76 protein-coding genes, 1 tRNA gene and 2 pseudogenes are annotated in these 86,690 nt (G+C 63.9%); 42 read left to right on the forward strand and 37 right to left on the reverse strand.

The genetic code is table 11. The annotated features are described in order from the left end of the window. The 6 genes from pilQ to hemE all read left to right on the forward strand — a co-directional run. A partial coding sequence (gene pilQ / locus RJQ10_RS01420) for a type IV pilus secretin PilQ (RefSeq protein WP_350142887.1) occupies nucleotides 1-865 on the forward strand: 865 nt, incomplete at its 5' end. A gap of 18 nt (nucleotides 866-883) precedes the next feature. After that, nucleotides 884-1,405, forward strand: coding sequence for a shikimate kinase AroK (aroK, locus tag RJQ10_RS01425; RefSeq protein ID WP_350142889.1), 522 nt, complete (start codon nucleotides 884-886; stop codon nucleotides 1,403-1,405). A 69-nt stretch (nucleotides 1,406-1,474) separates the two neighbouring features. After that, nucleotides 1,475-2,575, forward strand: a complete 1,101-nt coding sequence (gene aroB / locus RJQ10_RS01430) for a 3-dehydroquinate synthase (protein ID WP_350143038.1) — start codon at nucleotides 1,475-1,477, stop codon at nucleotides 2,573-2,575. A gap of 119 nt (nucleotides 2,576-2,694) precedes the next feature. Beyond that, on the forward strand, nucleotides 2,695-7,137 hold the full coding sequence (gene gltB, locus RJQ10_RS01435) for a glutamate synthase large subunit (protein ID WP_350142891.1): 4,443 nt from the start codon (nucleotides 2,695-2,697) through the stop codon (nucleotides 7,135-7,137). Nucleotides 7,138-7,159: 22 nt separating this feature from the next. Next, nucleotides 7,160-8,581, forward strand: a complete 1,422-nt coding sequence (locus RJQ10_RS01440; RefSeq protein ID WP_350142893.1) for a glutamate synthase small subunit GltD family protein — start codon at nucleotides 7,160-7,162, stop codon at nucleotides 8,579-8,581. 41 nt (nucleotides 8,582-8,622) lie between these two features. Further along, a complete protein-coding gene (hemE, locus tag RJQ10_RS01445) occupies nucleotides 8,623-9,690 on the forward strand; it encodes a uroporphyrinogen decarboxylase (protein WP_350142895.1) in 1,068 nt (355 codons plus the stop codon). Nucleotides 9,691-9,769: 79 nt separating this feature from the next. Here hemE and cysE read toward each other — a convergent pair whose 3' ends face one another. Beyond that, a complete protein-coding gene (cysE, locus tag RJQ10_RS01450) occupies nucleotides 9,770-10,609 on the reverse strand; it encodes a serine O-acetyltransferase (RefSeq protein WP_350142897.1) in 840 nt (279 codons plus the stop codon). Between the two features lies 1 nt (nucleotide 10,610). Further along, nucleotides 10,611-11,291, reverse strand: coding sequence for a tRNA (guanine(46)-N(7))-methyltransferase TrmB (gene trmB / locus RJQ10_RS01455; protein ID WP_350142899.1), 681 nt, complete (start codon nucleotides 11,289-11,291; stop codon nucleotides 10,611-10,613). 103 nt (nucleotides 11,292-11,394) lie between these two features. Between trmB and RJQ10_RS01460 the strand changes: the two genes are divergently transcribed. After that, nucleotides 11,395-12,132, forward strand: a complete 738-nt coding sequence (locus RJQ10_RS01460) for an acyltransferase (RefSeq protein WP_350142901.1) — start codon at nucleotides 11,395-11,397, stop codon at nucleotides 12,130-12,132. On the opposite strand, the gene RJQ10_RS01465 is transcribed toward RJQ10_RS01460, so the two are convergent. Next, nucleotides 12,124-13,110 carry a serine/threonine protein kinase gene (locus RJQ10_RS01465; RefSeq protein WP_350142903.1) on the reverse strand — a complete coding sequence of 329 codons (987 nt, stop codon included), beginning with the start codon at nucleotides 13,108-13,110 and terminating at the stop codon, nucleotides 12,124-12,126. The two genes, RJQ10_RS01460 and RJQ10_RS01465, sit on opposite strands and share 9 nt — an antisense overlap. A 60-nt stretch (nucleotides 13,111-13,170) precedes the next feature. Then, nucleotides 13,171-13,893, reverse strand: coding sequence for a ComF family protein (locus RJQ10_RS01470; RefSeq protein WP_350142905.1), 723 nt, complete (start codon nucleotides 13,891-13,893; stop codon nucleotides 13,171-13,173). A gap of 72 nt (nucleotides 13,894-13,965) precedes the next feature. Between RJQ10_RS01470 and bioB the strand changes: the two genes are divergently transcribed. The 9 genes from bioB to RJQ10_RS01515 all read left to right on the forward strand — a co-directional run bounded on the left by bioB (nucleotide 13,966) and on the right by RJQ10_RS01515 (nucleotide 22,570). Continuing rightward, the gene (gene bioB, locus RJQ10_RS01475; protein ID WP_350142907.1) at nucleotides 13,966-15,033 is read left to right on the forward strand and encodes a biotin synthase BioB; all 1,068 of its coding nucleotides are present in this window, start codon (nucleotides 13,966-13,968) and stop codon (nucleotides 15,031-15,033) included. 16 nt (nucleotides 15,034-15,049) lie between these two features. Continuing rightward, nucleotides 15,050-16,216 carry an 8-amino-7-oxononanoate synthase gene (gene bioF / locus RJQ10_RS01480; RefSeq protein WP_350142909.1) on the forward strand — a complete coding sequence of 389 codons (1,167 nt, stop codon included), beginning with the start codon at nucleotides 15,050-15,052 and terminating at the stop codon, nucleotides 16,214-16,216. Next, nucleotides 16,209-17,783, forward strand: a complete 1,575-nt coding sequence (bioC, locus tag RJQ10_RS01485) for a malonyl-ACP O-methyltransferase BioC (protein ID WP_350142911.1) — start codon at nucleotides 16,209-16,211, stop codon at nucleotides 17,781-17,783. The genes bioF and bioC overlap by 8 nt, the downstream gene beginning before the upstream one ends. After that, nucleotides 17,780-18,457: a dethiobiotin synthase gene (gene bioD, locus RJQ10_RS01490; protein ID WP_350142913.1), complete on the forward strand. Its 678-nt coding sequence runs from the start codon at nucleotides 17,780-17,782 to the stop codon at nucleotides 18,455-18,457. Before bioC ends, bioD begins: the two co-directional genes overlap by 4 nt. A gap of 153 nt (nucleotides 18,458-18,610) precedes the next feature. Next, nucleotides 18,611-20,410: an acyl-CoA dehydrogenase C-terminal domain-containing protein gene (locus RJQ10_RS01495; protein WP_350142915.1), complete on the forward strand. Its 1,800-nt coding sequence runs from the start codon at nucleotides 18,611-18,613 to the stop codon at nucleotides 20,408-20,410. A gap of 70 nt (nucleotides 20,411-20,480) precedes the next feature. After that, nucleotides 20,481-20,696 (forward strand): DUF3094 family protein, encoded by a 216-nt coding sequence (locus RJQ10_RS01500; RefSeq protein WP_350142917.1) that lies wholly within the window; start codon nucleotides 20,481-20,483, stop codon nucleotides 20,694-20,696. Between the two features lie 106 nt (nucleotides 20,697-20,802). Next, nucleotides 20,803-20,879: transfer RNA gene (locus RJQ10_RS01505), tRNA-Pro, on the forward strand. Nucleotides 20,880-21,062: 183 nt separating this feature from the next. Then, complete coding sequence (locus tag RJQ10_RS01510) at nucleotides 21,063-22,274, forward strand: tyrosine-type recombinase/integrase (protein ID WP_350142919.1); 1,212 nt, start codon at nucleotides 21,063-21,065, stop codon at nucleotides 22,272-22,274. A 20-nt stretch (nucleotides 22,275-22,294) separates the two neighbouring features. Next, entirely contained in the window at nucleotides 22,295-22,570 is a 276-nt protein-coding gene (locus RJQ10_RS01515; RefSeq protein WP_502880205.1) for a hypothetical protein, read from the forward strand. Here RJQ10_RS01515 and istB read toward each other — a convergent pair. The 6 genes and pseudogenes from istB to RJQ10_RS01545 form a co-directional block, all read right to left on the reverse strand. Continuing rightward, nucleotides 22,553-23,368: an IS21-like element helper ATPase IstB gene (gene istB, locus RJQ10_RS01520; RefSeq protein WP_350142923.1), complete on the reverse strand. Its 816-nt coding sequence runs from the start codon at nucleotides 23,366-23,368 to the stop codon at nucleotides 22,553-22,555. The genes RJQ10_RS01515 and istB overlap by 18 nt on opposite strands. Beyond that, nucleotides 23,358-24,872 (reverse strand): annotated as a pseudogene (gene istA / locus RJQ10_RS01525) (IS21 family transposase). Before istA ends, istB begins: the two are co-directional and overlap by 11 nt. 363 nt (nucleotides 24,873-25,235) lie before the next feature. Next, nucleotides 25,236-26,162 (reverse strand): TauD/TfdA dioxygenase family protein, encoded by a 927-nt coding sequence (locus tag RJQ10_RS01530; protein ID WP_350142925.1) that lies wholly within the window; start codon nucleotides 26,160-26,162, stop codon nucleotides 25,236-25,238. 46 nt (nucleotides 26,163-26,208) lie between these two features. Further along, nucleotides 26,209-26,988, reverse strand: coding sequence for a class II aldolase/adducin family protein (locus RJQ10_RS01535; protein ID WP_350142927.1), 780 nt, complete (start codon nucleotides 26,986-26,988; stop codon nucleotides 26,209-26,211). After that, nucleotides 26,972-27,694 carry a TetR/AcrR family transcriptional regulator gene (locus RJQ10_RS01540; protein ID WP_350142929.1) on the reverse strand — a complete coding sequence of 241 codons (723 nt, stop codon included), beginning with the start codon at nucleotides 27,692-27,694 and terminating at the stop codon, nucleotides 26,972-26,974. The genes RJQ10_RS01535 and RJQ10_RS01540 overlap by 17 nt, the downstream gene beginning before the upstream one ends. A 120-nt stretch (nucleotides 27,695-27,814) precedes the next feature. After that, complete coding sequence (locus RJQ10_RS01545) at nucleotides 27,815-29,269, reverse strand: autotransporter outer membrane beta-barrel domain-containing protein (protein ID WP_350142931.1); 1,455 nt, start codon at nucleotides 29,267-29,269, stop codon at nucleotides 27,815-27,817. Nucleotides 29,270-29,536: 267 nt separating this feature from the next. On the opposite strand from RJQ10_RS01545, the gene RJQ10_RS01550 reads away from it, so the two are divergent. Together RJQ10_RS01550 and RJQ10_RS01555 are read left to right on the forward strand one after the other, a co-directional pair. Then, complete coding sequence (locus RJQ10_RS01550; protein ID WP_350142933.1) at nucleotides 29,537-31,015, forward strand: serine/threonine-protein kinase; 1,479 nt, start codon at nucleotides 29,537-29,539, stop codon at nucleotides 31,013-31,015. A 55-nt stretch (nucleotides 31,016-31,070) separates the two neighbouring features. Further along, nucleotides 31,071-33,500 (forward strand): caspase family protein, encoded by a 2,430-nt coding sequence (locus RJQ10_RS01555; RefSeq protein WP_350142935.1) that lies wholly within the window; start codon nucleotides 31,071-31,073, stop codon nucleotides 33,498-33,500. Nucleotides 33,501-33,554: 54 nt separating this feature from the next. On the opposite strand, the gene RJQ10_RS01560 is transcribed toward RJQ10_RS01555, so the two are convergent. The 3 genes from RJQ10_RS01560 to RJQ10_RS01570 all read right to left on the reverse strand — a co-directional run bounded on the left by RJQ10_RS01560 (nucleotide 33,555) and on the right by RJQ10_RS01570 (nucleotide 36,570). Continuing rightward, a complete protein-coding gene (locus RJQ10_RS01560) occupies nucleotides 33,555-34,055 on the reverse strand; it encodes a nuclear transport factor 2 family protein (protein ID WP_350142937.1) in 501 nt (166 codons plus the stop codon). Nucleotides 34,056-34,104: 49 nt separating this feature from the next. Continuing rightward, nucleotides 34,105-35,151: an EF-P beta-lysylation protein EpmB gene (gene epmB, locus RJQ10_RS01565; RefSeq protein ID WP_350142939.1), complete on the reverse strand. Its 1,047-nt coding sequence runs from the start codon at nucleotides 35,149-35,151 to the stop codon at nucleotides 34,105-34,107. A 135-nt stretch (nucleotides 35,152-35,286) separates the two neighbouring features. Then, a complete protein-coding gene (locus RJQ10_RS01570) occupies nucleotides 35,287-36,570 on the reverse strand; it encodes an NAD(P)/FAD-dependent oxidoreductase (RefSeq protein ID WP_350142941.1) in 1,284 nt (427 codons plus the stop codon). Nucleotides 36,571-36,685: 115 nt separating this feature from the next. On the opposite strand from RJQ10_RS01570, the gene RJQ10_RS01575 reads away from it, so the two are divergent. Both RJQ10_RS01575 and RJQ10_RS01580 read left to right on the forward strand, forming a co-directional pair. Then, nucleotides 36,686-38,035: a glutamine synthetase family protein gene (locus RJQ10_RS01575; RefSeq protein ID WP_350142943.1), complete on the forward strand. Its 1,350-nt coding sequence runs from the start codon at nucleotides 36,686-36,688 to the stop codon at nucleotides 38,033-38,035. A 13-nt stretch (nucleotides 38,036-38,048) separates the two neighbouring features. Continuing rightward, entirely contained in the window at nucleotides 38,049-38,891 is an 843-nt protein-coding gene (locus RJQ10_RS01580) for a hypothetical protein (RefSeq protein ID WP_350142945.1), read from the forward strand. A 42-nt stretch (nucleotides 38,892-38,933) separates the two neighbouring features. On the opposite strand, the gene RJQ10_RS01585 is transcribed toward RJQ10_RS01580, so the two are convergent. Then, entirely contained in the window at nucleotides 38,934-39,140 is a 207-nt protein-coding gene (locus RJQ10_RS01585; RefSeq protein ID WP_350142948.1) for a type II citrate synthase, read from the reverse strand. Between the two features lie 27 nt (nucleotides 39,141-39,167). After that, nucleotides 39,168-41,051, reverse strand: coding sequence for a B12-binding domain-containing radical SAM protein (locus RJQ10_RS01590; protein ID WP_350142950.1), 1,884 nt, complete (start codon nucleotides 41,049-41,051; stop codon nucleotides 39,168-39,170). Nucleotides 41,052-41,160: 109 nt separating this feature from the next. On the opposite strand from RJQ10_RS01590, the gene RJQ10_RS01595 reads away from it, so the two are divergent. Continuing rightward, nucleotides 41,161-42,006: a LysR family transcriptional regulator gene (locus RJQ10_RS01595; protein WP_350142952.1), complete on the forward strand. Its 846-nt coding sequence runs from the start codon at nucleotides 41,161-41,163 to the stop codon at nucleotides 42,004-42,006. Nucleotides 42,007-42,095: 89 nt separating this feature from the next. Here RJQ10_RS01595 and RJQ10_RS01600 read toward each other — a convergent pair whose 3' ends face one another. Both RJQ10_RS01600 and RJQ10_RS01605 read right to left on the reverse strand, forming a co-directional pair. Further along, nucleotides 42,096-42,317 carry a PA3496 family putative envelope integrity protein gene (locus tag RJQ10_RS01600; protein ID WP_350142954.1) on the reverse strand — a complete coding sequence of 74 codons (222 nt, stop codon included), beginning with the start codon at nucleotides 42,315-42,317 and terminating at the stop codon, nucleotides 42,096-42,098. 357 nt (nucleotides 42,318-42,674) lie between these two features. Then, nucleotides 42,675-43,199, reverse strand: coding sequence for a shikimate kinase (locus tag RJQ10_RS01605; protein WP_350142956.1), 525 nt, complete (start codon nucleotides 43,197-43,199; stop codon nucleotides 42,675-42,677). A 137-nt stretch (nucleotides 43,200-43,336) separates the two neighbouring features. Here RJQ10_RS01605 and gcvT point away from each other — a divergent pair, with 137 nt between their 5' ends. Then, nucleotides 43,337-44,446 (forward strand): glycine cleavage system aminomethyltransferase GcvT, encoded by a 1,110-nt coding sequence (gene gcvT / locus RJQ10_RS01610; protein WP_350142958.1) that lies wholly within the window; start codon nucleotides 43,337-43,339, stop codon nucleotides 44,444-44,446. A gap of 12 nt (nucleotides 44,447-44,458) precedes the next feature. Here gcvT and RJQ10_RS01615 read toward each other — a convergent pair whose 3' ends face one another. After that, nucleotides 44,459-45,010: an HNH endonuclease gene (locus RJQ10_RS01615; RefSeq protein WP_350142960.1), complete on the reverse strand. Its 552-nt coding sequence runs from the start codon at nucleotides 45,008-45,010 to the stop codon at nucleotides 44,459-44,461. A 123-nt stretch (nucleotides 45,011-45,133) separates the two neighbouring features. Between RJQ10_RS01615 and RJQ10_RS01620 the strand changes: the two genes are divergently transcribed. Next, the gene (locus RJQ10_RS01620; protein WP_350142962.1) at nucleotides 45,134-46,225 is read left to right on the forward strand and encodes an endonuclease/exonuclease/phosphatase family protein; all 1,092 of its coding nucleotides are present in this window, start codon (nucleotides 45,134-45,136) and stop codon (nucleotides 46,223-46,225) included. A 45-nt stretch (nucleotides 46,226-46,270) separates the two neighbouring features. Here the strand turns inward: RJQ10_RS01620 and RJQ10_RS01625 are convergent, their stop codons facing one another. After that, entirely contained in the window at nucleotides 46,271-46,882 is a 612-nt protein-coding gene (locus tag RJQ10_RS01625; protein ID WP_350142964.1) for a fumarylacetoacetate hydrolase family protein, read from the reverse strand. A gap of 106 nt (nucleotides 46,883-46,988) precedes the next feature. On the opposite strand from RJQ10_RS01625, the gene RJQ10_RS01630 reads away from it, so the two are divergent. Continuing rightward, on the forward strand, nucleotides 46,989-47,810 hold the full coding sequence (locus tag RJQ10_RS01630) for a sulfite exporter TauE/SafE family protein (RefSeq protein WP_350142966.1): 822 nt from the start codon (nucleotides 46,989-46,991) through the stop codon (nucleotides 47,808-47,810). A gap of 21 nt (nucleotides 47,811-47,831) precedes the next feature. Here the strand turns inward: RJQ10_RS01630 and RJQ10_RS01635 are convergent, their stop codons facing one another. The 3 genes from RJQ10_RS01635 to RJQ10_RS01645 form a co-directional block, all read right to left on the reverse strand. Continuing rightward, nucleotides 47,832-48,683 (reverse strand): universal stress protein, encoded by an 852-nt coding sequence (locus RJQ10_RS01635; RefSeq protein ID WP_350142968.1) that lies wholly within the window; start codon nucleotides 48,681-48,683, stop codon nucleotides 47,832-47,834. Nucleotides 48,684-48,700: 17 nt separating this feature from the next. Continuing rightward, on the reverse strand, nucleotides 48,701-50,188 hold the full coding sequence (locus tag RJQ10_RS01640; RefSeq protein ID WP_350142970.1) for a SulP family inorganic anion transporter: 1,488 nt from the start codon (nucleotides 50,186-50,188) through the stop codon (nucleotides 48,701-48,703). A gap of 183 nt (nucleotides 50,189-50,371) precedes the next feature. Further along, entirely contained in the window at nucleotides 50,372-51,211 is an 840-nt protein-coding gene (locus RJQ10_RS01645) for an ion transporter (protein ID WP_350142972.1), read from the reverse strand. Nucleotides 51,212-51,423: 212 nt separating this feature from the next. On the opposite strand from RJQ10_RS01645, the gene RJQ10_RS01650 reads away from it, so the two are divergent. The 4 genes from RJQ10_RS01650 to RJQ10_RS01665 all read left to right on the forward strand — a co-directional run bounded on the left by RJQ10_RS01650 (nucleotide 51,424) and on the right by RJQ10_RS01665 (nucleotide 55,448). Further along, nucleotides 51,424-52,818 (forward strand): MFS transporter, encoded by a 1,395-nt coding sequence (locus tag RJQ10_RS01650; protein WP_350142974.1) that lies wholly within the window; start codon nucleotides 51,424-51,426, stop codon nucleotides 52,816-52,818. A gap of 63 nt (nucleotides 52,819-52,881) precedes the next feature. Then, on the forward strand, nucleotides 52,882-54,627 hold the full coding sequence (locus RJQ10_RS01655; RefSeq protein ID WP_350142976.1) for a WS/DGAT/MGAT family O-acyltransferase: 1,746 nt from the start codon (nucleotides 52,882-52,884) through the stop codon (nucleotides 54,625-54,627). 38 nt (nucleotides 54,628-54,665) lie between these two features. After that, entirely contained in the window at nucleotides 54,666-54,971 is a 306-nt protein-coding gene (locus tag RJQ10_RS01660; RefSeq protein ID WP_350142978.1) for a hypothetical protein, read from the forward strand. Between the two features lie 177 nt (nucleotides 54,972-55,148). Continuing rightward, nucleotides 55,149-55,448: an HNH endonuclease signature motif containing protein gene (locus RJQ10_RS01665; RefSeq protein WP_350142980.1), complete on the forward strand. Its 300-nt coding sequence runs from the start codon at nucleotides 55,149-55,151 to the stop codon at nucleotides 55,446-55,448. Here RJQ10_RS01665 and RJQ10_RS01670 read toward each other — a convergent pair. After that, nucleotides 55,445-55,600 (reverse strand): hypothetical protein, encoded by a 156-nt coding sequence (locus RJQ10_RS01670; protein WP_350142982.1) that lies wholly within the window; start codon nucleotides 55,598-55,600, stop codon nucleotides 55,445-55,447. The two genes, RJQ10_RS01665 and RJQ10_RS01670, sit on opposite strands and share 4 nt — an antisense overlap. Before the next feature lie 155 nt (nucleotides 55,601-55,755). Here RJQ10_RS01670 and RJQ10_RS01675 point away from each other — a divergent pair, with 155 nt between their 5' ends. After that, nucleotides 55,756-56,565 carry an enoyl-CoA hydratase gene (locus tag RJQ10_RS01675; protein WP_350142984.1) on the forward strand — a complete coding sequence of 270 codons (810 nt, stop codon included), beginning with the start codon at nucleotides 55,756-55,758 and terminating at the stop codon, nucleotides 56,563-56,565. Between the two features lie 30 nt (nucleotides 56,566-56,595). Here the strand turns inward: RJQ10_RS01675 and RJQ10_RS01680 are convergent, their stop codons facing one another. The 5 genes from RJQ10_RS01680 to RJQ10_RS01700 are packed head-to-tail and all read right to left on the reverse strand — an operon-like array spanning nucleotide 56,596 to nucleotide 62,644. After that, the gene (locus RJQ10_RS01680; RefSeq protein ID WP_350142986.1) at nucleotides 56,596-57,573 is read right to left on the reverse strand and encodes an ABC transporter ATP-binding protein; all 978 of its coding nucleotides are present in this window, start codon (nucleotides 57,571-57,573) and stop codon (nucleotides 56,596-56,598) included. After that, the gene (locus tag RJQ10_RS01685) at nucleotides 57,570-58,541 is read right to left on the reverse strand and encodes an ABC transporter ATP-binding protein (protein WP_350142988.1); all 972 of its coding nucleotides are present in this window, start codon (nucleotides 58,539-58,541) and stop codon (nucleotides 57,570-57,572) included. Before RJQ10_RS01685 ends, RJQ10_RS01680 begins: the two co-directional genes overlap by 4 nt. A gap of 7 nt (nucleotides 58,542-58,548) precedes the next feature. Next, nucleotides 58,549-60,525 (reverse strand): extracellular solute-binding protein, encoded by a 1,977-nt coding sequence (locus RJQ10_RS01690; protein WP_350142990.1) that lies wholly within the window; start codon nucleotides 60,523-60,525, stop codon nucleotides 58,549-58,551. A gap of 25 nt (nucleotides 60,526-60,550) precedes the next feature. After that, nucleotides 60,551-61,618 (reverse strand): ABC transporter permease, encoded by a 1,068-nt coding sequence (locus RJQ10_RS01695; RefSeq protein ID WP_350142992.1) that lies wholly within the window; start codon nucleotides 61,616-61,618, stop codon nucleotides 60,551-60,553. Nucleotides 61,619-61,621: 3 nt separating this feature from the next. Further along, nucleotides 61,622-62,644: an ABC transporter permease gene (locus RJQ10_RS01700; RefSeq protein ID WP_350142994.1), complete on the reverse strand. Its 1,023-nt coding sequence runs from the start codon at nucleotides 62,642-62,644 to the stop codon at nucleotides 61,622-61,624. Between the two features lie 195 nt (nucleotides 62,645-62,839). Here RJQ10_RS01700 and nei point away from each other — a divergent pair, with 195 nt between their 5' ends. After that, complete coding sequence (gene nei / locus RJQ10_RS01705) at nucleotides 62,840-63,661, forward strand: endonuclease VIII (RefSeq protein ID WP_350142996.1); 822 nt, start codon at nucleotides 62,840-62,842, stop codon at nucleotides 63,659-63,661. 23 nt (nucleotides 63,662-63,684) lie between these two features. On the opposite strand, the gene RJQ10_RS01710 is transcribed toward nei, so the two are convergent. Further along, nucleotides 63,685-64,326 carry a thermonuclease family protein gene (locus RJQ10_RS01710; RefSeq protein ID WP_350142998.1) on the reverse strand — a complete coding sequence of 214 codons (642 nt, stop codon included), beginning with the start codon at nucleotides 64,324-64,326 and terminating at the stop codon, nucleotides 63,685-63,687. Between the two features lie 18 nt (nucleotides 64,327-64,344). Beyond that, nucleotides 64,345-64,863, reverse strand: coding sequence for a GNAT family N-acetyltransferase (locus RJQ10_RS01715; RefSeq protein ID WP_350143000.1), 519 nt, complete (start codon nucleotides 64,861-64,863; stop codon nucleotides 64,345-64,347). A 48-nt stretch (nucleotides 64,864-64,911) separates the two neighbouring features. Here RJQ10_RS01715 and RJQ10_RS01720 point away from each other — a divergent pair, with 48 nt between their 5' ends. Beyond that, nucleotides 64,912-66,597, forward strand: coding sequence for an alkaline phosphatase D family protein (locus RJQ10_RS01720; protein WP_350143002.1), 1,686 nt, complete (start codon nucleotides 64,912-64,914; stop codon nucleotides 66,595-66,597). Here RJQ10_RS01720 and RJQ10_RS01725 read toward each other — a convergent pair. The 3 genes from RJQ10_RS01725 to RJQ10_RS01735 all read right to left on the reverse strand — a co-directional run bounded on the left by RJQ10_RS01725 (nucleotide 66,573) and on the right by RJQ10_RS01735 (nucleotide 68,972). Continuing rightward, nucleotides 66,573-67,139 carry a YaeQ family protein gene (locus RJQ10_RS01725; protein ID WP_350143004.1) on the reverse strand — a complete coding sequence of 189 codons (567 nt, stop codon included), beginning with the start codon at nucleotides 67,137-67,139 and terminating at the stop codon, nucleotides 66,573-66,575. The genes RJQ10_RS01720 and RJQ10_RS01725 overlap by 25 nt on opposite strands. Before the next feature lie 82 nt (nucleotides 67,140-67,221). Next, nucleotides 67,222-68,112 carry a DUF1295 domain-containing protein gene (locus RJQ10_RS01730; protein WP_350143006.1) on the reverse strand — a complete coding sequence of 297 codons (891 nt, stop codon included), beginning with the start codon at nucleotides 68,110-68,112 and terminating at the stop codon, nucleotides 67,222-67,224. 8 nt (nucleotides 68,113-68,120) lie between these two features. Then, complete coding sequence (locus RJQ10_RS01735) at nucleotides 68,121-68,972, reverse strand: class I SAM-dependent methyltransferase (RefSeq protein ID WP_350143008.1); 852 nt, start codon at nucleotides 68,970-68,972, stop codon at nucleotides 68,121-68,123. A gap of 174 nt (nucleotides 68,973-69,146) precedes the next feature. Between RJQ10_RS01735 and RJQ10_RS01740 the strand changes: the two genes are divergently transcribed. Together RJQ10_RS01740 and RJQ10_RS01745 are read left to right on the forward strand one after the other, a co-directional pair. Next, on the forward strand, nucleotides 69,147-69,350 hold the full coding sequence (locus RJQ10_RS01740; RefSeq protein WP_350143010.1) for a YgaP family membrane protein: 204 nt from the start codon (nucleotides 69,147-69,149) through the stop codon (nucleotides 69,348-69,350). A gap of 10 nt (nucleotides 69,351-69,360) precedes the next feature. Continuing rightward, entirely contained in the window at nucleotides 69,361-70,650 is a 1,290-nt protein-coding gene (locus RJQ10_RS01745) for an NAD(P)/FAD-dependent oxidoreductase (protein WP_350143012.1), read from the forward strand. On the opposite strand, the gene RJQ10_RS01750 is transcribed toward RJQ10_RS01745, so the two are convergent. Continuing rightward, entirely contained in the window at nucleotides 70,610-73,423 is a 2,814-nt protein-coding gene (locus tag RJQ10_RS01750; RefSeq protein ID WP_350143014.1) for a LuxR C-terminal-related transcriptional regulator, read from the reverse strand. The two genes, RJQ10_RS01745 and RJQ10_RS01750, sit on opposite strands and share 41 nt — an antisense overlap. Nucleotides 73,424-73,621: 198 nt before the next feature. On the opposite strand from RJQ10_RS01750, the gene RJQ10_RS01755 reads away from it, so the two are divergent. The 5 genes from RJQ10_RS01755 (at nucleotide 73,622) to RJQ10_RS01775 (ending at nucleotide 80,244) form a co-directional block, all read left to right on the forward strand. After that, nucleotides 73,622-75,175, forward strand: a complete 1,554-nt coding sequence (locus RJQ10_RS01755) for a hydantoinase/oxoprolinase N-terminal domain-containing protein (protein WP_350143016.1) — start codon at nucleotides 73,622-73,624, stop codon at nucleotides 75,173-75,175. Between the two features lie 35 nt (nucleotides 75,176-75,210). Then, entirely contained in the window at nucleotides 75,211-76,296 is a 1,086-nt protein-coding gene (locus RJQ10_RS01760; RefSeq protein WP_350143018.1) for an S-methyl thiohydantoin desulfurase family protein, read from the forward strand. Between the two features lie 36 nt (nucleotides 76,297-76,332). Next, the gene (locus RJQ10_RS01765; protein WP_350143020.1) at nucleotides 76,333-78,483 is read left to right on the forward strand and encodes a TonB-dependent receptor; all 2,151 of its coding nucleotides are present in this window, start codon (nucleotides 76,333-76,335) and stop codon (nucleotides 78,481-78,483) included. A gap of 32 nt (nucleotides 78,484-78,515) precedes the next feature. Continuing rightward, nucleotides 78,516-79,268, forward strand: coding sequence for an aspartate/glutamate racemase family protein (locus RJQ10_RS01770; protein ID WP_350143022.1), 753 nt, complete (start codon nucleotides 78,516-78,518; stop codon nucleotides 79,266-79,268). A 121-nt stretch (nucleotides 79,269-79,389) separates the two neighbouring features. After that, the gene (locus RJQ10_RS01775) at nucleotides 79,390-80,244 is read left to right on the forward strand and encodes an SDR family oxidoreductase (protein WP_350143024.1); all 855 of its coding nucleotides are present in this window, start codon (nucleotides 79,390-79,392) and stop codon (nucleotides 80,242-80,244) included. A 50-nt stretch (nucleotides 80,245-80,294) separates the two neighbouring features. On the opposite strand, the gene RJQ10_RS01780 is transcribed toward RJQ10_RS01775, so the two are convergent. Beyond that, nucleotides 80,295-80,546 (reverse strand): TIGR02647 family protein, encoded by a 252-nt coding sequence (locus tag RJQ10_RS01780; protein WP_350143026.1) that lies wholly within the window; start codon nucleotides 80,544-80,546, stop codon nucleotides 80,295-80,297. Nucleotides 80,547-80,619: 73 nt separating this feature from the next. Beyond that, the gene (locus RJQ10_RS01785; protein WP_350143028.1) at nucleotides 80,620-81,801 is read right to left on the reverse strand and encodes a PQQ-dependent sugar dehydrogenase; all 1,182 of its coding nucleotides are present in this window, start codon (nucleotides 81,799-81,801) and stop codon (nucleotides 80,620-80,622) included. 138 nt (nucleotides 81,802-81,939) lie between these two features. Here RJQ10_RS01785 and RJQ10_RS01790 point away from each other — a divergent pair, with 138 nt between their 5' ends. The 4 genes from RJQ10_RS01790 to RJQ10_RS01805 all read left to right on the forward strand — a co-directional run bounded on the left by RJQ10_RS01790 (nucleotide 81,940) and on the right by RJQ10_RS01805 (nucleotide 86,134). Next, nucleotides 81,940-82,404: a hypothetical protein gene (locus RJQ10_RS01790; RefSeq protein ID WP_350143030.1), complete on the forward strand. Its 465-nt coding sequence runs from the start codon at nucleotides 81,940-81,942 to the stop codon at nucleotides 82,402-82,404. Next, nucleotides 82,365-84,176 carry a TonB-dependent receptor gene (locus tag RJQ10_RS01795; RefSeq protein ID WP_350143032.1) on the forward strand — a complete coding sequence of 604 codons (1,812 nt, stop codon included), beginning with the start codon at nucleotides 82,365-82,367 and terminating at the stop codon, nucleotides 84,174-84,176. The genes RJQ10_RS01790 and RJQ10_RS01795 overlap by 40 nt, the downstream gene beginning before the upstream one ends. Before the next feature lie 8 nt (nucleotides 84,177-84,184). Next, entirely contained in the window at nucleotides 84,185-84,817 is a 633-nt protein-coding gene (locus tag RJQ10_RS01800; protein ID WP_350143034.1) for an inorganic diphosphatase, read from the forward strand. A gap of 99 nt (nucleotides 84,818-84,916) precedes the next feature. Next, nucleotides 84,917-86,134 carry a lytic murein transglycosylase gene (locus RJQ10_RS01805; protein ID WP_350143036.1) on the forward strand — a complete coding sequence of 406 codons (1,218 nt, stop codon included), beginning with the start codon at nucleotides 84,917-84,919 and terminating at the stop codon, nucleotides 86,132-86,134. A gap of 48 nt (nucleotides 86,135-86,182) precedes the next feature. On the opposite strand, the pseudogene RJQ10_RS01810 reads toward RJQ10_RS01805, so the two are convergent. After that, a pseudogene (locus RJQ10_RS01810) lies at nucleotides 86,183-86,690 on the reverse strand (choline transporter); the annotation flags it as partial.

Raw genomic sequence — 86,690 nt, forward strand, 5'->3', positions numbered from 1 at the left:
CCTGATTGTGACCGATACGGCCTCCAAGCTGGCGGAGTTCCGCGATTTGATCGATCTGGTGGATATCCCGATCCGCCAGGTGATGATTGAGGCGCGCATCGTTATCGCGCAGTCCGATCTGGAAAAAGAGCTGGGCATCGAATGGGGTGGTGGCTTCGTCGAGAACGACTTCAATGGCAACGCCCTGACCGTCTCTGGCGACACCAACAACGTGATCGGCCTGAACCAGTCGGTCATTGACGGCACCCCGGGTAGCGTCAACTATCCTGGTGCGCTGATGGTGGATCTTGGTGTGGCCTCCAAGGCCGGTGGGTTTGCAGTGGGCTTTACCAGCGAGGACCTGTTCCTGACCGCCGAGCTGTCGGCGCTGGAAGCAGCGGGTACCGGTGAGGTGGTGTCCCAGCCCAAGGTGATTACCGGCGACAAGCAGAAGGCGGTGATCAAGTCCGGTGCCGAGATTCCGTATCAGGAAGGCTCTCTGAGCGGCCAGAACACCACCTCGTTCAAGGAAGCTGTCCTGCAGCTGGACGTGACCCCGAACATCACGCCTGACGACCGCATTTTGCTGGACCTGGTGATCACCCAGGATTCCGTGGGCGACCTCGTGCCCAGCGGCCAGGGCGGCTTCATTCCCTCAATTGATACAACCGAGCTGACCACCCAGGTCCTGGTGGGCAATGGCGAAACCGTGGTTCTCGGCGGCGTGTTCCGGACCGAGAATATCCAGTCTGTGACCAAGGTGCCCTTCTTTGGCGACATCCCCTATGTCGGCGCGCTGTTCCGCAACGAGTCGAACTCCAAGACCAAGACCGAGACCTTGATCTTCATTACCCCGCGGATCCTCGCGGACAGCCTGATTGACTAGGGGGCCGCTCGCGCCCCAATGCCGGACCTGCAACGCGTCTTTCTTGTCGGCCCCATGGGGGCCGGCAAGAGTACCATTGGCAAGTATCTGGCACGCCACCTCGGGCTGGCGTTCGCCGACACCGACACCGAGATTGAAATCCGTACCGGCGCCGATATTCCCTGGATATTCGATGTCGAGGGCGAGGCGGGTTTTCGCGATCGCGAGCAACAGGTGCTGGAGGAAATGACCCGCATGGACAGTATTGTCCTTGCCACCGGCGGCGGTGTGGTCATGCGAGTCGAGAACCGGCAGGTGCTCGCTGCACGGGGTTTCGTGATCTATCTGCACGCCACTGTTGAGGAGCAGGTCCGCCGCACCCGCAATGATCGCAAACGACCACTGCTGCAGACCGGCAATCCGGAGCAGGTCCTCAGGGACCTGATGGCGGTGCGCGATCCCCTGTACCGGGAAATCGCCGACCATGTCATTGATACCGACGGCTGTAGTCCCCGCACTGTGGCGCAGCGGCTGCTGCAGGCGCTTGTCTCCGTCAGTTAAAGACAAGGCTGGGACCGGGGCGCTAGAATAAGCCCCTTTTCCAGCGCGGAGTCACCAGTGTCTGTGATCATGCACACCCTTCATGTCGACCTCGGCGAGCGCAGCTACCCGGTGTATATCGGCCGCGAACTGTTCGCGGACGGCGACCTCCTCGCGCGCCATCTCGGCGGCAGCGAGGTGGCGATTGTCAGCAACGAAACGGTCGCGCCTCTGTATGTGGCAAAGGTCCGCCGAGCCCTGGGGGAGGGCCGGCGGGTCACCGAGATAGTGCTGCCTGATGGCGAGCAGTACAAAACCCTGCATTCCCTGGAGCATATCCTGGAGCGGCTGCTACAGGAGCGGCACAGCCGCAGCACCACGATCATCGCGGTCGGGGGCGGGGTGATTGGCGATGTGGCCGGGTTTGCCGCGGCCTGCTACCAGCGCGGGGTGGGCTTCATCCAGGTGCCCACAACCTTGCTCGCCCAGGTGGATTCTTCGGTGGGAGGCAAGACAGCAGTCAATCACCTGCTGGGCAAGAACATGATTGGCGCTTTTTACCAGCCGCGTGCGGTGCTGATCGATATCGATAGCCTGCAGACCCTGCCCGCGCGGGAGCTGTCCGCCGGTCTGGCCGAAGTGATCAAGTATGGCTTGATCTGCGATCCCGCCTTTTATGCCTGGCTGCAGGACTCCATGCCGCGGCTGCTGGCGCGGGAGGAAAGTGCCCTGGCCGAGGCGATCGAGCGTTCCTGCAGTCTCAAGGCCGAAGTGGTGGCGGCCGATGAGCGTGAGGGCGGGCTTCGGGCCATCCTCAACCTGGGCCACACGTTTGGCCACGCGATCGAAACCGCCCAGGGCTACGGCGCCTGGCTGCACGGGGAGGCGGTCGCGGTGGGTATGCTGCTGGCGCTGCGGTTGTCGGTAATGCGGGGCTGGGTGGATGCTGCGGAGATCCCGGTTCTCGAGGCGCTGCTGCGGCAGGCACAGTTGCCGCTGCAGATTCCGCCAGGCATGACACCGGCGGTTTTCCTCGACCTGATGGGGCGGGACAAGAAAGTCGTCGATGGACGTCTGCGCCTGGTACTGCTGCGTGCCATCGGCGAGGCCTGCGTGGAGGATGACGTCACCGCCGGGGAGCTTGAGGCCTTGCTGCAAGAGGCGGTGGAGCGGGCAAAAAGCAGCTGTTGAGGCTGTTTGTTCCCGGCAGGTCAACTGTGTAAAATGTCTCCCCCTTTCGCCCGAGCGCTGTCGAGGCGCGGGGCTTTTCGGTGTAACCATTTGTTTTCATTAATTATTCTGGACCCGGTATGAGTGCAGGCCTGTACAGCCCTGAAGAATTTCGTGACAACTGCGGCTTTGGCCTGATTGTCCACAGTGCGGGTGACGCCAGTCACCGCCTGCTGCAGACTGCCATCGAGTCCCTGACCTGCATGACCCACCGCGGCGGCATTGCAGCCGATGGCAAGACCGGCGACGGCTGTGGCCTGCTGATGCAGATGCCGGTTTCCTTTATGCGCACCCTGGCGCAGGAGTGCTTCGGCGCCGAGCTCGGCGATCAGTTTGCGGTGGGCCAGATCTTTCTCAGCCCCAGCGAAGAGCGCGCGGCAGCAGCCCGCTCGGCCATGGAGCAGGCGCTCACCGAGCAGGGCCTGGACGTCGTCGGCTGGCGCGTCGTGCCCACGGACAGCAGCGTCTGTGGCGAGATCGCCCTCGCCGCGCTGCCGCGTATCGAACAGGTGTTTGTGCGCGCGCCGGGCGTCAGCCAGGAAGAGTTGTCGACCAGGCTGTTTGTCAGCCGGCGCAAGGCCGAGAACGCCAACCAGGCCGACCCGGAGTTCTATATCTGCAGTCTCTCCGGCCGGGTGATCGCCTACAAGGGACTGGTCATGCCGGTGGACCTGCCCCGCTTCTATGCCGATCTCGACGACGAGCGCATGGAAACCGCAATCTGTGTGTTCCACCAGCGCTTTTCCACCAACACCATGCCCAAGTGGCCGCTGGCCCAGCCTTTCCGACTGCTGGCCCACAACGGTGAAATCAATACCATCGACGGCAACCGCAACTGGGCCGAGGCCCGCACGGCGCTGTTCGAGACCGAAAAGTTGCCCAACATCCGCGATATCGCACCGCTGGTAAACCGCACCGGCTCGGATTCCTCCAGCCTCGACAATATGCTGGACGTGTTGTTGACCGGCGGAGTCGATATGGCCCGCGCCCTGCGCATGCTGATCCCGCCAGCCTGGCAGAACATGGAGGACATGGACCCGGACCTGCGCGCTTTCTATGAATACCACTCAATGCACATGGAGCCCTGGGACGGCCCGGCGGGCATCGTCCTGACCGATGGCCGCTATGCCGTGTGCCTGCTGGATCGCAACGGCCTGCGCCCCGCGCGCTGGGTCAAGACCAAGGACGGCTTTATCACCCTGGCATCGGAGGTCGGTACCCACGGCTACCGCAGCGAGGACGTGATCGCCAAGGGGCGCGTCGGGCCCGGCCAGATCCTGATGGTCGATACCCAGACCGGCGAGGTGTTGCATACCAAGGATATCGACAATCGCCTCAAGAGCCGTCACCCCTACAAGCGCTGGCTGAAGGAAAATGCGAAGCGTATTGAAGGAACGTTTGGCGGGGAGCAGGCGCCCGGTATCGAGCACGACATGCTCATGCCGTTCCAGAAGATGTTCCAGGTGACCTTCGAGGAGCGCGACCAGGTGCTGCGGCCACTGGCCGAGTCCGGCAATGAGGCGGTGGGCTCCATGGGGGATGACACCCCGATGGCGGTGCTCTCGCGCCAGCAGCGCCCGCTGTATGACTACTTCCGGCAGAAGTTTGCCCAGGTGACAAACCCAGCGATTGACCCCCTGCGGGAAGCCATTGTCATGTCGCTGGAAACCGATCTCGGGTGCGAGAAGAACATATTCTATGAGGGACCTGAACACGCGGACCGCGTGATCCTGAGCTCTCCGGTACTGTCCCAGGGCAAGTTCAATACCCTGCTGGCACTGGAGCGTCCCGGGTTCGCGGTGTGTGATATCGACGGCAGCTACGACCCGGCCGCCATCAGCCTGGAGCAGGCGGTAGCGGAGCTGGTGGCGACGGCGGAGCAGGCAGTGCGGGATGGCTCCACCATCCTGATCCTGTCCGACCGCAGCATCGCTCCGGGGCGCCTGCCCATCCACAGCCTGATCGCCACCGGCGCGGTCCACCACCACCTGATCAAGCAGGGGCTGCGCTGCGATGCCAACCTGGTGATCGAGACCGCCAGTGCCCGCGATTCTCACCAGATCGCCTGTCTGCTGGGGTTTGGCGCTACCGCAATCTATCCCTATCTGGCCTACAGCGTGCTGGAAGACCTGATTCGCGATGGCGAACTGCTGGGCGAGCCCAGCAGCTGCTACAAGAATTACCGCAAGGGCATCAACAAGGGCCTGCTGAAGATCATGTCCAAGATGGGTATCTCGGCGGTCAGTTCCTACCGCGGCGCCCAGCTGTTCGAGGCCGTGGGGCTGGCCCGTGGCGTGATCGACATGGCGTTCCGCGGCGTCGCCTCGCGTATCGAGGGCGCGGGTTTCGCCGAGCTGGAGGACGACCAGAAGCACCTGGCCAAGCTGGCCTGGAATACGCGCAAGCCGCTGCAACTGGGCGGTCTGCTGAAGTACGTCCACGGCCAGGAGTATCACGCCTTCAATCCGGATGTGGTCACCACCCTGCAGCAGGCGGTTGCGACCGGCGACTACGCGACCTACCAGCGCTACGCCGACCTGGTCAACAAGCGCCCGGTCGCCACCATTCGTGACCTGCTGACGCCGGTACTCGCCGAGCAGCCACTGGCGCTGGAGGAAGTGGAGCCGATCGCGGACATCCTGCCCCGCTTCGACTCCGCCGGCATGTCCCTGGGCGCGCTCAGCCCGGAAGCCCACGAGGCCCTTGCCGCGGCGATGAATCGCCTCGGCGCCCGCTCCAACTCCGGCGAGGGCGGTGAAGACCCCGCCCGTTACGGCACCGAACGCAGCTCCAAGATCAAGCAGATCGCCTCCGGCCGGTTCGGGGTGACTCCCCACTACCTGGTAAATGCCGAGGTGCTGCAGATCAAGGTGGCCCAGGGCGCGAAGCCGGGCGAAGGCGGTCAGCTACCCGGCGGCAAGGTCAACGAGCTGATTGCCCGCCTGCGCTACTCGGTACCCGGGGTGACTCTGATTTCCCCGCCGCCGCATCACGATATCTATTCTATCGAGGATCTGGCGCAGCTGATTTTCGACCTCAAGCAGGTCAATCCGCAGGCGCTGGTGTCGGTCAAGCTGGTGTCGGAGCCCGGGGTGGGGACCATTGCCGCGGGTGTGGCCAAAGCCTACGCCGACCTGATTACCATCAGCGGCTATGATGGCGGCACGGCGGCCAGCCCGCTGACCTCCATACGCTACGCGGGCTCACCCTGGGAGCTGGGTCTGGCGGAAGTGCAGCAGACCCTGCGCGGTAACGGCCTGCGCGGTGTCATCCGCCTGCAGACCGACGGTGGCCTCAAGACCGGCCTCGATGTTATCAAGGCGGCCATTCTCGGTGCCGAGAGCTTTGGCTTCGGTACCGGCCCCATGGTGGCGCTGGGTTGCAAGTATCTGCGTATTTGCCACCTGAACAACTGCGCGACGGGCGTGGCGACCCAGAACGAGAAGCTGCGGGAAGACCATTTCAACGGCACTATCGAGATGGTAACCAATTTTTTCACCTTTATCGCCACGGAAACCCGGGAGTGGCTGGCCAGGCTGGGCGTGCCGTCGCTGGAGGCCCTGATCGGCCGCACCGACCTGCTGGCCAGGCTGCCCGGGGATACACCCAAGCAGGCGGGTCTGGATCTGGCTCCCCTTCTGTTCAAGCACGCCGACGCCGACGGCCAGCCCGAGTTCTGCCAGGTGATCGCCAACCAGCCCTTCGACCTCGCCGAGAAGGCCGAGGCGATGGTGGCGGCGACACTGCCGGCGATCGAGGCTCGCAGTGGCGGTGAATTCAGTTTCGTCCTGACCAACTGTGATCGCTCCATCGGTGCCCGCATCTCGGGTGAGATTGCCCGCCGCTACGGCAATACCGACATGGACAGCGACCCGGTCGTACTGCGCCTGAGCGGCACCGCGGGGCAGAGCTTCGGGGTGTGGAACGCGGGTGGCCTGCACATGTACCTGGAGGGCGACTCCAACGACTATGTCGGCAAGGGCATGGCTGGCGGCAAGCTGGTCATCTATCCGGCCAGGGATGCCCAGTTCAAGTCCCAGGACACGGTCATCATTGGCAACACCTGTCTCTACGGCGCCACCGGCGGTCGCCTGTTTGCGGCCGGTATTGCCGGTGAACGCTTTGCGGTGCGCAACAGCGGCGCCCACGCCGTGATCGAGGGCGCGGGCGATCACTGCTGTGAATACATGACCGGCGGTACCGTGACCGTGCTGGGCCCCACCGGAGTCAACTTCGGCGCTGGCATGACCGGCGGTTTCGCCTACGTGCTGGACCAGGACCGGGCGTTCATCGACAAGTACAACAGTGAGCTGGTCGATATCCACCGGGTCAACTCCGAGTACATGGAACCCTACCGGTATTATCTGCGCGCCATGATCAGTGAGCACGCCGAGGAAACGGGTTCTGCCTGGGGCGCGGAACTGCTGGAGAATTTCGAGGACTACGTCGGCAAGTTCTGGTTGGTCAAACCCAAGGCAGCCGACTTCAACCAGCTTTTGTCGCGACTGCGCAACACCGACTAGACGCCGGGAGGCGTAAGCGTTTATGAGTAATCGTTTGTCGAACAATTTCCAGTTCATCGACGTCGGCCGCAACGACCCTGACAAGAAGACGATCACGGCGCGCAAGACCGAATACGTCGAGATCTACGAGTCCTTCAGCGCCGACCAGGCAGCGGAACAGTCACATCGCTGTCTGGAGTGCGGGAACCCCTACTGTGAGTGGAAGTGCCCGGTGCACAACTTTATCCCCAACTGGCTCAAGCTGGTCAGCGAGGGCAACCTGTTCGAGGCCGCCGAGCTCAGCCACCAGACCAACACCCTGCCGGAGGTTTGCGGCCGGGTGTGCCCCCAGGACCGGCTCTGTGAGGGCGCCTGCACCCTGAACGACGGGTTTGGTGCGGTCACCATTGGTGCCTCGGAAAAGTACATCACCGACACCGCACTGGCGATGGGCTGGCGCCCGGACCTGTCCGGGGTAGTTGCCACCGGCAAGAAGGTTGCCATTATCGGTGCCGGCCCTGCCGGGCTTGGCTGTGCCGATGTGCTGGCGCGGGCCGGGGTCAAGCCGGTGGTCTTCGACCGCTACCCCGAAATCGGTGGCCTGCTCACCTTCGGTATTCCCGAGTTCAAGCTGGAAAAAGAAGTGATGGTGCGGCGCCGGGAGGTGTTCGAAGGCATGGGCATCGAGTTTCGCCTCAATACCGACGTCGGCCGTGATATCAGCGTTGCCGAGCTGATGGAAGAGTACGATGCCCTGTTCCTGGGCATGGGCACCTACAAGGCCATGCGCGGCAACTTCCCGGGCGAGAACCTGCCGGGAGTGCACAAGGCGCTGTCCTACCTGATTGGCAATGTGAATCACAATCTCGGCTTTGAGCAGGACCCCAAGGACTACGTCAACCTGAAGGGCAAGCGGGTTGTGGTGCTCGGTGGCGGCGACACAGCCATGGATTGCGTGCGCACGGCGGTGCGCCAGCAGGCCAGGCACGTGATCTGTGCTTACCGGCGTGACGAGGAAAACATGCCTGGCTCGCGCAAGGAAGTGGCCAACGCCCGCGAGGAGGGGGTCGAGTTTCTGTTCAATCGCCAGCCGCTGGAGATCGTGGAGTATTTCGGCCGCGCCTGTGGGGTGAAAATGATTGAAACCGAGCTCGGGGCGCCCGACGCCGGTGGCCGCCGCCGGCCCGAGCCCATTCCCGGCAGCGAGAAGATCATGGAAGCGGACACGGTCATTATCGCCTTCGGCTTCCAGCCCGATCCACCGGAGTGGCTGCAGGAGCTGGCCGTGGCCACCAACGAGTGGGACGGGGTGGTCGCTCCGGAGGAGCAGGCGTACCGCTTCCAGACGTCCAATCCCAAAGTGTTTGCCGGCGGTGATATGGTGCGGGGTTCCGACCTGGTGGTGACCGCCATCTGGGAGGGTCGTCAGGCCGCCGAGGGCATACTGGATTTTCTCGAGGTCTGAACGCCGCAAGCCGGATTGACCACTACAGGATTGGAGTCGCCGTGACTGAACTGAAGAATGACCGCTTCCTGCGGGCCCTGCAGCGCCAGAGCGTAGATCGCACCCCGATCTGGATGATGCGCCAGGCGGGTCGCTATCTGCCGGAATACCGGGCCACCCGGGAGCAGGCGGGTTCCTTCCTGGACCTGTGCAAGAACGCCGAGCTGGCCTGTGAAGTCACGCTGCAGCCCCTGCGCCGTTACCCCATGGACGCAGCAATCCTGTTCAGCGATATCCTTACCGTGCCGGACGCGCTGGGGCTGGGCCTGTATTTTGAAGAAGGTGAGGGCCCGCGCTTCCGCAAGACCGTGCGCAGTGAGGCGGATCTCGCCGGCCTGAAGGCCATCAGGGCGGCGGATGACCTGTCCTATGTGATGAACGCGGTGCGCACCATTCGCCGGGAACTGAACGGCCAGGTACCCCTGATCGGTTTTTCCGGCAGCCCCTGGACCCTGGCGACCTATATGGTGGAAGGCGGGTCTTCCAAGGACTTCAGCCAGGTCAAGGCGATGGCCTATGACCGCCCGGAATTGATGCACCAGTTGCTGGCGCTGCTGGCGGACGCGGTGGCCGATTACCTGACCGAACAGGTCAACGCGGGAGCCCAGGCCCTGCAGATTTTTGACACCTGGGGCGGCTCCCTGAGTACCGCGGGCTACAAGGAATTCTCCCTCAAGTACATGCAGCGGGTTATCAGTCGCCTGCCCACCGAAGCAGACGGCCGCAAGGTACCGGTCATCGTCTTCACCAAGGGCGGCGGGCAGTGGTTGCCGGCGATCGCCGACTGCGGTGCCCAGGCAGTGGGTATCGACTGGACGACGGACATCGCGGTCGCCCGCGAGCTGGTGGGCGACCGCGTGGCCCTGCAGGGCAATATGGATCCGACCATGCTGTATGCCTCACCGGCCCGTATCCGCGAAGAAGTGGCAAGTATTCTCGCGGGCTATGGCCACGGCAGTGGGCATGTGTTCAACCTGGGTCACGGTATAACCCCTGGAGTGAACCCCGATCACGTCACCGCGTTTGTCGATGCCGTGCAGGAGCTTTCGCCGCAATACCACAACAGCTGAGTTGCGGGCCGCGCAGGTCGGGCCGCGCAGGTGAAGCGTTCAGCACCGGAACTCCCGTAGCCCCGGCGGACGTGCCTGATTACCCGGTCTTTTGCTGCAGCGCGGCTTTCCGTGCTTCCTCTTCTTCTTCCTCGCAGCAGAAATGGTGATCCATTTCCAGGGCCGGTGACGCGGACGAGGGCCGCCCCACCACCCGGGCGGGGACCCCGGCCACGGTGGTGTGCGGTGGTACCTCTTCCAGCACCACGCTGCCGGCGCCGACCTTGGCGCCATCACCCACCCGGATGTTGCCCAGGATCTTGGCCCCGGCACTGATCAGGACCCCATTGCCGATCTTCGGATGGCGGTCCCCGTCTTCCTTGCCGGTGCCACCCAGGGTGACGGACTGGAGGATGGAGACGTTGTTGCCAACCACCGCGGTCTCGCCGATCACCAGCCCCGTGGCGTGGTCCAGCATGATGCCGTGGCCCAGCGTCGCCGCGGGATGGATGTCGACCGCGAACTCGGCCGAGACCCGGTTCTGGAAAAACAGCGCCAGCGAGTGGCGCCCGCGCTGCCACAGCCAGTGGGCCACGCGGTGGGTCTGCAGGGCATGGAAGCCCTTGAAGTAGAGGAAGGGAATGTAGAGCTCGTGGCAGGCGGAGTCGCGGTCCTCGACTGCCAGCAGATCGGCGCGGATGGCCTTGCGCAGGCAGGCGTCGTCCTTGAATGCTTCCAGAATCACTTCCCGCAGCAGCAGGGAGGAGGCCGTCGGGCTGTCCAGCTGGCTGGCGAGGTGGAAGCTGAGCGCGCATTCCAGGTTGTTGTGATTGAGGATGGTGGCGTGCAGGAAACTGGCGAGGATGGGCTCCTCCGCCGCGTGCTGGGTGGTTTCCCGCACAATCCGGTCCCACACCGGATCAGATTTTTTGGGTGACATGTCAGTTCCTCGTGTTCAGGTGGTCACTGTAGCCTATCCGGCCCCGATACTGCCACAGCCCCTGTCCGCTGCGACGATACTTGTCCTCAAAGCGGGTCAGCGCCGGCGCCGCCGGCAACTGCCGGATTGCGCCGCGCACCCCCGCCAGGTGCATGGCGACCCCGAACTCCTCGACGTACAGCGGCCAGTTCGACCGCAGCTCGACCAGTCCGCCGAGGGCCAGCAGGTCACGAAAGCCGGGGTGACCGTGAATCCGGCGCCGCAGATGGCGTGATTTGGGCCAGGGGTTGGGATACAGCAGGTAGTGGTAGTCCACGCGCATCTGCGCGCTGGCCAGTTGCCGCCACAGCGGTTCGCATTCCGCCTGCAGCAGCAGGTAGTTGGCATCGGCGGCGCGCACGTGCCGCTGCAGGCGATGTGCGGACCTGTCGATGCCAACCACCAGGTGCTGTGGATGACGCAGCGCCAGTTGCGCGGTGCTCATGCCCGTGCCGCAGAAGGAATCCAGTACCAGTGGCCGCCCGTCCGCCTGCAGCAGTGGCAACAGCGCGTCCCACGCGGACTGGTTGTGCGCCGCCAGCGGGCTGAGGTTGGGGTGGCTGAGGTGTCGGAGTACGGTGCGCGCAAGTCTCGGATGCAGTCCCGACTGGTTGCTGGTAACTTGCGCTGATGAAGCTTGCACCTGGCGCCGGCTCCTGTGACAGTGGTGTGCGGCACTTGAGCGCCGCCGCAGGGGTTGCCATGATAAAGCCCCGAGCCACCGCAACCAAATCCGGGTATTCGCCATGCACAAGGACCTGCGCCCCTACTGGCTGAAGAAGGCCTACCTGCGTTATCGGCGCTGGCACACCGATTACTTCCTGCGTCCCCGATGCAGCTACCTGGGTCCCTGGCATACGGTGATGAAACCCTGGTATGTCCATATTTCGGGCGCCAATATCCACATCGGTCGCTGCTTTACAGCCATCGGTGAGCCCATGCACCGGGTGGAGATCGGGGTCTGGGGCCGGGAGGAAGGGCAGGGTCGCATTCACATTGGTGACTGTGTCCTGATGAGCCCCGGCTCGCGCATCAGCGCCAGTGATGAAATTGTCCTCGGTGACGGCGTAATGTTGGCCAATGGCGCCTACGTCACGGATTCCGACTGGCACACGCTCCATGACCGCACTGCCCGGGCCGCGCAGGCGACGCCGGTGCACATAGGAGACAACGTCTGGCTGGGCGACCACGCCACCGTGCTCAAGGGAGTGACCATCGGCGCCAACAGCGTGGTGGCGGCGCAGGCAGTGGTCACCAGGGATGTACCGGCCAACGTTGTGGTGGCCGGCAACCCGGCGCGGGTGGTCAAGGAGCTGGATCCGGAGCAGGGCTTCACCACCCGCATGGACCTGTTTACCGACCCCGCCGGCGCCGCGGCATTTTTCGATGCCATCGACCGGGAAGTGCTGCAGGACAACAGCCTGCTGCGCTGGCTATGGTCCCTGCTGTACCCGGCTTCTGCCGCCAGCGGGCGCCTACAATAGGCGCAGCGGTTCTTCCTGCAGCGCGGAGAGCTGCTCCCGCAATTCGAGGATGTGATTGGCCCAGTAGCGCTCGCTGTTGAACCAGGTGAAGCTGCGGGGAAAGGCGGGGTCGTTCCAGCGCCGCGCCAGCCAGCCGGCGTAGTTGATCACCCGCAGGGTGCGCAGGGACTCAATCCAGCGCAGCTGGCGTGGCTCAAAGTCAAAGAACTCGTTGTAGCCCTCCACCAGCTCGGCGAGCTGCAGCTCGCGCTCATGGCGCTCCCCGCTGAGGCACATCCACAGGTCCTGGATGGCGGGCGCCATGCAGCAGTCGTCCAGATCGACAAAGTGGGCGCAGTCATCCCGCCAGAGGATATTGCCCACGTGGCAGTCGCCGTGGACCCGGATCAGGTCGGGGCCGCGCACCCCGCCGTAAATGGCGTTGACCTCGGCCAGCAGGTCGCGGGTCAAGGTGCTGTAGGCGGGCTGCAGGTCCCGGGGAATGAAGTGTTCCAGCAGGTATTCCCGGTTGCGGGTCAGCATGTCATCAATGTTGAGGGTGGGCCGGTGGCTGAACCGGGCGCTGGCGCCAACCGCGTGAATCCTGCCCAGGGTGCGGCCCAGGACGAGCAGGCTGTCCATGTTGTCCAGCTCCGGCGGATAGCCGCCGCGGCGCGGGAACAGGGCGAAACGGAACCCCTCAAAGCTGTGCAGGCTGTTGCCATCGCGGTCGACCAGCGGGGCCACCACAGAGATCTCTGCCGCCTGCAACTCCAGGCTGAAGGCGTGCTCCTCTGCGATCTGTTCATCATGCCAGCGACCCGGGCGGTAGAACTTGGCGATCAGGGGCTCCCCATCCTCGATGCCCACCTGGTAGACCCGGTTCTCGTAGCTGTTGAGCGCCAGCAAGCGTGCATCGCAGGGGTACCCGGCTGATTCGACCGCATCGATGACCCGGTCCGGGGTCAGGCGGTCGTAGGGGTGTTCCGCGTGGTTCATCGCCTTGCTCCGGGTCCGGGGCCGCATCGCACCGTGCCGTGGCTCCCGGCGGGCAGTGTATCAGCTCCCCGGCGCCGGTGTGCGGGCCAGGCACCAGAGCTGGACATCGGCGGCACCGGCTCCCTTGAGGACAGTGGCGATGGCCTCGGCAGTGGCGCCCGTGGTCATGACGTCGTCGATCAAAGCGATGCGCAGCCCGCCGAGATCGCCGCGAACCTGAAAGGCCGCCGCCAGGTTGGAAGCCCGTTGCCGGGCGCTCAAACTCGCCTGGGGCGGTGTTGCCCGCCGGCGCCGCAGAATGTCCGTGCGCAGGGGCAGGGAAGCCAGTTGTGGCTGCCGGGCGCGGATCTCCAGGCCCAGCAGCGCAGCCTGGTTGAAGCCGCGCCACAGCAGGCGCCGCCAATGCAGGGGTACCGGTAGCAGCAGGTCACGGTCCGTCGGCGGGGTCACCCAGGCCTGCCACAGCGCCGCCAGCAGCCGGGTCAGGCGGGGTTCGCGCTGGAATTTCCAGCGGGAGATCAGCAACGCGAGATGAGGTTCATAGACCAGTGGCGCGATTACCCGGTCAATGGCGGGTAGCTGCTCCGAGCACTGGCTGCAGAGTCCACCGGCAGTGGCGGCCAGCGGCAGGGCACAGCGTTCGCAGGCACGGTCGTTGCCTTGCAACCGGGTGAAGCAGTCAGCGCACAGGGGTAGCGGACTCTGGCTGCGCAGCTGGCACAGCAGGCAGTACTGCGGGAATACCGCATCCAGCAGGGCAGTCGCGACGCTGTTAACCTTCATGGCGCTCCCGAGTTGACAGTGGTCGCTGCGGGTTTATCATGTGATTCCTGTTGATCGCGCCGAGACCACGCCATGACCGCCCCCTCCACTGCCCCCGCTTCCATCCGCAACGACTGGTCCCGCGGGGAAATCGAAGCGCTCTTCGCCCTGCCCTTCAACGATTTGCTGTTTCGGGCCCACAGTGTTCACCGGGCCTATTTTGACCCGAACGAGGTCCAGGTCAGCACATTACTTTCCATCAAAACCGGCGCCTGCCCCGAGGACTGCGCCTATTGCCCCCAGAGCAACCGCTACGACACCGGGCTGGAGGCGGAAAAGCTGATGGAGGTGGAGAAGGTGCTGGAGCAGGCCCGCGCCGCCCGGGACAGCGGCGCCACCCGCTTCTGCATGGGCGCCGCCTGGCGCTCTCCCAAACAGCGGGACATGCCCTATGTGGTGGCCATGGTGAAGGGCGTGCGCGATATGGGGCTGGAAAGCTGCATGACCCTGGGCATGCTTACCGGGGAGCAGGCCAAAGAACTGGCTGACGCCGGGCTGGACTACTACAACCACAACCTGGATACCTCGCCGGAATACTACGGCGAGATTATCACCACGCGGACCTACAAGGACCGCCTGGATACCCTCTCCCACGTCCGTGACGCCGGCATGAAGATCTGCAGCGGCGGGATCGTCGGCATGGGCGAGACCCAGCGCGACCGGGCCGGCCTGCTGCAGCAACTGGCCAACCTGCCGGAGCACCCCGAGAGCGTACCGATCAACATGCTGGTGCGGGTCGAGGGCACACCGCTGGCGGCGGAGGAAGACATGGATCCCTTCGACTTTATCCGCACCATCGCCGTGGCCCGTATCCTGATGCCCGCATCCCATGTACGGCTGTCCGCCGGGCGCGAGGAAATGAACGAGCAGATGCACGCCCTGGCCTATTTCGCCGGCGCCAACTCCATTTTCTATGGCGAAAAGTTGCTCACCACCCCGAATCCCCAGGCCAACAAGGACATGACCCTGTTCGGCCGCCTGGGCATTCGCCCCGAACAGCGCCAGGTCAGCGAGCCTCCCGCCGTTCCCAGCCCGCAGTTCTACGACGCTGCCGCGGTGCAGCAAAGCGGGGCACAGCCATCCCGCCAGGCGGCGTACTAGCCGCCCGGGAGCGTTCATGGAGGCCTTTCCGCAGCGCCTCCGGGCGGTGTTGGAAGAGCGCCGCGCGGCCGGCTTGTACCGCCAGTGCCAGACCCTGGAAAGCGGCCAGGGGCCTGTGGTCCGGGTGGACGGGCGGGAATACCTGAATTTCTGCAGCAACGATTATCTCGGCCTCGCCTCCCACCCCAAAGTCATAGCCAGCCTGCGGGCGGCGGCTGCCGTCTGGGGCGTCGGCAGTGGTGCCTCGCATCTGGTGTGCGGCCACAGCGCGCCGCATCGGGCGCTGGAAGAGGCGCTGGCGGAGTTTACCGGGCGGCCGCGTGCGCTGCTGTTCTCCAGCGGCTACGCGGCCAACACCGGCATCCTGCAGGCGCTGCTGCAAGCCGGTGATACCGTACTGCAGGACCGCCTCAACCACGCCTCCCTGCTGGATGGCGGCCTGCACAGCGGCGCCCGCCTGCGCCGCTTCGCCCACAATGACTGCGACGACCTCGCCCGCAAGCTGCAGCAGTCTCCCGGCCCGGCCCTGGTGGCGGTGGACGGCGTGTTCAGCATGGACGGCGACAGCGCACCGCTGGCGTCTATCGCCCGCATCTGCCAACAGCGCCAGGCCTGGTTGATGGTCGACGATGCCCACGGCCTGGGGGTGACCGGCGCGACCGGTGCCGGCAGCGTCGAGGCCGCGGGCCTGGGTAGCGGCGACGTGCCGGTGCTGATGGCCACCCTGGGCAAGGCGCTGGGTACCTCGGGCGCCTTTGTCGCCGGCGATGAACTGCTGATAGAGGCCCTGATCCAGAGTACCCGCAACTATATCTATACGACTGCGATGCCGCCGGCGCTGGCCGCTGCCAGCCTGACCGCCCTGGGTCTGCTGCGGGAAGAAGCCTGGCGCCGGGACCAGTTGGCCGCACTGGTCGCTCAGTTCCGCCGCGGTGCCGCGGACCTGAGCCTGCCGCTGATGGGCTCGGACAGTGCGATCCAGCCCCTGGTGGTGGGCGATGCAGAACGCGCCGTGCAGCTGAGCCAGCAACTGCGGGAGCGCGGCATCCTGATCAGCGCCATCCGCCCGCCGACGGTACCCGCGGGGACCTCGCGCCTGCGCGTCACCCTGAGCGCGGCCCACACCGCGGAGCAGGTAGAACGCTTGCTGAACGCGTTGAGTGAAGTCTGGCCCCGTGCCTGAACGCCTGGTTCGCCCGGAATATTTGCCCGCGACGGGCATCTCGCGCTGCGAGCTGGTGCTGCTGCACGGCTGGGCCGGCGGGCGCGACTGCTGGCGGTCGCTGCTGCCGGCGCTGCGGCCCTGGGCCAATGTCACCCTGATCGACTGGCGGCCGCCAGCGGTAGAGGACGGGCTGCAGGCCCTGGCCGCGGAAATTCTCGCCGCCACCCCGGCGCGGGCTGCCTATGTGGGTTGGTCGCTGGGCGGGCAGCTTGCGACCGCGCTGGCGACCATCGCGCCGGACCGTGTTGCCGGGCTGGTCACCATCGCCAGTAATCCGTGTTTCACCGCCCGGCCCGGGTGGCCAGGCCTGCCGCCGGCAACTCTGGGGTCCTTTGCCGACGAGCTGGCGGGGAACCCGTTGAGAACCCTGCGCCGTTTTGCCGGCCTCCAGGCCCGGGGTGCGAGCCGAGAGCGGGCGCTGCTGCGCGAACTCCTGCGCGGCGGCGGAGACTGGTCCGCGGGTGCGCTGGCGACCGGCCTGCAATGGCTTGCGGATGTGGACACGCGCCCGGGACTGCAGCGCCTCGCCTGCCCCCAACTGCACCTGCTGGCGGGCACCGATGCCCTGGTACCGGCACAGGTGGCGACGTCGCTGGCTGCGCTGCTGGCTGAAATTCCGGACGCCGCGGTCCGTATCCTGGATGCGGATTCCCACGCCCTGCCCCTGGCGGCACCGCTGCTGCTGGCCGACGCGCTACAGTCTTTTCTCGCACCGGCGGCGGCAGTGCCGCCCTCCTCCACTGCGACGCCCGTCGCCAAGGGCGACATCGCTGCATCCTTCAGTCGCGCGGCGGAACGCTACGACAGTGTTGCCGCCCTGCAGCGGGACGTCGGCCAGCGGCTGCTGGCACGTATTGCCGAGCTGAAGCAGTCTGCGATTCTCCTCGACCTGGGCTGTGGCACCGGGTATATCCAGGCGCAGCTGCAAGCCCGCTTTCCCCACAGCCGCTATCTGGGTATGGATATCGCCGAGGGTATGCTGGCCTACGCCCGCGCCCGCCATCCCGGCACTGGTAGCTGGCTGGCTGGCGATGCGGAAGCCCTGCCGCTGGCCTGTGAGTCTGTCGGCCTGGTCTACAGCAGCCTCGCGTTTCAGTGGTGCTACCGGCCGGACCTGTTGTTTGCCGAGCTGGCGCGGGTGTTGGAGCCGGGCGGCAGCTGCTTCTTCAGTACCCTCGGGCCAGCGACCTTGCAGGAGCTGCGCCAGTCCTGGGCGGCCGCGGACAGCAGCCAGCACGTGAACGGTTTTCTGCCCGCGGAGGACCTGGGGGCTGCGGCAGCTGCCGTGCGCGGTGTACGCCTGCAGCTGCACAGCGAGCGTATCGTCCTGCGCTATGGGCGGGTCGGCGAGCTGCTGGGAGAACTCAAGACACTGGGCGCCCACAACATGAATCGCGGTCGGTCCGGGGGCCTGACGGGCCGGCGGCGACTCGCGGCCATGATGCAGGCCTATGAGGACTGGCGCGAGCCGGCCGGGTTGCCGGCCACCTACGAAGTGCTCTACGGCCATCTGGAGAAAACATGAGTACAACGTTCTTTGTCACCGGCACCGATACCGAAGTGGGCAAGACCGCGGTCAGCTGTGCGCTGCTGCACGCCGCCCGGGCGCGGGGGCTGACTACCGCCGCAGTCAAGCCGGTAGCCGCGGGCTGCGATGCTGACGGTCATAACGAGGACGCCCTGGCACTGCAGGCCGCGATGACTCTTGAGCTGCCCTACGCCCAGGTGAACCCGGTGGCCCTGCAACCCGCGATAGCGCCGCATATCGCCGCCGCCCAGGCCGGACGCAGCCTCAGTGCGGACCGCCTGGCGGGCCTCTGCCGGGGAGTCATGCACAGCGGAGCGGACCTGGTGCTGGTGGAAGGGGCCGGCGGCTGGCGGGTGCCGCTGGGGCCCCGCGAGACCCTCGCCGATGTGGCCGTTGGCCTCGGCGTTGACGTCATCCTGGTGGTGGCCATGCGCCTGGGTTGTATCAACCACGCCCTGCTGACCGCAGAGGCGATCCGCGCCGACGGCCTGCGCCTGGCCGGTTGGGTTGCCAACCAGCCGGGAGCAGCGATGGCCTGTCACGCTGAAAATCTGGACACATTGCAGCGCCTGCTGCCGGCTCCCCTGCTGGGTGAGTTGCCTTTCATTGCGCCATTCGATGCGCAGACTGCTTCTCAATATATTGATTTACCGAAGCTTTTCAGTATGTAAGTACTTACATATATTTCGCTTGGGGCGATGGATGCAGCCGGCTCAATGGCCCCGGCCTGCGCCGTCTGCCGCAAAAGATATTTGACTTCGGTCGCGAAATAAGCACAATGTAAACACCGAAAACATTAGTTCTTCGCATCGCGAGGTATCAGTATGCTGCAGTACAAAGCCCCACTCCGGGATATCCGGTTTGTCATGAACGAGTTGCTTGAGTCGGAGGCCCTCTACCAGCGCCTGCCCGGCCACGAAGAGGCGACCCAGGAGCTGATGGATGCCATCGTGGAAGAGGGCGCGCGCTTTGCGGAGAACGTGCTGTCTCCGCTCAATCAGTCCGGGGACGATGAAGGCTGTACCTGGAAAGATGGCGTGGTTACGACCCCCGCGGGCTTTCCGGATGCCTATCACCAGTTCGTGGCCAATGGCTGGCCGGCGCTGGCGGCGGATACCGAATACGGCGGTCCGGGTCTGCCCAGCCTGCTGGGCATTATCATCAACGAACTGGCCGGCACCGCGAACTGGTCCTGGTTGATGTACCCCGGCTTGAGCCACGGTGCCATCAAGACCATCGAGGAGCACGGCGATGAGGGGCAAAAGCAGAAGTACCTCACCCGCCTGATCGAAGGCAGCTGGACCGGCACCATGTGCCTGACCGAATCCCACTGTGGCAGCGACCTGGGTCTGCTGCGCACCAAGGCCGAACCGCAGGCGGATGGCAGCTACGCCATCACCGGCACCAAGATCTTCATCAGCGCCGGCGAACACGATATGGCGGAGAACATCGTCCACATTGTTCTGGCCCGCCTTCCCGACGCACCTGCCGGAACCAAGGGTATCTCGCTGTTCATTGTGCCCAAGTTCAAGGTCAAGGATGACGGCACCGTGGGCGAGCGCAACGGTGTGCACTGCGCCTCCATCGAGAAGAAGATGGGCATCAAGGCCTCCGCGACCTGCGTACTCAACTTCGACGGTGCCACAGGTTACCTGATCGGCCCGCCGAATCGCGGCCTTAATGCCATGTTCACCTTCATGAACACCGCGCGTATCGGCACCGCCATCCAGGGTCTCGCACACGGTGAGCTGTCCTACCAGGGCGCGCTGGCCTATGCTCGCGACCGCCTCGCCATGCGCAGCCTTACCGGCCCCAAGAACCCCGACGGCCCCGCCGACCCGATTATCGTCCACGCGGATGTACGCCGCATGCTGTTGACCCAAAAGGCGCTGGTGGAAGGCAGCCGTGCTTTCCTCTACTACCTGTCCCAGCAGGGCGACATTGTCGATGCCGGTACCGAAGAGGAAGCCAAGGTCGCCGATGACCTGCTGGCTTTCCTCACCCCTATCGCCAAGGCTTTCGTAACCGAGACAGGCTACGAGGCTGCCAACCTCGGCCTGCAGGTCTACGGTGGGCACGGCTTTATCAAAGAGTGGGGCATGGAGCAGATTGTGCGCGATGCGCGCATCGCCATGCTGTACGAGGGTACCACCGGTATCCAGGCGCTGGATCTGATCGGCCGCAAAGTACTGGGCTCCGGCGGCAAGCTGCTGACGGGCTTCACTGACCTGGTCGGCGCCTTCTGTGACGAACACACGGGCGAAGCTGACGCCGAATTCACCAGCGTGCTCAAGTGCTACAAGGACGACTGGCTGGAGCTGTCGCTGAAGATCGGCGAAAAAGCGATGCAGAACCCGGACGAAGCCGGCGCCGCTGCGGTCGACTACCTGATGTACAGCGGCTATGTCACTCTGGCGTACTTCTGGGCGCGAATGGCTGTGCTGGCACGGCAGAAGATCGCCGCCGCAGAGGGCGACACCTCGTTCTATGAGGCCAAGCTGCTGACAGCGCGGTTCTATTTCGAACGCCTGCTTCCGCGCACCCTGTCCCACAAGCAGGCGCTGCTTTCCGGCTCCGACAACCTGATGAGCATGCCGGAAGCCCTGTTCGATGTCGCCGGCTGAGCCCGGCCACGGCCAGTGACTTTTACTCCGGGAGCGAGGACAATATCGACCTCGCTTCCGGGAGGATGTTATGTCGGAACCAAACATGCAGCAGGCTGAGGCGGATGACCAGGGCCGCCTCTACCCCGAGGACCAGGCAAAGGTGGATGCCTTTGTGTCCCGTGGCGTCAACGCCGTGGAGCGCAAACCTTTCAAGCCCCTGCGCCTGGTGTTCCTGTTGATAGCCGTGGTCACCGGGTTCAGCCTGCTCAGCCAGCTGATCGCACGCTGGGCGGGTATCTACTGAACCCAAACGCGAAGTGCCCATAGCGGGCCAATGCGACGCATTCAAGTAGCGAGCTGCCCCTTGGTTCGCGGGCGCCGCTCTGGTATATTTGCCAGCCTCAAATTTTCGGTGTGTAGCGCAGCCTGGTAGCGCACTTCGTTCGGGACGAAGGGGTCGGAGGTTCGAATCCTCTCACACCGACCATATTCTCAATCTGATTACGTCCTATACTGTCTCTAACCTTCTGTTTTTAATCGATTTTTCTCTCGACTTCCATCCGATTCCGTCCGCTCCGTCCTACTGAGTACCGACGCCGGTGACGGTATTGTTGTCGGTATCAGTGGGCTCACGAAAATCGATACCGTCAAACGGTAGCAGGAGAGCCACATGAGCAAGCTAACAGCTGCAACAGTCAAGAACGCCAAGCCAGGTCCCAAATCCAGGAAGCTCACCGACGGGGGTGGCCTGTACCTGCTGGTCGACACCAAGGGTAGCAAGTTCTGGCGCTACGACTACCGCTTCGCGGGGAAGCGCAAGACCCTCGCCGTCGGGGTCTTTCCGGACATCTCCCTGAAGGAGGCCCGGGAAGCACACTACGAAGCCAAGAAACAGATCCAGAAAGGTATCGACCCTGGTCAGGTCAGGAAGGTGGAGCGCCAGACGCGCAACCTGGCCGCCAGCGACAGTTTCGAAGCCATCGGCCGTGAGTGGTTCAACCAGATCATGGACGACAAGTCGGAGAGCTACCGAGTGCGTACCGGGCGCATCCTGGAAAAGGACCTGTACCCTTACGTGGGTAACCGCCCCATTGCCGAGATCAGTGCGCCGGAACTCCTGGCGACCCTGCGGCGCATCGAGTCACGCGGTGCCGTTGATATCGCCCACCGGGCCCGGCAGACCGCCGGGCAGGTCTTCCGCTACGCCATCATCACCGGCAGGGCTGAGCGTGACCCCACAGCCGACCTTAAGGGAGCCCTGAAGTCCAAGAAGAAAAAGCACCACGCCGCCATTACCGAGCCGGCAGATGTGGGCCGCCTGCTGGTTGCCATCGACAACTTCCAGGGCACTGCCGTGGTCAAGGCTGCACTGCAGTTGTCGGCGCTACTGTTTCAGCGGCCCGGGGAGATCCGGGCTATGGAATGGGGGGAGATCAACTGGGACGCCAAGCGCTGGGAGCTGCCCGCCGAGAAAATGAAAATGGGTTTGCCCCACATGGTTCCTCTCAGCCGTCAGGCCGTGGATATCCTGCTGGACCTGCAGCGCCTCACTGGGCGTGGACGCTTCGTGTTCCCCAGTGCCCGGGGTGCCAGTCGTCATATCTGTGAGAATGCCGTAAGGGTTGCCCTGCGGGCAATGGGCTACACCAACGAGCAGATGACGGCGCACGGGTTCCGGGCTATGGCCCGGACGCTGCTTGATGAGGTTCTGGGATTTCGTCCCGACTGGATCGAGCACCAACTGGCGCACGCCGTGAAGGACCCCAACGGTCGCGCCTACAACCGCACGTCTCACCTGGAAGGTAGGAAGGAGATGTTGCAAGGGTGGGCCGACTACCTGGACGACCTTTCGAATCAGCAGCGGAGACAAGCACTAACATAAACAAGAAAGCTTGGTATAACGTGCCGAAGGTGACGGGCTTCACCGGCGTGCGTTTCCATGATCCGCGACATACTGTGGCTTCAAACGTGGTTTCTGCCGGCCGCACACTGTTTGAGACAGGCACATTGTTGGGACACAAACAAAACAGCACCACCATGAGATATGCACACCTTGTGCACCACCACATGTCGAAAATGGCAGCAGAGTGTTGGTTGCCGTTTAAAACTGACCCAGGGTTTCCGTCGAATTCTGACCCGGGTTATAGGTGCCCAGTATACCTAGGCGTCTGTGGATAAGTCTGTCTTTTCGGGTTCGCTGTCTCCTTCATCGGGTTGGGTTGTCGTCGGTTTTCTTCGCTTGCCACTGGCCAGACTGTGACGGAACCGCCAGGACTCATTGCCGGTCTCCACGATGTGGCAGTGGTGGGTGAGCCGGTCGAGCAATGCTGTTGTCATCTTGGCATCACCGAACACGCTGCCCCATTCGGCAAAGCCAAGATTGGTAGTGATCATCACGCTGGTGCGCTCGTACAGTTTCGATAGCAAATGGAACAGCAGGGCTCCACCGGCCTGGCTAAACGGCAGGTAGCCCAACTCATCGAGGATCACCAGATCAACATGGGTCAGACGGTATGCCAGCTGACCCTGCTTGCCAGCAGCCTTTTCCTGCTCCAGGGTGTTGACCAGTTCTACCGTAGAGAGGAACCGCACACGGCGCTGATGGCGCTGGATCGCCTCCACGCCGATGGCGGTGGCCAGATGAGTCTTGCCGGTTCCTGGGCCGCCAATCAGCACCGCGTTCTGTGCGCTGCTCATGAACTCGCCACCGTGCAGCCGTCGGATCAGCACCTCATCGACCCGTGCCTGGGTAAAATCGAAGCCCGCCAGGTCGCGATGTACCGGGAACCGCGCCGCCTTCATCTGATAGGCCAGGGATTTTACCTCTCGCTCCGCCGATTCCGCGGCCAGCAGTACCTGCAACACCTGCTCCGCATCCATTGCGTGGCTGCGCGCCTTCGCCATCAGTTCCGGCAAGGTCTGCGCCATGCCATGGAGTTTTAGCGACTTCAGCTGTGAGATCAGGTCATTCGACATGGTTCACCTCCGCCGGCACCGGGCTGCGCAGATGGTCGTAACGTTGCACATTGGCCAGGGGTTCCTCACTGAGCGTCAGCGAGGTTTCCACGGGCGTTTTCGGGGGCAGCGGTGATTGCAGCCGGGCCAGCACGTTCAGCACATGGTCGCCGCTGATGTTGCCCGACTCCAGTGCCAGCTCCACCGCGACCAGTACCGGCTCCAGCCCTTCGGAGACGACCGCAGCGAGGACCTGAGCCATGACCCGGTCGCCGCCCTCCTGGCGCAACAGGTACCGCTGCAGGGTCCTGAGGCGCTCAGGCATCTCGGTGAACGGTGCGCCGTTGCGTAGCGCGCCGGGCTTGCGTTGCAGCACGCCGACATAGTGTTGCCAGTCATAGACCGTCTGGTAGCGTTCAAAGCAGCGCCGATGCCGCGCCACCTCCTCACCGTCGGCCACCAGGACCAGTTCCCAGGGATACACCCGCAGGCTGATGACCTGGTGTGCCAGCTCTGCTGGCACACTGTAGCGACTGCGCTGGTAATGGATCAGGGCCGTGGCGGAGACTCGCACCGGCTGTTCAATATAGCCGTCAAACGGCTGCGGGTTGGGCATCAGATGCGGCTGCTCATCCTCCAGCACCGAGAGAAGGGTCAAGTCGGGGCAGTCCGGGTGACGCATGTCCACCCACGCCGCACGGCACTCACTGGCCAGCCAGTCATTCAGCACTTCCAGTGACGGCCAATGGCGAGCGTTGGCATTGGCCCACAGTTGCCGCCGACGGTCCTGCACGTTCTTCTCCACGACGCCCTTCTCCCAGCCAGCGGCCCGGTTACAGAACTCCGGCTCAAACAGGTAGTGGCCGGTCATCGCCTGGAAACGCGCGTTGACGGTGCGCTCCTTGCCGCGCCCGACTTTGTCCACCGCTGTCTTCATGTTGTCGTAGATGCCGCGCCGGGGTATGCCGCCAAAGGCAGCGAAGGCTCGGGCATGGGCATCAAACAACATCTCATGCGTCTGCAGCGGGTAGGCCACCACCAGGAAGGCGCGACTGTGGGCCAGCTTGATATGGGCCGCCTCCAGTCGACGTCGAATGCCGCCGATCATGGCGTACTCGCAGCTCCAGTCGAACTGGAAGGCCTCACCAGGGGCAAACCTCAGGGGGATGAAGGCTTTGCGGGCCGGCGCGGCACCGCCGGCTTCGCGCCATTGCCTGACAAAGATGGCCACCCGGGCGTAGCCACCGGGATAACCCTGCGCCTGCAGCAACTGGAACAATACCTAAGCGGTGCTCCGGTCACGCTTGGGGCTGTGACTCTCGCTTCGCAGCCAGGTCGCCAGCTGTTCTTTGTAAGGATCCAGGATGCTGGGAGCGGTGCGGCGAGGATACGCGGGTTCGCGCATCTCGCTCTGACGCAGCCAGTGCCTGAGGGTGTTGCGGGATAAACCGGTCTGCCGCGCAATCTCGCGCAGGGGGACCTTGTCGCGGAAATACATCCGCCGGATCTTGGCTAACATGCCCACTGTGATCACTCCTTCGTACCCCGCTCAAAAAATGAGCAGAGTAGTCGATTCAGTGGGTCAGTTTTGGATGGAAATTACCCCCTTAGGTGGGTCAATTTTGGGCGGCATTCAACAGTCAAGCCGCTATTGGCATGGCACTTTCGGGAATAGCGGAGGAATATGGATTGCGGAGGTTGCGGCAGAGATTCGTCACCGGGTCGACTCAGGGGCGACCGCGATCAGGTGCTGAGCAGAGTCCCTCCTGTTTGGTCGGGGAGCGCTCTGTTCCGGCGCACCGGCGACCCAGGGGATGGATGCCGATGTTGCAGCGGAGGGTATGGCCCCTTCCGCTGCCACATCACTGCGCTTGCAGCGTCGGAGTATTTACTCCCCGTCCAGCACCCGTCCGAGGGTCACATCCCCCATGATGGTGGTGCGATTGATCACCCGCCGGACCCCGGGCGGAGTGCCGGTCGCGCAGTGCATGATGCGCCAGTTGTCCCAGAGGACCATGTCGCCCTCCTGCCACTGGTGGAAATAGTGAAACTCGGGCTTGCGAGTGTGGGCCACCAGGCGCTCCAGCAGCTCGATGGACTCGTCGTTGGAGAGCCCGAATTTCTGCGGGGTGATCACCCGGTCCAGGAATTGCTCGACGATCTCCAGGACCTTGCGCCCGCTGACCGGGTGGGTGACTACGGCCGGATACACGGCATCGGCGAAGTCGGGGAAGCCGATATCCGACGGCTTCTTGGGCAGGTGCTCGCCGGGCTGGTAGCCCTCGAGATTCACATAGCGCATGTGCTTGCGCTGCATGCTGAAGCTGTAGGCCACTTCCAGTTTTTCCAGCAGGGTCTGGGTTTCCTCGTCCAGGGTGTCCCAGGCCATGGCGAGGTCGCCGAACCCGGTGAGACCTTCAGCGGAGGGTACTTGCACTGCCGTGAGCAGGGCGCCGTGGTTGGGGCGGGCGGTATAGTGCAGGTCCATGTGCCAGTCCAGGCGGCCAACAATGGCTTCGCCCTTGTAGTGGGCGAGCATGTGCTGGTCTTTCTCGGTGCCGTTTTCCAGTACGAACAGCTCCGGGTATTTATCGGAGGTCTTTACCTTCAGCGGGTGCAGTTCCAGCGGCCCGAAGATGCGGCTGAATTCAATCTGGTTTTCGGGGGTGATGGCCTGGCCGCGAAACAGCAGGAGTCCGTGCTCGTACCAGGCGTCGCGCAATTCCTGTCGGAGCGTATCGCTGAAGGGCTGGGTGATATCGAAGCCGCTCACTTCGGCGCCAATGTTTTGCAGGGGCTTGACGGTCAGCGTCATGGAGGTTCCTCAATACGTAAAAGGGTTGGGAAGCAGTGGCCAGTGGCTATTCGAGTACGCGCGGGTCGCGGCGGATTTCCCGTCTGGCCATCGCTTCCCACAGGAAGGGAAAGCCGTTGCCGTCGGTCATTTTGCCGGTGGCCGCGGCCGTTTGCGCATCCAGCGGCTTGCCGTTGCCGAGTGCTTCCACGCGCCAGGCCAGGCGGCAGCGCCATTCCAGGGTGATGGCACGCAGGTGGGCCTGGCGCACGTCCTTGCCGACCAGGAATACGCCGTGATTGGCAAGCAGGGCCCATTTGTGTTCGCCCAGTGCCTCGACGGCGGCGCGGCCCTCCTTCTCGTCGTTTACGGTGCCGTGGTACTCGTCGAACACGACCGGGTCGCTGTCCACCAGCGCCGAGGTCTGGTCGTAGATGGGCGGTACCCGCTTGCAGGCGGCCCAGACCGAACCCCACTCCGGGTGATTGTGGATCACCACCCGCACATCCTCCCGCAGGCTGTGCATGTCGCGGTGCACGTTGATGGCCGGGGTGACGTTCCAGCGGCCGTCGAGAATCCTGCCCTCTTCGTTGATGGTGAGGATGTCCGAGGCGCAGACTTCGTCCCAGGCCAGCTCCCAGGGGTTGACCAGCATGGTGCCGTCGTCCTGGCGCAGGGTGATGTGGCCGGCAATGTGATCGTTGTAGCCTTCCCGGAACAGCACCCGGCACAGCAGGGCCAGCTCCTGGTGTGGGTTCAGGGTCGGCAGTGTGGGATAGCGGCCGGGATTGGGCACCAGCGGGGCCAGTACTTTCCAGTTGAGGCTGGGATCATTCTGGTAATTCATTATCTGGATCCTTTTGCGGTAGGTGACGGGTTGCAGAATCGGCCGGCGCGGCGGCTTGCAGTGCGTGGGCCAGCAGCATCTGTTGCAGTTCGGCGCGGAAGGTGGCGCTGCCCAGCCATTCCGGCTGTTCGTCCACTGCCCGGGCGCTGGCCTCGGTCAGGGTGGTGGCGATCAGGAAGGCGCGGAAGGTGGCGCTTGCCGTTGGCAATTCGGGCCGGTGGTGCAGCAGAGTTTCCCGCAGCCATTCCTGCAGTGAACTGGTCGGGGCGTAGCGGCGGACGCTGGCCTGGATCAGGGTGTCAAAGCCGATTTCCCGATGATAGCGCCGGTAGATTTCGCCGTGACGCTGCAGCAGGCGCCGGTGCCGTTCGCAGGTGACCACCACCAGCTCCCGCAGGGTGTCCTCCAGCGACTGCCAGCGCAAGGCGCCGAGGTAGCGGGTTTCGCTGGCGAGCTGGTCGGCCTCCTCTGGCGCATCCTCCAAAAGGACATCGAGGAGTACCGCCTCCTTGTTGGGGTAGTATTGATAGAAGGAGCCAATGGTGACGCCCGCCACATCGGCAATCCGCTGCGCGGTGAGGGAGTCGGCGCTGTTGTCCTGGATGATGCGCCGACAGGCCTCCCGAATGGACGCCACAAGCAGTCGCGAGCGAGCCTGTTTGGGCTCGCGGCGGGTTGCCTGCAACCTGTTGTCGGCGTATGTCATGGCCTATACCCTACCGCAGCAGGGCTCCTGCACAACTCGCGTTCAGGAATCGTCTGGCCGTTGATAATGCCCTGTTTTCAAAAGAAAAACCCGAAAAAGCTGATGGTACTCGGATTTTTCCTAGAAGACCCCGCGCAAGCCGAAGGTCACCAGGTTGGCGCTGGTGCCGGAAAGCCCTGCGGTACTGTTGTACTGCACGAAGGCAAACAGGTTGTTGGCAAACTGTGCGGACAGCCCCAGCGTCAGCTCGAAGAAGTTCTCGTCCGGGTCATCGGTGGGCGAGCGGAATTGTATGCTGCTCCCCGGCACGGCGAAGGCGTAGCTGTAGTCAAGCGTTTGCGCTTCATTGTCAAACTCGTGCCGCCATTCGGCCCCGGCATAGGGCAGCAGGACTCCAAAATCGGTGCTGCTGGCGTGGCGGAGCATCACGCCGAAAATGGATTGCACCGACTGGGTGTCCTGGCTGCCGTAGCGCAGGGCAAGGCCGCCGCTGCCGCCAGTTTCCCTCTCCTGGTAGCCATCGATGTCGATATCCAGGTAGTCGAAGCCGGCATACACATCTACCGTAGTTGCGCCACTGCCGAATACGTAGCCGGCGGTGGCCTGGGCGCCCAGCTGGGAGCTGTCGGTGCTGGCATCGAAACTGCGGTCGACCACCAGGCCCGTCGCCGTGCCCGTCGCGCCCGGTGCGGCGGTAATCTGGGCCTTGCGCAGCATGTCAAAATCGTTCTGGCCGTAACTCAGGATGCCGTTGACGTAGCTGTTTTCGGTTCCGTAGACGAAAAATCCGGACAGGCTGTAGCCATCGCTCTCAATCTTGCCCCCCGCTGAGCTGGTTGCGAAGCTGCTGCCGGTGGTGCGGTCCAGGTCGACATCATAGCTGTTGTAACCCAGCGCCAGTCCCGCGGCGAGGCCGTTGTCGAAGGCGTAGTCGGCACCCAGGGTGATGCCCCAAGAATCGAAGTCGTAGCCGCCCTCGTTGTCGGTTTCATCGCGGTCGCCCCAGCCGACGGCGCCGTTGCTGAACCAGGCCCAACCGGTGTCTGCGTCCCGTTCGTCTCCGGCGCCAGTGCCTCCGGCGAGGGCTGCCGGGCTGCCGGCCAGTGCTTCGCTGAGATCCTGCCCCTGAAAATTGACCGCCACGGGAGAAATACTGGAGCGGGCGCCACGGCGAATGGCATCCATACGCGCACCCAGATTCGCGAACTGTCGGTTGCTGCTTTCCGTTGCCAGGCGGGATTGGCTGGATGCCTCTTCGCCGGAAAACTGGCGGATGGCGTTGTAGGTTTCACCCGGGCTGGAGAAGTTGTAGTTGTTGGCGGTGGCGCCCAGTACGGTGCCTGACATCTCCCGGCAGCGATTGAACAGATCGGCTCGCTCCCCAGCCTGCGGGCCACTGGCGCCCAGCTCCAGGCAAGTGGCCCTGATCGCGTCGCCGGCGTTGACGATGAACTGTGGCGCTCCCTGGTCGGCCAGTGCCTGGCCCACATCGGTCGCAGGGCCCTGTTGGGCGTGGCTGGTGGCGGCGCAGAAGGCACTGCCAAACACGAATCCATAGCTGGTTATTCTGTTCATTGTTCGCCCTTCCCCGTGAATGCAACAGTTGCCCGGACGAATGGTTTGGTTGGCAATGCCAGAATGCGGTAAAGCCAGCCATTGACGAGCACTGTTCGTTATTAATTGAGTTGTTCCAAAGAGTCTACTCCTGTTTGCGAGCAGCGCAAGTCGAGGACAGGTATTCCCTGCCCTGCGCAGCGAGCTTTCGCTGCTGGTGAAGCTGGGCTAGTATAAAAGTCTGCCTGTGTTGTCGGGCGCTACAGGCGGGCCCATGGTGCGAGACAGATGCCCGTGAATAAAACGTACGAGGTGACAGTCCAGGGCGATCTGCCCGGTGACGCCACCGAGCTTGATCCATTACAGTCGCAGGCACCTGCTCCCGGGATGGTGCTGCGGGATCGATTTGTGCTCCAGCGCATGCTCGGCGCCGGCGGCATGAGCAAGGTTTTCCTGGCGATTGACCGCGAACTTGAGGACTCCAATCCCTTCGTTGCGATCAAGGTGCTCGGCGACAGCTTCAAGGATCATCCCCAGGCGCTCACCTCACTGCGCCGCGAAGTCAATAACTCCCGTCAGCTCAACCATCCCAATATTGTCGGCGTCTATCACTTCGACCGTCATGACGACATTGTCTTCATGGTCATGGAATACATGCGTGGAGAACCGCTGGATGAATTCCTGCGCAAGCATCGGGAGGGTCTGCCCTGGGACCAGGCCTGGCACATCATCCGCGGTTGCGGTGAAGCGCTGGCGTATATGCACGACCACGGGGTGGTGCACTCGGACTTCAAACCGGGGAACGTTTTTCTCACCGAGGACAACGAGGTCAAGGTGCTGGATCTGGGCATCGCACGCACCCTGGACGAAGCGCTGGCGACCCGCAACACCACCCGTTTCGATGGCGATGCGCTGCTGGCACTCACACCACAATACGCCAGTTGTGAGATGTTCGAGGGACAGGCGCCCGATAGACGGGACGACATCTATGCCCTGGGCTGCGTGGCCTACCTGCTGCTCACGGGGCGCCACCCCTTCGACGGCGCACGCGCAATTGATGCCCGCAGCAACGAGCTGGTTGCAGAGCGGCCCCCTGGCCTGCGCCAGGCGCAATGGCAGGCACTGCTGAAGAGCCTCGCCCATCGGCGGCGTGAACGCACAGCCCATGCCCAGGAATTTCTCGCCAGCTTCGGCCCCGTTATCCGCTCCCGCAGCGCGGCCCCGTGGATTGCAGTGACCGCCCTGCTGCTGGTTTCCGGAGTCGCAGTCGGAAGCTGGCAGGTGTATCGTGCTTCTCCGGAACAACGTTTTATCGATGAGATGCTGGTGCAATACCGGGACACTGGCGATTCATCCGTCGGTGCGGAACAGGTGGCGCTGTGGCTTGAACAGGGGGCCCAGAATGTCGCGATGGCCAGCGCGGCGTTTGCCAACGACGAGTTTGATCGCGGTGGCTACTTCCTCCACGGCAGCACCAGTTCGGCGAAATGGGTGTATGACCTGGTATTGCGTCAGGCTCCCGACGAAGCCAGCAAGCGCGCCGCTGCCAGCGGCATGTTGCAGTTGGCGGCCGCTTATGAAGAGCCGGTACAGAGGCTCGCCGAAATGGAGCGCCCGCGCGAGGCGCTGGAGTTTGCCTGTCGCGGTGTTGCCATCAATGCCCACAATCCGGTACTGGGGGGGCTGTTGCCCGCCCTGGCCGAGAGGGTGCCCAACCCGGGCGTCATCGCCGGCTGTAAAGACTTGCCCGAGGGTATTTTGCGCTGATTCGCCAGCCCCCGGCCCGACCATTGCGCTTCAGTACCAGGAGGGAACGAGCTTTATGAAAACCATCCAGAGTTGTTTATTGGCGGGCCTGATTACGGTAGCTGTCAGTGGTAATGCCCAGGCACCCGAAGGCGATCTCGCCAGCCGCGCGGCGGAGCTGAAGGAATTCGACATCGTCCCTTGCCTGCTGCCGCCCCGGGTGCGACGCCTGGGTGGCATCGTCTACCCCGAGCGGCGCCAGCTGACCCATGTCACCGCGAAGGTGTGTGAACTCCGGGGCGGTGAGTATACGGCCTATGACCGGGCAACACCGGAAGCCTCGGTCGCGTTTTTCCTGCCGCTCGCTGAGGAGGGGGACCCCGCCGCACAAACGCGTCTGGGCGAGGTCTACCAGTACCTGTTCGCAGAGCCCCGCTATAACGACGCCATGGTCTGGTACCAGCGAGCGGCTGAACAGGACGATGTTACCGCCCTGCGCCGGCTCGCCCACCTGCACGAAAACGGTCTCGGGGTGGAGCGCGACCCGCTGCTGGCAACCAACCTGTGGCGGCAGGCTACCGGGATGGGGGACGCGCTGGTGCTGGCCTCGGACGCGGAGGCTGCCAGAACGGCGGCGGAGCAGCGCGTGGAGCAGTTGACCGGCCAGTTGCGCACCCGCAATGCCGAGGCCGATGCCCTGCGCCTGGAGCTGGCGGACGCCCAGGCCGGGCTCGCGGAGCGGCGCAATGCCCTGCTCGGTGCCTCCGGGGAGGTGGCTGTGCTGCGCCAGCAACTCGCCCGGGCCCGCGAGCAGCAAGCACCGGATGACAGTGGCCGGGTGGCGGCGCTGGAGCGTGACCTGCGAGAAAAACAGCAGCTGCTTGAGGATCAGCAGTTCCAGCTGGAAAGTCTGGAAGCGACTCTCGATGCCAGGCAGGCAACCCTGGTGGCCAGTGTGCGCCAGGTAGAGCTGGAAAACCGGCGCCTGCAGGGTGAGCTTGAGCGAGTATCCGCCATGTCGGAGCTGGAGCTGGCAGAAGCCCGCAACGCGCTGTCCTCGCGTGACCAGGAGGTGGCGGAGCTGCAGCGCCAGCGCGCCGGGCTGGCTGCGGAAGCGGAAGCCGGGCAGCAGGCGCTCGCCGCCATGGATGCCCAGCTTGCGGCGCTGCGGAATGCGGCCGACAGCAGCGAGCGGGCCCGGGAGGAGGCCCGCCAGCTGACCGCCGAGCGGCAGCGCCAGGCGGAAGCGCTCGCCGCCAGTCGCGAGCAGATAGCGACATTGCAGGGCGCCCTGGCCGGCAAGCAGTCGGAGGCAGAGTCCCTGCGGGACGAGCTGGCGACAGCGCTCGATGAACGGCAGAGGGCGGAGGCGAAACTGGCGCAGACCGAGTCGGCCCTGGTGCAGTTGCGCCAGCAGGAGTCTGCCGCCAGCGTGGAGAGAGCAAAGCTGCAGAACGCCGTGGCGCTGGCCCGCAGTGAGCGCGACCAGCTCGCGGCGGCTGTGGCCGCTGCCGGTAGCGGGGAATCCAGCCGCAGCACGGAGCTGGCGCAGCTGCGCCGGCAACTGGACGAGCGCGACACCCTGCTCGCCCGGCAGGAATCCAGACTGGCCGAGGTGGACGCGGAGGCCAAGCGTTACCAGCGCGAAGTCGCCCAGCTGCGGGAGCAATGGAGCCTGCAGGTCGCGACCCGCAGCGTGCTGGAACCCCTGCCGGATACCTCCCGCATCCGTATCCCGGGAGATATCAAGCTGGGCAAGTTTTATGCCCTGGTCATCGGCAACAACAACTATCAGCATCTGCGCCAGCTCACGTTCGCCCACAATGATGCCAGTGCCGTACACGAGGTGTTGACCCAGCGTTACCGGTTCCAGTCAGAGCTGCTGCTGGACGCCACCCGTGGCGACATCTTCCGCCGGGTGGACGCGCTGAAGGAGACTCTCAAGCCAGAGGATTCCCTGCTGATCTACTACGCCGGGCACGGCTCGGAGGATGGCACTGACAGTTACTGGATGGGTGTCGACGCGACCTCGGCCTCACCCGGCGCCCAGGAAATGTACGGCGTCTCCAGCAGTGCCCTGGCGCGCTGGCTGGCGCTGTTGCCCGCCAACCATGTGCTGGTGATCGCTGACTCCTGTTATTCGGGGCGCGGCATAGTCACTTCCGGAGGCATCAAGCTGCGGCAGGACGAAATCGAACAGAACCTGAAGTTTTACCTGCAGAACCGCGCCCGCACGGTACTGACCTCCGGTGGCGTCGTGCCGGTGCCGGACGGCGGTGCGGGTAACCATTCGGTGTTTACCAAGGCCCTGGTGGGTTTGCTCAACCAGAACACGGGTGTCCTGTTCGACAATGACCTCTATGCCCACATGAAGGAACGCGTGCGGCATGGCACGGAGTCCAACATGGCCGTTCCGGAGCCGATTTTCGGCCGGATCGAGATCAATAACGGTCACGGCTCCGGGCAGTTTGCCTTCCTGCACCCGAACCTCGTGGGGCGGCGTTAGGCCGGGTTCAGGCCTCGCCCTGGTGCGGCAGAAGCTGTACCCGGGCGGTTGAGCTCAACCGGGCATACTGTTGCCGGCCCACACCACCTTTTCATACTCTCCGGAGAAATCCTTGATCAGGGCCGAGCGTACGAGGAACTGACTGGCGGTGATCAGCCAGTGGCCGTCGATCCGCTGGAATTCATCGAAATAGTGGCCGCCGAGTTGTACGCTGGTCTTGTCCCGGGTGTTGATGCTGTGAAAACGCAGCCCCACTCGCGCAGTTGCCGAGTCCGGTCCGGTCAGGTCGACAATCATGTTCTCTGCGTGATGCATGTCCACGATGTGGTCGTGGCAGCCGAGCTCGACAAAAACGGCGACAAAGTCCTCCCGGGTCCCGAACTGGCCGATATGGCCAAAGTTGATTGCAATGGAGCCGGGAGCGAAGCAGTCCCGCACCACCTCCGGCTGTTTGTCGTCGCAGGCGTTGAGGTAGCGGAACTTCAGGGTACGAATGGCTTCCTTGTCCTGCAGTGCGCGGATCTGCGCCGCGAGTTCCTGATCCTTTTCTTGCATGGGTGGTTTCCTTGGCAGAAGTTTCGGGTTTGCAGTTTAACGCCCCGGATCAAACCGGCAGCATGACCTTCGCCGGCGCGCCGGCGACTTCCCGCACCAGTCGCGGGACCAGATAACCCGGCAGTGTCGCGCTGATCTCCCGGTGCAGTGCCCGGGCCCGCTCGGCGCTGACCTCGAAGTGCGCGGCACCCGTTACCCGGTCCAGGAGGTGCAGGTAGTAGGGCAGCGCACCGGCCTCGAACAGGCGCTCGCTGAGCCGGGACAGTGCAGTTGCGCTGTCGTTGATCCCGGACAGCAGCACCGCCTGGTTCAGCAGGGTCATGCCGTGTTGGCGGATCATGGCAAAGGCGCCCGCCACCTCGCTGTCAATCTCATTGCCATGGTTGCAGTGCACCACGATCACGGTTTTGAGCTGCGGGCTGGACAGGGCGTCCAGCAGTTCCGGCGTGACCCGCTGCGGGATGACCACTGGCAGCCTGGTGTGCACGCGCAGTCGCCTGACATGGGGAATCGTGGCCAGCTGCGCTACCAGCTCTGCCAGCTGGGTATCGCCGGCAACGAGCGGGTCACCGCCGCTGAGGATCACTTCACTGATACTGGGGTCGCGCCTGATGTAGTCCAGCGCCGATGACCATTCGCTGCGGCTGTTCTGGTTGTCCGCGTAGGGAAAGTGGCGTCGGAAACAGTAGCGACAGTGAATGGCGCAGCTGCCGGTAACCAGCAGCAGCAGCCGTCCGCGATACTTGTGGATAATGCCGGGGTGCGGATTGGCCGCGCCGATTTCCCCGGTGGGGTCCGGGCCAAAGCCAGGCGCCGGCTGCAGCTCCCTGACCCCGGCCAGCACCTGCAGCAGCAGGGGGTCCCGGGGGTCGCCGGGAACCATGCGGGTGACAAAAGCCCTCGGTACCCGCAGGGGGAACTGCCGGGCGGCATCGTCGCTCCAGCCAAGTTGTTCCGGCTGCAGCTGCAGGGCCTGGCACAGCGCGGCCGGGGAGGTTACCAGGTCGCGCATGGCTGCGCGCCAACCCTGTTCCGGGTCCGCCGGGGCAGAGGCAATGGTGATTTGCGGCTTGTTAAGGCTGCGGATGGCGGTCATGGCTGGCGGTACAGGCCCGGGAGTTGTTGCCGCCGGTCGCGGCGTGCAGTCGGATAGTGCTCGAACATCAGTGGCGGGTTCCAGTCTTGGGGGCCCCGGCTGGCCTGCAGCTGTAATGCCGGTGCGCCGGGCGTGTCAGCCCAGGCGATCGCGAAGACTGTAGAATAGCATGCCCGCCACGAGTCCGGGCCAGCGCAACAGGGTGCCGCCGGGGAACTGGTGGGAGGGTACCCCCGCCATGATATCGAAGCGCTCGGCGCTGCCGCTGATGACCTCTGCCAGCAGCTTGCCGGCGAGGGTGGCGATGGGCACACCGTGGCCGGAATAGCCGTGGGCGTAGAATACCCGCGACGACAGGCGCCCAAAGTCCGGCATCCGGTTCATGGTGATGGCCAGCGTGCCGCCCCAGCCATAGTCGATGCGGGTGTTGGCCAGCTCGGGATAGATGCGCAGCATGTACTTGCGGACGAAACCCTTGATGTCGGCTGGAAAGCGACGGGTGTAGGACTCGCCGCCGCCAAACAGCAGGCGGTTGTCGGCGGACAGCTTCCAGTAGTTGACCACGAACAGGGTGTCGGTCATCGAGGTGTCGTCGCGGATCAGCTGCCGCGCCAGCGCCTCGGGCAGTGGTTCCGTAGCCAGCATGTAGTTGTTGATCGGCATGATTCTGCCGGCGGTGCGCGGTTCCAGCTTTTCCAGGTAGCCGTTGCAGGCTACCACCAGGTAATCGCAGGTCACGGCGCCGTTACCGGTCTTGACGGTGACCTTGTCGCCCTCGCGGTAGCCGGTCACCCGGCTGCCCTCGTGCAGTTGTGCGCCCAGGTCCCGCGCCGCGCGCGCCAGCCCGAGGGCATAGTTGAGCGGGTGCAGGTGGCGCGCGCCAGCGTCGAGCGAGGCGCCGTGGAATCCCTGGCCGGAGGTCATGGTCGCCAGTTCCGCGCGGTCGACATAGCGGATCTGGTCGTAGCCATAAACGCTGTTCAGCTGCTCGACCTCCTCCCTCAGCTCCCGGGCATCGCCGGCTTTTGACGCCACGTGCAGATTGCCCTGCTTCAGCTCACAATCGATCCGGTGGCTGGCAATCAGTTCGCAAACAGTGTCCACGGCCTCCAGGCCGAGTTGCCAGAGCGCCTGCGCATGCTCCAGTCCCACCCACTTTTCCAGTTGCTGCTGGCCCGCACGCTGGCCGGTGCCAACGTGGCCGCCGTTGCGCCCGGACGCGCCCCAGCCGACCCTGTTTGCTTCCAGCAGGACGACGCTGTAGCCGCGCTGGCGCAGGTGGATGGCCGTGGAGAGCCCGGTGTAGCCGCCCCCCACAATGCAGACGTCAGCCTTGCTGGTGCCGGCCAGCGCCGGGAACTCCAGCTGCTGGTTGGCGGTGGCTGCGTACCAGGATTCGACGTGGGCTTGGTTTTCCATGCGGGCATTATACGGACGCGCTTGCCATCTGCTGCATAACACGTTAGGGGTAGCCCCCTTGCGGCCTGAATTGCACTGCTGCGATACTGACTGCTTCCCGCGTTGTGGATCCCGTATGAAAACCGATACCCAAGCCATTCAAGAGTGGCTCAAGCAGCACAAGATTTCCGAAGTGGAGTGCCTGGTTCCCGATATGACGGGCAACGCCCGCGGCAAGTTCATCCCGGCGCACCAGTTTCTCAGCATGGGGGATCCGAAGCTGCCGGAAAGCATCATGATCCAGACGGTTACCGGGGAATACTCCGACGAGCACTGGGATTTCGTCGAGCCAACCGACGCCGACATGATCCTGAAGCCTGACCTGGATACCTTGCGCGTGGTGCCCTGGGCCCGCGAACCCACCGCCCAGATCATCCACGACTGTTACAAGATGAACGGGGAGCGGCACCCCCTGTCCACCCGCAACGTCCTGCGGCACATCCTTGATCTTTACGCGGCCGAGGGTTTGCAGCCGGTGGTGGCGCCGGAAGTGGAGTTTTACCTGGTGGCCAAGAACACCGACCCGGACTACGAGCTGATGCCGCCCAAGGGCCGCTCGGGTCGCCGGGAGTCGGCGCGGCTGTCCTACAGTATCGATGCGGTCGCCGAGTTCGAGGACTTCGTGGAGGACATGTACGACTACGCGGATGAGCAGAAGCTGCAGGTCGACACCCTGATTCACGAGAACGGCGCCGCCCAGATGGAGATCAATTTCCTCCACGGCGATGCCATGAGCCTGGCCGACCAGGTCTTCGTGTTCAAGCGCACGGTGCGGGAGACCGCCCACAAGCACGGCATGTACGCCACCTTCATGGCCAAGCCCATGCAGCGCGAGCCCGGCAGCGCCATGCACATCCACCAGAGTGTGGTCCGGGTGGATACCGGCGAGAACATTTTCGCCGAAAAGGATGGCACCCACACGCCGGCCTTCCTGTCCTATATTGCCGGCCTGCAGCGCTACACGCCGGAGCTGATCAGCCTGTATGCGCCCAACGTGAATTCCTATCGTCGCCTGGCCCCGGAAATCTCCGCGCCCATCAATCTCAATTGGGGCATGGACAACCGCACGACCGCGTTCCGGGTGCCCTGGGGGCCGCCGGAGGCTACCCGGGTGGAGAACCGCTTCCCCGGCGCTGACGCCAACCCCTACCTGGCCATTGCGGCCACCCTGGCCAGCGGCTATCTGGGCATGAAGCAGGGCTTGACGCCAACCCAGCCGCACCAGGGCACGGCCAATGAAGATGATGTCGAGGTGGCGCGAACGCTGGAGGAAGGGCTGCGCAACCTGCACAATACGCCCGAGCTGCAGGACATGATCGGCGACCTGTTCCTGCGCGCCTATGCGGCGGTGAAGCTGGACGAGTTCGAGGAGTTCAACCGCGTCATCAGTTCCTGGGAGCGCGAGCACCTGCTGCTGCAGGTCTAGGGGGGGCCAGGACATGGTGGCGAACGGCAATATCTTTGGCAGTGACCGACGCTACCAGCTGTTCACTGCGGTCAAGTACCTTACCTTTGTCCTGCTCGGCATCAACGCCTACCTGTTCCTGCAGGAGGAGTTGCTGACGCTTTCCCACATGGGTGGCGGGGCCATTCCCTGGAGTCATCTGGTGCAGGTGTTCTCCGCCACCATCGATCCCGCCGCCTGGGTTGTGCTGTTGCTGCTGTTCGAGCTGGAGACCTCGGTCCTCGACGATCGCCGGATTCACGGGCCCGTGCGCTGGGCTCTGCACGGGATCCGGGGCCTGTGCGTCATCGCCATCGTCTACGCCTTCACCGGCTATTACGCGGAGGTGGGCCCCCTCTACGATGTCATCCCCTTCGCCGTGAACGCGTGTGCGCTGGTGGACCAGTCATGGTCGCTGCTGGTCAGCCTGGATGATTTTGCACCCCTGGATGCGGCCAGTTGCGCATCTCTGGGGAGTGAGGTCTACCAGCTGCAGGGGTTCAACGTTCTCGCCGCTGCCGACAATCTCGAAGCTGCCCGGCGCCTGGCCTGGGTCGACGTGGTCAACGCCGGCGTCTGGATCCTGGTGGTCGTCGTGCTGGAGATTGAGGTGCGGCTGCAGTTGCGGGGCAGGCTCTCGGCATCCATTCTCGAGCTCAATAAATATCTCAAGGTGGCGCTCTACGGCCTGCTGTTTATCGCCGCGGCCTACTGGGGTGTGGCCGGTGACTTTCTCGATTTCTGGGACGCGTCCCTGTGGTTGTTTGCCTTTATTTTCATTGAGTTGAACGTTTTCGAGTGGCAGTACGAGTCACGCCGGGACGCCGCGGCGGCCTGAGGCCGCCCATCGCCGGCGGGGCAGCCCCGGCGCCATGGCGGTCTAGAAATTCTCGTCCAGCCCGATGTGTTCCACACGGGGATAGGGTTGCCAGCTGAACACCTGCTGGTGGTCGCAGATCATGCAGCGGTGGTCGATCGCGCCGGTTTTGGGGTCCATGTCGCCGCAGGCAGCCATCATGCCCTTGCCACAGGCATCGCAGACATAGTTGACTTCGATGGGCCTGACTTCTCGCTTCAGCTCCGGCATATCCGGTACTCCTGGTTTCTGGGCCGCCTATGCTAGCGCGACTGCCTGGATAGAAGAAGAGGGCGCAGGCACAAGTTCGTCAATTACACCCCGCAACCAACTGCCACCGTCGGCATCCTTGAGTATGTCGCCCACGCCCCCGGGGTGCCGGATCCGGAGGCTGCAGTCGGTGCTGGCAAAATCCCCGGGCGCCGGCAGGTTCATGGACGACAGGGCGGCACATACCCGGTCGGCCCGAAAATCGAAGCTTGCCACCAGTTCCTGCTCACCGCCGCTGCGGGGGCACAGCGCACTGTCGAGTGCCAGCACCTGCAGCGCCGCCGTCGGGTCGCTGTGGTTTTGCCGGCAGTGCTCCTCCAGCAGTGCGGCCAGAATTTTGTACAGACGCTCCCGGTCCGCCAGCGCCGCCAGGTAAATGGCATTGCGGTTTTCGTAGAGGGACATGCGGTCGCTCGCGTCCAGGGTCACCAGCGTCGTCCGCAGTGACCCCACCACTGCCCGCAGGCACTCCCGCAACAGGGGTGACACCGGTACCTCGCCCTGCAGCGCCAGCAGCCGCGTGGTCAGCGGCATGATATGGCCATGGACCAGCAGGATGTGGGCGCTGATCAGGAAGTAGCCCTCCTCGCCCTCGTCCCGGGAAAAACTGTGGCAGCCAACTACATATTCACCCTTGGCCTTGCCGTAGCCCGCCACCGGTATCGCCTCGATGCGGTACTCATCCCGGCGGGCGTAGAACTCGGTGCCGGGCAACAGGGTGTAGCCGAAGATATTGATATTCGGGAAGGTAGCCAGCAGGGTGTCCAGATTGCGTTCGAAGTCCGCCAGGTTGTCTCCGGGCAGGCCCCAGATCAGTTCTGCGGCGATAGGCACGCCCTGCTCTGACATCTGCCTGGCGATGGGCTGGTACTCGTTGGCGCTCATGTTCTGGCGGTTGCTCAGGCGCAGTGCCTCCGGGGTCAGGGTCTGCAGCGCCAGCTGGTAGTGCGGCAGCAGCTGGTTGCGGTGCAGCAGGAGGGCGATTTCCTGTACCTGGCGGCTGTGTTTCTTGGACCAGGAGGTGGCGAAGCTGCGCGGCAGGCCGCTGCGCTGCTTTAATTCCACAATCATCTGCGCCTTGGCCAGGTCCTGTTTCAGGGCGCCAAAATTGGAGTCTGCGAGCCAGATGTTGGCGATGCCGGCGGCGGTGATCTTCTCCCAATCGTCGCGGATCCGCGGCAGGGACCACTGGTACATCTTGCTGCCAATGGCGCCGGTGCCCCATTCGCAAAAAGCGCATTTGAAGGGGCAGCCGCGGCTGGTTTCATAGGCGATGGCGTCATAGCGGGGGGATCCGTCCGGGTGAGTCAGTTCCAGCACATCAAGCGGCGAGGGAAACCGGTCCAGCTCCTGGCAGCGCGCCCGGGCCCGGGTGCGCACCACGCGCCCGCCGTCGAGAAAGGCCAGGCCGTCGATCTCGTGCCAGGCACTTTTACCGTTGCTGTCGAGGAATTCCTGGAAGGTCACTTCGGCCTCGCCCATGAAGATGACATCCAGCGCCTCGGCCCCAAGATAGTCCTCCGCCTGCTGCACATGGGGGCCGCCGGCGACCAGGGTCAGCTCCGGCGCCAGCGCCCGCAGCTGGCGAGCAAGGGCCAGGAATTCGGCCGCATTCCAGGTGTATACGCTGAAGCCCAGCACTGGCTCGAGGCCGCTGGCGATGGCCTCCGCCACCAGCGCCGGACCGGAAACCTGCCACGCCGCCAGCCAGCAAGCGATGTCGTCCGAGTGCTGGAAATGCACCAGGTCAATGCGGGTCGACGTTGCCCGGGCGCCGTAGCGGCGGTAGAAAGAGGCCAGCCCGGCGGTCGTGGTGGGTGGTGCGTTGAACTGCTCTGAGTCCATGCTCAGTAGCCAGACGGGTCGCTGCAAGTGCGTTGCTCCAGGGACTTGGGGTCAGGGCAATGTAGCGAATCGAGGCATGTTTGCCTACCGGTCATTAGCAGATAAGCTGTGCGGAACTGCCCGGAGAGAACTGATCTTGGATACGGAACTGCTGCGCACTTTCCTCGAGGTGTGCAATACCCGCCATTTTGGCCGCGCCGCCGAAAGCCTGTTCATCACCCAGGCGGCGGTCAGTGCGCGGATCAAGCAGCTGGAGGAGGCGCTGGGCGTGACCCTGTTCATCCGTCACCGCAACAACATCCAGCTCAGCAGCGAAGGTGAGCGCCTGGTGCCCCATGCGGAAACCGTGTTGCTGGCGCTGGCCCGCGCCCGCGAGGAGGTGCGGCTGGAAGACGCCCGCAGCAGCCAGTTCTATCTCGGGGTGCGGATTGGTATCTGGAGCCATCCTCTGCAGCAGCGCCTGCACGCCCTGCATCGGGAGGCCGCGGACCTGGCTCTGCGGATTGAAAGCCGCGAGTCCGGTGAATTGATTCGCAAGCTGCTCGAACGCACCCTGGACCTGGCCATCGCCTATGAGCCGCCCGGTGTGCCGGAGCTGGAGAGTGTGCCGATCGGCCGTCTGACCCTGCGCCTGTACAGCTCCCGGCCAGATGACACGCTGGAAGAAGCGCTGGCCGGTAATTACGTGTTCCTGGACTGGGGCGGCGGCTTTGCCCGCTTTCACGCCAAGCGCTTCGGCGAACAGCGGCCGCCGCGCCTGTACACCAACCTCAACGGGCTGGCCAGCGACTTCCTGACCGAATTTGGCGGCGCCTGTTTCCTGCCGGCGAGCCTGCTGGATTCCCTGGGGGGTATGGGCCTGACGCCTGTCGCCACGGCGCCCAGCTTCAGTCGACCGCTGAATCTTGTCTACCACAGCAGCTCACCCAAGCGCGCCCAGATTGACCGGGTGGCAAGGTATTTCCAGGGGGTGGAGGTCTAACAGGGGGTAAAAAAGAGGGTCGCTGTCGCGAGCGACCTGCTCCGGTGCCGGCAGAAAGACGGGTGCACAGGGGCACCCGCCAGCGGGGACTAGAAGTCCCCGAGTTCCAGGTCGTAGTAGCCCAGCTCTTCGCGCAAACGCCGCTGTTCTATGCGCTGTTCTGCACGGCGACGTTTTTCGGCGAGGCGCTGTTTCTCGGTGGAAACCGTGACGACCTCGTCAAAATCGTCGTCTGCCATATCGAGCAGTGCGGGCTCGAATATATCGTCGAGACCATCACTGCTGGCGGGCTCTTGTGTGCGTTCAGTCATAAATCACCTCCGGACGATTTACAGCCTTGAATTTCGGCGCAATATCACTCAGTGATTTCAGCGAGTAAATCAAAATTTTATTGGATTTGTGACAAAAATATTTTGTCGATTGGGCTGCTGGGCAATAGTTGTTTATGGAAAGGCGGCCCGTGCCCTACCCTGGGCTCCCTGCACTCGCGGCTACGTCCCTGTAGTCTGTCGTCCCTGACGGTGTTGCCAGCGGGCCGCCTGCACTAAAGAGAGCAAGAGCCGTGCCAGCTACCAGTGAGGGCAAGAGCCCGCGCTAGCGGCGATTCGGGGGTCAGTGTGCTGTCCGACACCGCGTCTGCGTACGTGTCCGGCCATGTCCGGGGAGCATCAGCTGGCGCCCCGCACCCGCGCCAGGATCTCGAGGGCGATTTCCTGCGGGTCGCGCTGCCCGGCTGCAATGGTGATGTCTGCGTGCCGTTCGTATAGAGGTGTGCGCTCGCGATAGACATCGGCAAAGGTGTGGCCGGCGTCGCTGGCAATGCCGCGTGGCGGCGCAGCCGCGACACGCGCCTCCAGCACCGCCAGCGGCACATTGAGGTAGATCACCGGCCCTGCCCGGCGCAGGCGCTGCATGATGCGGTCACTGTAGACCACGCTGCCACCGGTGGCGATGATGCTGTTTTCCAGGGGCACCGACAGCAGAACCTCTTCTTCCAGCCCGCGCAGGGCGATATGGCCGCGGCTGTCGATGATCTCCTGCAGGGTGGCGCCCGCCCGGAGCTGGATTTCCAGGTCGGTGTCGTTGAAGGCGAGTCCTGCGAGCTTTGCCAGCAATACGCCCACGGTACTTTTGCCTGCACCGGGCATGCCGATCAGGCTGATGGTGCGCGCCTGCGCCGGGTCGTTCGCCATGATGGTGTTCCTGCTGTCGGGGAGGCGGCATTATCGACGTTCCCGCCCCTGCCGCAAAGCCCCGTGCCTTGCGCGGGGAGTGTCCTCTGGGTAGAGTGCCCGCTTGCTCTTCCACCAGCCCAAGCCGAGACTCTGCCATGACCCTGCTGCACACCCCCCTGGACGCCCTGCACCGCGAACTGGGTGCCCGCATGGTGCCTTTTGCCGGTTACGACATGCCGGTGCAGTACCCTGCTGGTATTATCAAGGAGCATCTGCATACCCGGCAGGCGGCGGGGCTGTTCGACGTGTCTCATATGGGGCAGGTCGTGCTGTCCGGCCCGGGATCCGCGGAACTGCTGGAGACCCTGGTGCCGGCGGATGTCGTTGGCCTGGGGGACAACCGGCAGACCTATGCCCTGTTCACCAACAGCAGCGGAGGGGTGCTGGACGACCTGATCATCACCCGCTGGGGGCCGGACACCTTCTTTCTGGTAGTGAATGCCGGGTGCAAGGAGCAGGATATCGCCCACTTGCGTGCGCATCTGGAGGGCCAGACGCTTGAGGTGATGGCGGACCACGCCCTGCTGGCGTTACAGGGGCCCGCCGCCCGCGAGGTCATGGGTCGACTCTGTCCCGAGGCTTCGGCACTCACCTTCATGCGCGGCACGCGGGCGCGCATTGACGGGGTGGACCTGTATATCACCTGTTCCGGCTACACCGGCGAGGACGGCTTCGAGCTGTCCCTGCCCGCGGCCAGCGCGGAGAGAATCGCACGCCTGTTGCTGGCGCAGCCGGAGGTCGAGCCCATTGGCCTGGGTGCCCGCGACTCCCTGCGCCTCGAGGCGGGCCTGTGTCTGTATGGGCACGAGCTCAGCCCCGCCATTGACCCTGTGCAGGCCGGCCTGGTCTGGTCCATCGGCAAGGCGCGCCGCCCTGGCGGTGACCGCCCCGCCGGGTTTCCCGGCGCTGACAGGATTTTCCAGCTTATCGAGCACAAGCCACCGCTGCGCCGGGTCGGCCTGGTAGTCGACGGCAAGCGCCCGGTGCGGGAGGGGCAGACGGTGCTCGACCGCAACGGTGAGCAGGTCGGTGAAATCTGTTCGGCGTGCTTTGGCGCCAGTGTCGGCGTGCCGATTGCCATCGCCTATGTGGCCAGGGATGACGCCGAACCGGGTACGCAGCTGGTGGTGGATGTGCGCGGCAAGCCGGTGGCGGTCACTGTGGCGAAGATGCCCTTCGTGCCCCAGCGCTACTTCCGCGGCTGAATCCGTTTGCGGTCAGTGGGCCCAGGCTCGCAGGGTCCGGAACTGCTGTGACAGGTAATCCATCTGGTCTGCCAGCACCCGCTCCTTGGCCAGGAAATGCCACTCCCAGGTGTTGGGCCGGAACGGCACCGCCAGCAGGGGCATGCCGGCTTCCTCGGGTGTGCGGTTGTCCTTGGCCCAGTTGCAGCGACGGCAGGCGGCGACCACGTTTTCCCAGCGGTCGCGACCGCCGCGGGAAGTGGGCAGTACGTGGTCCCGGGTCAATTCCGCGCGGGCAAACTGCTGCCCGCAGTAGAGGCAGCGGTGGCCATCCCGGCGGAACAGGGTACGGTTGCACAGCGGCAGGCTGAAATCGCTGCGGATGCGGCCCTGCAGGGCGATGATCGGTTGCATGTCGATACGGGAGCGCAGGCCGGTGCGACGCTGTACTCCGCCCATCATCGGCGGCAAAGGGTCCCCGACGCCGTAGATGACGTCGCCGCGAGCGTAGGCGGTCAGGGCTTCGTGGGCCGTGATCCAACCGCGTGGTTGACCCGCTACGTCCAGTTTCAGGATGTGCTGCATGGGTGGCCACTCCATGGTTTGCCTTACGCTACTGCAAAAGTGTGACTTTCACAATCCTGCAAAGTGTGTACTCTGCAGGGCAAGCCGAAATGGGTCAGGATCAGCCGACACAGCGGAGAGCGTGTGGTGACGTTGCAGTGGATGTGGTTGTGCGCGATTGGCGGGTTGCTGTTGACGACCCTGCTGCCGCTGTCGCGTATTACCGCCTGGTGGGTTCGCGGTCTCGATTTCCCTCGCCTGCAATTGGCGGGGCTGGCCTGCACACTGCTGGTCGCCGGCGTCATACTGGGCCTGGCTCAGGGTTTCACACCGCCGCTGGTGATCGGCCTGTTGGCGTGTCTCGGCACCGTCGCCTTTCACGCCTGGTGGATTCTTCCCTACACCCGCCTGTGGCCGCAGGAAGTGCTCGCCGCCGATGGCGCGAAGCCCTGCCTGCGGCTGTTGACCGCGAATGTACTGACGCCGAACCGGCAGGCGCAGCGCTTTCTCGACCTGGTTGGTGAAAATGCCCCGGACCTGGTGATCACGCTGGAATCCGATGCCTGGTGGCAGGCCCATCTGGACGCGCTTGAGCGCGACTACCCATTCAGCGTCAAAGTGCCCCAGGACAACCTCTACGGCATGCACCTGTATTCCCGCCTGCCGCTTGCGGACACGGAGATCGCCTTTCTCGTGGAAGACGAGGTGCCGTCAATTCACACCAGCGTGGTGATGTCGGATTCGGCGCGCCTGCGCCTGCATATCCTGCACCCGGCACCACCGAGCCCGACCGAGAACGACGAATCCACTGAACGCGATGCGGAGCTGGTGGTCGTGGCCCAGTCGGTCGCGAAGGAGACGGGCCCGGTCGTCGTCACCGGCGATCTCAACGATGTTGCCTGGTCCACCACCACGCGCCTGTTTCGCAAGATCAGCGGCCTGCTCGACCCCCGGGTGGGGCGCGGGATGTTCAACACCTTTCACGCGGACTACCCGCTGCTGCGCTGGCCGCTGGATCATCTGTTTCACAGCGACCACTTTACAGTCAGTGAGTTGCGGCGGCTGCCGGCCTTCGGCTCGGACCATTTCGCCCTGTTGGTGGAGCTTTGCTACCAGCCCGGGCGCAAGGCTGCGCAGGAGGGATTGGAGGGCGATGCACAGGACCGCGCGCTGGCGCGGGAGAAAGCCGCGGCGGAGTCTGTCACCGCCGGGGATGTGCCGGTCCCGGGTCGATAGTAGCCAACGTCCCCGGCCGCGCCAGGTACCGCGAACGGCGCACGCCTACTGCGCTGTCCAGCTCGCCTCCACCAGGGGAACGCCGCCGCCGAGGATCCGGCCCTGGAACTGTTGGCCGGCAAGCACCTCGCCCACCCCCGCCGGGGTCCCGGTCATCACGATGTCGCCGTCTTCCAGGCTCATGAAGCCAGCCAGGCTGTCGAGAATGGTCTGCGGTGGATACAGCATCAGGCGCACGCCGCCCTGCTGGCGCAACGCGCCGTCTATGCGCAGTTCCAGGGACAGCTGCTCGACCGGCACCGCCAGCGGCACGAATTCGCCGAGCAGGGCCGCGCCGTCGAAGGCCTTGGCGCGCTCCCAGGGCAGGCCTCTCTCTTTCAGTCGGGACTGCAGTCCGCGCTTGGTCAGGTCGAGACCGAAACCAACCGCCGCCAGCTTGCCGCCCTCGACCAGGAAGGCGATCTCACCCTCATAGTGCAGGGGTTCACCGCGGGCGGCGTACAGCGTGTCCCCCAGTGCCGAATTCGGTTTCAGGAAGACCACCATGTCCTCGGGCACTTCATTGCCCAGTTCTTCAATATGAGCCGCATAGTTGCGGCCGATGCAGACGATCTTGGAGGGCGCGATGGCGCGGCCCTGGCAGTGAATTGTGCGCACTAAAAAGGTCCCCGATGCGGTTTGGCGTGAAGGCTGTGGCATCATAGCGCGGTCGCCGGTGCCGGAAACAGTGGCTGCCGGCATGTTGTTTGCGCAAGGAGTGAGGATGGAGCTTGTCGGTGAGTGGGGTCCCCTGGTGCTGGCAATGCTGGCCACCGGCATTGTTGCCGGTGTCATGGCCGGATTGCTGGGAGTGGGTGGCGGGATTGTTATTGTGCCAGTGCTGGATGTCGCCCTTGGCACCCAGGGCGTGGACCCGGCCATTCGCATGCATATTGCGGTGGCGACCTCGCTGGCGACGATCATTCTCACCTCGGTGTCATCGACCCGCGCGCATCACCAGCGCGGATCCGTTGACTTTGGCCTGGCGCGCAACTGGGGCGGCTATATCCTGGCGGGCTCAGTGCTTGGCGCGTGGCTGGCTTCGCACCTGCACAGCAATGTGCTGGCGTTGATCTTCGGCGCGGTGGCAGTGCTGCTGGGGCTGCGCATGCTGCTGCTGGGCGGTCGCAACCCGGAGCCGGTGGAGGAAACGCCCAGGGGCGCGGGGATCCGGCTGATCCCTCTGGGGATAGGTGGCCTGTCCAGCATGATGGGCATTGGCGGTGGCACTTTCAGCGTGCCTGTGCTGAGCCTGCTCGGACACAGGATTCACCGGGCGGTGGGCACCTCGGCACTGTTCGGCCTGCTGATCAGCGTGCCCGGCGCCATCGCCTTCGTGGCCACGGGCTGGGGTGACCCACGCCTGCCGCCCGGCAGCCTCGGCTTCGTCAACCTGCTGGGCCTGGCCTGTATTGCGCCCGCGACCATGCTGGCGGCACCCTACGGTGCACGCCTGGCCCATCGATTGAACGCTCGCCAGCTGAACCTCGCCTTTGGCATCTTCCTGCTCGTGGTGTCTGGCCGGATGCTGCTGCGGGCACTCTGAGCCGGATTGGGCCGGCCCCGCTCAGCGCAGCAGCAACAGGGTGATGTCGCTGTGGCTGAGCATCCGTGTGGTGTTGCTGCCGACAAAAAACTGGCGGATCCGGGAATGCCCCCAGGCGCCCATGACCATCAGGTCAATACCCTGGTCGCGATGGTACTGGCCCAGCGCGCTCTGCACTTCGCCTTCCAGGGTGGCGGTAGTGACGTCGAAGCCGGCCTCGGCGAGGGTGTCGCGGGCCTGTCCGATCTGCCTTGTCTGCTCGGCTGTCACCGGGCCCACGGTCACCAGATGGCAGGGCAGTCCGGCCAGGAGCGGGCTGTCAGCCACCAGTTCCAGCGCCTTGGACGCTGTGGCACTGCCGTCGTAGGCGATCATGAACTGCCGGGGCGCGACGAATTCCCGCATAACCACCATGATCGGCCGGTGCACGCTGCGCACCACGCTTTCCAGGTGGGAGCCAATGGTGTGCGCGGCGATGTCGTGATCCTCGCCCAGGCGGCCCATGACCAGCAGGCGGGTATCCTCCTCCAGGTCGCGCAGGGCGCCGACCAGGTCTCCGTGGCGCTGCTTGCGTGCCACGTCCCTGGCGCCCGCATTCACGGCGATGGCTTCCGCGTCCTCCAGCAAGTGCCTGCCGTGTTCCAGGGCGAGCTTTTCCCGCCGCTCATCCAGCGCCGTCAGCTCTTCCAGCAACTGCTCCCGGCTGCCCAGGCCGATTGCCCCGGACAGGTCCTGCGCCGGCGGCGCCGAGGGCCGCTCCAGCACGTGCAGCAACAGCAGGCGGGTGTCCAGGCGGCCACTGGCCCAGGCGGCGGCGATGGTCACGCAGCGGGCACTGGCGGAACCGTCGATACAGGCGACAATATTATTCATGGTGGTACTCCTGATCCCTAGTGCCCGGACATCAACGATGCGATGGCTTCCGGTTTGTCGTGGACGCCGAAGCGATCGACGATGGTGGCGCTGGCCTCATTCATGCCGACCAGGTTGACCTCGGCGCCCTCGCGGCGGAACTTGATCACCACCTTGTCCAGGGCCGACACCGAGGTGATGTCCCAGAAGTGCGCGGCGGAGACATCGATAGTGACACGCTCCAGGGCCTCTTTGAAGTCGAAGGCCGCGATGAAGCCGTCGGCGGTAGCGAAGAATACCTGGCCAATGACGGTGTAGACCCGGTGGCCGTCGCCCTCATCCGCCGCTTTCACCAGCATGAAGCGGCTGATCTTGTTGGCAAAGAACAGGGCCGCCAGCAGCACCCCGACCAGCACCCCCAGCGCCAGGTTGTGCGTGCCAACGACCACAACAACGGTCGCCAGCATGACGATGCTGGAGGACAGGGGGTGTTGCCTCAGATTGCGGATGGAATCCCAGGAAAAAGTGCCTATGGACACCATGATCATCACCGCCACCAGCGCCGCCATGGGGATCCGGGTCAGCCAGTCCCCGAGGAATACCACCATCAACAGCAGGAAGGTGCCGGCAGCAAAGCAGGACAGGCGGCCGCGGCCGCCGGATTTCACGTTGATCACCGATTGACCGATCATGGCGCAGCCCGCCATGCCCCCGAGCAGGCCGGCGCCGATATTGGCGATCCCCTGGCCCTTGCACTCACGGTTCTTGTCGCTCTCGGTGTCGGTGAGGTCGTCGACGATGGTGGCGGTCATCATCGACTCCAGCAGGCCGACGACGGCCAGCGCGGCGGCATAGGGGAAAATGATGGTCAGGGTCGCGAAGTTCAGCGGGACGTCCGGCCACAGGAACACGGGCAGGGTATCGGGCAGCTCGCCCATGTCGCCAACGGTGCGGATATCCAGCTGCAACAGGATTGCCACGGCGGTCAGGGACAGGATGCAAACCAGCGGCGAAGGTATCAGCTTGCCCACCCGCGGCAGCAGGGGGAACAGGTAGATGATGCCCAGGCCGGTGGCGGTCATGGCGTATACGTGCCAGGTGACGCCGGTCAGCTCGGGTATCTGGGCCAGGAAAATCAGTATCGCCAGGGCATTCACGAAGCCGGTCACCACGGAACGGGATACGAAGCGCATCAGCGAGCCCAGCCTGAGGAAGCCCGCCAGGATCTGCAGCATGCCGGTGAGGACCGTTGCAGCGAGCAGGTACTCGAGGCCGTGCTCCCTGACCAGGGTGATCATCAGCAGCGCCATGGCCCCGGTGGCGGCGGATATCATGCCGGGCCGTCCACCGGTGAAGGCGATGACCACCGCGATACAGAAGGAAGCGTAGAGGCCGACCTTGGGATCAACGCCGGCGATAATGGAAAAGGCGATGGCTTCGGGGATCAGGGCGAGGGCGACAACAAGACCGGCGAGCAGGTCGCCGCGGATGTTGCCGAACCATTCCTGTTTGAGGGTAGCGAGCATGGCAAAGTCTTCGGGTAGGTGAGCGGGATGCCGGCGCAACAGGAACGCGCAGGGCAGGTGTTGCCCCGGCGGTGGGTGCTGGCGGTATCGGGAAGGCGGCGATTATCCGGGAAGCCGGGGATCAAGGCCAGCGCGGTGTGAACTTGTACCGGGATCCCCTGGTTTCAGGCCTGTTTCCCGCCGTTACTCCCGTGGCCGGGTGCCCGACTGCTCTGTTATCGCCGCGGTCAGTGCCTGCAGCTGCTGCTGCACTTCGTCCAGTTGCTGGACGATACGGTCGCGTTCGTCATGGGCCTGTTGCGCCTCGCGGGCGTTCTGCTCCGAGGTCATCACTCCCAGGATCGCGCCCACCATCATATTGAGGAATATGAAAGCGGTGAGGAAGATAAAGGTCAGGTAGTAGACCCAGCTCAGCGGATAGGATTCCATGGTGGCGTACATGACATCGGTCCAGTCCTCGAAGGTCGCAACCCGGAACAGGGTCAGCATGGCGATCGCCACATCTCCCCACAGCTCCTCGTCGGTATCGGCGAAGAACATGGAGCCGATCGCAGCGTAGATGTAAAAGATGATGAACATCAGCAGGGCGATGTAGCCCATGCGCGGTATCGCCTTCAGCAGCGAGTTGATCAGAAAGCGCAGCTCCGGTACCACCGACACCAGGCGCAGGACCCGGAATACCCGCAGCAGGCGTCCCAGCAGCACCGCCTCCGAGTTGTCCAGCGGAATCAGGCTGCCGATCACCACGATGGTGTCGAAGATATTCCAGCCATCGAGGAAGAAGCGCCGCTTGTGCGGGCAGGCGGCAAAGCGGAACAGGATTTCCAGCAGGAAGAAGACAGTGATCGCAGTATCCATGACCCCGAGGCTGCGCTCTACCCAGGGACTCAGCTCGTAGGTCTTGGCACCGATGGTCAGCGCCGAGAGAATGATGATGGCGATGACCGCCCCCTGAAACAGGCGGCTGGATTCTATCCGGCGCAGCGCGCTGGAGCCGGAATACGATAGGGTTGCGGGAGGCATGGGGATATCTGCTTGAACCGGGGCCGGGGAGCGGGGAAGTTTAGTGCCCCGCAAATTTTTTTGCGAGCTATTGCCACTCACGCCCTCCGCTGCGTCGCGCCGGCACCTAATTGGCGTAAACTTGCGGGGAGGCCAGAGGCCAGCGCGCGGTGGCAGTTCGCCGGGCGCCGGTCGGCCGGGCGCAGTAGGTCGTGGAATTCCCGAGGCGAGCAGTGAGCACAGTCCCCCCCAGCAGACGCCGTACACTCTGGCTGCGCGAAACGCTGGCGCGCTCGCGCAAGGACGCGGTGTCCAGCTCGGTGATGACCGGCATCTGCGACAACTACCTCGGCGCGTTTGCTATCTCCCTGCGCGCCAGCCTGTCACAGATGGGCTGGCTGCTGGCCGCCCCCCAGCTCGCCGGTGCCGTCTGCCAGCTGCTGTCGGTGTGGTTGTGCCCGCGTTTTTCCCGTCGGCGCGCCATTGTCACCGGCGTGATACTGCAGGCACTGGCGGTTCTGGGCATGGCCGTCATCGCCCTGTGGCGCCCGCCGGATGCGGTCACCTGGCTGATCCTGCTGGCCATTGTCTACCAGGCCAGCGCCAACTTTGTGCAGCCACAGTGGCGTGGCTGGATGGGCAGCGTGGTGCCGCCGCGGCGGCGAGGCGCGTTCTTTGCCGGTCGCACCCGCCTTACCATGATTACCAGTTTCACCGTGTTTGCCGGCGGCGGCGCGCTGCTGGGCATTTTCCAGCGCTATGAGCTGGCCTGGGCCTGCTTCGGGGTATTGTTCCTGCTGGCGGCGGTGGGGCGGGGCCTGTCGGCCAGGCAGCTGCGCCAGATGCACGACCCGGATCACAGCGACAGTGCCGGCGCGATCTCCTTCACCGCCACTCTGGGGCGCATCCGGGAGGCGTTCCGCGACAAGACTTTCTACCAGTACAGTCTCTTCATTGCCGGTATGCAGTCGGCGGTGGCCATCTCGGCGCCCTTCTTCAGCGTCTATATGCTGCGGGACCTGCACTACAGCTACTGGCAGTTCGCGGCCAATACCGGCGTCGCCATCCTCACCCAGTTCTTCACCCTGTCTACCTGGGGCCGGATCTGTGACCGCTGGGGCAACCGCTGGGTGATGGTGACCAGCAGCTTGCTGATCCCGGTCGTGCCCGCCATGTGGCTGCTCTCCAGCGATTTCTATTATCTGCTGTTCGTGCAAGTACTTTCCGGTCTCGCCTGGGGCGGTTTTACCCTGAGTACCGCCAACTATCTTTATGACCTGCGCCCGCCGCGGGCGGATTTCGCCAGTTACGCCGCAGTGCAGGCGGCGCTGGGAGCGGTGGGCATTTTTGCTGGTGCTCTCCTGGGCGGATACCTCGCTACTGCACTCGCGAGCGTGGTGCACTGGCTGCCCGAGAGCTGGCAGCCGCTGCACTCGGTGGTTCTGATCTTCCTGGTCTCCGCCCTGCTGCGATTGGCGATCGTCGCCTGGTTTATCCCGCGCTCGGTCGAGCTGCGGGTACGCCAGCGCCCGGATCTGTTGCAGGTGGTCTATCGAATATCCCGCTTTACACCCGGAGCGGGGATTGTCCTGGACTGGCTGACGGTCACCCGCAAACGCCGGGACTGATCTCGGCTATACTGCCAAGGACGTGCCAGCCGGCACGAGGGGAACAGTGGGAGGCGTGATCATATGCATCAACTGAGTGGGCTGGACGCCACGTTTCTGTACGCAGAAATGAATAATTCGCCGATGCACATAGCGCCGCTGCTGATCTACGATCCCTCGACCACCGGCACCGAGCTGGTGCGGTTCAAGGACATCCTCAACACCTTTGCCAGTCGCCTGCACCGCTCGCCGGTGTTCAAGCGCAAACTGGCCATGGTTCCACTCAACCTGGATCAACCTTACTGGGTTGAGGACGAGAATTTCGACCTGGAGTTTCATGTCCGCCATATCGCCCTGCCCAAGCCCGGTGACTGGCGGCAGCTGTCCATTCTGGTGGCGCGACTGCACGCCCGCCCGCTGGACCGTTCCCGCCCGCTATGGGAGGCCTACATCATCGAAGGCCTGGACAATGTGGAGGGACTACCCAGGGGCTGCTACGCCATGTTTCTCAAGATCCACCACGCGGCGATCGATGGCGCGTCGGGGGTGGAGATAATCTCGGCCCTGCACGACCTCACTCCCACCCCGCCGCCCCCCAGGCAGGAGGCGCCACCGGTCCTCGACCCGGGCCCCGGCAGGGCGGAAATGTTGTGGCGCGCCTACAAAGTGAATATGTGGGCACCGTTCCGGCTAGCTCGGCTGGTGACCGAGGGTATCCCGGCCTGGCGCCGGGTCCATCAGGGGGTCAAGGCGAAGAAGTTTCGGACCCTCGGCGACAAGGAGCGCACCCGTTTCAATGCCGCGGTCTCGCCACACCGCGTCTTCGGGGTCGCCGACTTCGATCTCGGCTTGATCCGGAAAATGAAAGACGCCGTCCCCGGCGCCACCGTGAACGATGTGATCCTGAGTATCGTCGGTGGTTCCCTGCGCAGGTATCTGCTGGACAAGGGTGAGCTGCCCGAGGGTAGCCTGGTGGCCGGCGCGCCGGTCAACGTGCGCAAGTCCGGGGATCAGGCGGCCGCCGGCAACCAGGTGTCGATGATGGTCATCGCCCTGCGCACGGACCTCGCCGACCCGCGTGAGCGCCTGCAGGCGGTGCACGAGGGGGCGGTGGGCTCCAAGGCCTACCACGAGGCGGTGGGCGCGCGCCTGATGACCGATATGACCCAGAGCCTGCCGGCAGAGCTCGCGGCGCTGGGGGTGCGCGCCGCCCTGGGCTCTGGCCTGATGGCGGGCATGAAGCCGATTTTCAACACCATCGTCACCAACGTGCCCGGGCCGCAGGTACCGCTGTATATGGGCGGTGCCCGGGTGGTGCGCAGCTACGGCCTGGGGCCCTGCATCGACAACATGGGCCTGTTCCACGCGGTGACCAGCTATAACGGGCAGATTGCCGTATCGTTCCAGTCCTGTCGGGAAATGATGCCGGATCCCGGCTTCTACGAGCAGTGCCTGTACGCCGCCTATGCCGACCTGCAAAAGGCGGTACTGGGCAAGCCGAAGAAAGCGGCGCGGCGCAAGGCACCAAAGAAAACCGCAGCGAAGGCCGGGGCAACAGTGGCGGGTAAAGCGGCGGTGGCGGCGAAGAGAACCGCCAGGACCAAGGCGCCGGCCCAGACCAAGGCAAAAGCGAAGGCCAAGGCGACGGTGTCCAAGGCCAAAACCAAGGCCAAGGCCAAAGCGACTTTACCCGCAGCCAAGGCCAAGGCGGCAGTGCCCAAGACCAAGGCGACAGTACCCAGGGCCAAGGCCAAGGCGGCAGCACCCGCGGCCAAGAGGGGCGTCCGTAGCAAAGCGGCCGTCAGGCCGAAGCTGGCCTCGCTAAAGTAAGCCGGTATGAGCCCGTCGCGGAACCGGGACTGGAGGGATTGCTGGACTGCGGGCCTGGGCAGCTGGCCGCTGGCGGGAGTTCGGATGCGGCGGCAGTCGGCGGTTCGGAAGAAACCGTTGCAGGTGGTCTTGCGGATGAGACAGCTGCGGGTAATTCAGCTGCGGGTGACACCCCGCCAGCGCTGGATGCGGAAGCCATACGCGAACTGGCCCGCGAGCTCTACTGGTTCCAGGGGGCGGCGCGGGCGTGGCGCAACAGGCTGATCCCGATGAGGGCGCAGCAGGTTGGAAGCAGCTGGCTGCCCCCGGTGCAGTTGCAGGAGTGGGTACTGACGCGAGTGTAGACCAAGGTCTCCACACAGAGACCCCCGCCGGCGGTTCACTCCCCGGAGAGGGCCCGGAAAACTGCGTCCGCGAAGCCCTGCCGGACCAACTCGCCTATTCGCGGGCGGGCGCACTTTGAGGACAAACCGTGGCTGTTACCGGCCACCGCGCGACGGATCAGTTGCGATGCCTCGCTGGTGACGGTGCTGGAGGATGACGCCGGCAAGGTGCTGAACGTGGGCAGGAAGCCACGGATTGTGCCGGAACGCATCCGCCGGGCCCTGCGCGAGCGGGACGGGGTCTGCCAGTATCCCGGCTGCCAGGAATCGGAGTACGTCGACACCCACCACATCCGGCACTGGGACGAGGGTGGGGAAACGCGGCTGGACAACCTGGTGACCCTGTGCCGGTTCCATCACCGGCAGTTGCACCGCGGATGCTTCGACATGCGTCTCAATGGCGACTCCGCGGAGATTTTGGCGCCCGCGGATTATTAGCCAGGGATAGCCTCGGGCTTCAGCTGCTTCTGGTCTATCCGCCAGGGGGTGCCCCCGCAGATGTCGTAGTGCGCGCAGTCTCCGGTGCAGCCGCGGCAGGGCAGGCGGGGATGGTTGGGTGCTGCCGGTGGCGGGGAAGTATTCTCTGGCATGGTTTGTGCTCCTGCTCTGCCGTCCTGTTCTCTACGCGAGTATACGGCATTGGTCGGTGTTCCGATCAACCCTCATCCGATCAGCCCTGTGCTGGACAGGTCGGTCCGGGCAGGCCAGTATCAACTACCGTCATTACCTGCCACCAGGAGTCCCCATGTCCTCAACAGAAGCACCACCCTGGGTCATCGCCGAGCTGTCAGAGTCGGTACTGTGGCTCGTACTGAACCGGCCAGGGCAGCGCAACCCGCTCTCCAGTCAGATGATCAATAAGCTGCAGGAGTCTCTGGCCGCTGCAGGGGAGAATGCCGAAGTGCGGTGTATTGTCATCGCCAGTTCCGGCCCGGCTTTCTCTGCTGGTCACGACCTGCGCGAAATGGCAGTTCAGGCCGGCGAAACGGAAGCTGATTGCAGGGCCCGGATGCGCGGGATTCTGGAGGACTGCTCCCGCCTTATGCTGGACATCACCCGATCCCCCAAGGCCGTGATTGCCTGCGTCCAGGGTGTTGCCACCGCGGCAGGCTGTCAGTTGGTGGCGGCCTGTGATCTCGCCATCGCCAGCGAAGAGGCCCGTTTCTGCCTGCCCGGGGTCAACATCGGCGCCTTCTGTACCACGCCGCTGGTAGCGGTGGGTCGCAACATTCATCGCAAACATGCCATGGAACTGGCTCTCACTGGTGATCTGTTCGATGCCGAGGACGCCGTGCGCATGGGGCTGGTGAATCGTGCAGTACCGGCTGCCTCCCTGCGGGATGTCACCGAACGGCTGGCCCAGAAAATCGCGGGGAAGTCCGCCGAGGGCATTGCCCTGGGCAAGTCGGCATTTTACGAGCAGCTTAACAAGCCCCTGTCGGAGGCCTATGCCATCACCTGCGAGCCCATGATCGACACCATGACCACTGCGGATGCCCGCGAGGGTACCCAGGCTTTCTTCGACAAGCGCCAGCCGGTATGGCCGCAGGGCTAGCGCCGTTGCGGTGAATCTCCCGGAACCGGGTCAGGGCTGGCGCTGGACCAGGTGGCAGGCCGCCAGATGACCGCTGCCGGTATCAATCAGCGCCGGTTCCTGTTCCGCGCAGCGGGGCTCCGCCACCGGGCATCTGGGGTGAAAGCTGCAGCCGGAGGGCGGATTGATCGGAGACGGCACATCCCCGTACAGCACCTGGCGCTCGGTGTTGCGGTGCGGGTCAGGGACGGGAATGGCGGCGATCAGGCTCTGGGTGTAGGGGTGACGTGCCTGGTGGTAGATGGTCTCGCTGGCCGCGGTCTCGACGATCTTGCCCAGGTACATGATCGCAACCCTGTCGGAAACATGCTTTACCACCGCCAGATCGTGAGCGATGAACAGGTAGGAGAGCTTGAATTCCCGCTGCAGGTCCACCAGCAGGTTGAGAATCTGGCTCTGTATGGACACATCCAGCGCGGATACGGGCTCATCGCAGATCACCAGTTTCGGGTTGAGGGCAATAGCCCGGGCAATACCGATCCGCTGGCGCTGGCCGCCGGAAAACTCAAAAGGATAACGGGTAGCCGAGCGCGCCGGCAGGCCGACGGTATTCAGCAGTTCCGCCACCCGTTTCTGGCGCCAGAGCCGGTCGCCGATCTTCTGCACGATGAACGGTTCCTCCAGAATATCGCCCACCGTATGGCGCGAATTCAGGGATTCCATCGGGTCCTGGAAGATCATCTGGATGTCCTGGCGCAGGGGTCGCAGGGCGCCGGCCTTCATTCGCGTGATGTCCTGGCCGTCGAAGACGATACTGCCGCCAGTGGGCTGGTAGAGGCGAGCCACGCAGCGCCCGAGCGTGGACTTGCCGCAGCCCGACTCCCCGACCAGTCCCAGAGTTTCCCCGGGGCCGATACTGAAGGAGACGCCGTCCACCGCCCGGTTGAAGGCTTTGGCACGCAGCAGCAGGCCCTCCCGCACCGGAAAGTGCATGGCCAGGTTGCTGACCTCCAGCAGGGGCGCGCTCACAGGTCCCGCCAGCGAATGCAGCTGACGCTGTGGCCGTCCGCGACTGGCTCCAGTGCCGGTACCATCTCCCGGCACTGGTCCCCGGCGTGGCTGCAGCGATTCTCGAACCGGCAACCCATGGGCAGGTCGCGCAGGCCCGGCACCATGCCCTCGATAACGCCCAGGCGTGACTTGGGTACGGTATCCAGCCGCGGGATCGAATTCAGCAGGCCGCGGCTGTAGGGGTGGGCCGGACGGTCGAAGATATCGAACACCGAACCGCGCTCGGCGACCTTGCCCGCGTACATCACCACCACCTGGTCGCAGGTTTCCGCGATTACACCGAGGTCGTGGGTAATCATGATCACCGCCATACCCATCTCCGCCTGCAAGTCCTTGATCAATTCCAGGATCTGGGCCTGGATGGTTACGTCGAGGGCCGTGGTTGGCTCATCGGCGATCAGCAGCCCCGGCTTGCAGGCCAGGGCCATGGCGATCACCACCCGCTGGCGCATGCCCCCTGACAGCTGGTGCGGGTACTCGCCGAGGCGCACGTCGGGAGAGGGGATACCGACCCGGTCCAGCATGTCCGCCGCCGCCCGCAGGGCATCGGCTGGTGCGCAGATACGGTGCAGCAGCATGCCTTCGGTCAGCTGGCGGCCTATGGTATGCACCGGGTTGAGCGCGGTCATGGGCTCCTGGAAGACCATGCCAATATGACAGCCCCGGATTTTCTCCATTTCGGGGATGGACAGCTGTGCCAGGTCGCGATCACGGAAGCGAAGGGTGCCGCCGGCGATGCGGCCCATCGGCTGCGGTAGCAGGCGCATGATGGACAACGCGGTAACGCTCTTGCCACAGCCGGATTCACCCACGATGCCTACCGTGGCGCCAGGTTCGACGCTGAAGCTGACCCCGTCCACGGCCCGGACCAGGCCCTCATCAGTGGCGAATTCGGTGACCAGGTTGTCGACTTCCAGCAGGGCCATCAGCGCGCTACTCGGCCCACTGGTCGTAAACGGTTATCGAGGGCTCGAAGGTCTTGCCGGAGCGCCGGGCGGCCAGGGTTTCCTCTTTCATCTCGCTATCGATCCAGTGCACGAACAGTTCCCCGGGGCCGTCCGAGTGCTTATAGGAGAAGCCCTCTGGATAGCGTACCCAACGCCAGTGGCCGACCCGGAAGAAGCCCTGGTAGAAGCCGGGTATGAAAGAGGCGTGGTCATGGTGTAGTGCAATCATCTGGTGCGACAGTGCGATCATCTCCTCCCGCTCTGAGGATGCCCGGTAGCGCTCGATGAGCTGGTCCATTTCCAGCAGCGCGAACGCCTCCAGGTTGTTGGTCTGAGTCTTGGGCTGGCGCTCCGGGTTGACGCTGCCATCCTCAAGGAAGGCGCGGTCCCAGGCGTTGTCGGAGTGGTAGTGCTCCCAGAACCGGGGGTACTTCTCCAGAAAGCGCCCGAATGCGAGGAAGGAAATCTCGTGCTGTTTTTCCTGCACCTGTTTCCAGCCGACGGTGCCATCGAGAACTTCCAGGCGCAGATCCAGCCCCGCCTTGGCGGCCTCCTGGCGCAGTATGGTCAGCACGTCGCGCATGGTCTCGTAGCCGGTGGACAGATTGAAGGACAGCTTCTGCCCGGCCTCGTTGACCAGGATGCCGTCCGCGCCGCGCCGGTTGAACCCCGCCCTGGCAAAATGCTCCTGTGCCCTGGCGATATCGAACTCACGAGCTTTCAGCGTGGGGTGGGAAAACTCCCCGAAACCGTCGTTGGCGGTGTCCAGGCGCTCGTTGTCGCCGCGGAAAAAATTCTCTATCACCATGTCCCAGTTGGTGGCGTGGGCGATCCCCACGCGGATATCGCGGTTGTCCAGCAGCGGTTGTGCGGTGTTGATCCAGAGTCCGAAGGGTGGGCGCGGCCTCTGGTTGTGGAAGACGGTCTTGTGAATGTAGCCCGCCTGTACATCGGGGTCGGAATCGGGGAGTTTCTCATACCAGTACTCTGCCAGCCCCAGGCCGAACTGGTCGATGTCGCCTCGCTTGAAGGCCTCGAACATTTTCGCGGCATCGCGGATGATGCTGAGCTGGATGCGGTCGGGGTTGAAGCGGTAGCGCCAGTGCTTCTTGTCGCGGGCCCACCAGTTCTCAAGCCGGGTCAGGGCGATGGAGCGGCCCTTGCGGATATCCTGGTCGCGTACGATGTACGGCCCCGGGGTCGGTTCAAACTCCCATTGGTAGCGCTCGCTGAAGTCGTCGTCCATCTGCCGGTAGAAGTGGCGGGGGACGGGACGCAGCAACACGCCCAGCTCGTCCATATCGGGCTTACGCTCTGCCATGCTGATGGAGATGGTGTGGTCGTCATAGCGGGTGATGTTGGTGTATTTGGTGCTGTAGAAGTTGTTGTACCAGGGCGCCATGATGTAGGGCGAACGGTAGAACCAGAACATGAACAGGTAGTCATCGGCAGTGATCGGTTCGCCATCGGACCAGGTCGCCGCCGGATCCAGCCTGGTATAAACGGTCTGGTTTTCCCAGTCCACCGCCCAGGACTCGGCCAGACCCGGGTACAGCTCCAGCGTTTCCGGGTGCACATGGGCAAGTGTCATGCCCACGTCATCGAGCAGGAAGGGGCGGAAGCCGCCGTTGGAATCCGGGCCGACCGTGCGCAGGGTGCGCGGGAAATCCTGCAGGGCGCCGTATTGGGTGCCACCTTTCCTGGCCTCCGGCGAGCCGATCTCCGGCAGGTGTTCGTTACTGGTCCACTCCAGGTCGGGGGGCAGGTCAGCGGGGGTCTTGAAGCCAAAGAAGTCCGGATTGGCGGCGTAGTACGCTTCCACCTCGGCGTCGACCCCGGCCGCCGTGGCGGTTTCCGCCGCGGCACTGGTGGCCTCCCCGGCCCCGTCGTTCTCTGCCTGCCCGCATCCACCCAGCAGGAGGATGAGGCTGGCCAGGAACAGCGTAGACAACGGTTTCTTCATCACAGTGACCTCAGGTAATGCATGGTTAACGGTAAACGGAGAACGTTCTGGGATCGAACGACTCGCGTATGGCCTCGCCAATAAAAGTGACCAGGGTGAGCAGGGCGACCAGGGTGCCGAAAGCGGAAATCACGATCCAGGGCGCGGTGCGCAGGTTGGCGGTGCCCTGTTTCAGGAGCTCCCCCAGGCTGGGCGTTGGCGCCGGCAGGCCGAAGCCGAGGAAATCCAGTGCGGTGATGGCGGAGATCGCCGCGACAATGGTGAACGGCATGAAGGTGACCAGGGTCGACAATACATTGGGCATGATGTGGCGAAAGATGATCCGCGCGTTGGAAGCGCCGATCACGCGCGCCGAGGCGATGTAGTCGCGGGATTTCTCCTTGTAGGTCTCCGTGCGCATGTAGTAGGTCATGCCGGTCCAGGAAAACAGCACCATGACCAGCAACAGGATGCCGATCCGGGTGGTCACCGCGACACTGGAGGGAATCACCGAGAAGATGATGATCACCATGTACAGAAAGGGTACGTTGGACCAGATCTCGATTATACGCTGCAATATGAGGTCGAAAACGCCGCCAAAGTAGCCCATGGCGCAGCCGATGGTGATGCCGATCACGTACACGCAGGCGGTAAACAGCAGGGCGAAGACCAGGGCGATGCGGGTGCCGTAGAACAGGCGCGCCAGGATGTCGCGGCTGGTGGTGTCGGTGCCCAGATAGTGCTGCTCTGCCGCGTTCGGCGGCAGGGGCCGGAAGATGCCCCCCGGGGCGTGGTTTTCGTAGGGGTTGTAGGGCACCAGCGGCAGCAGTACCCAGTTGCCCTCGTCCTGTTGCCGGAAGTGAACTTGCAGCTCCCGGTAGTTGGTTTCGTAGGCGTAGTCCAGGCCGAAATCGGTGCCGGGGTGGAAGTCGCTGTAGGTCGGGAAGTACAGCTGGCCCTGGTAGCTCACTATCAGGGCACGGCTGTTGATCAGCAGTTCGCCGAAGGCCAGCAGCACACCCAGCCCGGCAAGTAGCAAGAAGCTGTAGTAGCCGCGCTTGATCTTGCGAAAGCGCTGCAGCTTTTTGCGGGTCTGGGGGTTGAGGCTGAACACCGGCTACTGGAACCTGATCCGCGGGTCGACCAGGGCGACCAGGATGTCCGACAGGATGTTGCCAATCAGCAGCAGCAGGCTGGCGAGCAGCACCACGCCCATGACCACCGGGTAATCGCGGTCGAGAATGGCGGTCAGGCCCAGCAGGCCGAAACCGTCGATGTCGAAAATGGTTTCGATCAGGAAGGAGCCGGAGACCAGCAGGGTAATGTTCTGGCCGAAGGTGGTGGCGATGGGGATCAGGGAGTTCCTGACTGCGTGGCGGGTGACCGACTGGCGGAAGGACACGCCCTTGGCCACCGCGGTGCGGATGTAGTCGGCGGCCAGGTTATCCATCAGGTGGTTCTTCAGCAGCAGGGTCACCAGGGCAAAGCTGCCGACCAGATAGCAGACCAGCGGCAGCGCCGAGTGGTGCAGCAGGTCCAGCAGCTGTTGCCCCGGACCCAGGTCGTGGAAGTTGTAGCTGACAAAGCCGCCCATGGGAAACCACTCCAGGCGGACGGCAAAGAACAGGATCAACAGGGAACCCAGGGCGTAGCCCGGAATGGCATAGCCGATGAAAATAAGAATTGAACTGACGTTGTCGACGAAGGTGCGATGGCGTATGGCCTTGAGGATGCCCAGCGGAATGCACACCGCGTAGGTCAGCACCAGGGTCACCAGCCCGTAGTACAGTGATACCGGGAAGCGCTGCTGGATAACGTCCCAGACCGGCTCGTTGTAGCGATAGGAGGAGCCCAGGTCACCCTGCACCACCTTGCCAAGCCAGTGGGCGTAGCTTTGCAGGACCGGCTTGTCGAAGCCGTAGTAGGCGCGCAGCCGGTCCAGCTGCGCCTCGGAAATGGCCATGCCCTGCCCGGCCATTTGCGAGCCACCACCACCGGTCATGCTCATCTGCTGAGTTTCCATGATCGCCCGTTCCAGCGGCCCGCCGGGTACCAGGCGGGTGATGGCGAATACGATGATGGTGACACCGATCAGCGTGGGGGGGACGAGCAAAAGGCGTCGGAGGAAATAGTCGCGCATGCTGTTGCCGGTGGGGCCCCTGTGGAGGTTCTGCCTGCATGTGGGTGGATCAGCTCAGCGGTCGATGGTGCCACAAAGCGACCGCGGGGCAAAGCGGGAAGGGTGCGCCTGCATCCGCTGTTGTCCAAGATGCGTACTGTTAAGCGGAGCGCTACTGGAGAGGGCCTGGCGCAGAGGGCAACGAGGACAATTGACATGCCGGAAGGACCAGAAATTCGCCGTGCCGCCGACCGCATAGCGGCCGTGCTGGAGGGGAATGTTGTCGAAACCGTGCGCTTTGCGGCACCGCGGCTGCGCAGGGAGGCATCGATCCTGCGCGGTCACCGGGTGGCGGGGGTGGAGACCCGGGGCAAGGCAATGCTGATTCACTTTGAGCACGGCTGGAGTATCTACTCCCACAATCAGCTGTACGGCGTGTGGCGGGTACAGCCAGGGCTCAGTCTGCCGGACAGCTCCCGTTCGCTGCGCCTGCTGCTGCAGACTGCGAGCGCATCCGCCCTGCTCTACAGTGCCTCGGATATCAGCGTCTGGCGCACGGAAGAACTCAGCGCCCATCCGTTCCTGGCTCGCCTGGGCCCGGACATCATGGACACCGGTCTCGGCTGGCGCGACATCGCTGCACGCCTGCAGGCCCCTGGCTTTACCGGCCGCAGTCTGGCTGCCCTGTATCTGGATCAGCGCTTTCTCGCCGGTGTGGGCAACTACCTGCGCAGTGAGATCCTGTTCGCTGCGGGCTTGCATCCCGCGCGCAAGGCATCCTCCCTCGGGGTGCGCGAGCGTGGTCGCCTGGCCCGGGAGACACTGGCAATCAGCCAGCGTAGCTACCGTACTGGAGGTGTCACCCTGTCGGCGCCCCTGGCGCGTGCGTTGGCCAAGTCCGGGCTGCCCCGGGAGCAGCGCCGGTTTGCCGTATTCGGCCGCATGGATCTGCCCTGTTACGGCTGCGGCGGTCGCATCGTGCGCACAGAAAGCAACAGCCGGCGCCTGTACCTGTGCCCCGGCTGTCAGCCCGGCTGAGCCGCCCGGCGGCTCCGGCGCGCCTAGCGGTTGTTGTTGAGGCGCTGCTGGCGACGCCAGTCCCAGGGGGGCACCGGATCGCTGCCCGCCCATAACCCGCGCCGGGCTTCAACGGCATCGCGCTGGGCTGCTTCCAGTGGGCGTTCGTGGCGGGCAAAGTGCTGGTACCACCAGGCGTGGCCCTGCTGCACCATGGCCAGGTTGATATTGCCGCCATCGGCATAGAGAGTGCCCACCAGGCGACCGTAATCGTCGGTTTCCACGACCACCACGCCCAGGCGCCTGCCGCTGACCATTGCCGCAAGCGCTTCGCGGGCCCGGTCGCCATGGGGCTGGTCCAGCTCCGGCGCATCAATGCCGAACAGGCGAATCCGGTGCTGTTTGTTGTCGCCGTCCAGCAGGGAAACCGTATCGCCGTCCGCCACCCTGACAATGCGACCGCTGATATCAAAGCGTGGCAGGGGGATGCCCTCCCGGGCGGCGCCTGCCTCCTCCAGCTTGTCGGCAGCGTGGCGCCAGCCGGGATCGGCGCCGTCGTCTCCGGTCAGCGTCGCCAGCACTTGCCGGTGCCAGGTGATTTCGCCGTTGGAGAAATACTGGAACAGGGTCAGGCCCAGCAGTATCACCGCGACGCGGGTCAGGTTCTTGCGTGAAAGAGCGCTCATTCCTTTCATCACTGGGGCCTAGCCTGCTGCGCTTGCATTGGCACGACCGCCCTGCAGCAGGTAGCTCATCAGCGTTATCGGTACACCGTTCTTGGTAGACACCGCCAGCATCTCCCACCCCAGCGCCCGGTAGAAGGCCGCATGTTCCGGGGTGTACAGGTAGAGTCTTTGCAGGCCGCGCTGATAACCCTGCTCGCAGGCGTGCAGCACCAGCTGCTTGCCCAGCCCGCGGCCTCGCCACGCCCGCTCTACCCAGAGATTGGCCAGCCAGGGGGTGAGCTCCGGTCTGCTGTCCAGGTCATGTTCAATCAGGGAGACTGAGCCGATGACGGCCCCGTCGGCCACCAGAACCCAGGTTGACGGTACCGGATCCGTGCCCAGGGAGCGCGCCAGGTCGGTGGCAAAGCTGGCGACGCTGTCCTCGGGATACAGCTCCCGCCACTCGGCCAGGTGCGCTGCCGCCAGAATGTCGATGGCCTCTGGCCGGTCGCCCAGCGGCAGTATGTCAGCGACAATTGTGTCACGGGCCTTTAACATCGGCGCTATAGCCTCGTCCGTTCTCATTTGCTCAGGATACCGCGCCCGATGATTTCACGCCGCCATTTTCTCAGGCTGTCCTCGACACTGGCCGGTTCCGTGGTGGTATCCACGGCCCTCGGCGGTTGCCAGCCGCTGCGGTCGCGCGATTCGCTGTCGGCCGCACAATTTGTGCACGGTGTCGCATCGGGCGATCCAGCCAGCGACAGCGTCCTGCTGTGGACCCGGGCCACGTCCGCCGCGGGCGAAGCTGCGCTCGAACTCGCCTGGGAGCTGGCCGAGGACGCCGGATTTGCCCGGGTCATCAGGCGCGGCCAGGCCCAGGCGACAGCGGAACGCGACTACACCGTCAAGGTTGAGGCGCGCGATCTCAGGCCGGGCACTGACTATTTCTACCGTTTCAGCGCGCGCGACAGCCAGAGCGTGGCGGGTCGGACGAGGACCCTCCCCGCAGCCGGTGTGCGGCGGGTGCGGCTCGCGGTGTTCTCCTGTGCCAATTTTCCCGCGGGCTATTTCCACGCCTATCGTGAGGGCAGCCGCGTGGCCGATCTGGACGCGTTTGTGCATCTCGGCGACTACCTCTACGAATACGGTACCGGAGGCTACGCCACCGGGCGGGCGCACGAGCTGGGTCGCAGTCTGCCGGCTGACAACAGCGGCGAACTGTACAGCCTTGCAGACTATCGCAAGCGCTATGCCCTGTACCGCACAGACCCCGACCTGCAGGCCCTGCATGCCGCCGCCCCCTGTATCGCCGTGTGGGACGACCACGAAGTCGCCAATGACGCCTGGCGGGATGGCGCGGAGAATCACTCGGACGAAGAAGGGGATTTCGGCGAGCGCAAGCTGGCGGCCCTGCGGGCCTGGTACGAGTGGCTGCCGGTACGCCCCCCGGTCGCCGAGGGCAGCGAACAGATCTACCGCAGCTTCGACTTCGGAGACCTGCTGTCCCTGCATATGCTCGACACCCGTATCATCGGACGCGACCGGCTGCTGGAGTACCGCGACTACGTGGATTCCGCAAGCGGGGCTATGGATCAGGAGCGGTTCCGGAACGACCTTCTCCGCCCCGGGCGCAGTCTTTTGGGAGGCGCGCAGCTGGCCTGGCTGGGTGAGCGTCTCGCTGCCTCCGAGGCCCGCTGGCAGCTGCTGGGCCAGCAGGTGCTGATGGCGAAAATGCACCTGCCGGCGGAACTGCTGGGCGTCGAGGACCTGACGGACCTGCCGCCGCTGGTCGCCGAGTTTGCCGAGCTGAAGGCTGCGCTGCTCCAGGGCGCGGAGATCGGCGCGGAGCAGCAAGCCCGCTTGCAGCGGGTGACCCCTTACAACCTGGATGCCTGGGATGGCTACCCGGTGGAGCGGGAACAGCTCTACGCTCTGGCGCGGCAGCTGGGCAAGCGCCTTGTCGTGCTTGCCGGTGATACCCACAACGCCTGGTACAGCCGGCTCCACGACCAGCGGGGCAACGAGATCGGGGTGGAGCTGGCTACCGCCAGCGTGTCGTCACCGGGAATGGAGCAATACCTGGGCCTGGATGACGATGCGGCGCGGGAGCTGGCGGAGGCAATGGCCCTGCTGGTCGACGAGCTGCAGTACTGCAACCTCCACCAGCGCGGATTCATGCTGCTGACCGTGACCCCCGGCGCCCTGGAATCAGACTGGCTGTTTGTCGACACGACCAGTGACCGGTCCTACCTGCCGGCCGCTGGTCACCGCGTGGTGCTGGAAACCTGATCGGACTCTTTCAGCGGCTGCGGCTGCACGGTTACCGCCTCGCCGGCGCCCGTCAACCAGACCTCGCCGCCGGAGAGCGTGCATTGCAGGGCGAGCCCGCTGCGGGCCATGGCGGCGAGTGCGCGGGCGCTGCTGTCGGGTATCTGCCAGATCTCCAGGTGCCGGAACCGGGCCAGGCTGGGGCCGTGCTTCTGCCACCACACCGGGGCAGCCCGGTCCCCGTAGGCGTACAGGACGACCCGCCGTGAGCGGGAGCAGGCCTTGCGCAGGCGGTCCGGGTCGGGGGTGCCGAGCTCTATCCAGGTCTCGATGCTGCCGGTCAGGTCCTTTTGCCACAGGTCCGGTTCGTCATCGGTACTGATCCCGCGGCCGAATTCAAGGCTCTCGCTGGCGTGCAGGGCAAAGGCCAGCACACGCAGCATCATCCGCTCGTCGGTTTCCGAAGGGTGGCGAGCCAGGGTCAGGGGGAAATCGGCGTAGAACTGGCGGTCCAGGTCGGCAACGTTGAGATCGAGCTTGAAGATGGTGGACTTGAGCGCCATGGCATCAGCTTATGCGGTATCAGGGTGGCGCACTATAGCGCATGCGCGTTGGCGGGGCACGAGCCGGCCCCCCCCGGGCGGCTCAGCGCCACAGGCGAGGAACCAGCACCGGCGTGTTCGCCTGGTAGGCCTGCCACTCAGGGTCGTGACCCCAGCGCCGCGCGGCCTTGCGCTCCAGCAGGGGCACGCCGCTGACCCTGGTCAACAGCAGGTAGACGAATAGGGGCGAGATCAGCGTCAGCCACTGCCATCCCGCCAGCGCCGGCGCCGCGAGCATGGCGATGCCACACCACAGCAGGATCTCGCCGAAGTAATTCGGATGCCGTGAGCGGGCCCAGAGCCCGCTGCTTATAAAACCCTCTCCGCCCTGGCGGCGCCGGAATACGCGTTTCTGGTGGTCCGCGGCGATCTCGATCGCGAAGCCGGCGACCCACAGCAGCAGCCCGAGGGCTTCCAGCCCGCCCGCCGGTCCCGCGCCGGTGCTGCTGATCGCCGCCAGCGCGCAGCCGGCGGTGATCAGGACCCACAGGCCCTGCAGGGTCCAGGTGAACAGGAACTTGCCGGCATGGGGCTTGATCTGGTCAAAGCGAGAATCATTGCCGTCCTTGAGTATCCGCAGGAACAGGAAACTGCCAAGGCGCAGGGCCCACAGGCTGATGCAGCCGGCCAGGAGCAGGCTGCGGGTATCCTCGGCACCGCTCAGTCCAACTGCCAGCCAGACCACCGCCAGGTAGGTGCACGAGCCGGTCAGGTCGTAGAACTTTTCGGTTTGCAGCAGCCACGCCGGCACAAAGGCCAGCCACTGTATTATCAGCGCCAGCAGCGCGCACAGGGCAAATACTGGCCAACCGGCCCAGCGCGCGCCAGTGTGGCTTCCGGCGAGGGCGATACCCAGCGCCAGGGCGAGTACGATGGCCATGTGCAGCAGTGACTTTGTCGCAGCTCCGCCACGGGTTGCGGGATTTGGCGCCATTGCCTTCCTCACCCCTTGCGCGCCGTCACCAGCCAGACAGCCCCGGGCAGGCGTATTTTTCCGGCGCTGAACCAGGGCGACATGGCCTCTGTGGCGGCGCTGTAAACGGCTTCCCGTAGAGTCGGGTCGCAGTTCTGCAGCAGGCGGCTTACCGGCCCCATGTTCAGCATGTCACGCGCTGTAGTACCGAGATCATCGTCACGCCCCCAGGCCATGGTCACCGCGTGTGAGCATATGTCGACATCATTGAACCCTGCTCCCGCCAGCACCGACCGGGTGTAGTCGGCATCGGCAAACGCGAATGGGCCCGGTGCATGGGGCGGGGGTGGCTCCGGCGCGGGCAGGTGCTGGAGTGCAGCCCTGAGCGGGAGCATCGCCCACAGGTTCTCCTGCAGCGGTTGCCAGCAGGAGAAAGCCAGCTTGGCCCCCGGCTCCAGTGCCTGGTACAGGTTGACGAATGCCGCCTTCGGTTCAGCAAAGAACATCACTCCGAAGCGGGAGAACAGCAGGTCGAAGCTGGCGGGCGCAAAGACATGGTTCGAAGCGTCCGCTTCGAGGAAATCGACCCGTGTACCACTGGCGCCCGCTGCCCGGGCGCGCTGCCGGGCGACTGCCAGCAGCGGGGCGGAAATGTCCACGCCGAGGACAGTGGCCTGCGGCCCCAGGTGCTCTGCCAGCATCAGGGTTTCGCTGCCGCCGCCACAGCCTACATCCAGGACCCGGGTCGCGCCGCCGATATTGGCGTGCTTTAGCAGGTCCCCGGCGATGGGTGCCAGCATCTCCGCCATCATCGCGTCATTATCCGCCCACTTTTGGCCGGCCTCCCCATTCCAGTATTCCATCTGCTCCGAGTTGTTCATGAACGTTCCCTGATCCTGTTGGCATCAGCAGGAAGCATACAACAGACAACACCGACCGTGTGGTCCGCGAACACGGCTTGTCGTTGCCCCGGTATTCGTTTCGGTTTTGACAAAAACATAAGAAAGTTCTAATGTAATTTCATTGAGGCCGTGGAGCTTCCCCAAGGAGATGTTATGACACTTGATCGCGCAGTGATGGCCTTTGCCGGCGTCATGATTTTAATCAGCCTCGTACTGGCCCAGATCCACAGCAGTTACTGGCTATGGTTTACCGCTTTTGTGGGAGCCAACCTCCTGCAAGCCGCATTCACAGGCTTTTGCCCGGCTGCTGTACTGTTCAGGAAGCTTGGCATAAGGACAGGAACGGCATTTTCCTGAGGACATCATAATGAAACAGATAGTCGTTCTGGGCGCGGGCATAGGCGGAATCGCCATGGCCTACGAATTGCGCCATGTGCTTGGCAAGCGCGCTGCCATTACCGTGGTGTCGGATACCGAATGGTTCCAGTTTGTCCCTTCCAACCCGTGGGTGTCGGTGGGCTGGCGCAAGCCGGAGGACATCAAGATCCACCTGCCCGAGGTAATGGCCAAGTACGATATCGCTTTCACTGCCTCCGGAGCCGCGCAGGTGCGTGCAGAGAAAAACCAGGTGCTGCTCGGCGACGGCAGCGAACTGGATTATGACTATCTGGTCATTGCCACCGGGCCAGAGCTGGCCTTCGACGAAATCGAGGGCCTGGGGCCGGAGGGTTTTACCTCATCCGTGTGCCACGTGGATCACGCCGCCCTGGCGGAGGAGAAATGGCGGCAGTTTTGCGCAGAACCTGGGCCCATGGTCGTCGGTGCGGTGCAGGGAGCATCCTGTTTTGGTCCGGCTTACGAGTATGCCCTGCTGGCCGCGACTGACCTGCGCAAGAAGAAGATCCGCGACCAGGTGCCGATTACCTTCGTGACTTCCGAGCCCTATATCGGGCACCTCGGGCTGGGCGGCGTGGGAGATACCAAGTCACAGCTCGAGTCGCTGATGCGGGAGCGCGACGTCAAGTGGATAACCAATGCCAGGGTTGAGCGCATTACCGCCGACGCGGTGGAAGTGGTGGAAGTTGACGATACCGGGGTGGAAAAGAAACGGCATACACTGCCCAGCAAGCACAACATGTTCATCCCCGGTTTCCGTGGGGTGAAATGTCTCCGCGATGCAGCAGGCGAGGGGTTCAAGAATTTGTGCAATCCCCGCGGCTTCGTGCTGGTGGACGAATACCAGTGCAATCCCACTTACCGCAATGTCTACGCCGTGGGTGTTTGCGTTGCCATTCCGCCGATCGAGCAGACGCCAGTAGCGGTGGGTGCCCCGAAAACCGGCTACATGATTGAGTCCATGGTGGCTGCGGTGGGCGCGAATATTCGCCACCAGATTGAGGGCAGGGAGCCCTCGGACAGGCCCACCCTGAACGCAGTGTGCCTGGCGGACTTCGGCGACAGCGGAGTGGCGTTTGTGGCCCTGCCGCAGTTCCCTCCCCGCAACCTGAACTGGTCCAGCGAGGGCTACTGGGTGCACCTTGCCAAGATCGGCTTCGAGAAATATTTCCTGCACAAGGTCCGTGCGGGCTCGGCAGAGCCCGGTTACGAGCGGATTGTCATGAAGGCGCTGGGGATTGAGCGCCTGAAAGGCAACTGACAGCCGGTGCGCCGGTATCCTCTGGAGCAGGGTCAACGGCCGTCAGTCCCAGCATGGATGCCTTGCTGACAGCCTGCACGCGGTTGCGGACATTCAGCTTGGCAAAGATATTCTTGAGGTGAAAGCGCACGGTGTTCTCGGACAGGTCCAGGTCCCTGGCAATTACCTTGTTGGCAGCACCCAGGGTCAGCAGGGCCAGAACCTCTTGTTCACGCTTGCTGAGCAGGGGCTTGGTCGAGCCGCCGGTCGCTGGTGCCAGCAGCCGCTCCCTGATGGCGACAGCATGGTTCAGCAACCCCGGGTTTAGGTCCTCGCTGTGCTCCAGGTACAGGGCGATGAGATTGTCGAGCGGACCCGCATCGTCAACCAGGGCGCGGACGAAACCGGTGCGCCGTGACAGTGCCAGGCCCCGTTCTGTGTGTTCTCGCGCCTGTTCTCTGTCGTCCAGCGCCAGGGCTGCCTGGGCCATCAACATTGCATAGCGTATTGAAGAGCGCAGGCGCCCCTGCTCCAGGGCCTGTGCCGAAAAATGCTCCAGCTCCGCGAGCGCCTCCCGGCTGCGTCCCTCTGCGAGGAGCAGGCGGCTGATGGCAAGCGCCGCAACATCGCGCTCGCGCCATGCCGCCTCCTTGCCGTCACCACTGCGGTAGGCCTCAAGGCTGATGCCGGAATTCGTCAACACCGCACGCGCTGCCCGGTGCTTGCCGGCTCGTACCAGGAGTTCGATGCGCTGGCACTGCAGCAGATCTTCCAGGCGCGCCAGGCGCTGCTGGTCGGCGTATTTCATTGCCCTGTCCAGCAAGCGCAGGGCCGGCTTCAGGCCTGAACGCCGGTACTCGATGTTGCTGACCGTGCAGTAGCCGGCCAGGTAGATATCGAACCAGGCCTCTCGAGCCTCCAGCTCGCGGGGGAGCTGCCGCAGTACCATGAGTGAGATTTCGTCGCGGTCCAGTTCGTCGAGCAACTCGAACAGCAGTACATGACCGATGAGCCTGAGGCCTTTGTCCTCGCTGAACTTGCGTCGTGCGATGTCCAGCCCGACGCGGTAGAGCTCCTCCGCCCTGGCGGACTCGCCCTCGGCAAAGCTGGCGTCGCCGAGGTGGAAGTACAGGTAGCTTTCGCCATACAGGGAGCCTATTTCGCGAAAGTTGCGTATGGCCTCCCGGGCGAAGTGACGGGCACTGCGGAAATCACCCTGCTGTGTATGGACCACACACATGAGATTGTAGTGGAAGGCGCGTCGCTCCGGATCCTGCCGGTCGATCCGGGGTGTTGACTCCAGCAGGGCCTGGTAGCTGGTTTCCCGGATTCGGCGCCCGGCATAGATGGCCAGATAGGCGTCGATCTGTCTGAGCTCGTTAAGCAGGGTATCGGGTATCTCTGTCGCCGAGATGGCAGCATCGTCCCGGGCTAGCTGCTCCGCCTCGCGGAATGTCTGCAGGGCTCTGAATACCAGCCCGTCCTTGACCTCGATGATACTCTGCAGCAACAACAGCAACGGCGAGGTCCCAATGACCCGTGTGTCGAGCAGCCCCAGCGCCGTTCGAATCCGGGTAATGCCCTCGCGCAGCCAGAGGGAAATGGTCCCCATGGACTCGATAATGTCGATGGCGCTACCGGGGTTATCGGCGAGCACGCAGTGGCGTACCGCATTGACCAGGTCGGACTCGTGCGCATGCCAGCCCGCGATGCGGGCGTGCAAGTGTCGGAGGCGTGCCGGATCCTGAATCTGTAGCCGCCGGTAAAGATGCTCCCGCAACAGCGGGTGTAGCTGAAAGATGTCACCGGGCCCGGATATTGGCCGTATCAGGCTGTGCAGGTGCTGGAGCCGGTGAATGCGTTGCAGGCTGTCATCGACCTCCAGCACGTGATTGGCCAATTGGCAATCGACTCTCTCCAGCGGTGCAACTGACATCAGAAATTGCCGGTCTGACTCCTCCAGACTTTCCAGGATCTGGTGGGCAAGGTAGGCCGACAAGGTGCCGGTATCCCGGCCCAGCTCCTGCAGCACCCGCTCGTGGTCGCGCTCGCTGGCGAGGGCGCTGCGCAGCATTTGTACTGCGACCGGCCAGCCACGGGTGCGGCGGTAGACTTCCTCTGCTGCGGCGGCAGGCAGCTGGTCCGAGAAAATCTCCTGGATTTCGGGCAGGGTGAACTGCAGTGCGGTGGGGTCAAGGCGCTGCACTTGCCCGTCGACCTCATGCCGGCTGACGTCTAGCTCGCTGTCATCGCGGGTGGCGATACAAAGATGCAGGTTCCGGGGTGCGTAGCGTAACAGTGGCTGAATGATTGCCGAGATGGTCGCCGGCCTGAGCTTTTCGAAATCGTCGATGACCAGCAGAACGCGTCCGGGCCAGGCGTCGATGCTGTGCTGGATAAGACTGAGAATCTGGCGGGACGTCAGTTCTCCGCGGAAAGCGTTGCTGTCCTGGTAGGTGGGTTGCAGAACGCCGGCCCGGGACAGGCTGAAGGCGAGATAAGTCAGCAGCTGCAGATCATCGTTGTCATCTTCGTCGATCGCCAGCCAGCAGCAGGTTGCTGCGTTGTCTGGCAGTTGTCGCAACCAGTTGGCGATCAGCGTGCTTTTTCCATACCCCGCGGGAGCGCTGACAATGGTCGCCAGCTTTGACAAGCCCTCGTTCAGTCGCAGCTCGAGACCCCGGCGGGCCAGTGCATCCAGCCGTTGGCTGGGCGGATAGACCTTGGCCACTGTCAGCCACGGCGGGAAGGCCGTTGCCGGGTGGGGGGTACCTTGTGTGGCATGTTCCTGCATGAGAGAGACTGTATAAGACTGGCGGCGAGAAATCGACGCGCACGCACCCTGATATGCCTACCCGAACGGGTAGGCTCACTACGCTGCAGGAGATTATTGCCCCACCCGCGGACAACGACTTCCCACACCAGAAGCTGATTGTGAGCGGAGGTCGCTCTGGCTAGGGTAAGCCCAAGGCAGTCAGGGATACATAGCGCAATGAGAATCGGAGTCGATGTCGGTGGGACGAATACGGACGCAGTGCTGGTGGATGGCCTGCGGGTGGTTGCCAGTTGCAAGCAGCCTACGACAGAGGATGTCAGCTCTGGTATCGAAGCCGCTCTGCGCACGGTAATGAGGACCGCCGCGGTCGGGGCGGAAGCCGTAACCTCGGTGATGATTGGCACCACCCATTTCACCAACGCCTTCGTGGCCCGCCAGTCACTGCTGCCGGTGGGTATTCTACGGGTAGCCCTGCCCGCTGCCAGGGGTATTCCGCCGCTGGTGGACTGGCCCGGGGATATTCGCCAGGCAATCGGTGGCCCCAGTTTTCAGGTGCGTGGTGGCGTGCAATACGATGGCCGTGTGAACGCGGAGCTCGACGAAGATGCCGTGCGCGAGGCGGCCGGCCACTTTCGCAATGCGGGGATACAGACCGTGGCCATCTCTTCCCTGTTTTCGCCCATCAGTGCCGATATGGAACTGCGCGCAGCGGGCATCGTGCGGTCGGAGATGGGTGCGGAGGTGTCGATCACCCTGTCCCATACCATTGGCAGGATCGGACTGCTGGAGCGAGAGAACGCCACCGTCATGAACGCTTCGCTAGCCCGGTTGTCCCGCGAGGTTGTCCGTTCCTTTGGCGAAGCGATGCGCGCCCTGCAGCTGGATGCTCCTTTCTTTATCAGCCAGAACGACGGCACCCTGATGAGCGCGGATTTCGTCGAGCGCTACCCTGTGCTGACCTTTGCTTCAGGCCCGACCAACAGCATGCGCGGAGCCGCGCGGCTGGGTGGTCATGAAACCGCGATGGTGGCCGACATTGGCGGCACTACCACTGATTTTGGCTGGCTGGCGGGCGGCTTCCCGCGGGAATCCTCGGTATCTGTGGATGTCGGCGGCGTACGCACCAATTTCCGCATGCCCGATATTTACGCGTTAGGGCTGGGCGGGGGATCCCGCATCGTGGAGCAGGCCGGTGATATCGCCATTGGTCCGGGCTCGGTGGGTTACCGCCTGCTGGATGAAGCCCTGGTGTTTGGCGGGTCCACACTGACTGCGACGGACATTGCGGTCGCGGCAGGCTACGCCGAAATCGGCGACCGTGAACGTGTGGCACACCTTGATCCCGCCCTGGTGGAGCGCTGTGTCGCCCGCATGCACGACATGGTGGCTGCCGGGGTTGACCGGATGAAAACCAGTGCCGAACCGGTGCCGTTGATCCTGGTGGGAGGCGGCGCGGTGCTGATTAACCGGGATATCCCCGGAACCTCCGAGGTCATCGTGCCGGAGCACGCCGGCGTCGCCAACGCCATCGGTGCATCAATTGCCCAGATAGGAGGTGAAACCGACAGGGTTTTCTCCTATGAGCAAAGCGGTCGCGACGAGGCATTGGCTACCGCGCGGGCGGAAGCTTGCGAGCGCGCTGTGGCCGCCGGTGCACGACCTGACAGTATCAAGGTTATCGACCTGGAGGAATTGCCGCTGGCTTATGTGCCCGGCAATGCTGTGCGGGTGAAGGTCAAGGTGGCCGGGGACCTGGCCATCGGTAGTTGAAATCGCCAGAGCGCTACGGGAGCACACAAGCGAACATGAAAATCAGTCTGGAAGACCTGCCCTACATTGCCACTGGCGCTGCGTTCCTGGGGACCGGCGGCGGGGGTGACCCTTACATAGGCCGGATGCTGGCAACCAGTGCGATAGAGGAGTTCGGATCACCGGAGCTGGTTGGTGTGGAAAGCCTTGCGGACGATGCCAATGTCTACACCATCGCGATGCTGGGGGCGCCCACGGTGCTGGTAGAGAAGGGTGCCTGTGGCGATGACATTGATCTCGCCCTCGCACGGCTGCAGGAATACACCGGCCGGCCAGCGGATGCGGTTATCCCGATCGAAATTGGCGGGGTCAACTCCCTTGTTCCGGTGATGGCCGCCGCCCGCACCGGGTTGCCACTGGTGGACGCCGACGGGATGGGTCGAGCCTTTCCGGAAATCCAGATGGTTACCTACAACGTGCACGGCGTTTCCTGTACTCCGCTGGTGGTGACCGACGAGCACCTGAACTCACTGGTGGTGAATACCGGCAGCGCCAAGCGCGCGGAGGATCTGGTGCGTGTGTGCGCGGTGGAAATGGGTTGCAGCGTCATGCTTTCCAGCTATCTCATGACCGGTCGCCAGGTCAAGGACAGTGCGGTTACCGGTACCATGACCCTGGCGCTGGAGATAGGTCGCGCCATCGCCGCGGGACGCAAGGCTGGAGATCCGGTGGCGGCGCTGCTGTCGGCACTGCGCGCCACGCCTTATTACAATCACTGCAAGGTGATCTTCGACGGCAAGGTCAGTGACCTGCAGCGCGATACGCGGGGCGGGTTCTCGGTGGGTCTGTGCGACCTTGTGGCGCTGGACGGAAGCGGAGCCAGCTTGCAGCTGACGTTCCAGAATGAGCATCTGGTTGCCCGGCAGGGTGACGCCGTGCGGGCCATAGTGCCCGACCTGATCTGTGTGGTGGATCGCGAAACGGCCGAGCCGATCCCGGTTGAGGGGCTCAAGTACGGGCAGCGGGTGAAGGTGCTTGGTGTCAGTGCGCCTCCCATTCTCAGAACGCCGGCGGCACTGCAGGTCTTCGGGCCCGCTGCCTTCGGGCTGGACGACATTTTCCAGCCAATCGAATCATTGTAAAAAATCGAACCAACATCAACTCTCGGGGAGAACGATATGCAGGTCAATAGCAGGATGATCGGGGCGATACTCGCTGCCACTACCGCCGGATTCCAATATCAGCTCGCGGCCCAGCCGGCTTCCGGCCTGCAGCTCGAGGAGGTCATTGTCACGGCGCAGAAGCGCGAGCAAAGTTTCAATGAGGTCGGGATTGCGGTTACCGCCCTGAGTGGCGATGAGATAAAAGCGCTGCGTCTCAACCAGCCGGTGGATATCGCGGCTCAGACACCCAATTTGCGCATTAATAACGTGGTCGCCAACTCCATTCCCAATGTCACGATCCGCGGTATCGGACTCAATGACTATGCGACCAACAACAATCCTGCGGCGGGTATCTATATCGACGAGGTATACCTGGTGTCACCGGCCATGCTCAGCTTCCAGATGCATGACCTGGCCCGGGTTGAAGTCCTGAAAGGCCCGCAGGGAACCCTGTTCGGGCGCAACACCACCGCCGGTGCGGTCAATTTCATCGCCAACCGCCCGAGCGAGGAATTTACCGCGGGGGCAACGCTGGACTACGGCCGCTACGAACACGCTTCCGGCCAGGGCTTTGTCAGTGGTGAGTTGATGCCGGGGCTGGCGGGGCGTCTGTCGGTACAGCGAATCCGCCAGAGCGAGGGCCACCAGACCAATCGCGTCACCGGCGAGGATGTGGGCAGGGTAGCCAGCACCGCCTGGCGCGCCCTGTTGCAGTGGCAGCCCACGGAATCCCTGGATATTCTCCTCAACGTCCACGGCGGCAAGGATGACTCGGACATCCACCTGGTGAAGATCGACAACCCGTTTTCGGCAGAGGACGACGGCGATCGCGATGTGTTCCGCTCCGGGTCGTCGGTGGCAACCCTGCAGCAAATAGACAGCGAAGGGTTCTCCCTGACCGCCAACTGGGCCTTTGCCGACGCGCTCAGCCTGACCTCTATCAGCGCCTGGGAAGAACTGGACCGCTTCCATGTGGAAGACCGTGACGCCACCAGCCTGGCCCAGCTCGACGGTTATTTCGATAACGCCGTGGAGCAGTTCTCCCAGGAACTCCGCCTCACCTACCTCGGTGATGAACTGGTGTGGATAGCCGGCGCCTTCTACGGCAATGACGACGTCAAGACCCGGGACCGTTTTGATGCCGGCGACCTGCTGCCACTGCTGGGCCTGGATGGTTTCGCATCGCTGGGCAACGAATACCGCCAGGACTCCGACTCCATCGCCCTGTTCCTGCATACAGAGTGGCAGGCTACACCTGTGTGGCGCCTGACCGCCGGTCTGCGCTATACAGACGAGGAAAAGACCTTTGCCGATGCTTTCACTTACCTGATCGGCGACGGCATCGAGGCTCCCCTGTTCCCGTCAGTGCGCAATGAATACAGCAATGACGATGTATCCGGAAAGTTCGGGGTTGATTACACCGGGTTCGAGGATACGCTGCTCTACGCCAGCATATCGCGGGGATTCAAGTCCGGCGGATTCCAGGGCCAGCTGACCTTTAACCCGGCCGACTTGCAACCGTTCCAGGAGGAAAGCCTGCTGGCCTACGAGGCCGGAGCCAAACTGACCTTGCTGGATGGTTCGATGCAGCTGAACGCCTCCATTTTCTGCTACGACTATGAGGATATGCAATTCTACGGTGGCATCTTTGATTCGCCGGTCGGCACCCTGTTCGGGATTGCCAATGTCGGTGATTCGGAGGTTACGGGTGGTGAAATTGAACTGGCATGGCGACCCGTCCAGGGGTTGGACCTGCGGCTCGGCATGGGATTGCTGGATACCGAGATCACCAGCTCCGTCGTCGGCGGCGTTGTCGAGGGCAGTGAGCTGCCGAATTCCCCGGAGTTGAACCTCAATGGGGTACTGCGCTACCAGTGGCCCCTGTCGTCGGGCCTCTATGCCGATGCCATGGTGGATTTCAACTACCAGGATGACATGGCCTTCGATATCGTGCGCCAGCCGCTGGAGGCCCGGGAGGACAGTTATTGGCTGTGGAATGCGCGCGCGGGCATTGGTGCCGCATCCGGGGCGTGGACGCTGTCGCTCTGGGGCAAGAACCTGTCCGATGAGCGCTATCGCACCCAGGTGTTGTTTTCCAGCGTGGGTTTTGGCGAGTCCTGGGGCATGCCCCGGACTTATGGGGTCAGCCTGGACCTGAGCATCTGATTCCCCGGACATCACCAAGCAGAGGCAGCGATATGAAATCAGTCATCCACATCATTACCCCGATTATCACAGAAGGTATCCGCAGTCTCGATGATGTCCAGCCCTTCCTGCGTCAGGACCTGGAGGTCCGCCACAGCCTTATCGTGAACGGTCCCGCATCCATAGAGTGCTCGGTGGATGAGGCCCTCAGTATTCCGGGCATTCTCGAACAGGCGGTGGCCGCGGAGCGTGACGGTGCCTCGGCACTGATCATTGATTGCATGGGGGATCCCGGGCTGGAAGCCTGCCGGGAGCTGGTGTCGATTCCCGTGCTCGGTCCGGCACAAACCTGTATGCACTACGCCAGCATGCTGGGGCATCACTTTGCATTTATTACGGTCCTGGACCGGCTCAAGCCAATGATAGATGGTCTGGTTGCACGCTACGGGCTGCAGGCGAATTACGCCGGATTCGGTGCTGTCGATATTCCGGTGCTGGAAATCGAGCAGCGCCTCGATGAGCTGTTGGAGCAACTGGTGGCCGCATCCCTGCACAGCGTGGAGAGTACCCGGGCCGGCGCCATTATTCTGGGTTGTACCGGTTTCTTCGGATGTGCCGAGGCCATCGCAGAGCGGCTCGCTGCGGCGGGCTATGCAGTGCCGGTGCTGGACCCGATTCCGCTGACCCTGCATGCAGCGGATGTCCTGGTGAAGACCGGTCTGAGCCACAGCAAGTACATCTATCCCGCTCCCAGGCGCAAGCCCCTGGCGGGCTACGCATTGCCGGGTGCGTACGATACCGTTTGAGCAAGAGTGGCCGGGAGCTAGTACCCGGGTGCGGTTGCCCCCGGCTACTAGTCGCCTGGCATCTTTTTTGTTGCGCGGCGCTCGACGATAATATGCGGTCACTCTTTATCGGAGCGCCACGATGAACAACGCTGACCAGCCGCAGGGCAATGCTTTTCAGGGCAAGGTAGTCTGGATTACCGGAGCCTCGGGCGGGATTGGCGCCGCCCTGGCCAGGCATCTCGCTGCACGCGGTGCCCGCCTGGTGCTTTCCGCCCGGCGCGCGGAGGCCCTGGAAACCGTAAAAGCTGACTGCGTCGGAGCCGGGGTGTCAGCGGAGTCGGTGCTGGTACTGCCACTGGATGTGGCGGCGACCAACACCATGCCGGCGGCGGTGGAGGCGGTGCTGGCACACTTCGGCCACATAGACCTGCTGGTCAATAATGCCGGCATATCCCAGCGTTCCCTGTGCCTGGAAACAGAGCTGGACGTCTACCGCCAGTTGTTCGAGGTGGATGTCATTGGCCAGATCGCCCTCACCAAGCAGGTGTTGCCGCACATGGTCGCCCGTGGCAGTGGCCATGTGGCGGTGACCGCGAGTGTGGCGGGCAAGGTGGGTGTACCCCTGCGTACTGGATATTGCGCCGCCAAACACGCAGTAATGGGTTTCTTTGACGCCCTGCGCTCGGAGGTGGCACATCTGGGGGTTCGCGTCACCACCATTGTGCCCGGCTTTATCCGCACCGATATCGCCCGCAACGCCCTCACGGGAACCGGGGCGCCGATGGGGGCAGCGGACGAGGATATTGAGGGCGGCATGGATGTCGACGAGTGTGCCGCCGCCATCCTTGGGGGTCTCGCCCTGGGCACCGAGGAGATCGATGTTGGCAAGGGCGCGGAAATGGATCTGCTGTCGCTCAAGCGCAGTGATCCTGTCGGCACCTTTCGGCTGATGGAGGCAATGGCCGCGGAAGTGTTTGCCAGGCGCCAGTCCTGATCCGGCGCCGTCCTGCGGGGCGGCCGCGTTTCCTTGCCAAAAATATGTGGTCAGCTGACTGCGGCGGACCCTGCGGTCAGGATCTGCTGCAGGAACTGCAGGTGTTCAGCGGCCTCGTGTCCCAGCGGGGTGAGAAAACCGCCGTCCTCGTGGTCCACCAGGCCCTTGGCGTGCAGGCGGCTGGCGGCGGCAATCATCTCCGGGGCCGCATTGCTGTGGATTTTCAGCCCGACCTGGGCGCTGCTCAGGTCGAACTTCAGCAGGAGATCAATCTCGTCTATCAAATCCGGGGTCAGTGTCATCGCGGCTTCCAGTCAGTGTTATTGCGCAAGCATAGCGCATTAGTGCCGCCCGGGCTGCAGTCTCCCGCGCCGGTCAGTCATTTTCCGCCAGGGGGGCGCGAACAACCGGCTCCAGGCGCACGATGGCAGAGGGCTTGGCGCCACGGTCATCGATGGCGAGGTAGACAAAGCCGTCTGGCCCCTGGCGTACATCGCGGATGCGGCCCAGGCCCTTGACCAGGCTTTCCTCTCGTACGACACGCTGCCCATCCAGTTCCAGCAGCGTCACTTCCTGTCCCGACAGCCCTCCGGCCAACAGGTGGCCGCGCCAGTGCGGGAAGGCATCGCCGGTGTAAAGTGCCAGTCCGGAAGTGCCGATGGACGGCACCCAGACCTTGCGCGGCTGGGTCATGCCCTCGGCGTGGGTGGCGGCGTGAATAGCCGAGCCAGAGTTGTAGTTGACTCCATAGCCGATCACGGGCCAGCCGTAGTTGGCGCCGGCTTCCACCAGATTGAGTTCGTCTCCACCCTGGGGGCCGTGCTCGGTCAGCCACAGCTCGCCGGTGGCCGGATTCATGAGCATGCCCTGGGCGTTGCGGTGGCCGTAGCTCCAGATCTCCCCGAGGGCGTTGCGCTTGCCCACGAAAGGGTTGTCTCCGGGAATACTGCCATCTTCCATAAGCCGCACCACCACGCCGTGGTGGTCGGACAGCAACTGTGCCGGGTGTTTTTCCAGCTCGCCGGACGGCGGTACCTGGCGATCGCCGATGGTGACGAAGATATGGCCCTTGCCATCGAACACAATGCGGGAACCGTAGTGTCCGCGGCCGCGGGATGTGGCTGCAAAAATTTCCTCGACCTCCCGCAGCGCGCCGTCCCGGTAACGCCCGCGGATGACCGCGGTGGTGGACTCATCGCCCGGCAGTGGCTTGGAGTAGGAGAGGTACAGCAGTTGGTTGAGGGCGAAATCGGGGTGTGGGACCACGTCGAGCAGCCCACCCTGACCGCGGTAGTAGACTTCTGGCAGGCCTGTCACTGGCTCCTGCAGCAGCTCGCCGTTGCGCACGACACGCAATCGCCCCGGCTGTTCGGTGACCAGCATCTCGCCGTTGGGCAGGAAAGCCATGGACCAGGGCCGGATCAAACCCTCAGCCACGGTCGCCACGCGGTAGTCGTGGAACGCGGAATAGCGGGTCTCGCCGGTCTGCGCCGGCTGTGCGCTGGCGTGGTTTGCGGTAGCGAGCAACAGCGCCAACACCATCCCCAGTTTTTTCATGAAGTAAGCTCCCGGCGGTGAATTTGGCCCGCAAGTATAGCCGGTTCGCACCTCCCGGGCGAAACCCCGCAGCGGTCGCCTCAAGGCGCCGCCGGCGAACTGTCACTAATCTGCAATTTCCCCGTCATCCCATTGTCATTGACACGGCCTAGTATCGCGCCGGTCAAAAACAATCGTCACGGCGTCAGCACGGCGTCGCCGGAGAACCGCCGCGGCATCATGCTCGATGGCGTTGCTTCCGACATGCTGGACTCCATGACAGTCTACAAGACGCTCACCCCGAACCTCGACGCAGATACGATCGGCGGCGCTATTGATCTGGAGACCATCAGTGCTTTCAAACACGACGGCTTCCACGCCAAGGTGAAGGCAGAGACCTCCTGGAACGAACTGACCGGGGACAGCAACAACCCCAAGCTTGCAGTGGTCGCCAGCAACCGCTTCCAGCTGGCGGATGGTGAGCTGGGCGTGGCGCTGACCCTGAGCGACCAGAGTCGCCGCATCGTGTCGGAAACAATGAAACCGGTGGCTGGTCGGATGTCGCCATCAACGAAGACTACGAAATGCGGTACTACGATCTGGAGCGCGAGCGCCAGGGTGTAGTTCTCAATTTCGATTATCACGCCGCGAGCGGCAACAAGTACTACGCCCGCTTTTTCCACAACGAATACACCGACACCGAGGACCGCACCAAATGGGAAGTTCGCCGTGCCTTCGAGGATGAGCCGGTGATCGACGGCGACATCGCGACCTATCCCTTCCAACGTGTGGATACTGAATCCCGCCCCCGGATAGAAACCCGCACCATCAGTTCGGTCCAGCTGGGGAGCGAATTCCAGCTCACCGAGCGCAGCACCCTCAAGGCCGAGATTTTTGGTTCTGAAGCGGAGCAGGACGATACCGACAAGTGGAACGTGATTTTCCGCAGTGCCCAGCTCGACGTTCCGATGACCTACGACAACAGCAACCCGAAGAAACCGGTGATCAACTTCGCCCAGGAACTCTACGACCCGGCCAATTTCGAGTTGAGCGCCTTCGAGGCGGAAAACGCCCTGACCACGGACCGGGATGTCGGCTTCAAGCTGGACCTGAGCTATACCCTGAATGAGCGCACCGAGCTGCAGTACGGCATCAAGTATCGCCAGCGGGAGAAGGACAACGACTTCAATTTCTGCGGCTATGAGCCAGTGGCTGATTCCACCCTGGCGGATTATCCGAACCAGGAGATCGGCGACTACTTTGGCAACCGGCACGGGCCGGCGCCGACGGTCGCCGGCACTCGCGGCCTGATTTCCACTCTGGGTGACGGCGTGTTCATGCTCTCCGATGGCACAACCTGTCGCGCCCCGGGGAGTGCCTGGGAGATGAGTGGCGACGAGGATGAGGAATCCATCGCCGCGGACTGGTATACCGATGAGGACATTCTGGCCGGCTACCTGATGGCCACCACCGCGACCGATACGGTGACCTGGATCTACGGCCTGCGCTATGAGGACACCAGGGCTACTTATGCGGGCAAGCAGTTTGACGGTGACGCCTTTGCCGGCCCGGTAGCGTTTGACAACGACTACGGATTCCTCGCGCCTTCACTGAATGTCCGGGTCGACCTGAATGATGAACAGGTGCTGCGGCTGGGTGCGTTCCGCTCCCTGGTGCGGCCCGGATTTGGTGAATCTGCCGCCGGTGCGGAAATCGACCTGGAGGACAACGAGATCGACGGTGGCAACCCCTTCCTGGATCCCACGGTTGCCTTGAATTTTGACGTCAGCTTCGAATGGTATCGGGGTGACGAGACCTTCATCGGAGCGGGCCTGTTCTACAAGGACATCAAGGATGCGATTGTGGAGGTGGACGCAGCAGATACTGCCCTCCGCGGTCGGGTCTGGGACCGGGCTGAAACCTTCATCAATGCTGGCGACAGCAGCATCTGGGGTGCCGAGTTCTCCTACCAAACGGCGCTGGACAACGGCTTTCTGCTGGTGCTGAACTACACCTACGCCGATGGCGAGACCGACCTGCCGGCGGATTCCGCCTACGGTGAGCGCAGCATCCCGTACTTCAAGCAGGCGAGGCACACAGCCAACGTTTCTGTGGGCTACGACAGGGGGCCATGGGATGTCCGCCTGGCGGCCAACTATCGCGACAAATACCTCGATGCGATCGGTGGCCAGGCGCTGAATGATCGCTATACCGGCGACTTCGTGCAGGTGGACTTGACCGGAAAATACGCTATCAACGACAAGTTGACCCTGAATGCGTCCGCAATCAATCTCAACGACCGCCCGGAGTTCTACTACTTCGGCAACGAGCGCCGCCTGTCGCAGTACGACGAGTTCGGCACCACCTATGAGCTTGGCCTGACCTATATTTTCTGAGGAAGATCATGCACAAGTACCTTGCTGTATTGCTACTCGCCTGCGCCCTGCCGGCGCTGGCAGATGCCCCGGTGGCGGGGGTCAGGCTGGTGGAGAACGTGTTGTACTTCCCCCAGCCGGAGAGTGCCCCCGCCGAGGTTTATGCCCTGGTGGAAATTCCCGCAGGCAGTGGTATCAAATACGAACTGGACGCGGCGACCGGCCACCTGCTGGTGGATCGCTTTCAGTCCATGCCGGTGGTGTACCCCGCGAACTACGGTACCCTGCCGTCGACCCTTGCGGGAGACAATGATCCGCTCGATGTTCTGGTGTTTACCCGTGAGCCGGTGGCACCCGCTGCCCTGATCCGGGTACGGCCGATAGGAGTGCTGCGAATGCTCGATGGCGGCGAACAGGATGACAAGCTCCTCGCCGTGCCGGCGGATGCAGTGGATCCCACATACGCGGGGATAAGGGATATTGGTGACCTGCCAGAGATTGAATTGCAGCGTCTGCAGGCATTTTTTTCCGTTTACAAGCAGCTGCCTGCAGGCCGCAAGCAGGTTGAGTTGCAGGGCCTGGGCGACCGTGGTGTTGCACTGGAGGTCACCCGGGCCGCGCTGCGGCGGTTTGCGGCCGCAGCCGGTGCCGGAGCAGACTGACGTCTGTGACCGACAGCCTTCTTTCGCTGCCGTCAAGTCTTGCGTCTGGCGCGGCGCGGTGTAAGTATCCGCCGACATGTGTTGTGGATAGTGTCAGTCATGAACCCGCGGAAGTTCCCTGCCCTGCTGTTGCTGGTTGCTTGCTCCCCGGCTCTGGCCGACGCCGGCTTCCCGGCCTGCCTGCTCACGCTGCAGAACCAGGCTCGCGAGGCGCGGGTCGCCGACTGGATCGTTGACGAGGTGGTACCCGGCCTGCAGCAGCAGGAGCGGGTGCTGGCGCTTGACGGCAAGCAGCCGGAGTTCGTCCAGACCTTTGCCCAGTATCTGAATGCCCGAGTGACCCAGGCGCGGATAGACCAGGGGCGCATCCTGTATCGCAAGCACCGGGACTTCCTGGCTCGCCTGCAGCAGAAGTACGGCGTACCTGGACACTACCTGGTCGCGTTTTGGGGGCTGGAAACCAACTTCGGCAGTTATCTCGGCGGTATGCCCACCCTCGACTCCCTGGCGACTCTCGCCTGCGATACCCGCCGGGCGGAATTCTTTGGCGGCGAATTTATCGCGGCGCTGCAGCTGCTGGAGCGGGAGCGCCTGCAGCCTGCGGAAATGCGTGGTTCCTGGGCCGGTGCCGTCGGGCACACCCAGTTCATGCCCAGCAACTATCTGCGCTACGCTGTGGACGGTGACGGGGATGGCCGCATCGACCTCTGGGGCAGTGAGCAGGATGCCCTCGCCTCCGGTGCCAACTTTCTGAGCCAGCTGGGCTGGGTGCCGGAACTGCGCTGGGGCCGTGAAGTGCGCCTGCAGCCGGGTTTCCGCTTTGACCTGGCCGGTAGCGGCAAGCGGCGTCCATTGCTGGAGTGGTCCCAACTCGGGGTGCGTCGCAGCGACGGTGGCACATTACCGGAGTCGGAGTTGCAGGCGGTAATCCTGCTGCCGGCGGGAGCCGCCGGCCCCGCTTTCATGGTGTACGAGAATTTCGATGTCATCATGCGCTGGAACCGTTCGGAGTCCTATGCCCTGTCGGTGGGGCATCTGGCGGACCGTATTGCCGGTGCCGGCCCCTTGCAACAGCCTCCCCCTGTGAATCAGCGTCCCCTGTCGCGGGGCGATGTTGAACTTGTCCAGCAGCAGCTCAACGAGCTGGGTTTCGAGGCCGGTGCCGAGGACGGTATTTTTGGCTCGGGCACCCGTGCCGCCCTGAGTGAATTCCAGCGCAGCAAGGGCATGGTTGCGGATGGTTACCCCGACGCGGCCAGTATCGAGGGCCTTGAACAGGCCGCAACGGGCGCTACGGAAGGTCGTGGCGATAACTAGCGCAGCGGCCGCATCCTCTCTCGCGACTCGCCCGGCCGCAGGCTCCGTTCAGCGCCCCTGAGCTGGCCCCGGGCTTGCCTGCAGCATCTCATCGTGCTCCGCCATATTCCAGGGCAGGCTGGCGGGCGAGATGTGCAGGAAGTGCAGGTGCTTCTCCAGCTGGTCGAGAATATCCGTAATGATGTCCTGCTGGTCGAAACCGAACAGGTCATAGGCCTGGCCCCCCCGGCGCAGGAAGACTTCCGCCCGGTAGTAGGTGTGGGGCGCGTCCCGGTGGTGGTCCATTTCCGGGAAGGCGTAGTCGGGCAGGGCATGCTCGATCATCCGGATCTCGTAGACGAAGTCGACCCGGTCATCCTTGATCACCTCCAGCCAGATGCGGAAGGGGGCTTCCTCTTCGTGCAATCTGGCACTCCAGCCCTGCTTGTCCAGTTCCCGCTGCACCCGGGTCATGGCCTTGCGCACGGTAGTGGTGATGAATTCCGCCACCTGTGCCTGGTCCGGGTGGCTGACCATTCCGGCCAGGCGCCGGCGCCAGAGCCCCTTGCCGGAGGTG

The sequence above is a fragment of the Haliea sp. genome (assembly GCF_040222615.1).
Taxonomy (GTDB): Bacteria; Pseudomonadota; Gammaproteobacteria; order Pseudomonadales; family Halieaceae; genus Haliea.

What these genes read in the sequence shown, in the direction of transcription:
- aroK (WP_350142889.1), top strand. Translation starts at nt 884, where the DNA reads ATGCCGGACCTGCAACGCGTCTTTCTTGTCGGCCCCATGGGGGCCGGC.
- aroB (WP_350143038.1), top strand. Translation starts at nt 1,475, where the DNA reads ATGCACACCCTTCATGTCGACCTCGGCGAGCGCAGCTACCCGGTGTAT.
- gltB (WP_350142891.1), top strand. Translation starts at nt 2,695, where the DNA reads ATGAGTGCAGGCCTGTACAGCCCTGAAGAATTTCGTGACAACTGCGGC.
- RJQ10_RS01440 (WP_350142893.1), top strand. Translation starts at nt 7,160, where the DNA reads ATGAGTAATCGTTTGTCGAACAATTTCCAGTTCATCGACGTCGGCCGC.
- cysE (WP_350142897.1), bottom strand. Translation starts at nt 10,609, where the DNA reads ATGTCACCCAAAAAATCTGATCCGGTGTGGGACCGGATTGTGCGGGAA.
- RJQ10_RS01460 (WP_350142901.1), top strand. Translation starts at nt 11,395, where the DNA reads ATGCACAAGGACCTGCGCCCCTACTGGCTGAAGAAGGCCTACCTGCGT.
- RJQ10_RS01465 (WP_350142903.1), bottom strand. Translation starts at nt 13,110, where the DNA reads ATGAACCACGCGGAACACCCCTACGACCGCCTGACCCCGGACCGGGTC.
- RJQ10_RS01470 (WP_350142905.1), bottom strand. Translation starts at nt 13,893, where the DNA reads ATGAAGGTTAACAGCGTCGCGACTGCCCTGCTGGATGCGGTATTCCCG.
- bioB (WP_350142907.1), top strand. Translation starts at nt 13,966, where the DNA reads ATGACCGCCCCCTCCACTGCCCCCGCTTCCATCCGCAACGACTGGTCC.
- bioF (WP_350142909.1), top strand. Translation starts at nt 15,050, where the DNA reads ATGGAGGCCTTTCCGCAGCGCCTCCGGGCGGTGTTGGAAGAGCGCCGC.
- bioD (WP_350142913.1), top strand. Translation starts at nt 17,780, where the DNA reads ATGAGTACAACGTTCTTTGTCACCGGCACCGATACCGAAGTGGGCAAG.
- RJQ10_RS01495 (WP_350142915.1), top strand. Translation starts at nt 18,611, where the DNA reads ATGCTGCAGTACAAAGCCCCACTCCGGGATATCCGGTTTGTCATGAAC.
- RJQ10_RS01500 (WP_350142917.1), top strand. Translation starts at nt 20,481, where the DNA reads ATGTCGGAACCAAACATGCAGCAGGCTGAGGCGGATGACCAGGGCCGC.
- RJQ10_RS01510 (WP_350142919.1), top strand. Translation starts at nt 21,063, where the DNA reads ATGAGCAAGCTAACAGCTGCAACAGTCAAGAACGCCAAGCCAGGTCCC.
- istB (WP_350142923.1), bottom strand. Translation starts at nt 23,368, where the DNA reads ATGTCGAATGACCTGATCTCACAGCTGAAGTCGCTAAAACTCCATGGC.
- RJQ10_RS01530 (WP_350142925.1), bottom strand. Translation starts at nt 26,162, where the DNA reads ATGACGCTGACCGTCAAGCCCCTGCAAAACATTGGCGCCGAAGTGAGC.
- RJQ10_RS01535 (WP_350142927.1), bottom strand. Translation starts at nt 26,988, where the DNA reads ATGAATTACCAGAATGATCCCAGCCTCAACTGGAAAGTACTGGCCCCG.
- RJQ10_RS01540 (WP_350142929.1), bottom strand. Translation starts at nt 27,694, where the DNA reads ATGACATACGCCGACAACAGGTTGCAGGCAACCCGCCGCGAGCCCAAA.
- RJQ10_RS01545 (WP_350142931.1), bottom strand. Translation starts at nt 29,269, where the DNA reads ATGAACAGAATAACCAGCTATGGATTCGTGTTTGGCAGTGCCTTCTGC.
- RJQ10_RS01550 (WP_350142933.1), top strand. Translation starts at nt 29,537, where the DNA reads ATGCCCGTGAATAAAACGTACGAGGTGACAGTCCAGGGCGATCTGCCC.
- RJQ10_RS01555 (WP_350142935.1), top strand. Translation starts at nt 31,071, where the DNA reads ATGAAAACCATCCAGAGTTGTTTATTGGCGGGCCTGATTACGGTAGCT.
- RJQ10_RS01560 (WP_350142937.1), bottom strand. Translation starts at nt 34,055, where the DNA reads ATGCAAGAAAAGGATCAGGAACTCGCGGCGCAGATCCGCGCACTGCAG.
- epmB (WP_350142939.1), bottom strand. Translation starts at nt 35,151, where the DNA reads ATGACCGCCATCCGCAGCCTTAACAAGCCGCAAATCACCATTGCCTCT.
- RJQ10_RS01570 (WP_350142941.1), bottom strand. Translation starts at nt 36,570, where the DNA reads ATGGAAAACCAAGCCCACGTCGAATCCTGGTACGCAGCCACCGCCAAC.
- RJQ10_RS01575 (WP_350142943.1), top strand. Translation starts at nt 36,686, where the DNA reads ATGAAAACCGATACCCAAGCCATTCAAGAGTGGCTCAAGCAGCACAAG.
- RJQ10_RS01580 (WP_350142945.1), top strand. Translation starts at nt 38,049, where the DNA reads ATGGTGGCGAACGGCAATATCTTTGGCAGTGACCGACGCTACCAGCTG.
- RJQ10_RS01585 (WP_350142948.1), bottom strand. Translation starts at nt 39,140, where the DNA reads ATGCCGGAGCTGAAGCGAGAAGTCAGGCCCATCGAAGTCAACTATGTC.
- RJQ10_RS01600 (WP_350142954.1), bottom strand. Translation starts at nt 42,317, where the DNA reads ATGACTGAACGCACACAAGAGCCCGCCAGCAGTGATGGTCTCGACGAT.
- RJQ10_RS01605 (WP_350142956.1), bottom strand. Translation starts at nt 43,199, where the DNA reads ATGGCGAACGACCCGGCGCAGGCGCGCACCATCAGCCTGATCGGCATG.
- gcvT (WP_350142958.1), top strand. Translation starts at nt 43,337, where the DNA reads ATGACCCTGCTGCACACCCCCCTGGACGCCCTGCACCGCGAACTGGGT.
- RJQ10_RS01615 (WP_350142960.1), bottom strand. Translation starts at nt 45,010, where the DNA reads ATGCAGCACATCCTGAAACTGGACGTAGCGGGTCAACCACGCGGTTGG.
- RJQ10_RS01630 (WP_350142966.1), top strand. Translation starts at nt 46,989, where the DNA reads ATGGAGCTTGTCGGTGAGTGGGGTCCCCTGGTGCTGGCAATGCTGGCC.
- RJQ10_RS01635 (WP_350142968.1), bottom strand. Translation starts at nt 48,683, where the DNA reads ATGAATAATATTGTCGCCTGTATCGACGGTTCCGCCAGTGCCCGCTGC.
- RJQ10_RS01640 (WP_350142970.1), bottom strand. Translation starts at nt 50,188, where the DNA reads ATGCTCGCTACCCTCAAACAGGAATGGTTCGGCAACATCCGCGGCGAC.
- RJQ10_RS01645 (WP_350142972.1), bottom strand. Translation starts at nt 51,211, where the DNA reads ATGCCTCCCGCAACCCTATCGTATTCCGGCTCCAGCGCGCTGCGCCGG.
- RJQ10_RS01655 (WP_350142976.1), top strand. Translation starts at nt 52,882, where the DNA reads ATGCATCAACTGAGTGGGCTGGACGCCACGTTTCTGTACGCAGAAATG.
- RJQ10_RS01670 (WP_350142982.1), bottom strand. Translation starts at nt 55,600, where the DNA reads ATGCCAGAGAATACTTCCCCGCCACCGGCAGCACCCAACCATCCCCGC.
- RJQ10_RS01675 (WP_350142984.1), top strand. Translation starts at nt 55,756, where the DNA reads ATGTCCTCAACAGAAGCACCACCCTGGGTCATCGCCGAGCTGTCAGAG.
- RJQ10_RS01685 (WP_350142988.1), bottom strand. Translation starts at nt 58,541, where the DNA reads ATGGCCCTGCTGGAAGTCGACAACCTGGTCACCGAATTCGCCACTGAT.
- RJQ10_RS01690 (WP_350142990.1), bottom strand. Translation starts at nt 60,525, where the DNA reads ATGAAGAAACCGTTGTCTACGCTGTTCCTGGCCAGCCTCATCCTCCTG.
- RJQ10_RS01700 (WP_350142994.1), bottom strand. Translation starts at nt 62,644, where the DNA reads ATGCGCGACTATTTCCTCCGACGCCTTTTGCTCGTCCCCCCCACGCTG.
- nei (WP_350142996.1), top strand. Translation starts at nt 62,840, where the DNA reads ATGCCGGAAGGACCAGAAATTCGCCGTGCCGCCGACCGCATAGCGGCC.
- RJQ10_RS01710 (WP_350142998.1), bottom strand. Translation starts at nt 64,326, where the DNA reads ATGAGCGCTCTTTCACGCAAGAACCTGACCCGCGTCGCGGTGATACTG.
- RJQ10_RS01715 (WP_350143000.1), bottom strand. Translation starts at nt 64,863, where the DNA reads ATGTTAAAGGCCCGTGACACAATTGTCGCTGACATACTGCCGCTGGGC.
- RJQ10_RS01720 (WP_350143002.1), top strand. Translation starts at nt 64,912, where the DNA reads ATGATTTCACGCCGCCATTTTCTCAGGCTGTCCTCGACACTGGCCGGT.
- RJQ10_RS01725 (WP_350143004.1), bottom strand. Translation starts at nt 67,139, where the DNA reads ATGGCGCTCAAGTCCACCATCTTCAAGCTCGATCTCAACGTTGCCGAC.
- RJQ10_RS01730 (WP_350143006.1), bottom strand. Translation starts at nt 68,112, where the DNA reads ATGGCGCCAAATCCCGCAACCCGTGGCGGAGCTGCGACAAAGTCACTG.
- RJQ10_RS01735 (WP_350143008.1), bottom strand. Translation starts at nt 68,972, where the DNA reads ATGAACAACTCGGAGCAGATGGAATACTGGAATGGGGAGGCCGGCCAA.
- RJQ10_RS01740 (WP_350143010.1), top strand. Translation starts at nt 69,147, where the DNA reads ATGACACTTGATCGCGCAGTGATGGCCTTTGCCGGCGTCATGATTTTA.
- RJQ10_RS01745 (WP_350143012.1), top strand. Translation starts at nt 69,361, where the DNA reads ATGAAACAGATAGTCGTTCTGGGCGCGGGCATAGGCGGAATCGCCATG.
- RJQ10_RS01750 (WP_350143014.1), bottom strand. Translation starts at nt 73,423, where the DNA reads ATGCAGGAACATGCCACACAAGGTACCCCCCACCCGGCAACGGCCTTC.
- RJQ10_RS01755 (WP_350143016.1), top strand. Translation starts at nt 73,622, where the DNA reads ATGAGAATCGGAGTCGATGTCGGTGGGACGAATACGGACGCAGTGCTG.
- RJQ10_RS01760 (WP_350143018.1), top strand. Translation starts at nt 75,211, where the DNA reads ATGAAAATCAGTCTGGAAGACCTGCCCTACATTGCCACTGGCGCTGCG.
- RJQ10_RS01765 (WP_350143020.1), top strand. Translation starts at nt 76,333, where the DNA reads ATGCAGGTCAATAGCAGGATGATCGGGGCGATACTCGCTGCCACTACC.
- RJQ10_RS01770 (WP_350143022.1), top strand. Translation starts at nt 78,516, where the DNA reads ATGAAATCAGTCATCCACATCATTACCCCGATTATCACAGAAGGTATC.
- RJQ10_RS01775 (WP_350143024.1), top strand. Translation starts at nt 79,390, where the DNA reads ATGAACAACGCTGACCAGCCGCAGGGCAATGCTTTTCAGGGCAAGGTA.
- RJQ10_RS01780 (WP_350143026.1), bottom strand. Translation starts at nt 80,546, where the DNA reads ATGACACTGACCCCGGATTTGATAGACGAGATTGATCTCCTGCTGAAG.
- RJQ10_RS01785 (WP_350143028.1), bottom strand. Translation starts at nt 81,801, where the DNA reads ATGAAAAAACTGGGGATGGTGTTGGCGCTGTTGCTCGCTACCGCAAAC.
- RJQ10_RS01795 (WP_350143032.1), top strand. Translation starts at nt 82,365, where the DNA reads ATGCGGTACTACGATCTGGAGCGCGAGCGCCAGGGTGTAGTTCTCAAT.
- RJQ10_RS01800 (WP_350143034.1), top strand. Translation starts at nt 84,185, where the DNA reads ATGCACAAGTACCTTGCTGTATTGCTACTCGCCTGCGCCCTGCCGGCG.
- RJQ10_RS01805 (WP_350143036.1), top strand. Translation starts at nt 84,917, where the DNA reads ATGAACCCGCGGAAGTTCCCTGCCCTGCTGTTGCTGGTTGCTTGCTCC.